Below are 113,592 nucleotides of genomic sequence, written 5' to 3' on the forward strand. Positions count from 1 at the left end.
CGTGGAAGACGGCCGGGCCGCCGTCGGTGAAGAGCGCCACGAGGTCGTCGGCGGGGTCGGGGAACACGAGGCTCGAATGGGTGTAGCGGCCGTCGTCGATGAAGACCTCCGTCGAGGTGTTGTCGACGAGGATGCGCAGGTCCACTTCGGTCCTGCCCTGCGCGAACGGCGTGCGGCTCTCCAGCCAGCGCCCGGTCGGGTCGGGGTTGCCGGTGTAGCCGCGGTTGAGGTAGGCGTAGTTCCCCAGGCGGTAGACGCCGGTGTCGACGTGCCTCGACCCGTCCGCTGAGAGCCGCAGCTGGAAGCCCACGTTGTTCAACTGGGACCAGGTGATGCGGGTCTGGATCTGGTACGCGCGGCCGCGGTAGTCGAGGGGCAGGTTCCCGTCGACCTGGACGTCGCCGAGGCGCACCGTGCGCGAGGCCCGGTCGGCGAGGGTGCGGACCGGGCGCGAGATGAGGGCGGATTCGGTGGCGCTGTACCAGTGGAGCGTGATCTCGCGGACGATCGAGTCGGTGCCGTTGAACCCGTCCGAGTCCCAGGTCGGCGTGTTGTCCGGGTAGTCCCAGAAGTTCATCCACCCGATCCCGTAGCGGGTCTTGGTGTCGAGTTGGCTGCCGACGCGCCGCTCCCAGGTGACGGCCCCGTACCAGTCCCAGCCGTGGTCGAGCCACTGCGGGTCCTGCCGGTCGGGGACGAAGCCCGTCCCGGTGAACTCGCCGGTCCAGTACGCGTACGTGGCGACGCCGCCCGAGCCCTTCGTGTTGGCGCTCGCGCCGAGCACCCACCGGCCGGGGCCGGTGTCGGAGTCGATCCAGAACAGGTCGGGGCACTCGAACGTGCCGAGGCCGCCCCTGATGAAGCCGTCCACATAGGTCCAGCTCCGGAGGTCCGCGGAGTGGTAGAAGCCGATCTTGTCGAACTCGGCGAGGGCCATCACCCACCGGTCGAAGCGGTCGTCCCAGATCACTTTGGGGTCGCGGAAGTCCACGACGCCCGGGTTGGGGAGCACGGGCTGGTCGAGGCGGCCGAAGGTGCGGCCGCCGTCGGTCGAGTAGAACAGGAACTGCGCCTGCTGGTGCGGGGCGGGCGCGAAGCGGTCCTCCTGGGTGGCGATGGCGATGACGGCACCCGCGCCGAACCCGGCGGTGTCGTGCTCGTCCACGACCAGGCAGCCCGACCAGATCGAGCCGTTCGGGTTGGTCTCCTTGGGGATCGCGACGCCGAGGTCGCGGAACTCCACGTTGTCGTCGGAGCCGGTCAGGCGCCATGACGTGCCCGTGCCCGGCGCCGGGTAGTCCTTGTTGTAGAGGTAGTAGTAGCGCGTCTCGCCGTCCACGTAGACCGGCCGCTGCGGGTCGTTCTTCCACCCCTCCGGCACCGAGAAGTGGTATTGCGGGCGCCGCGACCGGTCCTGAGCCGCGGCGGGGAGCCCCACGAGGGCGGCGGCGCCGCCGAGGCCCGCGGCTTGCAGCAGTGTCCTTCTCGAAGTTCGCAGCATCGTTGCTCCTCATCCGGTATCGGTGTCTCGTCTACAAGCTAGAGAGTTAAGTGAAGTTAAATCTATGAATATGAATGGTTAATCGCGGTTAATTCGCGAAGGGCCGCCCCGCCGCAGCAAGACGGCCGGTGTCAGGCGACCTCGGACCGCCACGGCGGGTCCGCGCCCGCCCGCGAGCAGGTCACCGCCGCGACCTTCGACGCGAACTCGACCGCCGACCGGGCCTCGTCGGGATCCAAGCGCGCCAAGCCCTCCGGTGCGAGGCGCCCGATGCGGTCGAGCCGGTCGAGCAGCGCGCCGCTGAACGAGTCCCCGGCGCCAACCGTGTCCACCAGCGCCGCCGGGTGCGCGGGCACCGCGAACTCCTCGCGCCCGCAGTGCACCAGCGACCCGTCGCCGCCGCGCGTGACGACGACCAGCCTGCGCCCCTGGGCGATCCAGTCGCGCGCCAACTGTGCCGGATCGGCGCCGGGCCAGATCCACGCCAGGTCCTCGTCCGAGACCTTGACGATCGCCGAGAACGAGAGCCACCGCTCCACCGCGCGCCGGTACGCGTCCCGGTCGCCCAGCAGCTCGGCGCGCACGTTCGGGTCCAGGCTGATCGTGGTCGTCTTGCTCAGGCGCGCAAGCCAATCCGCCACGACCGGCCCGCCCGGGTCGAGCGCGAGCGCGAGCGACCCGGCATGGACGGCGTCGAGCCCGGGGGACTCGGGTAGCTCAGCGGGGGACCACTGCCAGTCGGCGGTCCCGTGGAGGTGGAACGTGTAGCTCGCCGCCCCGCCCGAGTCGACCGACACCAGCGCGATGCTCGTCGGCTCCGCCGCCTCGACCGCCCACCGCAGGTCCACCCCGGCCCCGCTCAAGTGCTCCCGCAGGAGCCGACCGAACGCGTCGGTCGACAAGCGGCCGAAGAACGCCGTCTTCGCGCCCAAGCGCCCCAACGTGACGGCCGTGTTCATCGGGCTCCCGCCCGGATGCGCCACAGGCCGGCGCGGATCGCCTTCAGCGGCCTTGAGGTCGATGAGCGCCTCGCCGACGACGCCGATCATCGCCGCACCAGCCTCGTGCCGTCCCACCGGACCGGGACCGGGTCGGCGATCTCGCCGACGAACCCGCCGTCCTCGATGTTGCGGAACCCGATCAGGTGCGGCACGCCGTCGACATCGTGCAGCCTTGCCGCGTACAAGCTCTCGTGCTCGAACGGCCGTGCCTTCGCGATGTCGAAGCCCCCCAGCAGGTCCTCGACCGGCACCACGTAGTTGTCGCCGGTCTCGCCCAGGGCGCGCCGCGCGTCTGACGCCTCCGCGCCGCCGCAGCAGAACAGCAGCAGCCACTGCCCGTCCACGCAGTGCAGCTGCGTCACCTCGATCTGCCCGAACCCGAGCGCGTCAGGGCGGCTCAGCGGCGGCAGCACCTCCCACCGCTCCAGGTCGGCCGAGCGGGCGTGGCCCACCACGCCCCGCTCCCGGGCGGGCTCGGGACCGGCCACTCTGGCGGTGAACAGCATGTGCCAGCCGTCCCCGGCCGGATCGCGGAACACCCACGGGTCGCGGCACGCCTCGTCGAACCAGCCCGAGTCCGGGCCGTACCGCTCGTAATGCGCCGGGTCGGCCTCGACCAGCGGCCCCGGGAGCCGGCGCCACGTCACCAGGTCCTCGGAGACGGCCGCGCCGATCCGCTGCACCTTGCCGTCCTCCGCGCGGGAGACGCCGGTGTAGAACAGGCGCCACGCGCCGTCGTCGCCGCGCACCACCGAACCGGTCCAGGTCGCCTGGTCGTCCCAGGCGGGCGCGTCGGCGGCGACCAGCGCGTCGGGCAGCAGCCGCCAGTCGGCCAGGTCGTCGGAGACCGCGTGGCCGACGGAGGCCCGCTGGTGGCGGCGCCCCTCCTCCTGGAGGGCGCGGGAGGCGCGCAGGAAGAATATGTGGTGGCGGCCCTCGTCGTCGGTGGCGTACCAGGAGTCCCAGACCCAGTGGTCGGCGAGCTTGAGCATTCGTTTCCTTTGCGGTTGTGGGGTGTTCGGGGAGGTCAGTCCTTCATGCCCGCGCTGGCGATGCTGCGGATGAAGGACCGCTGGAAGGCGATGAAGACCGCGACCATCGGGATCGTGATCATCGAGATGTAGGCCATGACCTCGCCCCAGTCCGTGTCGAGCTGGAAGAAGTACTGGACGCCGACCATGACGGGCCGCAGCTCCTCGCTCTGGACGGTCATGAGCGGCCACAGGTAGGCGTTCCAGGTCGCGGGCGAGGTGACGATCGTGAGGATGAGGACGGTGGCGAAGACGGGCTTCGACAGCGGCACGATGATGCGCCAGTACGTGCGCAGCCAACCGGCCCCGTCCATGGCCGCGGCCTCTTCGAGTCCCTTGGGGAGGCTGCTGAAGTACTGGGCGAACAGGAAGATCGCGAAGGCGTTCACGATGAACGGGATGATCTGCACGTGGTAGGTGTTCAGCCACCCGATCTCCAGGACCGGCCGCAGCCCCTCGAAGCCGATCCACGGCAGGTTCGCCACGAGGTAGACCATCGGCACGATCGTGGTGTCGAACGGGAGGATGAGCGTGGCGATGATGAAGCCGAAGACCACTGCCCTGCCCTTCCAGCGCATCCGGGCCAGCGCGTAGCCGCACATGGAGTTGACGACCAGCCCGAGCCCGGTGACGCAGGCGGTGACGAACACGGAGTTGGCGAGGAACCGCCAGAACGGGACGCGCTTGAAGACCGCCGCGTAGTTCGCGAAGCTGACGTCGCCCACGGGGAGGAACGCCTTGAGCGAGTCCATGTCGGCGAAGATCTGGTGGTCGGTCTTGAGGCTCGCGGCGAGCATGAACACGATGGGGAACAGGAAGAACGCGGCCAGGAGGGTCATCGGCGCATACAGCCACCGCCGCCGCTCGGGGGTGCGGGACTTCATCGTCGCTGCGGTCACGACTAGTCCTTCTCTCTGGTCAGGCGGCGCTGGAGGAGCGCCATGGCGAGCACGACGCAGAAGAAGACGAGCGACAGTGCCGCGGCGTAGCCGATCTGCTGCTGCTGGAATCCCTTCTGGACGATCTGGTAGACGATGGTGCTGGTCGATCCCAGCGGTCCGCCGTCGGTCATGATGTCGACCTGGACGAACAGGCTCATCGCGGCGATGGTGATGGTGATGAGCACGAACACGAAGGTGGGCTTGAGGAGCGGGAGCGTGATGTGCCGGAACCGCTGCCACGGCGTGGTGCCGTCGAGCTCGCCGGCCTCGTAGACCTCCTCGGGGACGGTCTGGAGCCCGGCGAGCCAGATGATCATGTGGAATCCGACGCCCTGCCACACGCTCATGACCACGATGGCGCCCATGGCGGTCGAGGGGTCCGACAGCCACGCCCGCCCGGCGTACGCCCCGGCGGTGAGCATCGACAGCGCGGAGTTGACGAGCCCGTCCTCCTGGTAGAGGAAGCGCCACAGGAGGCTGATGACGACCATCGAGGTGATGACCGGCAGGAAGTAGACGGTGCGGAAGAAGTTGCGGCCCGGGAGCTTCTGGTCCACCAGCAGCGCGAGCACGAGCCCCAGGCCGCCCTGGATCGGGACGACCAGGGTGGCGAAGAGGAACGTGTTGCCGATGGACTGGTGGAACAGGTCGTCCTCGGTGAACGCGCGCCGGAAGTTGTCGAGGCCGATGAACTCCGGGGCCGTGGGGGAGATGAGCCGGGCGTTGGTGAAGCTCATCGCCAGCGAGACGACCGCCGGGCCGATGACGAACACCAGCAGGAGGACGATCGCGGGGAGCGCGAAGGCGCGCGCGGCGCGCTGCTCCTTCCGCTGGAAGTCGCCGCGCCTGCGGCGGCGGGCCGCCGGGGCGCTCGGCGGGGGCGCCGCGGCGGGCGCCTTGGGAGTCTGCTCAGTCCTGGCGATGGCCATGTGCCGCAGCCCTTCCTAGAACCCGTACCCGGAGTTGGCCTCGATGTCGGCGTCGATCTCGGCGACGGCCGCGTCGAGGGTCTCCTGGACGTCGCCGCCGTGGATGAGGTCGCCCGCGTACTGGGTGAAGACGCTGGCGATGACGGCGTAGGCGGGGGTCTCGGGGCGCAGCACGGCGTAGGAGCGGGAGTAGTCCATCATCATCCGCAGGTCCCCGTCCGGGCCGTAGTGCTCGGTGAGCTCAGCGGCGGCGTCGGTCGCGGGGATCAGCCCGGTCTGGTTCGCGAACTCGGCCACGAACTCGTCGGACAGCGCCGTCTCCATCCACGCGTTGCCGCCCTCGGCGTCGGCGGTCGAGGTGAGCGCCCACTGCCAGGAGCCGCCGCCGATCTTCGGCCCGGCGCCGAGGTCCGGCGGGGGCAGGAACAGCACGTCGTCGAACTGCTCCATGGCCTGGAGCGCGCCCCAGTTGCCCATGAACGTCATGGCCGCGTCCCCTTGCAGGAACTCCTCGGCACCGATCGGGGACTCGGGGTTGGCGAACCCGCCGGTGAACAGCCCCTGGAACCACTGGCCCCAGGCGAGGGCCTCGGGCCCGTTGAGGGCGCCCTCGGCGCTCAGGTACGTGGACCGGTCGAGCAGGTCGCCGCCGAAGCTCTGGAGGAACGGCGAGAACGCGTACGGGTACCACTCGCCGATGTCGGCGGTGGACAGGTCGAGCGCCCAGCGGTGGCCGGTGTCGGCGGCGATGCGCTCCAGGGCCTCGTCGAACTCCTCGCGGCTCCACGGCTCGTCCATCGTGGGGATGCGGACGCGGGCCGCCTCCAGGACCGATTCGCGCGCGAAGATCGAGCATGCGGCCTCCCAGTGCCCCACCGAGTAGAGCTGGTCCTGGAAGATCCCGAGCGTGGTGGGCAGGAACTCGTCGGTGATCTCGGCGGGCACGTCGAGGGGCTGGAGGTGGCCGGCCCAGGCCCAGTTGGCGACGTTGGGGCCGTCGACGGTGAGCAGGTCGGGCAGGTCGCCCGAGAGCGCGGCGGCGTTGACGGTGTCGTTGTAGGCGTCCTGCGGGAAGGACTCGCGCTCGGCGGTGTACGTGTCCTGTCCGTCGTTGAACGCCTTGATGATCTGGTCGGTGACGCCCAGTTCGGCGTCGTTCCCGGCCGTGTGCGTCCACAGCAGCAGCTTCCCGTCGGACGCGCCGCTCGCGGTGCAGGCGGCGAGGGCCGGTCCGGCGAGGGCGGCGCCGCCGGTGGCGGCGGCGAGCTTCATCAGGTTGCGTCGTTGCATGTTCACTCCAATGTGGGCGGAAGGGCTAGCGAGGGGCGGCCACGGACGTGCGCCGGGCCGTCGGGCAGGGCATGAGGTGCTGGACGGGCGCGGCGTCCGGGTCGTCGAGGCGGCGCAGCAGCTCGCGGACGGCCCAGCGGCCCATCTCGTAGTGGGGCAGGGCCGCGGAAGTCAGCCCGGGGAACAGCTCGGGGGCGATGAGCTCCTGGTCGTCGTAGGAGACGATCGACAGGTCGCCGGGGATGCTCAGCCCGAGTTCGGCGGCGGCGCGGTAGACGCCCATCGCCATGCGGTCGTTGTAGCAGAACACGGCGGTCGGCCGGTCCTCCTTGCGCAGCATGCGCATCGCGCCCTCGTACCCGTCGAGGGTCAGCGCGTGCTCGACCTCGACGAGCAGGTCGCGGTGGTCGATCCCGTTGGCCTCCAGGCGCTCGCGCCAGGTGGCGAGCCGGATCGCGCGCGCCTCGACGTCCTCGGCGGTCGTCAGGTGCCCGATCCTGGTGTGCCCGGCCCCGGTCAGCTCGGCGAGCACGCCGAGCGTGCCGCCGCGCTCGTCGGGCACCACCGAGGACGCCGAGCCGTCCGCCGTCCGCGCGTCCAGCAGCACGTGCGGCGTCGACCCGATCCCCTTCGGCACCTCGATCACCTGGTGGTACATCGTGGCGAGGAGGATGCCGTCGATCTGGCGCTCCTGAAGGGCCGCAATCGCCTCGCCGGTCTCGGCGGGGTCGCCGCTGGTGTCGATCATGAGCAGCAGGAACCCGGCCTCGCGGGCGGCGTCGTGCGCGCCGCGGATCATCTGGCCCGCGAACGGGGTGGTGGCGACGTCGTCGCCGATGAAGCCGATCATCTGCGTGCGCCTGGTCCGCAGCCCGCGGGCCACGGTGTTGGGGCGGTAGCCGAGCTCGGCGGCGGCGGCGCGGACCCGGTCGCGGGTCTCCGCGCCGATGCGCGTGCCGCCGGTGTCGTTGAGCGCCATGGAGGCCGTGGCGGTCGAGACGCCCGCGGCGCGGGCGACGTCGGCGAGGCGAGGTTTGGTCACCGTTGATTCCTTCCGATGGTTAATCGATTAACTAACGCGGCATGCGTTCATGACGTGAAAGTTAATCGATTAACCCTCACGCTACTCAACCGCAATCGCCGCGGCAACGCCCCGCCGGTCACGATTCGGCATCGGGCCGCGGCCCGGGCCCGGCGCGCGCCGGGCCCGCCGCTCAGGCCCGCGCGGCGCCGGTCATGATCGCCACCGCGTCGGTCATCGAGTGCGACTGCGGCGTGATCGTCGCCGCCCGCTTGCCCAGCCGCTGGATGTGGATGCGGTCGGCCACCTCGAAGACCTGCGGCATGTTGTGCGAGATCAGGATGACCGGCACGCCCCGGTCGCGCAGGCTCGCGATCAGCTCCAGCACCTGCCGCGACTCGCGCACGCCCAGCGCCGCGGTCGGCTCGTCGAGCACGACCACCTTCGAGCCGAAGGCCGCCGCCCGCGCCACCGCCACGGCCTGGCGCTGTCCGCCCGAGAGGTTCTCGACCGGGACCGTGACGTCCTGGAGGGTCGTGATCCCCAGCTCGGCCAGCTCCTCTTTCGCCCTCTGCCGCATCCGCTTCGTATCGACCGCGCGCAGCACCGTCCCCAAGGGACCCGGCTTGCGCAGTTCGCGCCCCAGGAACAGGTTCGCGGCGATGTCGAGCGCGGGGGAGACCGCGAGGGTCTGGTACACCGTCTCGATGCCGAGCGCGCGGGCGTCCTGCGGGCGCTTGAACTGCACCCGCCGCCCTTCGAGCCGGATCTCGCCCTCGTTCGGGATCTCCGCGCCCGTGAGGCACTTGATGAGGGTCGACTTCCCGGCGCCGTTGTCGCCGATGACGGCCAGCACCTCGCCCGGGTACAGGTCGAGGTCGACGCCGTCGAGGCCCACGACCCTGCCGTAGGTCTTGACCAGGCCGGTCGCCTGGAGGATCGGCTCGCGGGAGCCGGACTCGTCGGTGCTCATGCGCGCGCCTTTCGGATCCACTGGTCGATCGAGACGGCGGCGATGATGAGCACGCCGACCGCGAAGGTCTGCCACAGGATGTCGACGCCGACCAGGGCGAGCCCGTTGCGGAAGACGCCGACGATCAAGGCGCCCAGCAGGGTCCCCCAGACCGTGCCGCGCCCGCCGAACAGGCTCGTCCCGCCGATGACGACGGCCGTGATCGAGTCGAGGTTCAGGTCCACCCCGGTGTTCGGCGAGGCCGCGTTCGACCGTCCGATCTGGATCCACGCCGCGACGGCGAGGATCGCCCCGGCCGCGAGGTAGACGCTCGCGAGCACCCGCTGGACCCTGATGCCCGCCAGCCGCGCCGCCTCCGGGTCGTCCCCGGCCGCGTACACGTGGCGGCCCCAGGCCGTGCCGTGGAGGATCAGCGCCAGCGCCACGTACAGCACGAGCATCATCACCACGCCGATCGTGATGTTCACGCCCCCAAGGGAGAAGGTCTCCCCGGTGAGCGTCAGCAGGTCCGGCATGTCCCCGCCGCGCACGGTCGCGCCGCCCGAGTACAGCAGCGTCAGCGCCAGGAAGACGTTGAGCGAGCCGAGCGTGACGATGAACGGCGGGAGCTTCAGCCTGGTCACCAGGAACCCGTTCAGCGCGCCCGCGCCGAGCCCCACGGCCAGGCCGAGCACGAGCCCGACCGCCGCCGGGACCCCGTTCTGCACGGTGGTCTGCGCGACCACCATCGACGCGAGCACCATGACCGCGCCGACCGAGAGGTCGATCCCGGCGGTGAGGATGATGAGCGTCTGCGCGAGGGCGAGCGTCCCGACGACCGCGACCTGCTGGCTCACCAGGGACAGGTTGGACGGTTCCAGGAACCGCTCGTTGAGGCCGCCGAAGACGGCGACGGCGGCGATGAGCACGATGGCCGGGCTGATCGCCGGGTGGCGGTGGAGGAGGTTGCGGACGGTGCGCAGGGGCGTGGACCGGTCGAGGAACTCCTCGGCCAGGTCCGGCTCCGCCGCCGCAGCTGCGTTCTGCTGGTTCACGTTCGCTCCGATGTCTCGACGTCTGCGGGCCTAGCCCCAGCAGACGTCGCCCGCCTCGGTGGAGGTGATCGAGTCGATGCCCTCGTGCGGCTGGTCGGTGACCAGCTCGACGCCGGTGTTGAAGAAGTCGAGCCCCTCGGTGGTCTCGGGGGCCTCCCCGGTCGTGGCGAGCGAGTGGATCGCCTCGACGCCGAGTTCGGCCATGCGCACCGGGTACTGCTGGCTGGTCGCGCCGATGGTCCCCGCCGCGACCGCGTCGACTCCGGCGCAACCGCCGTCGACCGACGCGACGATCAGCCCTTCGGTGGCCCCGGCGGCCTCGAACGCCTCGTACGCGCCGTAGGCGGCCGGCTCGTTGATCGTGTAGACCACGTTGATGTCGGGGTTGATCGACAGGAGGTTCTCGGCCGCGGTGCGCCCGCCGTCCTCGGCCCCCTGCGAGGCCTCGTGCCCGACGATCTCGTACTCGCCGCCGGAGTACTGCCCGGTCGCGGCCTCGTCCCCGAAGGCCTCGGGGTCGGCGGTGTCGATGCCCATGCCGTCCAGGAAGCCCTGGTCGCGCTGGACGTCGACCGAGACGATCTTGTCGTCGAAGAGGTCGATCATCGCGATGACGGCCTTGTCGCCGCCGAGCTGCGCGGCGGTCCACTCGCCGATGCGCTGGCCTGCAAGGAAGTTGTCGGTGGCGAAGGTGATGTCGACCGACTCGGGGTCGGACGGCGGCGTGTCGAGGGCGATGACGTACAGCCCCGCGTCCCGCGCCCGCACGAGCGCGTCCTCGACGCCCGGCCCGTTCACGGTGATGAGGATGCCGTCGTCGCCGCGGGAGATGGCGTTCTCGATCGCCTGGATCTGGGTTTCCTCGTCGCCGTCCTCGCGGCCCGCCGCGAGCGTGAGGTCCACGCCCGCCTCCTCGGCGGCGGCCTCGGCGCCCTCCTGCATGGCGACGAAGAACGGGTTGGCGGTGGTCTTGACGATGAGCGTGACGCCGACGGTGTCCTCATCGGAGCCGCCGGAGCAGCCGGTCAGCGCGAGGGCGCCCGCGGCGAGCGCGCCGGTCGCCGCGAGGGCCCGGCTGCGTAGGGTGCGATTCATCGGTGAATCTCCTCCTGGGGGGTCGAGCATCGCCGCCCGATTGACAACGATGTCAACGACAGTTGTAATTCATGTGGCCGTGTAGAGTCAAGACCACACGATCCATGGAGGTCAAATCGTGACATCGTTGTCAGAGCGACAGGTCTCGGGCAACGGCTCCCGCCCGACGATGCGGCAGGTCGCCGAGCTCGCCGGGGTCGGCGTCAAGACCGTCTCGCGGGTCATCAACGGCGAGCCGAACGTCACCGCCGAGACCGCGCAGCGGGTCCTCGACGCCGCCCGCGCCCTCGACTACGAGCCGGACCTCCACGCCGGGAACCTCCGCCGCGCCGACCGCCGCACCCGCACGCTCGGCCTCCTCGTCGGCAGCGTCGACAACCCCTTCGCGGGCGCCGTCCACCGCGCGGTCGAGGACGCCGCGGCCGGGCGCGGCGTCGCCGTCTTCGCCTCCAGCCTCGACGACGACCCGCAGCGCGAACGGGAGGCCGTGTCCGCGTTCCTGCGCCGCCGCGTCGACGGGCTCATCCTCACCACCGCCACCGCCAAGCAGACCTATCTGCTCCCGGAGCTGCGCCGCGGCACCCCGATCGTGTTCGTCGACCGCGAGCCCTCCGGCATCGAGGCCGACGCCGTCGTCAGCGACAACGCGGGCGGCGCCGCCCGCGCCGTCGAACACCTGCTCTCCCACGGGCATCGGCGCCTCGCCTACCTCGGCGACCTCCGCGGCATCACCACCGCGCACCACCGCCGCGAGGGCTTCCTCGACGCGATCCGCCGCGGCGGCATCCCGGCTGCCGACGTCCACGTGATCGAAGACCTCCACGACGAAAACAGCGCCCGCGAGGCCCTGCTGCGCCTGCTCGACGGGCCCGACGCCCCCACCGCCGTCTTCAGCGCCCAGAACCTCATCACGATCGGCGCGCTCCACGCGCTGCGCGACCGCGGCCGCCACCGCGACACCGCCCTCGTCGGCTTCGACGACATCGAGCTCGCCGACCTCCTCGAACCCGGCGTCACCGTCATCGCCCAGCATCCCGAGGACCTCGGCCGCATCGCCGCCGAACGCGTCTTCGCCCGCCTCGACGGCGACGCCTCCCCGGCCCACCGCGTCGTCGTCGGCACCACCCTCATCGTCAGAGGAAGCGGCGAGATCCCCCCGCGACCCTGACGCTAGGCGAACAGTGTCCGGCCCCACCAGTCGTCGGCGTCGGCCACGCCCGGCGGGCAGGCGAAGAGGCCCGAGGAGACGTGCTTGATGTACTCGTTGAGGACGTCGTTGGCCGCCAAGGACTCCTGGACCGGGATGAACGCGCGGCGCGGGTCGCGCTGGTAGGCGATGAAGAACAGTCCCGCGTCGAGTCGGCCGAGGTCGTCGGTGCCGTCGACGAAGGAGTAGCCGCGCCGCAGCATCCGAGCGCCGTCGTGGTTCGACGGATGCGCCAGGCGCACATGCGCGAGCTCGGGGATGACCGGCTGGCCGCCTTCGGTCGCGTCGAAGTCGGGCTCGTCGAACTCGGCGGCCGCGCCCAGCGGCGCGCCCTCGGACTTGTCGCGGCCGAAGATCGCCTCCTGCTCGGCGAGCGAGGTGCGGTCCCAGGTCTCGACCATCATCCTGATCCGGCGGGTCACCAGGTACGACCCGCCGGCCAGCCACGCGGGGCCGTCGTCGGCGGCGACCCACAGGTGCTCGTCGAGGGCCTCGGTCTCCTCTGCCTTGAGGTTCGCGGTGCCGTCCTTGAACCCCATGAGGTTCCGGGGCGTGGCCTGCGTCCGCGAGGTCGAAGAGGTGCGGCCGAAGCCGAGCTGCGACCAGCGGACGCCGACCGTGCCGAAGCCGATGCGCGAGAGGTTGCGGATGGCGTGGACGGCCACCTGCGGGTCGTTCGCGCAGGCCTGCACGCACAGGTCGCCGCCGGAGATCGCCGGGTCGAGGTCGTCCAGCGGGAAGCCCGGCAGCGGTTGCAGCGCTTCGGGTCTGCGGTCGGCGATCCCGAACCGGTCCGCGCCGTCCGCAGTGGTGAACAGCGACGGCCCGAACCCGATCGTGAGCGTCAGCCCGGAGGCCGGGAGGCCCTGGGCCTCGCCGGTGTCCTCGGGCGGCCCGTAGTAGTCGCCGCCGACGGCCCCGCCGGGCCCGGCGTAGTCGCCGCCGCACATCCGCGCGGCGGCGGCCGTCCAGGCCTTGAGCAGGTCGACGAGGTCGTTCCGGTCCTCGGTGAGGACGTCGAACGCGGCGAAGTGGAGGCGGTCCTGCGCGGGCGTGACGATCCCGGCCTGGTTGGCGCCGAAGAAGTCGATGGCCTCGTCGGCGCCGCCGTCCGCCTGCGCGGCCGGGGCGTCGGGGAGGAGCCTCCCGGCGGCGAGCCCGGCCCCGGCGGCGAGGACGCCGCCGGCGCCGAGTCCGATCGCGGTGCGTCGCTTCATGGTCGGCCCCCGCTACCCGGCGATGGCGCCGGCGACCCGGCTGACGGGTTCGGCGAGCGCGTTGATCGCGTCGGACAGCGCCTGGAGTTCGGCCTCGGTCAGTTCATTGTGGAGCCGCCAGCCGTCGCCGTCGCGGTGGGCTTCGAGCGCGGCGTGCGCGGCGGCGAACTGCTCGTCGAGTTCGGCGACCAGGTCGGGGTCGCGTGCTTCGAGGACGGGCCGCATGGAGGCGACGGCGGCTTCGGAGCCTTCGAGGTTGGCCGCGAAGTCCCACAGGTCGGTGTGCGAGTAGCGGTCCTCCTCGCCGGTGATCTTGCCGGTGGCGATCTCGTCGAGGAGTTCCTTGGCGCCGTTGGCGAGCTGGAGCGGGGACAGCTCCTCGGACGCGGCGCGCTCGACGACCTCCTGGACGTCGGTCATGAGCTGGTCGGCCACGGGTGCGGAGGCCGAGACGTCGCCGGTGATCCACAGGTCGTATTCGAGCCGGTGGAAGCCGGTGAACGCGGGGTCGGTCGGGCCGGCGGGGAAGTCGTCCTCGCGGGCGTCGACCTTCGGGTCGAGGTCGCCGAAGATCTCGGCGACCGGCTCGATGCGCTCCCAGTAGGTGCGGGCGACCGGGTAGAGGGCCTTCGCGCCTTCGACGTCGCCGGCCTTCACGGCCTCGGTGAACTCGCCGGTCTTGTCGAGGAGCGCTTCGGACTGGTTCGCGATGTACGTCTTGTAGGAGTCGACCGCGGCCTGGAGCGCCTCGTCGTCGCTGAGGTCGGCGGCCTCGCCGGTGACGGTGAAGACGCCGCGGATGCCGTCGCCTGTCATGCCGGGCTTGCAGGCGGTCTCGTACTCGTCGGCGGGCAGCTCGACGATGAGCTCGCGGGTGAGGCCGGGCGTGATGTTCTCGACCTCGCCCATGACCCGGTTGCCTTCGGCGTAGACGTAGAACTCGGTGACCTTGGTGCCGTCGTTGCTGACCGCGAACGTGACCGCCCCGGCTTCGGCCTCGGTGGCGGCGACCTCGCAGGAGTCGTCGGTGGCGGTCACCGCGATGGGCCCGCCGTCGGCGCCCTCCTCGGGCTTCTCGGTGCAGGCGGCCAGGCCCGCGGCGGCGAGGGCCGCCGCGACGGCGGCGGCGATGCGGTGGTGGCGCATGGTTCTCCTAATCGGTTGTCTCGGTCGCCGCGGCGGGCACGGGAGCGGGTTGCTTGCGGGGCATGAGGAACAGGACGAGGACCGGCACGAGGTACGCGGCCCAGGCGATCGTCTCGATCACGGTGGGGGCCGGGGTCAGGTTGAACATCCCGGAGAGGATCTCGGCGTACCAGGTGCCGGGGGCGAGGACGGGGCTGAGGTCGAACGCGAGGTCGTTCAGGCCGGGCAGGTCGCCGGCCTCCTGGAAGTCGTGGACGCCGTACTTGAGGAGCCCGGCGGCCACCAGGACCAGCAGCGCGCCGGTCCAGGTGAAGAACTTGGAGAGGTTGACGCGGATGGCGCCCTGGTACAGGCCGAAGCCGATGGCGACCGCGACGGCGATGCCGCCGCCCGCGGCCCCGAGCGAGGCGGCCGGGTCGTCGGCGTAGTCGACCATCGAGTACAGGATGAGCGCGGTCTCCAGGCCCTCGCGGATCACGGCGAGGAACGCGATGAGCACGACCGCGAAGGGCCCCATGCCGATCGCTTCGCCCAGCTTGTCGCGCAGGTCCCCGGCGATGTGCTTGGCCGCGCCGCGCATCCAGAAGATCATCCAGGTCACGAACGCGACCGCGAGCACCGAGGTGATCGCCTCGAAGCGCTCCTGCCTGGTGAAGCTGAGCCGCGTGCTCCCGTACTGGAGCGCCGCCCCCGCCCCGATCGACAGCAGCACGGCGACGGCGACGCCGCCCCACACGTGCGGCAGGTACCGGCGCTGGTCGGTCTTGACGAGGCAGGCGACGAGGATGCTGACGATGAGCGTCGCTTCCAGTCCTTCGCGCAGACCGACGAGAAAGGTCGCGAACAAGGGGTGCTCCTAGCGTGGTGGGCGGCCGACCGACAGTAACTTAGGTTAGGCAAGCCTCCGACCACGGGTCAACCCGCGACGGTCACAACACGGCTCCAACTCCGACACCACCGCCGGCGACCGCGGCGCGGCGGGTCGGTGGGTGACCGATGCGAACGACCTTCGCTCGTACCCACCGGTTTCTGCTTTTTCAGTACCCTGGGGCCATGTCCACGATCACCGGTCCTGCCAAGATGCCCCTCGGCCGAACACTCGCGATTGCGGCCCTGTGCGTGGGAGTCGCGGTCGCCGGGACGCTCGCGTACTTCCTCCTCCGCGAGGAAGAGGTGCCGGCCCATGAGTTTCCCGGCGACGTGGATGTGATCATCTACCTTGAACGCGACATCGAGGACGACGTCCTGGAGCAGATTGAGACTGCGCTCCAGCAGCATCCGCTCACCGAGGAGGTCGAGTTCGAGTCCCAGGCGGAAGCCTTCGAACACTTCCAGGACACCTTCGCAGACCAGCCTGAAATCCTGGATAGCGCAGAGGCCGATACGCTGCCGTCCTCCTTCCACGTCAAACTGACCGACAGCGATCGGTCTGAGGAATACGTTCAAGACTTCGAGAACGTCGAGGGCATATACGAAATCAGCGACATGGTGGCGCTCTACCGATACTGGGAACCGGCCTGCATCGAGTTCGAGGACAAGGGAATCAGTCCTGACGAGGAGGACACTGAATCGATTCTCTACGAGATACAGCAGGCATGCAGGAACTTCGGTTACACCCTCTGAACCCGCTCTGCGGAGCGGCGGGCCGCTCCGCCGAACAGGTCGACGGCCTCCCGTGATGCGAGGCCGATGACCAGGGCGGTCAGGGCCCCCGTGGCGGCGCAGATGCCGATCGCGAGCGACGGGGAGAGCGCCTGGGCGAGCAGGCCGCCGAGGGCGATGCCGAGGCCCTGCGCGGTCTGGAGCCCCGCGGCGGCGAAGCCGATGGCGCGTGAGCGCATGCCGTCGGGGATGAACAGGGTGAAGCGGACCTGGGCGAGCACGATGTAGGCGTGGCAGACTCCGGCGAGCGTCCACAGTGCGAAGGTCGCCCACAGGGGCGGCGCGGCCGCCGTCGCGGCGAGCGCCAGGCCGGCGGCGACCGCGAGCGGGACGGTCAGCCGCCGCCGCCACTCGGTTCCCAGGCGCGCCACCAGGAGCGCGCCGACGGCGGTGCCGATCACGATGGAGGACATGAGGAGCCCGACCGACTCCCGGCCCGCGCCGATCTCGGCGGCGTAGGGGGCCGCGAGCGCCTCGGCGACCACGTAGAGGCCGACCAGCCACACCAGGCCCGCGATGGCGAGGAGTCGCTTGTCGCCGACGACGAGACGGATTCCAGCGAGGGCGAACCCGCTGCCGCGACGGGAGCTCGGGTCGTCGTGCTCGGGGACGTGCGGCCCGATGCCGAACTGGAGGAGCGCCGCCGAGACCAGGAACGTGGCGGCGTTGACCGCGAGCGCGGTGTGGGGGCCGTAGGCGTTCACGATGACACCGCCGAGGGCGAACCCGGCGATCTGCGCGATCTGGTCGGTGGAGGTCGCGATGCTCATGCCGACCGGGAACAGGTTCCCCGGCAGCGCTTTGGGGACGGTGGCGATGCGGGCGGCCGAGAACAGCGGTTCGGGGCAGGTGACGGCCACCAGCAGGACCGCGACGATCGGCAGCGGCAGCCCCGGGATGGCCATGGCGCCGATGAGGACGGCGCGGAGGAGGTCGACGGCGACCATGACGGCCCGCCGCGAGTACCGGTCGGCCAGTCCGGCCAGGAGCGGGGCCGTGATGAGCGGCGGCAGGTACGTGAGCGCGTAGGTCAGCGCGGTGAGCGCCGCCGAGTCGGTCCGCTCGAACACCAGCAGCGCGACGGCGACCCGCGCGATCTGGTCGCCGACGCGCGACTGGGCCTGGGCGAGCCAGAGGAATCGGAACTCGCGGACGGCGAGGACGTCGCGGAATCGCGCGGCGGGTTCGGTCATGTGACTGCCTGTCAGTGCTCCGGGGAGTGCCCGGCGGGGTGGGGCGGATCGTGTCCGGAACCATTGAAACCCATTGGGGCACTGGAAGACAAGTTCGAGGAGGCCCGCGGCCGCAACAGGTTCGGCGTGCCCTGCCCTCACTTCCGCCGCGGCCGGAACCCCTCCTCAGCGGCGGCCGGCGCGTGTGCGCACGCGGGCTACTTCGGGGTGTCGCGCGGCTCGACGCCGTCGAAGAACACCGACACGACCGCCGCGCACGCCTGCTCGGGGCCGGCCGCGCCGTCGGCCAGGAGCCGCAGGGCCTGGGTGACCAGGCCGGTGAACAGCGCGAACAGCACCTCGATCGGCAGGTCCGACCTGATGCGGCCCTCGGCCACGCCGCGTTCGAGGAGGCGGCGGACGGGTTCGTTCAGGCGCCGGGCCGTCTCGGGGTCCTTCTGCGGCTCGTCGCCGAGGTTCGCCAGGAACGCGTACCGGGCCCCGGCGGTCATGAATCCGCGGCAGAGGCGCGCGACGCCCTCGCGGGCGTCGACGGCGTCCACGTCGGCGTCGGCGATCCGCTGCTGCACCTCCGCGGCGGCGGCCTCCACGAGGCCGCGCAGCAGCGCGTCCCTGCTCGGGAAGTAGCGGTACAGAGTCGCGCGCCCGACCCCCGCGGCGGCGGCGACCTCGGCCATGCCCGCGCCGGGCCCGCGTTCGGTGAAGACGCGGGCGGCGGCGTCGAGGAGGCGTTCGGCGGCGGGGTCGCGGCGTCGGATCATGGCGGGAGCCTAATCGAGAGACAAATATGTATCATGATGAGACACAATTGTCTCACGAATTCCCTCGACGGGAGGCGCCATGCAACTCCGCAGACTCGGCCGCACCGGCCGCGAACTCAGCCCGATCGGCCTGGGCTGCATGCAGTTCAGCAACACCGGCGCGGCCGGGCGGTTCTACCGCGCCACCGCGCAGGACACCGCCACCGCGATCGTCCGCGCCGCCCTCGACGGCGGCGTCACCTGGTTCGACACCGCCGAGATGTACGGCGGCGGCCACTCCGAGCGGGCCCTGACCACGGCCCTGCGCGAGCACGGCGTCAAGCCCGGCGAGGTCGCGATCGCCACCAAATGGCAGCCCGTCGGACGCACCGCCCGCAGCATCCCCGCCACCATCGGCGACCGCCTCGCCGCACTCCAGGACTTCCCGATCGACCTCCACCAGATCCACATGCCCCACGGCAGCCTCTCCTCCATCCCCGCCCAGGTCAAAGCCATGGCCCGGCTGCAAACCGACGGCAAAGTGAGCGCGGTCGGCGTCTCGAACTTCAGCGCCGCCCAGATGCGCCGCGCCGCCGCGGTCCTCGAAGGCGAAGGACTCGCGCTGGCCTCCAACCAGATCCAACTGAACCTCCTGCACCGCAACGCCGAGACCGACGGCGTCCTGGCCGCCGCCCGCGACCTCGGCGTCACGCTCATCGCGTTCTCACCGCTGCGGTCCGGCCTCCTCACCGGGAAGTTCCACGACGACCCCGAGCGCCTGAAGCAGGTCTTGCCGATCCGCCGCTGGATCGGCGGCTTCGGTCCCCGCGCCGTCGAACGCACCCGCCCGCTCATCGACGAACTCACGGCGATCGGCAGGGCCCACGGCGCCTCCCCGAGCCAGATCGCGCTCGCCTGGCTGCTCGCCTACTACGGCGACACGGTCGTCGCCATCCCGGGCGCCTCCCGCCCCGAGCAGGCCGCCGAACTCGCCGCGGCCGCCGAACTGCGCCTCACCGACGCCGAGACCGCCGCCCTCGACGCCCACTCCCGGGAGGCGACGGCGTCGCGCTGATCCAGGTGCCGCCGAGCGTCCGCCCGGGATAGGCTGGCGCGCTATGAGCCTGCGGACGCAACGACTCCTGGAGATGCTGCTCCTGCTGCGCGAGCACGGGCGGCTGTCGTCGCCGGACCTCGCCGCGCGGCTCGGGGTCACCACCAACACGGTGCTGCGCGACGTGCGGTTCCTCGTCCGGTCCGGCGTCCCCCTCGCCACCGAGCGGGGCCGGTACGGCGGGATCACGCTCGCGCCCGAGTACCGCACGAGCGTCGCCGGGATGGCCGACGACGAGACGGGCGCGCTCCTCGCGCTCGCCACGGGGGAGCGGGCCGGGGACGGGATCGGCGACGTGCTCGGGTCCGCGGTCCGCAAGGCCATGGCCGCGCTGCCCGCGCCGCACCGCGACGCCATGGAGCTCATCGACCGGCGCATCATCATCGACCCGGTGCGCTGGCGGCGCGAGGACGAGCCCGCGGGCGGGCTCGACGCGCTCAAGGAGGCGGTCTTCACCGACCGGCGCCTGCAACTGCACTACTGGCGCGGCGAAGGCGGCCTGCACGCCGACGTGATCGACCCGTACGGCCTGGTCGACAAGGCGGGCGTCTGGTACCTCGTGGCCGACGCGGAAGGCGGGCCGCGGCTGTTCGCGGCCGACCGGATCGTCGGCGCGAGGGTCCTCGACGAGCCCGCCCGCCGCCGCGCGGGTGTCGAGCTCGACGCGCTGTGGCGCGAGCTGCGCGACCGGATCGACGAAGTCGCCGCCGAGGTCCGGGTCCGCCGGGACGCCGTGGGCCGCTTCGTCTACCGCCACCTCGCCGACCTCGCCGCGCCGCCGCCCGAGGGCGGCTTCCCCGCGAACGACGACGACCCCGACTGGGTCCGCGTCAGGCTCCGCTTCCGGTCCGTCGCCGTGGCCCGCCGCCTGCTCGACTTCGGCACCGACGTGCAGGTCCTCTCCCCGCCCGAGCTGCGCGAGGACCTCGCGAGCACCGCCGCGGAGGTCGCCCGGATGTACGCCGCCGCCTGACCCGGCTCCCGGGTGGGCCGGGGCGCTCCGGAACCGCGTTAGGATACGACCCGTGACGTATCCTAATGTGCAATCGCGGCCCCCGGGTCGCCCGCGCGACGACGCCCGCGAGGCGGAGATCCTGCGGATCGTGCTCGCCCTGCTCGGAGAAGCGGGGATCGACGGCGTGACTTTCGAGGAGGTCGCCCGCCGCGCCCAGGCCTCGAAGAAGACCCTCTACCGCCGCTGGGCCACCAGGCAGGAGATGGTCGTCGCCGCCATCAAGGCCGGGCCCGCCGCGGGCAACAAGCCGGACCCGATCGACACCGGCTCGCTCCGCGGCGACCTGCTCGCCCTGCTCGAACGCCTGGAGGCGACCATGGAGGCGGGCTCCTCCGTCAGCCTCACCATCCTCCAAGCGGGCCTTCGCGATCCGGAACTCTGCCAGTACATCGAGGACTCCGCGGGCCCGACCGGCGCCCGCCTCACCGACGCCGTGCTCCGCGCCGCGATCGAACGCGGCGAACTCCCCGCCACCGCCGACCCGTTCGCCTACGAGGAGGTCGGCGCCGCGGTGCTGGTCCTCCGCAAGCTCAACGGCCTCACCACCGACGCGGCCTACCGCGAGGCGCTCACCGACGCCGTCCTCATCCCCGCCCTGCGCAGCGGCGTCGCCGCCGGACAGCACGGCATCTTCTCCGGCCGCCCCACTCCCGCCTCCATCCCGGCCGCCGATATCCAGACCACCGACCGAAAGGACCAGTCATGACCGCGATCCCCGGCTTCGCCTACGACCGCATCCCCGGCGCCGACGGCGTCGACCTCAACGTCGCCCACGCGGGCGAGGGCCCGCCCGTGGTCCTCCTGCACGGCTTCCCGCAGACCCACCTGATGTGGAGCGCCGTCGCGCAGGACCTCGTCCGCGACCACACCGTCATCGCCCCGGACCTCCGCGGCTACGGCGACAGCGACAAGCCCGAGGAGACCGCCCCGGACGCGTACTCGAAGCGCACCATGGCGAACGACGTCATCGCCGTCGCCGCCCGCCTCGGCCACGACCGCTTCGCCCTGGTCGGCCACGACCGCGGCGCGCTCGTCGGCGTCCGCGCGGGCCTCGACCACCCGGAGGCCGTCTCGCACCTCGGCATCCTCGACGTGCTCCCGACCCTGGACTCCTGGGACGTCCTGCACGGCGCCGACGCGAAGGTCGCCTGGCACCTCTACCTCATGGCGCAGCCGAAGGGCCTGCCCGAGCGGATGATCGCCGCCGTGGCCGAGGACTTCTTCGCGTCGTTCCTCGACGCTTGGGACCCCGCCGGGACCACGTTCGCTCCTGAGCTGCGCGAGCACTACCTCCGCGCCTCCGTGGACGCGGTGCCGTCGATCGTCGCCGACTACCGCGCCACCGCCGGGATCGACCTCGACATGGACCGCGCCGACCGCGCCGAGGGCCGCACCCTCGCCATGCCCGTCGCCGCGATCTCCCAGGACTGGGGGAGCAGGCTCGGCTTCGACCCCGAGAAGATCTGGGCCGCCTGGGCGCCCGACTTCGCGTACGAGCCGGTCGACCTGGGCCACTTCATGGCCGAGGAGGACCCGGCCCGCATCGCCGCGTTCGTGCGGGGCCTCCTGGCCCGCTAGCGGGACCGAATGTGAACAATAACCAATTTCTGATGGTTTCCGGCGTTACGATCAGGCTGATTGGCGGCCTGCGGGCCTGAGGGCACCGCCGGGTTCCGCGGCCGTCTCCAGGTCGAACGGAGGCATCACTATGGCGCAGAACAACAGCCGAGCGGCATGGGCGGCAGGGGGGACAACGCTTGCCGCGTGCCTGATGATCATGGTCGGCGTCTGGCAGGTCCTCATGGGCCTCGCCGCGATCGCCGAGGACGAGATCTTCGTGACCACGCCGAACTACATGCTCCAGCTCGACCTCACCGGCTGGGGCTGGACGCACCTCATCATCGGTGCGCTCGCGGCCGTGACCGGTATGTTCATCTTCTCGGGCCGCGCGTGGGCCCGCTGGATCGGCATCGTGCTCGCGGTGCTCTCGGCGACCGCGCAGTTCTTCTGGATGCCGTACCAGCCGCTGTGGGCGATCACCGTGATCGCGGTCGACGTGTTCGTGATCTGGTCCCTCGCGGCGACCAGCACCGCCGCCGAAGCCGAGTACGACGGCTACCGGGCCGGCGAGGCGTCCGACTGGAGCACCAAGGACACCCAGCCGGGCGAGCCCTTCGCGAACCCGAGCCGCACCATGTACGACCGCCAGACCGAGGACGCGCCGCCCGCGCAGGCCGAGTCGATGACCCGCCCCGCCCAGCGGCCCATGGACCCCGAGTAATACCCGCCGATACAGGGCCGCCCGGCATCGCCGGGCGGCCCTCACTCGCGGCCGGCGCCGCCCGGCCGCTTCCGCAGCGTTTCGAGCTGCGCGCGTAAGCCCGGCCCGAGGAGGCGCGGAGCTGCGAGGGGCTTGACACCACCGGTCCCCGAGCCGCTACAGTGTTCGTGCTTTACCGATAAACAGACCTTGTTCAGGAAGGCACCCCTGTGAGCCAGCGATTCACCGTCCGCGTCGGCGACGCCGTGGCCGAGGCCGCCCCCGACCTGTGGGGCCTGTTCATCGAGGACCTCAACGACGCCCTCGACGGCGGCCTCAACGCCGAGCGGGTCCGCAACGGCGACTTCGAGTTCGACGCCTCCGAGCGCGAGGGCTTCGGCCCGCTCACCGGCTGGTCCTCCGAAGGCGAGGTGTCGGTGCGGACCGAGGACCCGCTGCATCCGAACAACGTCCACTACGCGCGCCTGACCGGCCCGGCCGCGCTCGCGAACGGCGGCTGGGACGGCGTCGGCGCGGCCCGCGGCGAGCGCCTGCGCCTCTCGCTGTTCGCGCGCGCCGACGCCGACACCGCGATCGACGTCCAGGCCGCCGGAGGCGCCGCCGCCGTCCTCGAAGTGCCCCAAGGCGGCTGGCGGCTCGTGGAGGCCGACCTCGAAGCGGCCGCCGACGGCCGCGGGGAGCTGCGCCTCGCCGTCCCCGCCGGGGCCCTGGTCGACATCGACGCGATCTCCCTGCGGCCCCTCGGCGCGGACGGCGAGCCGCTCACCTTCCGCCCCGACCTCCTCCAGGCCCTGAAGGACCTCCACCCGAGCTTCATCCGCTTCCCCGGCGGCTGCCTCGCGCACGGCTACGGCCTCGCGAACATGTACCAATGGAAGGACACCATCGGGCCCCGCCACGAGCGCGTCCAAGCATTCAACATCTGGCGATACCACCAGTCCCGCCAGATCGGGTACCTCGAATACTTCGAACTCTGCGAAGCCGTGGGCGCCACCGCGATCCCGATCGTCGCCGCCGGGGTCTGCTGCCAGAACTCGCCCGGCGGCCAGCACGCGATCCCCGACGCGGAGATGGACGCCTACATCCAGGATGTGCTCGACCTCGTCGAGTTCGCCAACGGCGGACCCGAGACCCGCTGGGGCGCGAAGCGGATCGAACTCGGCCACCCCGAGCCCTTCGGACTGCGCTACCTCGGCGTCGGCAACGAGGACGAGATCACCGACCAGTTCAAGGACCGGTACGCCCGCATCGAGGACGCCCTGCGCGCCGCCTGCCCCGAGATCACCCCGATCGGCACCGTCGGCCCCGCCCCCCACGGCGCCGACTACGAGGCCGGGTGGGCGTTCGCGCGCGAGCGCGCGATCCCGGTCGTCGACGAGCACGGCTACCAGAATCCCCGCTGGTACCACCAGAACCTCGACCGCTGGAACGCCTACGACCCCGAGGGCCCCAAGGTCTACCTGGGGGAGTACGCGGCGTGGTCCAGCCGGGTCAGGTCGGCGCTCGCCGAGGCCGCGTACATGACCGCGATGGAGCGCCGCCCCGAGGTCGTCAAGCTCGCGTCGTACGCGCCGCTGCTGGCCCGCGTCGGGCACGCGCAGTGGACGCCCGACCTCATCTACTTCACCGCCGACGAGGTGCGGCCCAGCGCCTCCTACTACGTGCAGCAGGCGTTCGGCGCCGAACGGGGGCAGCGGGTCCACGCCGTCGAACTCGAAGGCGTCCAGCACCGTCCCGTGGAGCTCCCGACGATCGGCACCGCGGTCCTGTCCTCGGCGCGCGCCTCCGTCGCCTTCACCGGCATCAGGCTCGACGGCGAGCCGGTCCCCGACGCGCGCACCGGGATCGACGGCGACGGCGTGCGCCTGGGCTCCATCGACCCGACCGCGTGCGAGCTGGAGTCCACCGCCATCAAGGAGGACGGCGAGGACGGCTTCGAGGTCAAGCTCGGCCCCGAGGCCCCGGCCAGCTCGATCACGGTCTCGTTCGGTATGTGGCAGAACAAGTTCACCGTCGTCAACCGCTCGGACGACGGCATCGGCAACGGCGACCACGGGCCGGTCCCGTGGCGCGGCCTCCACTCGGGCGAGCCCGTCCACGTGAGGGTGAAACTCGACGGCGCGCGCGTGCAGGTCTGGGCCGACGGGGAGCTGCGCCACGACTACGAGCAGGACCTGCGGCCCGAGCAGCGGGTCACCGCGGGGGTCCTCTCCCGCGACGCCGACGGCGGCACCGAGTACGTGGTCCGCCTTGTCAACGCCGAGGACACCCCGAAGACCGCCCACGTGGCGGTCCCCGGCCCCGCGACCGCGGCGATCACGCTCCTCGCGGGCGCGGGACCCGACGACGGCGAGCTGTTCCACGCCTCCCCGGTGACCCCGGTGTCCTTGTCCGCCAAGGGCGACGACGGCGTCGACATCGAGCTGCCGCCGTGGTCGTTCGCGACGGCGGTCGTCAAGGCCTGACCGGGGACCGCGGGCACCGGCCCGCGCCCCAGAGGGAGGCGCGGACCTGACCGCCATGCGGTCACCGCGGGCTGAGGTCCTTCTCGGCGGCGACGGCGGCGGCCGAGGCGAGGGTCGCGGCGGTGAGGGCGCCCCAGAGCGCGGTCGGGCCGAGGGCGGCGAGGGTAGTGATCGCCGCGGGGGAGACGGCGAGGCCGAACCCGGTGGAGAGCTGGAAGCGGGCGAGGGCGCGGCCGATCGCGCGGGCCGGGGCGACGGCGGTGACGAGGGCGGTCGCGGTGCCCGCGTACAGGATCTCGCCGAAGGTGCAGACCAGCGACACCGCCGCGATCGCCGGGGCCGCCCAGCCGTGGCCGAGCAGGGTCGCGGCGAGGAAGCCGAGGTAGGAGACGCTGAGGACCACGCCGCCGGCCGCGAGCACTGCCCGCCGCGGGTAGCGCGACAGCAGCACCGTGACCGGCACCTGCAACGTGACCACCATGACCGTGTTCGCCACGAAGACGACCGCCGACCAGGCCGGGGAGGCGTCGAGCTGGGTCACCAGGACCAGGGGAAGCGCGATCTCGGGGACGTTGAGGCAGAACGTGTAGACGACGTTGGCGGCCAACAGGGTCCGCATCCGCGGCAGCGGCCCTGCGGGCTCCTCCCCGCCCTCGGCGTCCGCCGGGTCCGCGCGCAGGCGCACCGACCAGGTCAGGGCCGCCGCCGCGAGGTAGGCGAGCCCGGTGACGGCCGCGAGCGCCTGCAAGGCGGCGGCGCCGCCGGTGAGGAACGCGATGGCGAGGAGCGCTCCCGCGCCCATGCCCGCGTTGCGCAGGGCCCGCCCGGCCGCGAGGGCCGCGTCGCGTTCGCGCCCTTGGGAGACCGTCGCGACCAGCGCCGAGTGGGCAGCGGGCCACGCTTGATTGCCGACGCCGAGGAGCAGGGCCGCCGCGGCGAACGTCCACACGTTCCCGGCGGGCGAGGCGAGCAGCAGCGCCACGCCCAGCACCCGCACCAGCATGGACGCCGCCACGACGGTGCTGCGCGCGCCCCGGTCCAGCCACTGCCCCACGAACGGCGTGCACGCGAGGGCCGCGACGATCCCGGCGGTCATGGCGACGCCGGTGGCGGGCGCGGACAGCTCCAGCACGGTCACGCCGTAGAGCAGCAGGAACGGCCGGAGCAGCCCGGTGCCGATCGCGTCGATCGACAGGGCGACGGCGTAGCGGGGGCCTCCGGAGGCGCGGACGAGGTCGCGCGGCCGGGTCTTCAGGGCGGTCGGCATGGCGTCAACGATGCGGTCGGCCGCCTGCGGGGCCGCGTCGATTGACGGTGTTCGTCAACCGACGCGGCCACCGGTCCGGCGACCGCCGACAATGGGGTCATGGTGTTGCGGATCGATATCGGCGGACTGCCGCCCGGGCGGGTGCGGTTCTCGGTGTCCCCGCTGGCGGAGCTGACCGCGATGCTGCACGTGCTGGCCGAGCCCGCGCACCACCCGCAGCACGTCGGGTGGGCCGGAAGCGTCTGGGCCGGGCTGCGGCCGGAGCTGGCCGAGCGGCTCAAGGAGGCGGAGTTCCTCTGGCGCTCTTCACGAGCGGACTTCCTCGTGCCCGCGCGCCCGCGGCCGACGCTCGCCGAGGAGCTCGACGACGTGGACCGGATCGACGACGAGGCGTACGTGACCGCCGCACTCGTCACCACCTGCGGCAGCAACCGGGTCCGCTTCGCCGCCCCGTCGCCGCTCGCCGACGCGGCCGCGCGCGACCGGGCCCTGGGCCTCGCCCAGGCCCGCGGCGCGGTCCAGGAGGCGTTCGCGGAGCGGCTGCTCGCGGACCCCGCGGCCGTGCGGGCGCGCGTGCGCCGCACCCTTGAGGAGTGCGCCGAGGCGTTCTTCGACGCCGCCTGGGCCGGGGTCGCCGTGCAGCTCGCCGACGACCGGCGCCTGAAGAGCGACCTGCTGGCGCGCCGGGGCCTCGGTGCGGCGCTCACGTCGGTCTCCAGCGCCGTCGCGCTGGCGCCGGACGGCGGCGTCATCGTCGTGGACAAGCTGCAGGACTCGGCGACCGCCGCCGACGGGGCCGGAGTCACCTTCCTGCCCAGCGTCTTCGGCCGCCCGCATCTGGTCGCGGTCTACGCCGCCGGGTGGCAGCCGGTCGTCCAGTACCCGGTCGCCGAACCGGACGCGCCCGCGCCGGTCTCGCTGGAGACCGTCACGCTGCGGCTGGAGGCCCTCGCGCATCCCGTGCGCCTGCGCCTGCTGCGCACCCTGGCCCGCGGCGCGCACACCACCGGCGAACTCGCCCACGCTTGGGAGCTCTCACCCCCGGAGGTCTCCCGCCACCTCGCGGTCCTGCGCCGCGCGGGCCTCCTCACCTCCCAGCGCCACGGCCGCTACGTCCGCTACACCCTCAGCCTGTCCGACCTGACCGCACTCGGCTCCGACCTGCTGGCGGCCGTGCTGCGCTGAGCCCTAGGGCCGGTGCCAGTGGGCGTCGGCCTTGGCGAGGGTGAGGACGCGGGTGACGGTGCCGTCGTCGTTGTCCTTGTCGCGCATGTGCTTGAACCCGATCTTGCCCATGACGGCGAGGGAGGCGGTGTTCTCGGCGGCGACGGTGGCGTGGACGGCGTCGAGGCCGAGGACGTCGAAGCCGTAGGCGGTGATCGTCCTCGCCAGCTCGGTGCCCAGGCCGCGGCCCCAGGCGCGGTGGGCGAGGGCGTAGATGAGCTCGTGGCCGCCGGAGACCTCGGTCGGCTTGATCTCGGCGTGCCCGACGAGGAACCCGTTCTCGCGGACGGCCCACACGTCGAACGCGCCGGTGTCGTAGACCTTCGAGAAGACCCGCCGGAACAGCGCCCGCACGCTCTCCTCGGGCTCGGGCCCGTCGCCCATGAACCGCGAGACGCGCTCGTCCATGAACAAGGCGACGAAGTCCTCCTCGTCGGACGGCGTGTACCGGTCGAGGACGAGCCGTTCGCTGCGCAGCTCGGGTGATCGGGAGTCCATGACCGGGAAGTCTCGCAGTCGCGCCGCACGGGCGCAACCGAGTTCCGGAGAGGCCCGCCGCGCGCCCTGTGCTTGCGCGCGGCGGGCCGGGGGAAGGTCTAGACGCCCGTCATCTCGTTGGGGGCGCCCGCGAGCTCGGTCTCGGCGGTGATCTCACCGGTCGCGACGTCCACGGCGTAGATCTTCTGCGCGACCGGGTCGCTCACGTAGGTCGTGTCGCCGCGGACGAACACCGCGGGGCGGGCCTCCTGCCATTCGAGGGGCTCCTCCCAGGCGTCGACGACCGGGTAGGACGCGGTGACGGCCGCCTGCTCCATGTCGATGACGTGGAGCGCGCCGTCGGTGCCGAGCAGCAGGCCCTCGCCCTCGGGGCCGCGGGCCAGGGAGCGGAAACTGTAGCTGGTGCCGACGTCGACGAGCGTCAGCTCGCCGGTGACGGTGTCGATGACGGAGACGCGCTCGGGGCGCTCCAGCTCCGCCTCCGGGTCGACCTTGTAGTCGCCGAGGACGAACGTGGAGTCCTCGTGGCCGCGGGAGTTGCCGATGCGGCCGTACTCGTCGGGGCTGTCGATCTTGGTGAGCGCGCCGTCGCGGTAGACGAGCACGCCGTTCTCGCAGCCGACGACGATCGTCTCGTCGGCGGCGGCCGACTCCCCGTGCACGCCGGGGCATTCCTCGCTGCGTGCGATCTCGTTGCGGTCCGCATCGAGGACCTGGACGCCGGGCCGGAACTCCTCGTCCCCGAGGGTCACGAGCAGCTCGCCGTTCGCCAGCTCAACGGCCACACCGTGGTGCGGGTGCTCGGTCGTGAACGTCTCGGTCTCGGGGAGCCCGTCGCCGAGGTCCTGCGGGTCGAAGATCGTGACTTCGCCGGAGCCGTCGGCGAAGAGCACCGTGGCGCCCGCGTGGTTGACCACGTGTCCGGCCTCGGCGGCCGGGAACTCGTCGTCGGAGAGCGCGGCGCCGGTCGCGTCGAGGACGCGGAACCCGGTCGGGGTGGTCACGAGCACGTGCCGCCCGTCCCCGGCGGGGTTGAGCCGGTTGAAGCCTTCGAGCGGGATGTCCTCCACGACTTCGAGCGTCTCGCCGTCGAGGACGTAGATGCCGCCGTCGTAGGTGGCGACGAGCGCGTCGTTGACCTCGACGGGATCGGTCTCGGCGGCCTCCTCGGCGGGGCCGCCGCAGGCGGCGAGCACGAGCCCGGTGCTCAGGAGCGCGGGCGTCCATAGGGTGCGGGTTCTCATGTGGATCCTTTTCTGGGTGTCGGGGCCCGGGGCGGGCCCGCTGATGGGCGGGGTGTCCGTCATTGCGGGGCGAGGTGCTCGGCGATGGCCGCGGTGTTGGCGGCCGCCATTTCGAGGTAGGTCCCGGCGCCTCCACCGGGTTCGGTGAGGGACTCGGTGAACAGCGGGACGATCGCGATGTCGAGCCCGGTCTCCTCGGCCATGGCCTCGATGAGCCGCTCGGGCTGCGAGGAGTCCGCGAACACGACGGGGACGCCGGAGGCGGCGACGGCGTCGGCGAGGTCCTTCAGGTCGGAGCCGCTGGGCGAGGCGAGGGTGGTGCCGCTGGGGATGACCGCCCCGATCACCTCGAAGCCGTACCGCTGCGCCAGGTACCCGAAGACGTGGTGGTTGGTGACGAGCTTGCGATGCTCTGGAGGGATCTGCTCGAACGCCGCGACGGCGTCCGCGTGGAGGTCGTCCACTTGCGATCGGTATGCGTCCGCGCTGGCGCGGACCTCGTCGGCGTCGACGCCCGCGACGTGCTCGATCACCTTGTCCGCGATGAGGTCCACGGCCTCGCTCACGCGCACCGGGTCGGTCCAGAAGTGCGGGTCGGGCTGCCCGGCGGTCTCGTCGGCGGTGTAGTCGATCGGGTCGACGTGCTCGCCGACCGCGAGGTCGGGTACGCCGGTCGCGACGGCCGCCTCGATGTGGCTGAGGACGCCCTCTTCGAGGCCGAGGCCGTTGTGCACCAGCAGCTCCGCGCGTTCGAGTGACGCGGCCTGCTGCGCGGAGACGCCGAACGAGTGCGGGTCGGCGCCCGCGGCCATGAGGACCGTGACCTCGGTCCGCTCCCCGACGACGTTGCGCACGAGGTCGCCGAGGATGTTCGTGGTGACGACGATGCCGGAGCGGTCCGATCCCGTTGCAGTGCAAGCCGACAGGGCGGCGAGGGCGGGGAGCGACACCAGTGCGCGTCGCGTGAGCGCGGCTACCATCCCGTCTCCACCATGAGGTCGGGCCGGAAGTCCAGGTCGAAGGTGCGGGCCAGGCGCAGGTCGTCCCGGTAGTCGATCTCGTGGACCGCGGTGCCCTCGGGGTCGCTGACGTACGCGCGGGCGGTGTCGACCTGGATCGCGGCGCCGTCGGTGACGGCCATCAGCTCGGTCTGCGCGAGCGCGGCGCCGGTGGCGGGGTCGAAGGAGCGGAGCACGCCGTCCTCCGTGAGGACGAGGACGGGCGAGTCCTCACCGGTCGCGCTCACCGCGACCGCGTCGGCCAGGTCGTGTGCGGTCCGGTCGAGGGCGGTCCACGTGCGCGCCTTGAGGTCGAGCACGAGGACGCCGCCGTCCCCGGTGCGGGCGGCGAGCACCGCGGTGCCGGGGCGGTGGTGGAGGCCGCCGTCGACGCTCGCTCCTGCGGGATAGGGAATCTTCTCCGCGGTCAGGTCGCCTTCACCGGAGACCAGCAGCGCCCCGTCGGCGCATGCGAACACGGCGCCGCGGCGGGTGACGGTGGGGGACTGCGGGTCCGGGCAGTCCTCGGCGAGTGCTCGCCCGCCGCTGCCGTCGCGCTCCAGCACGGTCACCGTGCCGTCGTCGATCGCCAGGAGGCGCTGGTCGTAGGGGAGCGCGGCCTGCGCGTCGACCGTCGCGGTCGCGGCGATCTCGCCCGCGTCGAGGGACTCGCGGTCGAGCGCCATCGGGCCGTCCGCGCCGTTGACCACGGTGACGGCCGGGTCGCCGACCGAAGCGGACACGTCGGTGTCAAGGTCGCCGACGGCGCGCGGCTCGGTCTTGTAGTAGTGCACGTGGTCGCCGTGGTCGACCGTCCATGCGCCGCTGTCGATCACGTGGGTGGTGGTCCCGTCGGAGACGTACGCGAAGCGGCCGTCGGCGACGGCCTGCCGCGCTCCGTCGACGTCGGCGACGGCGACCGGCTCCTCTGTCACCGGGTCGAGGAGGAACACCTCGCCCGTGGCGGCGTCGGCGATGACGAGCCGCCACTGCGCCTCGGCGGTCTCCTCGGCGCCCTCGACGTAGCCGTGCGGTGTGGGGGAGGGGTCCTCGGCGGTGTCGCCGGGGCCGCCGGAGCAGCCCGCGAGGACTGCGACGGCGAGGAATGCGCAGGTGAGGGCGGCGGCCGGTGCTCTCGTGGGCGGCGGCATTCAGAGTCCTTTCGGTTCTACGGTGGGGCGCAAGGGGAGCCGGTCGCGCACGAGCGCGGCGAGGGCGGAGGCGAAGAAGGAGGCGACGGCGAGCGCGGCGATGGTGGCGCCCGCGGCCGTCCCGAGGTGCCAGGAGACGAGGAGGCCGCCCGCGGTGGCGGCGGCGCCGAGCAGGGCGGCGCCCGCCATGATGACCGGGATGCGGTCGGCCCACAGAGCCATCGCCGCGGGCGGCGCGATGAGCAGGCCGAAGACGAGCAATGTGCCGACGACGTGGAACGACGCGGCGATGGCGAGCGTCAGGAGCCCGACCATGAGGCCCTGGGCCAGGCCCGGGCGCAGGCCGAGGGTGGCGGCCTTGCGCCGGTCGAACGCGAGCGCGACGAAGGACCGGTGGCAGGCAGCGGCGATGAGGACCGCCGCGGCGAGGGCGCAGCCGAGGACGACGAGGTCGGCGTGCTGCACCGACAGCACGTCGCCGAACAGGAACCCGGTGAGGTCCACGGCGAACGACTGCGAGCGGGACACGATGATGACGCCCGCCGCGAGCATCCCGACGAACAGCAGCCCGATGCCGGTGTCCTGGGAGAGCCGCTTGGAACGGGAGAGCGCGGTGATGCCGAAGGCCATGGCGAGCGCGCTGAGCGCGGCGCCGAGCAGGAGGTTCCCGCCGAGGAGCGCGGCGACGGCGACGCCCGGGAGCATGCCGTGGGACATGGCGTCGCTCATGAACGCCATGCCGCGCAGCACGACCCACGTGCCCGCGAGCCCGCAGATCGCCGAGACGAGCAGGCCGCCCCACAGGGCGCGCGCCACGAATCCGACTTCGAAGGGGCTGGTCAACCATTCCACGGCCAGAACTATAATGAAAATCGTTTTCGAATTCAAACCGAGGGGGAGTGATCCACAGCATGTCCGCTGCGATCGAGCTGGACGGGGTGAGCGCGCGCCACGGCGCCGCGACCATGCTCCACGACGTCACCATTGCGGTTCCGCTGCACCGCATCACGGCGGTCACCGGCCACAACGGATCAGGGAAGTCGACCCTCCTCGGCGTCCTCGCCGGGGTCCACCCGCCCGCCTCCGGATCGCTGCGGCGCTCGCACTCGGGCCGCGCGGCGTTCGTGGTCCAGCGCAGCGAGGCCGCCGACGCCCTCCCGATCACCGTCCGCCAGACCGTCGCGATGGGCCGCTGGGCCCACCGCGGCCCGTGGCGCCGCCTCACCCGCGACGACCGGTCCATCGTGGACCACTGCATGGACCGCCTCGGCGTCGCCGACCTCGCCGCCCGCCGCCTCGGCACCCTCTCCGGCGGCCAGCGCCAGCGCGTCCTCCTCGCCCAGGGCCTCGCCCAGCAGTCCGACCTGCTCATCCTCGACGAACCGTCCACCGGCCTCGACGCCGCCGCCAAGGACGCCATCGCCGCGGTCCTCGCCGAGGAGCGCGCCCGCGGCACCACGATCGTCCACGCCACCCACGACCCCGCCGACGCCGCGGAAGCTGACCACCACCTCGCCCTTGCCCGCGGCCGGATCGCCCCCGCGCCGCTCCCCGGCGGAAGCCGCTGAGGCGTCGGAGGGAATAGGGGTGGACGCGGAGGTGTTCCGGCGGGTACAGATGATATGTCAACTAGTTGGAGGTGACGGAGGGCTGTGAACGACTTCAACGACTTCCTGCCCAGCGGCGAGGCCGCCCCCGACCGGTGGGTCGCCGCGACGCACCTGTTCGACGGGGTCCAGCCCGGCGGCGTGCCGGCGCCCCGCGAGGAGGGGCCGTTCGAGCGGTGGGAGCGGGCGAACGCCCGTTTCGAGGCCCGCGACTACATCGGGGCCGCGAAGCTCCTCGCCGCGCTCGTCGAGGAGGCCCCCGGCCCGACCGGGCCCCGGCTCCTGCTCGCCCGCGCCTACTACCACTCCGCGCAGCTGCGCCGGGCCGAGGAGCAGCTCCGCGAGCTCATCGACCGCGACCCGGTCGAGCACTACGCCCACCTGCTGCTCGCCCGCACCCTCGAACGCCAGGGCCGCCACGACGAGGCCGCGTCCTGGAAGCGCATGGCCGCCGCCTTCGGCGTCGCGGCCGCCGAGTAGCCCGAGCCACCGGCCGGGCGCCGAACGGCGCCCGGCCCCACCCGATGAGCGGAGAATAGGCACATGACCGCAACGACCGCGCGGACCCTCGACCGGATCGAGGACGCCCGCCGCCTGGGGCCCGACTCCCAGGTCGACGACAAGGCGCTGGCCTTCGCGCCCAACGACCCCGCGCTCACCGACCCGTTCCTGATCATGGCCGAGGACTGGTTCTCCGAGCCCGGCTTCGAGTGGCACCCGCACCGCGGGCTCGAAACCGTCACGCTCGTCATCGACGGCGTGCTCGAACACGGCGACAACCTCGGGCACGCGGGCGCCCTCGAACCGGGGGAGGTGCAGTGGATGACCGCCGGGAAGGGCATCGTCCACCGCGAACTCGCCTACCGCAACGAGCACGCGCACACCCTCCAGCTCTGGCTCAACCTGCCCAAGGCCAAGAAGCTCACCGACTCCCGCTACCAGGACCTCACGCTCGCCAAGATGCGGCGCTTCGAGGCGCCCGGCGTCTCGATCGACGTCCACGCGGGCACCGTCGCGGGCGTGACCGGGACGGCGCAGACCCACCAGCCGGTGCAGGGCCTGCTCGCCGCGATCGACCCGCAGTCCTCCTTCGACCTCGCCGTCCCAGGGGAGCACCGGCTGTTCGCGCACGTGGTTGCGGGCCGCGCGCTCGTCGGCGGACGCGAGGTCGCCGCCGGGCAGACCGGCTGGTCCGATCCCGTTGGGGGCGTTGACGAAACGGTGCTGCACCTGGCCGTCCCCGACGGCGACGCCCCGGCACGCATCATGGTCTACAGCGGCACGCCGCTGCGCGAGCCCGTCGCGTTCGGCGGCCCGTTCGTCATGAACAGCCGCACCGAGATCGCCCAGGCGTTCCAGGACTTCCAGTCCGGCGCCTTCGGCCCGGTCCCGCGCACCGCCCGCCTCGCCTACGACCGCTGACGCCGCGCCGCCTTCTCGCTCTGCGCCTCTTTCGAGAACCGACCGCGGATGCGGCCGGCGTCCATGATCGTAGGACTAAGCTCGTCAACATATAGATGATGTGACAACCAGTTCGAACGGCAGGTGGTCCAGGTGAGCAACACGGAGACGGCCCCGGAGGCGGTGCGGTGCGTCCCGCCCGCCGGCGCCGCGGCCGGTGTCGAAGTACTCGAAGCCCGCGAAGTCCCCCTCGGCGGCCCCCGGGCGCTGCTGGTCCGGCGCACCCTCCCGCAGCGGGCCCGCACCCTCATCGGCGCCTGGTGCTTCGCCGACCACTACGGCCCCGTCGCGGTCCCGGAGACCGGCGGCATGGACGTGGCACCGCACCCGCACACCGGCCTCCAGACCGTCAGCTGGCTCTTCAGCGGCGAGATCGAGCACCGCGACAGCCTCGGCACCCACGCGCTCATCCGCCCCGGCGAGATGAACCTCATGACCGGCGGCCGCGGCATCGCCCACTCCGAGGTCTCCACCCCCGCCACCACCGTCGTCCACGGCGTCCAGCTGTGGGTCGCGCTCCCCGAGGCCGACCGGCACGCGGGCCGCGACTTCCAGCACTACGTGCCCGAACCGGTGCACGTCGAGGGCGCGGAGATCCGGGTCTTCCTCGGCGCGCTGGCCGGGTCCGCCTCGCCGGTCCGCACGTTCACGCCGCTGCTGGGCGCCCAGATCGACCTCGCGCCGCGCTCCACTGCGGTGCTCGACGTCGACCGCTCATTCGAGCACGGCGTGCTCGTCGACGCGGGGGAGGTCCGCCTCGACGGCACCCTGCTCCGCCACGCCGAACTCGGCTACGCCGCGCCCGGGGCCGCGACCCTGACCCTGGCGAACGACGCCGACGCCCCGGCGCGGCTGATCCTGCTCGGCGGCCCGCCGTTCGAGGAGGAGATCGTCATGTGGTGGAACTTCATCGCACGCACCCACGACGAGATCGTGGAGGCCCGCGACGAGTGGGAGGCCGCCTCCGACCGCTTCGGCGCCGTCGAGGGCTACCCCGGGAGCCGCCTCCCCGCGCCGCCGCTGCCGAACGCCGTCATCATGCCCCGGCGCAACCCGCCGCCGCCCGAGCGGACCGAGGAGCACGCGGAAGAGGGCGAGGCCGAGCCGGTCGTGCGCCGCGTCGACGCCGAACGGCTCTATGAGATCGCGGTCGGCGGCGCCCGCGCGGGCCTGACCGCCTACCGCGACCGCGGCGGCCAGCGGATTTTCTACCACACCGAAGTGGACAAATCCTTCGCCCGGAAGGGCCTGGCGTCCACGCTGGTCGAGCAGGCGCTCCTCGACGCGCGCGCGGCCGGGATGCGCATCGTCCCGGTCTGCCCCTACGTCGCCCGCTTCGTCAAGAGGCACCCCGAGTTCGCCGAGGCGGTCGACCGGCCCTCGCCGCAGGTCCTCCACTGGCTGGAGGCCGAACTCGGCCCGCAGCAGTGAACGACCGCCCGCCGGGCTCGCGCAGAGCCCGGCGGGCGGTCGGTCGGTTTTAGAGGGACGCGAACGCGTCCTTGTGCGCCGCAAGCCATTCGCGGAAGGTCTTGAGCTGCGGGTTGAGCTCGCGGACCTTCGCGAGGTCACGGCGGCCGGTGAACTCGGTGTCGAATTCGGCGTAGTACTGGAACATGTTGCCGATCTCCTCGGCGGCGGGGAACCCGGCGGCGCGCAGGTCGTCGAACGGGACGGCGTAGTAGTGGACGGGCTCGCCGACCACCTCAGTGAAGGCCGCGGCGAGCTCGGCGCCGGTGAGGTGCTCGCCCGCGATGGACACGGTCTCGCCCGCGAGTTCCGTGCCGCGCTTGAAGATCCCGTAGGCCGTGCGTCCGATGTCCTCGGAGGCGATCCCGGCGAGCCTGCTCTCGCCGAGGGCCATCGCGAGGACGAGGCTCCCGTCCTCCTGGCGCTGGGGGCCGAAGCCGGTGAGGAAGCCGTCCCAGTAGAACGTGGTCTGGAGGAACGTGGTCGGCACCCCGGCCTGGGTGAACAAGGCGTTCGCGTCGCCCTTGACGTCGAAGTGCGGGACCTTGTACTCGCCCAGGAGGGTCGGCATCCGGTCGTCGTCCAGGGGCACGGACTTGCGCGTGTCCTCCAGTGTGGACCAGATCGCGTGCTGCACGCCCGCGGTCTCGGCCGCCTGCGCGAGGTTCCGCGCCTGGTCGTACTCGCGCTGGGGCGACATGTGCTCCCAGAAGTTGGTGACCAGGAACGCCCCGTGCGCGCCTTCGAAGGCCTTCGCGAGGCTCGCCTCGTCGTCCAGGTCGGCGTGCACGACCTCGGCGCCGAGCGCGGCCAGTTCCTTCGCCTTCTCGGAGTCGGGGTTGCGGGTGATCGCCCGGACCGCGAACGCGGAGCCCGGATCGGCGAGGATCGCGTGCGCGAGGCCCCCGCCCTGCTGCCCGGTGGCGCCGACGACCGCGATGATCTGCTTGTCTGCCATGGTCTTCACCTTCCACGTACTCGGGTCGCCATGTCTCGGATTCCGGAAATACATGACGTATCAATTACCGTAGCGCTAGTTAGATGACGCGTCAACTAGAAGGTAGAATGGTGGCGTGAACGACACCGACCCGGGCGCGGTCCCCTGGCTGAGCGCCGACGAGCAGCGCTCGTGGCGCGCCTTCGTGCGCCTGCACATGAAGCTCACCGCGCGCATGGCCGCCGACCTCCAGGCGCACTCGGGGCTGTCGTCCTCCGACTTCGAGGTGCTCGTGGCGCTCACCGACGTGCCCGAGGGCCGCGTCCGCTTCCAGGACCTCGCCAAGGGGATCGACTGGGAGCAGAGCCGCCTCTCCCACCAGATCCGCCGCATGGCCAAGCGCGACCTCGTCGCCCGCGAGGAGTGCGAGGAGGACGGCCGCGGCGCCTACGTCGCGATCAGCGCCCACGGCCGCGCCGTCATCGAAGCGGCCGCCCCCAAGCACGTCGCCACCGTGCGCCGCCTCGTCCTCGACGCCCTCACCCCGGAGGAGTTCGCCGAACTCGGACGCCTCTCCGCGAAGGTCACCGACCAGATCGAGCGCACCCGGCCCTGACGGGCGGCCGGGAGGCCGCCCGCAGAGCGATCGCCTTGCGGCTCAGACCCATTCAGGGACCTGGGCGTAGCGGGCGCCGAAGCCGCCGGTCGGGAGGATCTCCTTGATCGCGGCGAGGTCGGCGTCCGTGAGCTCGACGTCGGCCGCAGCAGTGTTCTCCTCGATGCGGGACCGGCTGCGGGAGCCGGGGATCGGGACGATGTAGTCCTTCTGCCGGAGCACCCACGCGAGCGCGAGCTGCGGGATTGTGATCCCCTTGGCGCGGGCCAGCGCGCCGAGCCGCTCGACCGCGGCGACGTTCTGCTCGAAGTTCCCTGGCGCCCAACGCGGGTCGTTCCTGCGCATGTCGTCCTCGTCGTACTCGTCGGCGGGCTTGGCGCCGCCGGTGATGAAGCCGCGGCCCAGCGGCGAGTAGGCGACGAAGCCGATGCCGAGCTCTTCGAGGACGGGGAACAGCTGCTCCACGTCCCGCTCGAACAGGGAGTACTCGGTCTGGAGGACCGAGACGGGCTGGACGGCGTGCGCCTTGCGGATGGTCTCGGGCCCGGCCTCGGAGAGGCCGAAGTACTTGACCTTCCCGGCGTCGATCAGCTCCTTGACCGTGCCGGCGACGTCCTCGATCGGCACGTCGGGGTCGACGCGGTGCTGGTAGAACACGTCGAGGACGTCGGTGCCGAGGTAGCGGAGGCTGTTGTCGGCGACCTTGCGGATGTTCTCGGGGCGGCTGTTGAGGCCCCAGCCCTGCGAGAGGTCGGCGAGGTCGAAGCCGAACTTCGTGGCGATGACGATCTCGTCGCGGAAGTCCTGCACGGCCTCGCCGAGGAGCCGCTCGTTGGAGCCGGTGCCCCAGCCGTAGAGCTCGGCGGTGTCGAAGAAGTCGACGCCCAGCTCATGGGCGCGGCGGATGGTGGCGCGGCCCTCGGTCTCGTCGCCGGGGCCGTAGGCCATGGTCAGGCCCATGGTGCCGTAGCCGATCGCCGAGACACGGAGGCCTTGCGTGCCGAGTGCGCGGTGCTGCATGACAGTTCCCTTCGTCAAACCAAACGGTTCGGTTTGAACCGTACTCCGGGAACCCTGCGATCGTCAAACCGAACGGTTCGGGCAGGTATGCTGGGCATATGCCGCCCACGACCAGCCCCGAAGCCACGCGCGACCGCATCCTCGCGGCCGCGCGCACCGAGTTCGCACGCTACGGAATCGCGGGCGCCCGCATCGACCGAATCGCGAAAGCGGCGAAGACCAGCAAGGAGCGCGTCTACGCCTACTTCAAGAGCAAGGAGGCCCTCTACCGGCACGTCTCGGCCGCGGAGCTGAGCGCCATCGTCGAGGCCACGCGCATGGACCCCGCCGACCTGCCCGGCTACGCGGGCCGCCTCCACGACTACTACGCCGCCCACCCCGAGCGGTACCGGCTCATGCAGTGGGGCCGCCTCGAACTCGACCCCGGCGACACCGAGGACCCGATCCGCGCGACCATGGCCGGCAAGCTCGAACGCGTCGCCAAGGCGCAAGCGGACGGCCTGCTCGACCCGTCCTGGGACCCCATCGACATCGTGGTGCTGCTCAACCAGATCGCCGCCTCATGGGCCGGAACGATCGACTTCCTCCCCGCCGACCCGGCCGAGCGCGAGCAGTACCTCCGCGACCGCCGCGCCGCCGTCGTCACCGCCGTCGGCAGGCTCTTCCCCGCCGCGCGCTGACCCCGCGACCCGCGCTACGCCGCGATCATGAGCCACAGGACCGCGACGCTCAGCGCCAGGAACCCCAAGGGCCCGTAGAAGTTGTGGAACACCCGCTCCTTCACGTGCAGCGCCGTCGCCAGCACGAAGAACACCACCAGTCCGACCGCGGCCGCGACCCCCAGCGGCCGCCACACGAACCCGGCCGCCAGCCCCAGCGCCGCCGCGCCCTTCACGACCCCCAGGAACGGCAGCCACGAGTCCGGCACCCCCACCGCCCGCGAGTTCCGCTTCACCCACGCCGCGCCCATGAAGTTCGCAACGGACTCCACCGCGTTGGCGGCGATGGCGATCACGGTGACGACGACAAGGGCGACGAGCATCGGGCGGTCCTCCGGTCTGCTCCGGCGGCACCTCCGCCGGACGCTCCAAGTCTCGGACCGATCCCGCCGCACGTCCAATACCAGTATCGATAACCTGTGGTTATGGATGTCGACACGCGGCTGCTGCGCTCCTTCGCCACCGTCGCCGAAGAAGGGAACCTCACCCGCGCCGCCGAACGGCTCTACCTCTCCCAGCCCGCGCTCACCAAGCAGATCCGCCAGCTCGAAACCCAGCTCGGCGCCGCGCTCTTCGAACGCTCCAAACACGGCATGGCCCTCACCGGCCCCGGCGAAGCCCTCGCCGCCGCCGCACCGGCCGTCCTCGCCGCCTGGGACACCGCCCGCCGCGCCGTGCGCGCCGCCGACGCCGAAGCCTCCCGCGTGCTCCGCGTCAGCTTCCTCGCCAGCGCCGCCAACGAGAAGACCCAGCCCATCATCGCCGCGTTCCGCGAACGCCGCCCCGACTGGCGCGTCGAACTCCGCCAGGCGAACTGGGGCGACCCCATCGCCGGACTCGTCTCCGGCGACGTCGACGCGGGCTTCATGCGCCTGCCGTTCCCCCGCCAGGACGAGTACGAGGTACTCCCGCTCCTCACCGAGCCCCGCTGCATCGCGCTGGCCGCGAACCACCCACTCGCGCAACGCGAATCGCTCACCATGGCCGACCTCCTCGACGAGCCCTTCATCGCCGCCCCCGCCGCGACCGGCGCCTTCCGCGACCACTGGATCGCCGCCGACGCCCGCGGCGGACGGCCCGTGCGCATCGGCGCCGTGACCGAGCACCCCGACGACTGGCTCACCGCCATCGCCAACGGCGACGGCATCGCCCTCGCCCCCGCGAGCGCCGCCCGCTACTACGCCCGCCCCGACATCGCCTACCGCGACGTCTCCGGCGTCGCCCCCAGCGAGGTCGCCCTGGTGTGGCCCAAGGGCACCGGCGCCTCCGGCCCGCTCGCCGACTTCATCGCGGCGGCGGCCGCGCTGGCGGACTGACCGGGGCCCGAGCGGGTCGGCTACTGTGCGACCGGGCGGCGCCGTGCCGCCGACAGAGGGAGTGCAGATGCGACGCGACCGGGGCGGTGCCCGTTGACCGGCGGGCTGCTGTGGGGCTTGACGGGACTGGCGCTGCTCGACTCGATCAACGCCGCCACGATCTGGATCGTCATCGTGATCCTGCTCGGTGCGAGGCGTCCTGCGCCGACCGGGTGGGCGTTCATGCTCGGGGCGGCCGTGTCGTTCCTGGCCTTCGCGCTGCTGTTCTATTTCGGACTGTCGTTCGCGGACTCGGTGTTCGACGGCGTCGCACTGTGGCTGCGCCGCTTGCTCTTCGCCGGTCTGGCGGTGGCGCTGGCGGTCATGGGCGTGCGCAGGCTCAGGCCGCGGGAGCGGAAGGGCTTCACGCTGCCGCCGTGGGTGAACGCCTGGAGCGCACTGCCGTTCGGCGTGCTCGCCACCGCGGGCGACCTCCCCAACGCGTTCCCGATGGTCCTGGCCGTCGAACGGCTCATTGACGCCGACGTCGCTGCGCCGATCGCAGTGATCGTCCTCGTCGGCTACACGCTCGTCTACGCGCTGCCTTCGGCGCTGATCCTCGCGGCCGGGCTCGCGTTCAACGAGGAGCTGCGCGAGCAGCTCCAGTCGATGCTGAGCGGCCACACCACCGGCACCGCCCCGCCGAGCCCGAAGACGGCCGCGGCCTGCTTCGCGGGCGCCGCCGCCAGTATCGCCGTGCTGCTCCTCTGGGTCGGCTTATCCCGTCCACTCCGCCTGAACCCGGCGGAACCGGGCGCCGCCTCACTCCCTGGGGTGAGGCCGGATATCGCTCCGCGGGTTGAGGACCCGCGGGGGAGCGGGGTGGTGTCATGCGGGGATGACCCGACGCATCCCCGACATCGACGTCGTCCGCGGCCTCGCCCTGGCCGGGCTGCCGCTCGTGAACCTGGCGCTGACCTTCGGCGACGGCTTCCCCGCGCCCGACCCCGTCTCCTCCTTCATCTACGACAACCTCGTCTACCAGCGGTTCCTCACGATCTTCTGCTTCCTCTTCGGCGTCAGCTTCGCGCTGATCCTGGAATCGGCCTCCCGGCGCGCACCCCGGCCTCGCCTCCTGCTCGTGCGAAGACTGGCGGCGCTGTTCGCGATCGGCGTTTTCCAGGCGCTCGCCCTCGACGGCAACCTCCAGCTCGCCGTCTACGCCGTCCTCGGCCTGGCGGCGCTCCTGCCGCTCTCCTACCTGCCGCGCCGCTACGTGCTCCTCGCGGGCCTGGCGCTCGTGGCCGCCTCGATGCCGATCACCGAACTCGACCCGCAGAGCCACGGCAGCCCGGTGAAGGTCCTCCTCGAATGGAGCGGACTGCTCGCCCTCGGATACTCGACGGTGCAGTACGGCCTCCACAACGGCCTGGAACGGCACGGCCGCCGCCTCGCCGTATGCCTCACGGCCGCAACCGCACTCGCCGTCTTGTCAATAGCGCTGCAACCGGACACCGGGACGATCCAGGGCGCGGTGCTCGCCGAAGCGGGCCTGCTCGCGACCTCCGCCGCCTACGTCCTCGGCACACTGCTCCTCCTGCGCACCCGCGCCGCAGCGGCCCTGACTGCCTTCCTGGCCCCGATCGGCCGGATGGCCCTGACCTGCTTCCTGACCCAGGCCGCTGCCGCAGTCGCCTTCGCCGCCCTCGTCGACGTGCGCGACTGGAACTACGCCGCCCTGACCTTCGGCGGCACCGCAATCCTCATCACGGCCCAATCCCTCGCATGCACCCTGTGGCTGCGCCGCTTCCGCTACGGCCCCGTCGAATGGACCTGGCGCTGCGCCACCGAACTGAAGCGGGTGCCGATGCTCCGCGAGCACTCGTCGCATGCCGTGGGGTAGGGCGGTCCGTACCTCCGGTCGGGGGGTTTGCAAGGTCGACCGGAACCGTTGCGGCCCATAGGGTCCGATGCATGAGAAGACGCATCATCACCGCCGCGGCGACCGCCGTGGGGCTCGTCGCGGGGTTGGCGGCCGTGCAGGTCGCCAACGCCGACGCCGAGCGGCCGAGTCGGGGCCTCGACACCGGGCTGCTGGAGCAGCGCCTCGCCGACGTCGCCGCGCTGACCGACGGGTCGGTCGTGGTCGAGGTCCGCGAAGGGCGCGAGACCTGGAAGGGCGCGTCCGGGCCGCGGAGCCTGGAGGAGGGCGCCCCCGACGCGCGGCCGGGGGACCGGGTGCGCATAGGCAGCGTCACCAAGTCGATGGTCGCGGCCGTCGTCCTCCAGCTCGACGGCGAAGGCGAACTCGACCTCGACGACCCGATCGACCGGTACCTCCCCGGGCTCCTGCCCTACGAGGAGCAGCCCACGGTCCGCCAGCTCCTGGGCCACACCGGCGGCGTCCCCGACTGGGTCGCCGTCGCCTACCCCGGCTTGGAGGACGGCGACCTGGCCGAGGTCCGCGAAGGCTACGAGACCTATTACGAGCCTGAGGAACTCGTCGCCATCGCCGCCGCCGAGAACCCGTCGTTCCCGCCCGGCGACGGCTGGGCCTACTCCAACACCGGGTACACGCTCCTCGGGCTGCTCATCGAGGAGCGCACCGGGGAGACCCTGCGCCACGAGCTGCGCGAGCGGATCTTCACGCCCGCCGGACTGGACCGCACCGACCTCCCGCGCCCCGACACGTCCGGCATCCGCGGCCCGCACTCGGTCCCGTACATCAGCACCGACGACCCCGACGAGCCGTACTTCGACGCCACTGCCGCCTCCTACTCGCAGCTGTGGGCCTCCGGCGGCGTGGTCTCCACCGCGCACGACGTCAACGACTTCTACGACGCGCTCACCGACGGGACCCTGCTGACCGCCGACCAGCTCGCCGAGGCGACCGCGTTCGCCGACACCGGCACCGGCTTCCAGTACGGGCTCGGCCTAGGCGCGATCGCGCTCGACTGCCCCGCCGGGGAGGAACTCTTCCTCGGCCACGCCGGGGACGGCATGGGTCACCTGACCCGCACGTTCCACTCCTTCGACGGCGACCGGCAGGTCACCGTCTCGTGGAGCACCGACGACAAGCACGGCTACCACGACCCCGCCCAGTTCGAAGGGGCCGTCTTTGCACTCCTCGCCGCCGGGCTCTGCCCCGCGTCCGAGTGAACCGCCGCCGCCCGGCGCCGCACCAGGCGCCGGGCGGCGGCCGCTCGGAGGGCGGGCCGGGGTTGCGGTTCGGGCTAATGTGGTGCGCATGCGTGTGACGATGCGCGAGGTCGCGGTGCGAGCCGGCGTCTCGGTGAAGACGGTGTCCCGCGTGGTCAACGAGGAGCCCCACATCCGCCCCGAGACCCGCGACCAGGTGCGGGCGGCCATCGCCGAGCTCGGCTGGACCCCGAACGCCTCGGCCCGGACCCTCCGCACCGGACGGACCGGCGTGGTCGGCATCGCCGTCGCCGGACTGCGCCGCCCCCTCCTCGCCGCGCTCGTGGAGCGCCTCGTCATGGAGCTCGACCGGCACGGCCTCCACGCCGCCGTCGAACCCACCCACGACGACCCCGCGCGCCTCGCCGCCGCGCTCGGACTGCGCGGCCACACCTTCGACGCGCTGCTCGCGGTCGACGCGCCCGACCTCCCCGCCGAGGCCGTGGCCGCCGAGGACGGGCCTGTCGTGCGCGTCGACATCACCCGGCGGCCCGCGACCGAGCCCGCCGTCGACGTGGTGCGCGCCGATCTCGACCAGGCCGTGAACACCGCGCTGCGGCATCTGCGCGTCATGGGCCACCACCGCCCCGTGCTCCTCGGCCCCGGCCCGCTCGCGGAGCCCGGCCAGGCCCTCGCGCGCATCGACCCCGGGCCCGGCGACATCGGCCGCGCCGCGGGCTTCCGGGCCGCGCAGCGCGCGCTCACCGAGCAGCCCGGCGTCGACGCGCTCATCTGCGGCACCGACGAGATCGCCTTGGGAGCGCTCGCCGGGCTCCACGCCGCCGGAGTGGACGTCCCCGGCCGCGTCGCCGTCATCGGCTACGGCAACCTCGACGACGCCCGGTTCAGCACGCCTTCGCTGACCACCATCGACCCCGACCCGATCTCCCTCGCGCACAACGCCATCGACTTGCTCACCGCCCGCTTCTCCCAGCCCGGCCAGGCCCCGGAGTCGGTCAGCGTCCCCGTCACGCTCGTGCAGCGCGAGTCGACGTCCCAGGGCGCCCGATGAAGCGCCCGACCCTCGCCGACGTCGCGGCCGTCGCGCGCGTCTCCCCGAAGACCGTCTCGAACGTGCTCCTCGGCCGCCCCTACGCCGCCGAGGCCACCCGCCAGCGCGTGTGGCAGGCCGTCGAGGCCGTCGGCTACCGCGTCAACCGCGCGGGCCGGGCCCTCGCGGGCGGCGGCAGCGGCCGGATCGCGATCGTCGTCCCGAACCTCCACCAGCCCTACTACGCCGAGAACGCCGAGCGGCTGATCCTCGCCCTCGAAGCCGAAGGGCTCACCACGACGCTGCGCATCGCCCCCGACGGCAAGTCGGGACTCCGCGCGGTGCAAGGCGAGACGACCGCCGACGCGGACGGCGTGATCGTCTTCCCGAACTTCCACCCGCACCAGCTGGGGGACCGGGCGCCCGAGCGGCCGGTCATCCAGTTCGGCGGCAACCCCTCGGGGCTCCTCGACACCGTCGTCATGGGCCAGCACGAGGGCTTCGAGGCCGTCACCCGCCACCTCCTGGACACCGGGAGGCGCCGACTCGCACTGGTGTGGAACGCGACCGAGAGCGGCCTGCCGGACGGCGACCGCTACGAGGGGTTCCTCGCGGCCCTGCACGAGTACGGGATCGAAGCGGACCCGGCGCTCATGGCCGCGGGCTCGGACTGGGACCGCCGCGCGCCCGGCTTCGAGGCCATGTCCGGCCTGCTCGCCTCCGGCGCGGAGTTCGACGCGGTGGTCTGCATCAACGACGCCGTGGCCGTCGGCGCGCTGCGGGCCCTGCGCATCCGCGGCGTGCGCGTGCCCGACGACGTGGCGCTCACCGGCTTCGACGACACCGACGAGGCCGAGTTCACCGTCCCTCCGCTCACGACGGTGAGCCCCGAGCACCAGGCCATGGTCGACGCGGCCGTGGCGATGCTGGTCGAGCGCCTCGGCGGCGAGTCCGGGCCGCCGCGCATCCGCCGTACCGGCGCGCACCTGGTCCCGCGGGCCTCCTCCGGCGTCCCGCGCTGACCCGCGGCCGAGGCGCGACCAACGAGTCCGAATCGAGATGGTTCACGTTCACATTTGTTGATGTCTCGTCATTGACAACGCTGAACCAGATGCATATATTCATGTGGATCTTGGTCGCCGCGACCGCGGCGATCCGCACGAACCCCCAGGCAGCGGCCGCCCCTGCGATCCCGAACGCCGCCTGCGGGGGCCGCCCCGACTCAAGGAGGAGTCTTGCTCCCGAAACCCCACCGCCGCGGCGCACCCGCCGCCGTCGCCTCCCTCGCCGCAGCGGCCCTGCTGCTGAGCGCCTGCGGCGGCGGAGGCGAGGACGACAACGCGCTCCACATCCTCGTCGTCAAGCACGCCCTCACCGGGCCCATGGCCGACATGGGCTGGGTCGCCGACATCGAGGAGGCCGCGGGCATCCCCGTGGAGTGGGAGGAGGTCTCGGCCGACTGGGACCAGAAGAAGTCCACGATGCTCGCCGCCGGCGACATCCCCGACCTCGTCATCGGCGCGAACGCCATCACCGACGCCGACATGGTCACCTTCACCGGCCTCTTCGAGGACCTCAGCGACGACATGGACTCGCTCCCCAACGTGCAGGCCATGTTCGACGCCCGCCCCGAGACCGAGCTCATGGCGACCCGCCCCGACGGCGAGGTCTTCTCCATCCCCTCCTACCGCCGCTTCTGGCCCCAGACCTCCACCCGGCAGTACATCAACCAGCAGTGGCTCGACAACCTCGGCCTGGAGCAGCCGACTACCTGGGACGAGCTCCACGAAGTGCTCCTCGCCTTCAAGACCGAGGACGCCAACGGCAACGGCGACCCCGACGACGAGATCCCGATCGACTGGTCCCCGGCGGGCGAGAGCGGCTTCGGCTACTTCCAGCCCTCCGTGTTCCTCGGCAGCCTCGGCCTGCCCATCACCAACGGCGGCGGCTCCGGCTACTTCGTCGAGGACGGCACCGTCGGCAACTTCCTCACCGACCCCCGCTACAAGGAGGTCGTCTCCTTCCTGCACGACCTCTACGCCGACGGCCTCGTCAGCGCCGACGTCATGACCCAGGACTACTCCGCGTACCAGTCCGTGGGCCGCGGCGACGGCGACACCGCGAAGGTCGGCTTCTCGTGGGGCTGGACCGCCTCCGACCGCTTCGGCCCGCAGATCGCCGACCAGTACGCGCCGATCGCCCCGCTCGCGGCCGACGCCTCGACCACCGACGTCGCGTGGACCTACGACTCCTACTCCCTCAACTACGGCCTCAACACCATCACCATGTCCGCGCAGAGCACCAAGAAGGACGCCGCGCTCAAGGTGATCGACGCCTTCTACGGCCAGGACCTCTCCCTCCAGGCCCTCTGGGGCGAGTTCGGGCAGAACATCGAGGACGGCGGCAACGGCGTCTACACCGTGCTGCCGCCCGCCGACGAGACCCTCGACCCCTCCTCCTGGAAGTGGACGACCACCCTCGCCGACAACAGCCCCGGCTGGATCCGCGACGACATCGAGGTCACCCTCCCGACCGACATCCAGGAGGCCGTCGAGGACGAGGCGCCGTTCGCCGACGCCCTCGCCGCCATCGACCCGGCCACCGACATCTGGCCCGGCGAGCTCATCAAGATGAACGCCGAGGACTCCAGCCGCCTCTCCCTGCTGCACACCGACATCCTCGGACCGGCCATGCAGCGGTGGGCCACCTGGATCACCGAAGGCGGCGTCGACGCCGAATGGGACGACTACGTCGCCGAGCTCGAAGGGCTCGGCCTGACCGAGGCCGTCGAGATCCACCAGCGCTACTACGACGAGTACCTGGCGGCGCAGGGATGACCTCCGCGGCCACCGCCCGGACCGCCGGGGGCCTCGCCCCCCGGCGGGCCCCGGGCCCGGTCCACCGCCTCAAGCGGCACTTCCGCAGGTACTGGCAGCTGTGGGTCATGGTCGCCCCGGCCGTCGCCTTCGTCGCGGTCTTCGCGTACGTGCCGATGTACGGGCTCCAGCTCGCGTTCCGCGAGTTCGACTTCGCCGCAGGGATCACCGGCGGCGACTGGGTGGGCCTCAAGTACTTCCAGCAGTTCTTCGACAGCCCCCAGTTCTGGACCCTGCTGCGCAACACCGTGGTCATCAGCGTCAGCACCCTCGCCGCGGGCTTCGTCGCCCCGATCGCGCTGGCGCTCATGGTGAACCAGGTGCTCGGGCGGCGCCGCAAGAAGTTCCTCCAGACCGCGACGTACCTGCCGCACTTCATCTCGATCGTGGTCATCGTCGGCATGCTCCAGGTGTTCCTGTCGCCGACCTCGGGCCTCATCACCCGCGTCGTGGGCCTGTTCGGGGTGGACGACGCGAACTTCCTCGGCAGCGCCAGCGCGTTCGTGCCGGTCTACGTGCTCTCCGAGGTGTGGCAGCACGCCGGGTGGAACAGCATCATCTACCTCGCCGCGCTCTCCAGCGTCGACCCGCAGCTGTACGAGGCCGCGAAGATCGACGGTGCCGGCCGGTTCAGCATCATCCGGCACGTCGACGTGCCCGCGCTGGTGCCCACGATGATCGTGCTGCTCATCCTCAACATGGGGAACGTGCTCAACACCGGCTTCGAGAAGATCTTCCTGATGCAGAACCCGCTCAACCTCGGCGTCTCCGAGGTGATCGCGACCTACGTCTACAAGATCGGCATCCTCTCGAACCAGTTCAGCTACGCGACCGCGATCGGCCTGTTCAACACCCTCATCAACTTCGCGTTCCTGGTGGTGGCCAACCAGATCGCCAAACGCGTCTCCAACACGAGCCTGTGGTGAGCCCGATGCAGCGTCTTTCCGACAAGCAGAGTCCATTCGCGAGCCTCCGCCGCGACACGCCCGGCGACCTCGTCTTCAAGGCCCTCCTGGCCCTGTGCTGCGTCCTGGTGCTGCTGCTGACCCTGTACCCGATCTACTTCGTGGTCATCGCCTCCGTCAGCAGCCCGGACCTGGTCTCGACCGGGCAGGTCTGGCTCTTCCCGCGCGACCTCTCCTGGTTCGGGTACGAGCAGATCCTCGCCGACGACCGCATCTGGAACGGCTACCGCAACACGCTGCTCTACGCCGTCGCCGGGACCGCCCTCAACCTGCTGGTGACCATGCCCGCGGCGTTCACGCTCTCGCGCCGCGAGTTCCGGCCGCGGCGCGTGCTCATGTTCTTCTTCGCGTTCACGATGTTCTTCAGCGGCGGGCTCATCCCGATGTACCTGCTGCTGCGCGACCTGAACCTGCTCGACAACTGGCTCGTGTTCATCCTGCCGTCGGCGGTGAACGTCTTCAACCTCATCATCGCCCGCTCGTTCTTCGAGCACTCGCTGCCCGAGGAACTGCACGAGGCCGCCTCCATCGACGGCGCGAACTACTTCCAGTTCTTCCTGAAGATCGCCCTCCCGCTGTCGATGCCGATCCTCTCGGTCATCGGCCTGTACTACCTGGTGCAGCACTGGAACGACTTCTTCACGGGCCTGGTGTTCGTGCGCGACTACAGCCTCCAGCCGCTCCAGATCGTCCTGCGCGACATCCTCATCTCCAACCAGGCCTTCTCTGGAGGCGCGGGCGGAGCGGGCGGCGCCGGGGCCGGGTCCTACGCGCAGCAGTACGCCGACCAGATCAAGTACGGCGTCATCGTCGTCTCCACCCTGCCGGTGATCGTGCTGTACCCGTTCCTCCAGCGCTACTTCGAGAAGGGCGTCATGATCGGGGCGGTGAAGGGATGAGGCCCGCGTTCCTCGACTGGTACCAGCGCCTCGGCCGGCTCGGCCTGCGGCTGCTGTGCCTGCACCTGCTGTGGCTCGCCTGGACGCTCCGCGGCGGCGTCGTCCTCGGGGCCTTCCCCGCCACGTCCGCGCTCCACGGCGTGCTCCGCGACGACGCCCGCACCGCCATCGCCCGCCCCGACGAGCCGCTGACCCTCGCCGGGCTGAGGGCCCGGTTCGGCGAGCTGTGGAAGCGCGAGTTCGCCGCCGCCAACCGGCTCGGCGCGGTCCTGGCCCTGTGCTGGGCGTTCCTGCTCGTGGACCGGCGCGTGGTCGAACATCTCGACCTCGGCGCGGCCGGGCCGTTCCTCGCGGGCGGGCTCACCGTCGCCGGGGTCGTCCTCGGCGTCGTCACGGTCCTGGTGTGGCCCTTGCAGTCCCACTTCGAGGAAGGGGCCGGGGCGCTGCTGCGCCGGGCCCTGGTGCTCACGGCGGGGCGACCGGCCACCGCGGCCCTCGCGGGCGCGGGCGTCGGCGTCCTGCTCTGCGTCTACTACCTGGTGCCCGGCCTGATCCCGGTGTTCGGCCTCGCCGCGCCCGCGGCGCTGGCGACCGCGGTGCTGTGGCGGTCGGGGGTGCTCGCGCCCCGCGCGCTCGTCAGCGCCTGAACTCGGCCCGCAGCTCCGCGAGCTTCTCCGCTGCGAACCGCATCCCGTCGGGGAACCGGTCGGCCGGGTCCCAGCGCCACGCGATGATCATGGCGAGCATGAGGATGCGGCACTCGCGCAGCAGGTCGCGGTCGGCGCCCCGGTAGTGCTCGGCGACCGCGTCGGGCGTGTGGGCCAGGTCGAACTCGACGGGGCCGCGGCAGCACGTCTCGAAGTCGATGAACCGCGGGCCCTCGCGGGCGGCGAGCAGGTTCCCCGGGTGCGGCTCGCCGTGCAGGAGCTGCTCGTTCCCGCGCGCTGCAATGTGGCGACCCAGGTCCAGCGCCTCGATGAGCACCGCCCGGTCCTCCTCCGGGAGTCCGGGGCTGACCTCGCGGTCCGCCACGATCGCGAGCGCTTCCGCCACCCGGTCGGTGAAATGCGGGGCCGGGACGTCGAGGCCGCGCATCCCGGCGTGGAGCCGTTCGAGCGCGGCGGCGTACTCGGCCGGAGGGACCTCCGGGGCCGCGGGCTCGTAGTAGGTCCAGAACGCGACCGTGAAGCCGTCGCGCTCGACAACGCGCGCCGGAACTCGCGGTTCGGGGACCGCGACGGGCGCGCCCGCGGCGGCGAGTTTCCCGGCCACGTCCAGCTCGAACTGCGCGACCTGCTCATCGATCGGAGCCACCCGGGCGAGTGCGTCGCAGGGCCGCAGCCGCACCGCGTACTTGTTCGACTCGTGGAGCACGACCGCCTCCGCGGCGTCGAGTCCGACTGACACGGCCACCGCCTGAGCCGCTGCAACCGCCCTTGCCGCCCGCGATTCCGTCATCCGCGCCCCTCTCTCGCAACGAGTCGGGAGCCTATCAAAGAGCCAGGTATTGACCCAAATGAATTGTTCCCGGTAACATTCGGTGCTATCGACGTCCGCGGATGTCGTCATACCCGGCTCCGACGACATCCGCTCCTGCGCCGAATCGATAGGCTGGGGGTATCGCGCCGTACTCGGCGCGATACCCCGGCTGGTGCGAAGGACGGACCCGATGGAGACCATCCCCTTGGAGGGCGCGCGTGGCGAACACGAGTGCTGACAAGCCGAACATCCGGCAGGTCGCGCGCCTCGCCGGGGTCTCCCACATGACCGTGTCGCGGGTCCTCAACAACTACCCGCACATCAAGGACGCGACCAGGCGCCGCGTCCTGGAGGTCATCGAGGAGCTCGACTACCGGCCCAACATGGCCGCGCGCGCACTCGCGACCCAGAAGAGCCAGCGGATCGGCGTCATCGTCGAGAGCGCCGTCGAGTACGGCCCGACGAGCACGCTCCGCGCCCTGGAGTCCACGGCCCGCGCCGCCGGATATGCGGTCAGCTCGATCTCCCTCGGCGACGGCGACGGCATCTCCCCGCAGGAGGCCGTCGACAACCTCACCACCCAGGGTGTCGACGCGCTCTGCGTCATCGCGCCCCGCTCCTCCTCCATCGCGGCCCTGCGCAAGATCTCCATCGGCGTCCCCGTCCTCGTCGTCAAACCCGACCGCGACCCGACCTTCCTCACCGTCTCGCTCGACCAGCAGGAGGGGACCACGCTCGCCGTCGACCACCTCGTCTCCCTCGGGCACCGCGACATCCTGCACCTCGCCGGGCCCCTCGACTGGCTCGACGCGCGGGCCCGCGAGCGCGCGTTCCACGCCCGCGCCAAGGCCTGGGGCGTGCGCGAGCGCCCGATCGTGGTCGGCGACTGGAGCGCCGACTTCGCGTACGACTTCGCCAGGGGCATACGGGAAGTGCCCGACTACACGGCCGTGTTCGTGGCGAACGACGACATGGCGGTGGGCCTCGTCCACGGCCTGTCCGAGCGCGGCATCTCCGTGCCGGGGGAGCTGAGCGTCGTCGGCTTCGACGACGTGCCGCTGGCCGCCCACGTGCTGCCGCCGCTGACCACGGTGCGGCAGAACTTCCGCGCGCTCGGCACCGCGATCGTGGACCTGCTGCGCGCCGCCGTCGAGGAGCGCGAGATCCCGCGCGTGACAAGGATTCCCGCGGAACTGCTGGTGCGGTCCTCGACCGCCGCGCCCCGGGGGGCCGAGCGATGAACGACATCCAGCCGGTGGTGGAGATGACGGGCATCACCGTCGAGTTCTCCGGGGTGCGCGTGCTCGACGACGTCGACCTGGCGCTGTACCCCGGGGAAGTCCACGCGCTCATGGGGGAGAACGGCGCCGGGAAGTCGACGCTCATCGGCGCGCTCACCGGGACGCTCCCGATCCTGGAGGGCGAGGTGCGCATCGAGGGCGAGGAGCGGATGCCGACCGGCGTCGCCCGCAGCCGCGCCGAGGGCATCGCGACGGTGTTCCAGGAGACGCACCTGAGCCCGCACCTGACGGTGGCCGAGAACGTCATGATCGGCAACGAGGTGCGCGGCGCGTTCGGCATCGACTGGAAGGCCAACCGCGCCCGCGCGGCCGAGGTGCTCGCGCTGCTGGGCCTGAACGACCTCGACCCGCGCATGCCCTTGTCCGCGTTGACACCTGCGGTGAAGCAGCTCGTGGCCGTGGCGCGGGCCCTCGTGGTGGAGCCGCGGGTGCTCGTCCTGGACGAGCCGACGTCGAGCCTCGACGCGTCCGAGGTGCGCACGCTGCTGCGCGTCGTGCGCGGCCTGCGCGACCGCGGCGTGGCGATCCTGTTCGTCTCGCACTTCATCGAGCAGGTCTTCGAGGTCGCCGACCGGATGACCGTGCTGCGGGAAGGGCGCCTGGTGGGGGAGTACCTCGCGGCCGAACTCGACCGCTCCGACCTCATCTCGAAGATGCTCGGCGAGGACATCGAGGCGCTCAAGGCGCTTCGTTCAGAGCGCTTGGCCCACCACTACTCCGCGTCGGGCAAGCCGACGCTGCGCGCCTCGGCGCTGGGCCGGCGCGGCACCCTCGATCCGACGGACATCGAGCTGTCGCGCGGCGAGGTCGTCGGCTTCGCGGGGCTGCACGGCTCGGGCCGGACCGAGCTCGCCCGCCTCATGGGCGGCGCGGAGCGCGCCGACTCCGGGGAGATCTGGGTCGACGGCGTCCGCGTGCAGCTCCGCAGCCCCGGCGCGGCCCTGCACCAGCGCATCGCCCTGTCCACTGAGGACCTCAGAGGCGAGGGCATCATCGCCGGGCTCACCGCCCGCGAGAACATCGTGCTCGCCCTCCAGGCGATGCGCGGCTGGTCGCGGCCCCTGTCGCGGGGCGAGCAGGGCGCGCTCATCGAGACGTATCTCGAAGCGCTGCACCTGTCCCCGAGCGACATCGACCGGCCCGTCGAAGAACTGTCGGGCGGCACGCAGCAGAAGATCCTGCTCGCGCGCCTCCTCGCGACCCGCCCGCACGTGCTCATCCTCGACGAGCCGACGCGCGGGGTCGACATCGGCGCGAAGCTCGACATCCAGCGGCGCGTGGCCCAGCTGGCGGGCGAGGGCGTGGCCGTCGTCTTCATCTCCTCGCAGCTCGAAGAGGTCGTGCGCCTGAGCGACCGGATCGTGGTCCTCAAGGACCGCGAGAAGATCGGCGAGCTGAGCAACGGCCCCGGCGTCACCGTCGACACGATCGTGGAGATGATCGCCGCGGACCTCGACGGCGACCTCGACGGCGAGCCGGAGGAATAGAGGAATCGATGGGTCACGATTGTGACACGACTCTTGTGCTCCCGATTTTGTTCCCGGTAACATAAATCGCGCGGCGCAACCCCTGCGTCACTGCAACGGCAGCGGATCCCCGGATCCGGTCCGCCGGACCCCTCAGCGTCCGGCATCTCAAGGAGGAGAACATGTCTGCAAAGCAGCGCATCGTCCAGGTGCTCGGAGCGGCGACCGCCGGCGCCCTCGCGCTCGGCCTCACCGCCTGCGGCGGCGGGGACGGGGGCGACGACGACGGCCTGACCACCGTGGGCTTCGTCGCGGTCGGCCCGGAAGGCGCCTGGCGCGAGGCCAACGAGACCAACATCCAGGAGACGTTCACCGAGGACGCGGGCTACGAGCTCAAGTACGCCCCTGCCACGAACCTGGACCAGAAGTCGCAGATCGACGCGTTCACGTCGTTCGTCGACGAGGGCGTGGACGTCATCCTGCTGTCGGCCACCGAGGCCACCGGCTGGGAGGACTCGCTCAAGCGCGCGCAGGAGGCGGAGATCCCGGTGATCCTCCTCGACCGCGGCATCGAGCCCGACGACACCGACCTCTACGTCACCCGCATCGCCCCCGACAACATCGCGGTCTCCACGGCCGTCGCCGACTGGGCCGTCTCCGCGTTCCCCGACGGCGCCAACTACTTCGTGCTCGAAGGCCCCGCGGGCGTCTCGGTCGTGAACGAGCGCAACGAGGGCTTCGACGCCGTCGCGGGCGGCCAGGCGAACCTCGTCAAGGTCGGCGCGCAGACCGCGAACTGGTCCACCGAAGAGGCCAAGAGCGTCGTCGAGACCGTCCTGAAGTCCAACGACAACGACGTGCAGTTCATCTTCGCGCAGAACGACGAGATGGGCCTCGGCGCCGTGCAGGCCGTCCAGGAGGCGGGCCTCACCCCCGGCACCGACGTCAAGATCGCCACGATCGACGGCACCAAGAACGCCCTCGAATCCCTCGCGGCCGGCGAGCTCAGCTTCGTCGCCGAGTACAACCCGCTGTTCGGCGAGACCGCCCTCGAAGTGGTCGAGCAGGTCCTGAACGGCGACGACGTCGAGTCGAGCATCGTCGTGCCCAGCGCGACCTTCGACTCGCCCGAGGCGGCCGAGGCCGCGCTCCCCGACCGCAAGTTCTAGTCCCAGGAACAGCAGTCAAGATCGGTGCGGGGCCCTCCGGGGCCCCGCACCCCAGGCCACCCCGCGGCGCCGCCGCGGCGACAGGATGTGGAGCAGGCGATGCCAGAATCGCTTCCGATCGTCGAGATGGTCGGCATCTCGATCGCGTTCCCGGGCGTGAAGGCGCTCGACGAGGTCGGGCTGCGGCTCTACCCCGGCGAGGTCCACGCGCTCATGGGCGAGAACGGCGCCGGGAAGTCGACGCTCATCAAGGCGCTCACCGGCGTCTACAAGATCGACGAGGGCGAGATCCGCATCGCGGGCGAGCCGCGGCGCCTCGGCGGCACCGCCGACGCGCAGAGCGCGGGCATCTCCACGGTCTACCAGGAGGTCAACCTCTGCGCGAACCTCACCATCGGCGAGAACGTCATGCTCGGCCACGAGGTGCGCGGCCCCGCGGGGATCAACTGGAGGGCCACCAACAAGGCCGCCGCGAAGACCCTCGCGAAGCTCGGGCTCGGCCACCTCAACCCCAAGCAGTCGCTCGCCGCGCTGCCGCTGGCGCTCCAGCAGCTCGTCGCGATCAGCCGCTCAATGGTGTTGCAGTGCAAGGTCCTCATCCTCGACGAGCCGACCTCCAGCCTCGACGCCAACGAGGTCGAGCAGCTGTTCGCCGTCGTGCGCAACCTCCGCGACCAGGGCGTCGCCATCCTCTTCGTGTCGCACTTCCTCGACCAGGTCTACGCGATCAGCGACCGCCTCACGGTCCTGCGCAACGGCCGCTTCGAAGGCGAGTACCGCACGGAGGATCTCGACCGGGCGCAGCTCATCGCGAAGATGATCGGCCGCGACCTCGCGACGCTCAAGTCCCTCGACGCCAAGGAGTCCCGCCGCGTCCGCGGCGACGAGGCCCCGCTCTACGCCGCCAAGGGCATCGGCCGCAAGGGCGCCATCGACCCGGTCGACGTCGAGCTCCACCGCGGCGAGGTCGTCGGCCTCGCGGGCCTCCTCGGCTCCGGGCGCACCGAGCTCGCCCGCCTCATCTACGGCGCCGACAGGCCCGACACCGGCGACGTCGCCGTCGACGGCGAGAAGGCCGAGATCACCACGCCCGCGAAGGCGCTCGCGAAGCACATCGCGTTCTCCAGCGAGAACCGCCGCGACGAGGGCATCGTGCGCGACCTCTCCGTGCGCGAGAACCTCGTCCTCGCCGTCCAGGCCCGCCGCGGCTGGGCCCGCCCGCTCACCCGCCGCGAGCAGGACGCCATCGTCGCCAAGTACATGGACGCCCTCGGCGTCCGCCCCGCCGACCCCGAGCGGCCCGTGCGCCTGCTCTCCGGCGGCAACCAGCAGAAGGTCCTCCTCGGCCGCTGGCTCGCCACGGAACCCGACCTCCTCATCCTCGACGAGCCCACGCGCGGCATCGACGTGGGCGCGAAGGCCGAGATCCAGGAGTACGTCGCCGACCTCGCCGACGAGGGCCTCGCCGTCCTGTTCATCTCCTCCGAGATCGAGGAGGTCGTCAGGCAGAGCGACCGCATCATCGTCCTCAAGGACCACCGCAAGATCGCCGAACTCGAAGGCGGGCCCGGCGTGTCCGCCGATTCAATCGTCACCGTCATCGCCGAGGACGGCCTCGGCGACCCGAATGCGGACGCCGCCGTCCGCGAGGAGGCCACCACATGAGCGCGCACGCGCACGGCCCGGCCGAGGCACTCAAGGCCCTCGTCCGGCGCCAGTACTTCTGGGGCATCGTGGCCATCGCGCTGCTGCTCCTCGTCAACCTCGTCAAGGACCCCGGCTACCTCGCCGTGTCCATCGGCTCCTCGGGCAACCTCGTCGGCAACGTCATCGACATCCTCCGCGCCGCCGCGCCCGTCATCCTCATCGCCGTCGGCATGTGCCTCGTCGTCGCCACCGGCGGCATCGACCTCTCCGTCGGCTCCGTCATGGTCGTCGCCGGGGCCGTCTCCATGGAGTTCCTCTCCGGCGCCCCCGACACGCCCGGCTCCGGCCTCGCGGCCCTCGGCCTCGTCGTCGTCGTGAGCGCCGCCCTCGGCGCCGTCAACGGCGTGCTCGTCTCCGTCGTCGGCCTCCAGCCGTTCATCTCGACGCTCGTCATCATGCTCGCCGGACGCGGCCTCGCCAAGGTCATCACCGGCGGCCAGAACACCGCCGCCACCAACGAGACGTTCCGGTGGATCGCCAACGGCTACGTCCTCGGCCTGCCCGTCGTGTTCCTCCTCGCCCTGCTCCTCGCCGTCGCCATGGGACTCCTGGTGCGCCGCAGCGCCCTCGGCCTCATGCTCGAAGCGATCGGCATGGACCCCAAGGCCGCCCGCCTCGCGGGCGTCAACCGCCGCGCGCTCCTGTTCACCGTCTACATCCTCGGCGGCGTCCTCGCCGGCTTCGCGGGCGTGTTCGCCACGGCCAGCGTCATGACCGTCGACGTCTCCCGCACCGGCTACCAGCTCGAACTCGACGCGATCCTCGCCGTCGTCATCGGCGGCACCTCCCTCGCGGGCGGCAAGTTCAACATCACCGGGGCCGTCGTCGGCGCGATCCTCATCGCCACCCTCGACAAGACCGTCGTCTTCCTCGGCGTCTCCTCGTCCGCCACACCCGCCTTCAAGGCCGTCGTCATCGTCGTGCTCTGCCTCCTCCAGTCGGAGCGGGTGCGGCGCGCGTTCCGCCAGCGCCGCGCGGCCGCCGCCCGCACGCCCGAGCGAGAGGCCCTCGCCGCATGAGCACCCTGACCCAGGCCCCCGCGGAGCCCACCGGCGTCCGCGCGCTCGCCAAGCGCCTGTCCCTGCACCTCGACACGCTGCCCACCGCGGCCGCCGTCGTCATCTTCATCGGCATGATCGTCTACGGCGAGGCCGCGTACGGGCGGATCGTCCAGTTCAACACCCTGTCGAACCTGCTCATCAACAACGCCCACCTCATCATCCTCACCGTCGGCCTCACCTTCGTGATCCTCACCGGCGGCATCGACCTCTCCGTCGGCGCGGTCATCGCCTTCAGCAGCGTCGCGGGCGTCATGCTCATGAACGCGGGCTGGAACCCCTGGATCGCCATGCTCGTCATGGTCCTCATCGGCACCGCCTTCGGCGCGGCCTCCGGCATCCTCATCCAGTACTTCCACGTCCAGCCGTTCATCGCCACCCTCGCGATGATGTTCCTGGGCCGCGGCCTCGCCTCGATCCTCAGCACCGTCCCCGAACGCCTCGCCGACGACTCGCCCGTGCGCGAACTCGGCACCCAGATCAAGGTCTACGACGGACCCAAGGTCAACGACATCGCCATCACCCCCGGCGTCATCATCGCCGCCGTCGTCGTCCTCGCCGCGTTCTTCGTCCTCCACCGCACCCGCACCGGCCGCACCGTCTACGCCATCGGCGGCTCCGAGCAGTCCGCGCAGCTCATGGGCCTCCCCGTGGCCGCCACCAAGATGTGGGTCTACATCATCAGCGGCACCCTCGCCGGGCTCGCCGCCGTCGTCTACACCGCCCGACTCGGCAGCGCCCAGAACATCACCGGCATCGGCTGGGAGCTCGACGCAATCGCCGCGGCCGTCATCGGCGGCACCCTGCTCACCGGCGGCGCCGGGTTCGTCCTCGGCTCGGTCGTCGGCGCGCTCGTCCTCGGCCTCATGAACGTCCTCATCACCCGCGACGGCAGCATCCCGCCCGAAGCGACCACCATCATCACGGGGGGCATCCTCCTCGTCTTCGTCCTCCTCCAGCGCGCCGTCCTCGCCAGACGACGCGAATAGGCGCCGCAGGCACCCCGCGCACCGGATTCGCGAGGCGCCTGCGGCGACCCCTCCTCTTCCCATCGCACCGCCCATCTCAACGACGAGAGGCACCCCCTTGCACCCGCGATTCGCTTCCGCCTGCGCCACCGCCGCGCTGGCCCTGGGCCTGGCCGTCACGGCCGCCCCCGCCAGCGCCGCCGACGAGGCGCTCCTGCTCCACTACTCCTTCGACGCCGCGCCCGCCGACGGCATCACGATCGCCGACGAGTCGGGCCACGGCAACGACGGCCTGGTCCGCCAGACCGGCGCGGCCTTCACCGGCGGCGTCCTCTCGCTCCCCGGCGGCTCGGCCTCCAGTGCCGCCGCGTACGTGGAGATCCCGACCGCCGACCTCGTCGGCCGCCAGGACCTCACGATCTCCGCGTGGGTCGCCGACCGCTCCGGCGCCGCCAATGTCGCGGCCGCCTTCATCGGCGCCCCCGTCGCGTCGGGCGCGTCCTTCTCGGACGGCTACTGGCTCCTCAACCCCGCCAACCCGAGCGGCTACGTCAAGTCCGTCGTCACGAACTCGGTGAACGCCTCCGCGCCGTGGAGCACCGAGATCGGCGCGGGCGCGACGGGAACGCCGACCGCGGGCGTGCGGACCCCGGCCGGGGCCGCGCTCTACACCACCGTCATCGACGGCACGAACGGCACTCTCACGCTGTACGTCAACGGCGCCAAGACCGCCGAGCACGCGATCGCCCGCGACGTCGCCGACTTCGGCGCGAACCTCGTCGCCTACCTCGGCCGCTCCACCTACAACGACGCGTACTTCGCGGGCGACTTCGACGACCTCGCCGTCTACGGCTCGGCCCTCGACGCCGACGCGGCGCAGGCGCTCTACAGCGAAGGCGCCCTCGACCGCGCCGTCGCCTCGGTCTCGTTGCAGGCCAGCGCCACCGAGGATTTCGCGCTGCCCACTTCTTCTTACGGTGCGACGATCGACTGGGCCTCCGACGGCGACGCGATCGCGGTCGACGGCGGCACGGCGGTCGTGACGCGGCCCGCCCCCGGTTCCGGCGACGCGACGGTCACCCTGACGGCGACCTTCACCGCCGCGGGCCAGACACGCACCCGCACGTACACCGTGAGCGTCCCCGAGGACCTGACCGACACCGAGAAGGCCGACGCCGACCTGGCGGCCATCGCGATCCCGACCGCCGACGACGTGCGCACCAACGTGTCCGTGCCGACCGCGGGCGCCAACGGCGCATCGATCGAGTGGACCGTCCCTTCCGGTGCGCCCGTGGCGCTCCGCGACGGCGCGGCCGACGGCACGCGGACCCTCGTGGTCGACCGCCCCGCCGCGGGCGGGGACCCGGTGCCGGTAGTGGTCACCGCGACCGCCCGCATCGGCGACGCCGTCCGCGCCCGCGACTTCACGCTCACCCTCCAGCCGCTTCCCGCCGCGGGAGCCGAGGAGGAGGCGTACGTCTGGGCGTTCTTCACCGGCGAAGGCGCCGGGGCCGAACGCGTCAGCCTCGCGGCCTCGCGCGGCAACGACGCCCTGAGCTGGAACACCCTCAACGACGGCGAGCCGCTGTTCACCTCGACCCAAGGGACTCAAGGCCTGCGCGACCCGTTCATCATCCGCTCCGCGGAAGGCGACCGGTTCTACATGCTCGCCACCGACCTCAAAGTGGACGGCCTCGCGGGCGGCTTCGACACCGCGCAGCGCAGCGGGTCGCTCTACATCGAGGTGTGGGAGTCGAACGACCTCGTCAACTGGTCCGAGCAGCGCCACGTGAAGGTCTCCAGCGACTACGCGGGCAACACCTGGGCCCCCGAGGCGTACTGGGACGAGGAGCTCGACACGTACGTCGTCTACTGGGCCTCGAACCTCTACGACACCACCGACCCCGCGGACCGCACGGCCGTCACCTACAACCGCATGATGTACGCGACGACCGACGACTTCTCCACCTTCTCCGAGCCGCAGCCGTGGGTCGACGTCAAGCGCGGCACCGGCCGCGGCACCATCGACGCCACGATCGCGCAGGTGGACGACACGTACTACCGGTTCATCAAGGACGAGGCCTCGATGACCATCCGCCAGGAGCGCTCGGACGACCTGCTCGACAACGTGACCGGCTCGCTGCCGGGCACGACGGGCGCCGCCGACGAGTGGACGCTCGTGAAGGACCAGGTCGCCACCGGCCTGCCCAACGGCGAGCCGGGCGGCACGTTCACGCAGGGCGAGGGCCCGAGCGTCTTCCCCGCCAACGAAGGCGACGTCAACGGCTACGACTGGTACCTCTTCATCGACCAGCCCTCGTACCACGCCGGGCCGAACTACTACATCCCGTTCGCCACCGACGACATCGCCGACGGCGACGCGTGGGAGCCCGTGGGCTCGACCCTGCGCGACCAGCTGCCGGAGAACGCCGACGGCGGCAAGCCCCGCCACGGCACGGTCATCCCGGTGACCCGCGCCGAATATGAAGCGGTGCTCGCGGCCTTCGCGCCCGGTCTCGCCGTCACCGGGGCCGCGCCGATCAACGTGACCACCACCGCGGGCACGGCCCCGGTCCTGCCCGGCGCGCACCTCACCAAGGCCGACGGGTCCGAGCAGGACGTGGCGGTCGACTGGGACGCGATCGACCCTGCCCAGTACGCGCAGCCCGGCACGTTCACCGTGGCCGGCACGGCGCAGGACGACTCGCGCGCGCCCGTCACGGCCCAGGTCACCGTGACCGCGCCGCTCACGCTCGCCGCCTCCGTGCGGTGCGCCGGAGGCAAGGCCGTCGTGGTCGTCACCGCCACGAACACCAGAGACACCACTGTGGACGTGGTGCTCTCCTCCGGCTTCGGCGCCAAGACCGTGACCGGTCTGGCCCCCGGAGCCGCCGCGTCGGCCGCGTTCACCACGCGGCAGACCGCCGTCACCGCCGGAACCGTCACCGCGACCGCGGGCGGCGCCGCCATCGAAACCGCTTATCCCGCAACGACCTGCGGTTGAGCCTCGCGGCCCGACCCCCGGCCGGGCCGCAGAAGCTTGCCCGGTCCCTTTGACACCGTTAGTATCTGATACCGGTAACAATGATGTTGCCGCTTCCCTCGAAGGAGAGCGCATGGTCGCCTCAACCCGCGCGAGCCGGTTCACGCTCCGCTCCCTGGCCGCCGCAACGGCACTCGGCATAGCCGTCTCAGGGGCCACCGCGGCCCAGGCCGCACCGGACGACCACCTCGTCGCCCACTACGCGCTCGACGAGACCAGCGGCACGGTCGCCGCCGACAGCTCCGGGAACGGCCACGACGCCGTCATCGCGGGCGGCGCGACCCTCACCGGCGGCGAAGGCTTCCGCCTCGACGGCGCCGACGACCACGTCAAACTCCCGAACGACCTCCTCGCCGGGCTCACCTCGATCACCGTGAGCACCGAGGTCCTCGTCCGGGCCGAGCAGGGCACGCCGTACTTCATCTACGGCCTCGGCAACCCCGCGTCCTCCAGCTCCGGCACCGGCTACCTGTTCTCCACCGGCAACGCCTACCGCACCGCCATCACCACCGGCAACTGGTCGGGGGAGCAGAACACCACGAGCGGCGCGAACCTCGCACGCGGCGTGTGGAAGACGATCACCTACACCCTCGACGACGCCACCGACACCGCCACGGTCTACCTCGACGGCGTCCAGGTCGCGCAGAACACCGCCGTCACGATCACGCCCGCGCAGATCGGCGGCGGCACGACCACCGCGAACTACATCGGACGCTCCAACTACTCGGCCGACAAGTACCTCGCGGGCAGCGTGCGCGACTTCCGCATCTACGACACGGCGCTCACCGCCGCCGAGGTCGCGGCGCTCCAGCCCTCCGACGAGACCCGCGCGCAGCGCGACCTCGACGCGATCGACCTCGGCGACCTCGCGAACGTCACCGCCGACCTGACCCTCCCGACCGCGGCCCCCAACGGCTCCGCGATCACCTGGGCCAGCAGCGACGAGGCCGTCATCTCCGACAGCGGCCAGGTCACGCGACCCGCCAGCGGCGCAGCCGAAGTGACGCTCACCGCCACCGCCGTCAAGGGCTCGGCCACCGCCACCCGCGAGTTCACCGCCACCGTCCCCGCCACCGGCGAGGCCGACTACCAGGCCGACCTCGACGCGATCACCATCCCCGACGCGGACGACATCCGCGGCAACATCGACCTCCCGCAGACCGGCGCCGTCACCGGCGGCGCCATCGCCTGGACCGCGTCCCCCGAAGGCGTCGTCTCCACCGTCGCCGACGGCGACATCGCGCCCGGCGTCGTCACCCGCGGCGCCGCCGACCAGGACGTGGTCCTCACCGCGAGCGTCGGCGGCCTGACCCGCGAGTTCCCGCTCACCGTGCGCGCCGCGCACGAGCAGTCCGAGTACGAGGGCTACGCCTTCGCGTACTTCACCGGCAACACCGTCGCGGGCGAGAACATCCACTTCGCCGCGAGCGACGGCAACAACGCCCTCGCCTGGAACGAGCTGAACGGCGGCCTCCCCGTCCTGTCCTCGCAGTACGGCGAGCAGGGCCTGCGCGACCCGTTCATCATCCGCTCGCCCGAGGGCGACACGTTCTACCTCATCGCCACCGACCTCTCGATCGGCTCCGGCACCTCCTGGGACACCTCCCAGCGCCAGGGGAGCCGGTACCTCGAAGTGTGGGAGTCGCACGACCTCGTGAACTGGTCGGCGCAGCGGCACGTCCTCGTCTCGCCCGAGACCGCGGGCAACACCTGGGCCCCCGAGGCCTACTACGACACCGACCTCGGCGCGTACGTGGTGTTCTGGGCCTCGAAACTGTACGAAGAGGACGACCCGGCCCACACCGGGAACACCTACAACCGCATGATGTACGCGACGACCCGCGACTTCACCACCTTCAGCGAGCCGCGGATCTGGCAGGACGGCATGTCCCGCATCGACTCCACCGTCACCCTCGACGACGGCGTCTACTACCGCTTCACCAAGGACGAGGGCGCCGGGACCACCGGCTGCTCCGACATCATCCAGGAGTCCTCGACCTCGCTGCGCGCCCCGCTCGACGAGTGGACCATGATCGACTCGTGCATCGGCCGCGACGCCGGCACGAGCGCCGTCGAAGGCCCCTCGATCTTCCAGGCCAACCCCGGCGACGTCAACGGCGGCGGCAAGCACTACCTCTTCGTCGACGAGTACGGCGGCCGCGGCTACATCCCGCTGACCACCGACGACATCGCCACCGGCGGCTGGACCGTCGCCGAGGACTACGACCTCCCCGCGAGCCCGCGCCACGGCACCGTCATCCCCGTGACCGCCGACGAACTCGCGGGCCTCTACGAGGGCCGCGCCCCGATCTCCTCCAACGAGGACGGCCAGGTCGTGGACTACGACTTCGCGGGAGGCTCGGGCACGACCCTCGCCGACGCCTCCGGCAACGGCCGGGACGCGACGATCAACGGCGCCACCTGGAGCGACGGCGCACTGTCCTTCGACGGCACCGACGACTACGTGGACCTGCCCGACGACCTCATGGCCGGGCTCACCGACATCTCCGTCGACGCCGACGTGTGGGTCGACACCGCCCAGTCCGGCAACTACTTCATCTGGGGCCTCGGCAACACCGACGCCGCGGGCAGCGGGCGCGGCTACCTCTTCACCACCGGCAACGGCTCGTACCGCACCAGCATCACCACCAGCACCTACACGAACGAGCAGACCGTGAGCTCCGGCTCCGCGCTCCCGCGAGGCCGCTGGGCCCACCTCACCTACACGCTCCAAGGCGACACGGCCCGCCTCTACCTCGACGGCGTGCTCGTCTCCACCAAGGACGACGTCACCGTCGACCCCGGCGACATCTCCGGCGGCGAGACCTGGGCCAACTACCTCGGCCGCTCGCTCTACGAGCAGGACGGCCGCTTCAAGGGCAGGTTCCGGTCCTTCGCGATCTACGACCGCGCTCTGAGCCCGGGCGAGGTCCTCGACCGGGCGGGCGCCACGGGCGCCGTCACCGACGTGTCCCTCACCGACCCCGCTGCGCTCGCGACGGCCCCGCTCATCGACATGGACGCGCACACCGTCGTCATCCCGGTCGTCCCGGGCACCGACGTCGCCTCGCTCGCGCCGACGTTCACGACCGCCACGGGCGCAACGGCATCGCCCGCCTCCGGCACCGTCGTGGACCTCACCGAGCCCGTGCAGTACACGGTCACGTCGGGCGGCGAATCCACGGTGTGGACCTTCTCCGCCCAGATCGTGAACAGCCCGGTTCTGCCCGGCCTCTACGCGGACCCGAACATCGCCGTCTTCGGCGACACCTACTACCTCTACGCGACCACCGACGGCTACTCCGGCTGGGGCGGCAAGGACTTCTACGTGTGGTCCTCGAAGGACCTCGTCGACTGGACGCGCTCCGAGGAGCCGATCCTCACCCTCGACGGCGCGAACGGCGACGTCCCATGGGCCAGCGGCAACGCGTGGGCGCCGACGATCATCGAGCGCGACGGGAAGTACTACTTCTACTTCAGCGGCCACAACACCGCCTTGAACCGCAAGACCATCGGCGTCGCGGTCGCCGACAGCCCCGAGGGCCCGTTCACCGCCCAGCCGAACGCGATGATCCTCAACAACGAGGCGGTCACCTCCGGCCAGGCCATCGACCCCGCGGCGTTCCACGACCCCGTCACCGGGAAGTACTACCTCGCGTGGGGCAACGGCGGTCCGACGAACGGCCCGGTCATCGCCGAGCTGAACGACGACATGACGTCGATCAGACCCGGCTCCTACAAGCGGATCTCGGGCCTGACCGACTTCCGCGAGGGCATCTTCCTCAACTACCGCGAGGGCCTGTACCACCTGACGTACTCCATCGACGACACCGGCTCGGAGAACTACCGCGTCGGATACGCGACGGCGACGAGCCTCGACGGACCGTGGACCTACCGCGGCGTGATCCTCCAGAAGGACCCCTCGCTCGGCATCCGCGCCACCGGCCACAGCTCGATCATCAACGTGCCCGGCACGGACGACTGGTACATCGCCTACCACCGGTTCGCGCTCTCCGGCGGCGACGGCACCCACCGCGAGACCACGATCGACGCCCTCGACATCGGCGAGGACGGCCTGTTCCAGACCGTCGAGCCGACCCTCACCAGTGTCGCACCGCAACCCGTCGGCCCCGAAATCTCGGTCACGCTCGGATCGCGGTGCGTCGCAGGAAAAGTCGTGCTCACCGTGCAGGTGGGCAACGACAGCGACCGCACCGTGGGCCTCCGCGTCTCGACCCCCTACGGCGACAAGACGTTCCGAGCCCTCGGCTCCGGCGGCGTCCTGTCGAGCGCGTTCACGACCCGCGCGGCAGCGGTCGCCGCGGGAACGGTGACCGTGACCGCCACCGACACCGACGGCAACTCCTTCACGCGGACGACCGCGTACGCCGCCGCGTCATGCGGCTGAATCCGGGGGGCGAACCGCGCCCCCCGGTCCGATCCTTGAAAGGACCCCTGATGAATCGTGGAATGGTGAAACGGGCCTCGGTGGCCGCGGTCGGCGGCGCGATGCTCGCCGGCGTCGCGGGCGCGGCGTTCGCGCAGGACCAGGTCGGCTCCGGCTCCGACGTGGACGTGAACGTGGCGATCGAGGACCTCGACGAAGGCGTCCTCGCCATGAGCGTCGACGGCACGACGGCGACCCTGGTGGAGGACGGCTCGACCGGCACGGTCCGCCAGTTCACCGGCGACCTGCCCACCGTGACCGTGACCGACACGCGCTCGGCCGACGAGATCCCCGACGGCGCGTTCTGGTGGGTCGAGGGCACGGCGTCGAGCTTCACCGGCGACGCGGGCCAGGACCCCATCGGCGCCGAGAACCTCGGCTGGTCGCCGACCCTCGCCGACGACGGCTCCGGCGCCGTCGCGGTCGGCCCCGACGTCGCCCCCGCGCTCGACACCGAAGCGGACCCGAACAACGTCGGCCTCCAGGGCCGCGAACTCCTCGCGATGGCCCTCACCAGCGACGAGGCGATCGGCACCTGGCAGGCCGGCGCGGAACTCACCTTGCAGGTCCCCGCCGACACCGAGCCCGGCGACTACACCTCGACGATCACCCTGTCCCTGTTCGAATGAGGACCCGGCGGGCACCGCCGGGTGCCCGCCGCCCGACCACCGAAAGGCCGACGATGGCTTCCCCGACACCCGCGGCCCGCGCCCTGCTCCTCGCCGCGGCGTCCCTGCTGCTGGCGGCCGCTCCCGCCACCGCGCAATCGGACGGCGAAGGCACCGTCACGTGGTCGGTCCGCCCCGCCGACGCGTCGGGCGAGGACGGCCGCGCCTGGGTCGAACAGGAACTCGACCCGGGCGAGGCCGCGACCGAGTACATGGCGGTCCACAACCTCTCCGACACGGAGGTGGTGTTCCGCCTCTCCGCGGCCGACGGCTTCTTCCAGGACAACGGCCGCTTCAGCATGCTGCCCTCCGATGAGCCCTCAACGGACGCAGGGCTCTGGATCGAGGTGCAGGAGGAGGTCGCGGTCGGCCCCGACGAGACCGCCGTCGTGCCGTTCACGACCACCGTGCCCGACAACGCGACCCCCGGCGACCACGCCGCGGGCATCGCCGCCTCCGTACTGTCGGAGCAGGCCGGCGAGGACGGCGCCACCGTGGGCGTGGAGTCCCGCGTCGGCTTCCGCGTCATGACCCGCGTGACCGGGGCGCTGGCGCCCTCCGCCTCCATTGAGGACGTGTCGTCCTCGTACGCCCTGTCGTGGAACCCACTCGCCCCCGGCCGGGCGCAGGTGACGTTCACGGTGGTGAACACCGGCAACGCCCGCCTCCTGGTGACCGGCGCCGCGACTGCCGCCGGTCGGGAGGCCGCGTTCCCCGGCCCCGAGGAGATCGACCAGGAGCTGATGCCGGGGGATGAGCGCCGCTTCACCGTCACCGTGGACGACGTGTGGCCCTCGGTGTTCGTACCCGCCACGCTCAACGTGACCCCGGTTGTGGCGGGCGAAGGCGAAGGCACCCCGGTCGACACGGCCACGGCCGACGCCGGATTCTGGGCCGTCCCGTGGCCGCAGCTCATCGCGCTGGCGGGCATCGGCCTGCTGATCGGGTCGAGCCTGTGGGGCCGCCGCCGCTCCAAGGCCCGTCTCGAACACCTCCTCGAAGAGGCCCGCGAGGAAGGCCGCCGCGAGGCGGCCGAACCGGTCTAGGGCCCGTCCGAGACCGCGGGCAGGATCGTTCCGGCGACCGTTCCGAAGCCGATCCGGGCGCCGTCCGGGCCGGGAGCGGTCGCACTGATGACGACCTCGTCGCCGTCGAGGAGGAACGTGCGCTCCTCGCCCTTGACGGTGACCGGTTCGGTGCCGCCCCAGGTGAGTTCGATGAACGCGCCCCGTTGGTGCTTCGCGGGGCCCGAGATCGTGCCGGAGGCGAAGAGGTCGCCGGTGCGGGTGGAGGCGCCGTTGACGGTGAGGTGGGCGAGCATCTGGGCGGGGGACCAGTACATCTCGCGGTAGGGCGGGCGGGAGACGCGCTCGCCGTTCCATTCGACGTCGAAGTCGACGTCGAGGCCCCAGTCCTCGCCGCCGCGCAGGTACGGCAGCGGGGCGGGGATCTGGCCGGGGAGCGGCACGCGGGCGTGTTCAAGGGCCGCAAGGGGAACGACCCACGGGGACACCGAGGTCGCGAAGCTCTTGCCGAGGAACGGGCCCAGCGGCACGTACTCCCAGGCTTGCAGATCGCGGGCGGACCAGTCGTTGACCAGGACCGCGCCGAAGACGTGCTCGGCGAAGTCGTCGACGTCGATCCGCCGCCCCAGCGCCGATCCGGTGCCGACGACGAATCCGAGTTCGGCCTCGATGTCGAGCCTGCGGCTCGGTCCGTAGGTCGGGGCCGCCTCGTCAGGGGCTTTGCGCTGCCCGCAGGGGCGCACGACGCCGGTGCCGGAGACGACCACCGTGCCCGCGCGCCCGTGGTACCCGACCGGGAGGTGCCTCCAGTTGGGCATCAACGGTTCCTGGCCGGGCCGGAACAGGCGGCCGAGGTTCGCGGCGTGGTGCTCGGAGGCGTAGAAGTCCACGTAGTCGCCGACCTCGAACGGCAGGTGCATCCGGACCTCGCGCAGCGGGTGCAGCGCCTGCTTCGGCACCTGGCCCTCGACGGCGGCGCGGAGGCGCACGCGCGCCTCGGCCCAGCGCCGGGGCCCCTGCGCCATGAACGGGTTCAGCGTGGGGGCCGCGAACACCGGGTCGTCCAGCAGGAGCGACAGGTCGGCGACGGTGTCGCCGACGCGCACCCCGACCCGCCGCGTTCCCTCCTTTGTGGAGAACACGCCGTAGGGCAGGTTGTCGGGCCCGAACGGCGAGCCGTCCGGGATCGCGATGCGGCTCATGCAATTCCCTCATGGTGGTGGTCGGGGACGCCGACCAGGCCGAGGCCGATCAGCTCGTCGAGCGGTTCGGTGATGCTGCACGTGCCGAACGACGTGAACGCCGCCCGCGCGTCCCGCACCCGCGCCTCGGTCAGGTCGGCCACGTGGTCCGCGACGGCGTCGTCGTCGCGTTCGGCCAGCAGCGCACGAGCCTCGGTCTCCGTGCCGCCGTGCAGGAGCGCGTCGGTGGCCAGGAGCAGATTGAGGAACCCGTGCTGCTCGAAACCGTGGGCGGCGTCGGTGTTCCGCACCGCGTGGTGGAGTCCCGCGGTGGCCTTGAACGGCAGCCCGACCGCGACCGCCGCCGCGATGCCCTCGGCGAGTTCGGCCTCGCCGGGGTACAGCTCGGCGCGGACGCCGCCGGTGCGGAACTTCGCCTTGCACCCCTTGGGGATCGCCGCGATGAGCGGCAGCCGCCGCCCGTCGCGCGGCACCTCCACGCATACCTCCAGATCGGGGGCGTCCTCCAGTGCCGCGTCGAGGTCCGCGAGGAACGCCTCCGGCGCCGCGCCCTCGGGCACGGCGACCTCCAGCGAGCGGACCTCGACCGGCAGCAGCGCCGCGTTCCCCAGGGCCGCGGGGATGCCCGCGAGGCCGTCGGGGAACGTCACCGCGAGCGGCAGGACCGGGTCCCCCGCGGGCAGCAGCGGCGCGAGCCGGGGGAGCGCCGACGCCGGGAGCACCAGGGGTCCGACGAGACCGGCGTACCAGACGCGCCGCCGCGCCCCGTACGCGCGGACCGCGAGCGCCAGCGGCGCGTTCCCCGGCGGGAAGACCGCGGCGTCGTCGAAGAGGCCGACCGTGAACGCGGGGATCAACGCGGCCCCCGGCCCGCCCACGTCCACGCGTACCCCGGGTCCTCGCTGGCCGCGGCGCCCTCGCCGAGCTCTAGTGGCCGGAACGTGTCGACCATGACCGCCAGCTCGTCGAAGAACTCCGCGCCGAGCGACCGCTCCATCGCCCCCGGCTGCGGGCCGTGGCTGTGCCCGCCCGGGTGCAGGCTGACCGAGCCCTGCCCGATCCCCGATCCCCTGCGCGCCTCGTAGTCCCCGCCGCAGTAGAACATCACCTCGTCCGAGTCCACGTTGGAGTGGTAGTACGGGACGGGGACGGCCAGCGGGTGGTAGTCCACCTTGCGCGGCACGAAGTTGCAGATCACGAAGTTCCGCCCCTCGAACACCTGGTGCGCGGGCGGCGGCTGGTGCACGCGGCCGGTGATCGGCTCGAAGTCTTCGATGTTGAACGTGTACGGGTACAGGCACCCGTCCCAGCCGACCGCGTCGAACGGGTGGGTCGCGTACACGTACCTGGTCCCGGTGATGCCGCGCGACCCGCGATGCTTGACGAGCACCTCGACGTCCTCGCCCTCGACGGTGAACGGCTCGTCCGGTCCGTGGAGGTCCCGCTCGCAGAACGGGGCGTGCTCCAGCAGCTGCCCGTACCGCGACAGGTACCGCTTCGCGGGCGTGATGTGCGAGTTCGCCTCGATCGCATACAGCCGCAGCGGCTCCGGCCCGGCCGGAACCCACCGGTGGGTCGTCGCGCGGGGGATGACGACGTAATCCCCCCGGCGCGCGCTCAGCACCCCGAACACCGTCTCCACGGCCGCCGCCCCCGACTCGACGTACACGCACTCGTCCCCGACCGCATTGCGGTACAACGGCGACACCTCGCCAGCGACCACATAGGAGATCCGCACGTCCGCGTTGCCCAGCACGAGCCGGCGCCCGGTGACCGCGTCGACCGCCTTCCAGTCCGGCTCGGTCAGCTCGTGCAGCTTGAAATGCCGAGGCTTGAGCGGCCGGTGCTCCTCCGTGGCCTGCCCCGGCACCTCCCACTCCGACGCGTCCACGATCGCCGAGGGGATCCCGGAGTGGTAGAGCAGCGAGGAGTCCGAGGAGAACCCCTCCTCGCCCATGAGCTCCTCGCGGTACAGGCCGCCGTCGGGCATGCGGTGCTGGGTGTGCCGCTTCGGCGGCACGCTCCCGATGCTGCGGTAGTACGCCAAGTCGCCTCCTCCATCCGATGACGCGCTAAGGACACCGCATCCGCCAGACATTGGCAAGAGTGCCGCCTCCGACTGGTAGATCAGTGCACTTCATGCCAGCGAAACCGCGAACCGACTGGACAATCCGACCACCCGAACGGCCCCCGCCGCGCCACCGCGAAGACCCGGCCCGTGTCGGCCCCCGTTGCTACGCTCCGGCCATGGGAGCTCTCAGATACTCGATCAACGTCACTGTGGACGGCTGTGCCGACCACCGCACCGGCATCGCCGACGACGAACTGCACGAATACTCGGCCGAGATCCTCGACCGCGCCGACGCCCTCCTCTTCGGCCGCGTCGTCTACCAGATGATGGAGGAGGCCTGGCGGCTGCCGGAATCCGGCGACCTGCCCGACTGGATGACCCCCTCGCTCGCGGAGTTCGCGCGGGCCATCGACGCCAAGCCCAAGCACGTCGTCTCCAGCACCCTCGCCGACCCCGACTGGAACGCGCAGCTCGTGGAAGGGGACCTCGTCGAATCCGTGCGGCGCCTCAAGGACGAGTACACGAACGGCCTCTACGTCGGCGGCGTGACCCTGCCGCTCGCGCTGGCCGACGCCGGGCTCATCGACGAGTACGAGTTCATCGTCCACCCGCGCATCGCGGGCCACGGCCCCACGCCGTTCAAGGGCCTCGCCGCCTACGTCGACCTGGAATTGGTGGGCCGCCGGGAGTTCGCCTCGGGCGCGACCGCGCTGCGGTTCGAGCCGAAGCGCTAGCGGGTCAAAGGGCGCCGTGCGCCCCCGCGGTGCCCGCGACCAGCGCCGTGACCGCGTCCCGCAGCCGTTCGGCGTCCGCCGACCCGGCGAGGACGAGCCGGTGCAGCACGCTCACCGCGGCCAGCGCCAGCGCCGCCGGATCGGCCGCCTCCGCCAAGCGGCCCAGGCCTTGTTCCGCCGCGAGGTATTCGGCGGCGGCGCGCTCGACCGCGTCGAAGCCCGAGCCGCCCGCGCCCAAGACGTCCTCGACCCGTGCCGTCAGGTCGGGCCGCATCGCCAGCAGCCGCGCCAGAGCCGTGAGCCCCGGCCGCGGCAACGCGGCGAGCCCGTCGGCGAGGTTCGTTCCGACCTCGCCGGTGCCGACGCGCTCATGGAACGCGGGCGCGGCCGCGATCGTGAAGGACCGGTCGACCGCATAGGCGGCCAGGAACCCGTCGAAGTCCGCGAAGTGCGTGTGGATCAGCCCGGTGGCGACCCCGGCTTCCGCCGTCACGGCCCGCCCGGAGAGCTTCGCCGCGCCCTCGCGCAGCACCACGGTGTCCGCGGCGGCGAACAGATGCTGCCTGAGCTGGGGGATCGCGATTCCTCGGGGCACGCGCTCCAGTGTATCGACGCGAGGCCCGACCCGCGCGCAACTAGAATGAGCAGTCGTTCATACTGAGAATGAACACATGCTCATACTCGTGAGGAGACGCACATGGGAACCCCGGGACAGCGGCGCGCGCTGATCGTCGGCGCGGGCATTGCCGGTCTGGCCGCCGCCCTCCGCCTGCACCGCGCCGGATGGCGCACGCTCGTGGTCGAGCGCGCCCCCGAGCGCCGCAGCGGCGGCTACATGATCAACCTGGTCGACGGCGGCTTCGACGCCGCCGAGCACCTCGGCCTCGTCCCAGCGCTCAAGGAGCGCGACCTGGGCCTGTTCACCTCGATCATCGTGAGCGCCGACGGCACCGCGAAGTTCGCCGTCCCCGAGGAGATCGTGGCCGCCGCGGTCGGGCCCCGCGCCCTCACGGTCTTCCGCGGCGACCTCGAAACCGTGCTGTACCAAGCGGTCCGAGACACCGCCGAGTTCCGCTTCGGCACCACCGTCACCGCGATCGACCAGGACTCAGGCGGCGTCACCGCGGTCCTCTCGGACGGCCGCACCGAGCACGCCGACCTCCTCGTCGGCGCCGACGGCCTCCACTCCGCCACCCGCGCGCTCGTCTTCGGCCCTGAAGCCGACCACCTGGTCGACATGGGCCACATGGTCGGCGCCCTCCCGCTCGACGGGCCCCCACTCGGCCTGGATGAAGGCACCGGCACCACGTACATCGGCGTCGGCCGCACCGCCGCCCTCATCAGCCTCGGCCCCGGCCGGTCCTCCGCGTTCTTCGCCTACCGCACCGACGACACCGCCGCGCAACTCGAACTCGGTGCGGCCCAAGCGCTCTCGACCGCGTTCGGCGACCTCGGCGGCGGCGTCCCCGACGCCCTGCGCCGCCTGCGCGAGAATCCGGACCCCGCCTACTTCGACTCCGCGTCCCAGATCCGCATGGACGCGTGGAGTCGCGGCCGCGTCGTCCTCCTCGGCGACGCCGCCTGGTGCGTCACCCTCTTCGCCGGATACGGTGCGGCCCTGGCGATGAGCGGCGCCGACCGCCTCGGCGACGCCCTCGAACGGGAAGCCGGCATCCCAGCTGCACTGTCCTCATGGGAGACGGATCTGCGCCCCGAGGTCCGCAAGCGGCAGGCCCTCGCCCGGCGCGGCATGGTCCAGTTCGCGCCGCCCACCAAGGGCCACATCTGGATGAACGAGACGGCGATGCGCGCCATGCGCCTGGCCCCCGTCCGCAAGCTCATGGCGCGGGCGGCCCGCACCGCCAAGTAGCGGAAGGGTCAGTTCGCCTCGGCGTGCCGCTGCGAGAGCTCCCAGAGGCGCTGGAGCAGGGCCTCGTCGAGCTCGGTGCTGGCGGGCTCGTTCGCGATGGCGGCGGGGGAGCCGTGGACCTCGGCGTGGAGCTGTTCCATGCGCCGGTCGAGGTGCTCGGCCGCCGCCGCGGCCTCGGAGAGCTCGTCGGCCAGGTGCGCGGGCACCGCGCCGTCGTACTTGTAGAAGATCTTGTGCTCCAGGCTCGCCCAGAAGTCCATCGCGATGGTGCGGATCTGGACCTCGACGGTGACGGGCACGGGCCCGGTGGAGAGGAACACGGGGATCTCGATGATCGCGTGGAGGCTCTTGTACCCGTTGGGCTTCGGCTGCGCGATGTAGTCCTTGACGGTGAGCACCCGCACGTCGTCCTGGGAGGTGAGCGCGTCGAGCACCCGGTAGGTGTCGGCGATGAAGCTGCACGTGATGCGCACGCCCGCGATGTCGGTGATGTGCTCGCGGATCGAGTCGAGCGAGGGCGCGAGGCCGCGCCGGGCGACCTTGTCGAGGATGCTCTCGGGGGACTTGATGCGCGAGGTGATGTGCTCGATGGGGTTGTACCGGTGCAGGTAGAGGAACTCCTTGCGCAGGATGCCCACCTTGGTGAGCACTTCCTCCACGCCGAACTGGTACGCCATCATGAAGCGGGAGAAGTCCTCGCGCATCTGGCGGGCGTACGCGACCATGTGCGCGTCGGGCGCCATGCTCTCGTGTTCGCCGGTGTCGTACCCGCTTCGGATTGCATCCACGATTCGAGCGTATGCGCCCGTCACGGCCGCGGACAGCATCGACATCGTCATCTCGGTCACGACATGTGGCATCCGTCTCAAGGGCGGACGCCCGGCCCCGCCGGGGGCCGGGCGCCCCGCCTACCGCAGCCCGTAGGAGCGGATCGTCGAGTGGGCGACGGTGCCGCCCGCCTCGTCGGCGGCGGTGAACCGCACCGACACGAACTCGGCGCCCGCGGGGTGGACGAGCTCGGCCGTGGCGTGGTTCCCGTCGCGGTCGATCGCGACCGGCGTCCAGGTCGCGCCGTCGTCGTAGGAGACCTCGAACGTCATCGCCGTGCAGACCTGCTGCTCGGCGCCCGGCTGGGTCGCGTAGTCCAGCTCGACCTGCTGGACCGCGTCGGCGTCGGCGTAGCCGTTCTCGATCCCCTCGGCGTCGAAGTCCACCACCGAGACCGGCAGGGCGACGTCGTCGCCGCTCGGGGCGGTGTCGAACGACCACTCGGCGGTCGAGGCGGTCCCCAGGTCCGTCCACGACACGTTCCGATACGACTCGCTGTAGAGCGTGTATCGGCCCGCGGGGACCAGCGCCAGCTCGGTCGCGAGCGAACCGCCGTACTCGGACTTGTTGACGCCCAGGCCGTTCTGCGCCAGGACCGTCTGCCCCGGCGTGTCATAGGTGTTGACCGCCTCGTCGGGCGAGCCGCTGGAGTGCATCGAGGGGTTCGTGAGCAGGAGATCCGCGTCCTCCCAGCGGTAGAACCGCGGCAGGTAGTACGCGGCCCCGGCGAGGTCGACGCCCACCGTCACCGGGCCCTGGTTCCAGCCGATCTCGGTGACCGAGCCGGGCTTGAGGACCCCGCTGCGGTGCATGACGTCGGCGGTCGGCGCTTCCTCCGCGCCGAGGCCCATGACCCCGATGTGCGACCAGCTCAGATGCGGGTCGGCGGTGTAGAACTCGGTGCGCTCGGACGGGAGCTCGACGGGCCCGCTGTCGAGGTACCCGGACATGGTGCGGACGTCGTGGACGGCGAGGTTCACGCGGTACATCTCGGCGTCGACGCCCATGGAGTCGTAGTCCATGTCGAGACGCGCGAGCTCCTCGTCGCGGACGCGGAACACCGCGTCGGCGGGAATCCCCTCGTCGTGACTTCCGTAGAGGCTGTAGGAGTACGGCTCGGGGGCGTCCGCGGGGCTGGTGAACTCCTGGCGCAGCTCCATGCCGACCTCGCGGCTCTCCGGGTCGAAATCGGTCGGGACGACCTGCAGGTCCCACTCGCCGCCGCCGAACATGCCGCCCTGCACCCCGTCCTGGGTGCCCGGCAGGTAGGAGAACGCCGTGTACTCGAACGCCTGCGGCTCGGTCTCGCGGTCGAGCGCGAACCCGGCCGGGACCGCCGCGGCGCCGTCGAAGACCACCGGCTCGGGGTCGGCGTCCACGTGCAGGTCGAGGACGCCCGCGATGGTGGCGGTCTCCTCGTACCGGTCCATCGAGGGCACCATCTGGTAGTGCCCGGGGGCCAGTTCCAGCGTCGCGGACCCGCCGTCGACGATCGCTGACGTGTACTCGCCGGTGTCGACGTCGATCCAGCGCAGGAAGGTCGCGTCGGGCGCCGAGCCGTCCGGCCACAGCGCGGTGAAGTCGACCGCGACGAGCGCCGGCTCGCCGCCCTGCGGCGAGACTTCGGCCTCGGCCGCTTCGAGCAGCGCCGCGGTCCCCGGCTCGCGGGCGTCGGTGACGCCCAGGCGCGTCAGCGCGTCGATGTTGAACTGCGCCAGGGAGAACTCCCCTGCGGCGAGTGCGGGCACCGCCGCGACCGGGACGACCAGCCGGTCGCCGTCGGGCTCCCGCGAGGTGTGGAACGCGGCGTCCCCGGCCGCGCCCGGCTCGGTGATGAAGGGCCCGTCGGCGGTCAACCGGATCTCGTCGCCGGTCGGCAGGATGATCGCCCCCGTCTCCGGCGGCCCGGTCCCGGCCTCGGGCGCGGTGGTCTCGGCCTGGACGGGGTTCGCGGCCACCGCCAGTCCGACCGCCGCCAATACAGCCATTGTGGATCGTCTCGCCATTTCGTCTCCCTTTGTGGACAACGATTCACGTGCTGTCGGAAAGACGCGTCCTCGGCGACATCCGGTTGCACATTCACTCGCGATCAGGGCTCGCTTTTTTGCCTCGGCAACCGTATGCTCGCCGTGATCCGTTCAACCGAGCAGCGACGCGGAGGCAGACGGCATGGAATCGCAACTTCGGAGCGCCGAGTGGTACGAGGGCACCGACCGGAACGCGTACATCCACCGGGCGTGGATGCGCCGGGGCGTGCCCTACAGCGCCTTCCAGGGCCGCCCCCAGATCGCCATCGCGAACACCGCCTCCGAGCTGGTGCCCTGCAACGCCCACCTCGACGAGGTCGCGCAGTCCGTCAAGCACGGCGTCTACGAGGCGGGCGGCATCCCCCTGAACCTGCCGGTGACCGCGCCCGGCGAGACCCTCGTCAAGCCCACGGCCATGCTGTGGCGCAACATGACCGCGATGAACGCCGAGGAGATGCTCCGCGCCAACCCCGTCGACGGCGTCGTCCTCCTCGGCGGCTGCGACAAGACCATCCCCGCGCTCCTCATGGCCGCCGCCTCGGTCGACCTGCCCGCCGTCGTCGTCCCCGGCGGCCCGATGCTCACCGGGCACTTCCGCGGCGAGGCCCTCGGCTGCGGCACCGACGTGTGGCGCCTGTCCGAGGAGGTCCGCGCCGGGACCCTCAGCCAGGCCGACTTCCTCAAGTCCGAGTCGGCCACGATCCGCTCCAAGGGCCACTGCAACACCATGGGCACGGCCTCCACGATGGCGCTCGTCGCCGAGGCCCTCGGCATGACCGTCCCCGGCCTTGCCGGGACCCCCGCCCCCGACGCGCGCCTCCTCGAAGCCGCCCACGGCGCCGGAAAGCTCGCCGTCGACCTCATCGCCGCCGACCGCCGCCCCTCCACGTTCCTCACGAAGGCCAACTTCCACAACGCGATCGTCGCCCTCGCCGCCATCGGCGGCTCCACCAACGCGGTCGTCCACCTCCTCGCCATCGCCGGGCGCCTCGGCATCGACCTCACCGTCGACGACTTCGACCGCATCGGCGCCGACGTGCCGCTCCTGGTCAACCTCCGCCCGGCGGGGAAGTACCTCATGGACGACCTCCATCGCGCCGGAGGCTTCCTCGCCGTGCTGCGCGAGGTCCGCGACCTGCTCGACCCCGAGGCGCTCAGCATCACCGGCGAACCGCTCGTGTCCTACCTGGATGAAGCGCGGATCTGGGACGAGGACGTCATCTCGCCGCGTGAGCGACCGCTCCAGAAGGCCGCCGGGATCGCCGTGCTCCGCGGCAGCCTCGCCCCCGGCGGGGCCCTCGTCAAGCCGTCCGCGGCCTCCCCGCACCTGCTCCAGCACCGCGGCCGGGCCCTCGTGTTCGACTCGATCGAGGACTTCCGCGACCGCATCGACGACCCCGACCTGGACGTCGACGCCGACACCGTCCTCGTCCTGCGCGGCTGCGGCCCCAAGGGCTACCCCGGGATGCCGGAGGTCTCCAACCTGCCGCTGCCCAAGAAGCTGCTCGCCCAAGGGGTCCGGGACATGGTCCGCATCTGCGACGGGCGCATGAGCGGCACCGCCTACGGCACCGTCGTCCTCCACGTCACCCCCGAGGCCGCCGCCGGAGGGCCCCTCGCGCTGGTCCGCACGGGCGACACCGTGATCCTCGACGTCGCCGCCCGGCGCCTCGACCTCGACGTGCCCGCCGACGAACTCGCGGCCCGCGTCCCCAACACCGCCACCGTCGACGGCTACGCGAAGCCCGCGCGCGGCTGGGAGCGCCTGTACATCGACCACGTCACCCAGGCCGACACCGGCGCCGACCTCGACTTCCTCCAGGGGTCCAGCGGCGCCGAAGTCCACCGCGAATCCCACTGAGGCCCTTGGCTAGCCGACCTCGCGCCGATACCGCATGAGCCTGCGCAGGCCCTCGGGATCGGCGCCGGTCGCGGGCGCGAGCGCGGCCTCGATCCGGGGCCGCGCCGCCTCGGCGTCCAAATGGGCCCCGATCGCGACCAGCTCGCCGCCCGGACCCGCCCGGTGCGCGGCGATGTCGATCTGGCCGCCCACGACGTTCACGAGGACGCCGCGCGGCCGCGACCCCGTCGCCACCGGGAGCACGCCCTTCATGCGGTAGGCGCCCGGCGGCGGCTGCTCCAGCAGCTCTAGGAGCGCGGCCGGGCCGACCGGCCCGGCCGTCCGCACGGTCACCGACCGCGCGTGCGAATGCCCCGCCTCGTGGCCGTGCGCCTCGCGCGCCAGAGCGGCAAGGGGGAGTTCGTCCTCGGGGTCGACCGGCGAGGCCGTGTCGTACACCAGCTCGGGATCGACACGGCCCCTTGAGGTCCGCACGATATGGATGTCCGGGTTGACGGTGCGGATGCGCGCCTCGATCGCGCTCAGCGCGTCTTCTGCGTTGTCTTCCGGAAGCCGGTCGCACTTGTTGACCACCGCGAGCGTCGCGGCGGCGAACCGGGACGGCGGGTTCGTGTTGCGGTCCACCGTGTTGAAGTACTCGACGGCGTCGACCACGTCCACCACCCCGCCGGGCCGCACCCGCTTGACGCCGCTGAAGTAGACCATCTTCGCCAGCGCCCCGGGCTCGGCGATCCCGCTCGCCTCCACGATCACGACGTCCAGCCCGAACCTGGGATGCGTCAGCCGCTCCAGCGCCGCGTCGAGCGCGCCCAGGTCCTCGATGCAGCACAGGCAGCCCCCGGCGATCGAGACCGGCTCGTCGACCTGCCCGGTCACCAGCCCGGCGTCCACGTTCACCTCGCCGAAGTCGTTGACCACCACGCCGACCCGGGCGCCCGGGCGGCACAGCAAGTGGTTGAGCAGCGTCGTCTTGCCCGCGCCGAGATGGCCCGCGAGCACGACCACCGGCACCCGCCGGTCCGCGGTCCGCTCGGCCACGGGCCCGCCGATCACCTGAAATCACCCGAGTGGGCCTGCGCCCACTCCTCAAAGGTTCGAGGTGGGCGGCCGGTCACTCGCTCGACGTCGGGGAACACGCCGGACTCGTCGAGGGTGCCGTCCACGTAGAACTCCCAGAACGCCCGCACGTACTTGTCGGGCATGGTCGCCTCCAGCTCCGCCCGGGTCTCCTCCAGCGTGAGGCCCTCGAACCGGAGCGGTCGGCCGAGCACCTCGCCGAGGACGGCGATCTGCTCGGCCGGGACCATCGCCCTGGGGCCGGAGAGCCGGTAGACCCGCCCGTCGTGCGCGTCGCCGGTGAGCGCGGCGACCGCGACAGCGGCGATGTCGGCCGGGTCGATGCAGGCGACGGGGATGTCCCCCCACGGCGCGCGGACCACGTCCCCTTCGCGGAGCTGCGGCAGCCAGCGCAGCGTGTTCGACATGAACCCGCTGGGCCGCAACGCGGTCCATTGCAGCCCCGACTCGCGGGCCGCGGCCTCGGACCGGATCATCATCGCCGTGACCGCGTTGTCCGGATTCCCGACGTCGGTGGAACTCCCGGACAACTGCACGACGCGCTCGACCCCGGCCGCGCGCAGCCGCTCGTACACCCCGGGCATGTCCGCGAACCCGGGCAGCAGGAACACCGCCTCGACCCCGCCGAGCCAGGGCTCCAGCGACTCCGGCCGGTCGAGGTCCCCGACCGCCGCCTCCGCTCCTTCCGGCAGCTTCGCGCGGCCCGCGTCGCGCACCAGCGCCCGCACCCGGCGGCCCTGCGCGACCAGCGCCTTGACGACTTCTCCGCCGACGTTCCCGGTCGCCCCGGCGACCAGGTAGGCGGGTTCACTGCTCGACACCCGTTGCACTCCAATCGGTCCGTACTCCTCGGACGATTATGCGCCCGCCTCCGAGCGGATCGTCCGCTCAGTCCAGGGCCCGGAGCACCACGGTCACTTCGTTCCGGTTGTGCCGCAGCTGCCGGGCGAACTCGACCGTGTAGCCCCGGCGCAGGATCGCGAACGACTCGTCGAGCTGCGAGAGGACATGGTGGCTCCCGGTCTTCAGCGTCACGATGCACATGCCGTGCCGCTTCAGCAGGGGGAGGCTGTCGATCATCAACTGGCTCGACCTGGTCGGGCTCATCTTCATGTCGTTGACGATGAGGTCGAAGCGCCGGTCGCTCTCGCGGATGAAGTTGCCCGCGGTGGTCCGCTCGTGGACGACGTCGGGGCGCTTGAGCACCGCCGGGTCCAGGTCCCCGGGGTCGACGGCCGTGGTGCGGAACCCGCGCTCGGCGAGAATCCTGGTCCAGCCGCCGGGCGCGGCCCCGTAATCGAGCGCGGTCCCGCTGTGCCCGAACGGGAGTCCGTGCTCCTTGAACAGCTCTTCGAGCTTGAACTCGGCCCGCGACACCTGCTCCGCCGGGCGCGACAGCCGCACCTCGCCGCCGGGCCAGGAGCTCAGGCTGTCGGCGATGCGGTTGAACCCGACGACCGCGGTCTTCGGCGTGTAGCAGACCGACACCGCGTACTCGGCGCCCGCCCTCGACACCTGGAAACCGCGGTCAGTGAGCACCTGCGCCGCCTCGTCCCAGGCTTCGCGCCGATTGAACTTGTAGACCGTCCTGCCGCTCTGCCAGAGCTGAAGCGACACCTCCGGCGAACGGTGCTGCTCCCGAATCGCGGAATCGACCGAATCGGCGACATCGGCCAGTCCCGAATCGAACGGATCGAATTCGGCGATCACATTCGTCACATGCCGCGGGAACACCAGCGGCACGCGATTGACGATGTCCGACAGGTCCTCCGCGGTCGAGAACCGCGTTTCGAGAATGGCGGACTCAGCGCCCACCCGACGCATTTCCACCGCGTCGTCCACGCTGCGGAATATCTCCTCCTTGGCGTTCAAGAACGAATCCGCTGCCATGGAGACCAATGATTTCCGCAATGCCATTCCGATTCCCTAGAAGCCCTGCCCGCGGCCCCGTCATCCGCGGCCGCGATTCGCGCCCGCTATCATATCCCAGCCGATTTCCCCAGCTCATGATCGTTCGCGGAAAGGACCCCCTCCGATGACCGAGGCGATCACTCCCCGGGATCGGGCCCTCCTCGAACGCGCCTGGCGCCAATCGGCCTCCGGCGCACTCTCCCGCGTCCGGCGCCTCCCCGGCAACAGCCACCGCACCTACGAATGCGCCGCCGACCGCGGCGATCCGCTGATCGCACGCCTCGCCGACCCGGCGAAGTCCCGCTTCGCACTTGAATCCGAGCTGCTGCGCCGCTTCGCCGACACCGGCACGGTCCCCGTCCCCGCGATCCGCTACACCGATGCCGAGGTCATGGTCCAAGAACGCCTGCCCGGCGTCGCCCTGCGCGACTACGCCGCGAACAGCAGTCTCCGCGACGCCCACGCCGCCGTCGAACGCGCTGGCGAGGCGCTCGCGGCGATCCACGCCGTCACCACCGAAGGCTTCGGGCCGCTCGGCACCGGCCTCCGCGGTTCCCATGCGCGCCTGGGGGAGTGGTTCATCGACCTGCTCGCCCCGAAAGTGGCGGCCGCCCGCGGTATCGACCCCGAGTCCGGCGCCCTCCTCGACGAGGCGTTCGACCTCGTATCCGCCCACCGGCCGGCCCTCGACGCCGCCGGTCCCGGCCTCATTCACGGCGACTTCAGTCCCGCCAACCTCCTCGTCGACGGCACCGGCCGCCTCACCGGCGTCATCGACTGGGAATCAGCCAAGAGCGGCCCGCCCGGCATGGACATCGGCTGGTGGGACTGCTTCTTCGACACCCCGCGGACCCCGACGGCCCGGCTCCTCGCAGGCCACGAGCGCCACGTCCCGCTCGACCCCGCCCGCCTCGCCGCCCTCCGGCACCTCACCGTCATCAGAGTCATGATCGCCCACTTCACCTGGACGCTGACCATCAACGACCCCAACGGCATCCGCACGGCCGCCGACCGCCTCCGCACCGAACTCGCCGACAGCGGGGCCTGGGCCCTGGCATGACCGGAGCCCGGCCGGGTGTCACCCGGTCCGGGCCGCGCAGTCGAGGCTCAGGTCTCGTTCTGGAGCTTCGCGACCTCTTGTTCGAGCCCTTCGCGGGTGAGGCGGAGCTGCTCCTCGGCGACCTCGACGGCCTCAAGGAAGCTGCGCGCCCGCGCGAGCTGCCGTATCCGGTCCTCCGCCTCGCGGTCGCGCCGTCCCGCGTTGTCCCTGCGGTACTCGGCGACGGCCCGGTCGGCCTCGTCCCTGGCGCGCTCCTGCGTCTGGCGCATGAGCTCGGACGCCTGGGAGCGGGCCTGGGCGATGATCTGCCGCGAGTAGTGCTGCGCCTGGTTGACGTAGCTCTCGGCCTGCTGCTGGGCCTGCGAGACGAGGTTGACGGCCGTCGACGTCGGCGTGGCCGGGAGGGTCGCCTGCAAGCGCAGGGAGCTCTGCTGCGACTGCCAGGACCGCAGCGCCTCCTTCAGCTTCTCGGCGTCAGTGCGGAGGGCCGCCTCGCGCTGGTCGCGGCTCGCCAGCTCGTCGGCCACGAGTTCGAGGAACCGGTGGACCTCGTCGGGCTGGTAGCCGCGCCTGGTCAGGCTCGTCATCGAGAACCTGGCGTTGTTGACTTGTCCGACAGTGACTTTCACATCGCGCGACCGATAGTTGTACACCATGGAACGTCCTCTCTCACGCGCCCGCGGGCTCGAAGTGAATGGCATCCGCTCTGATGCCGGCGCCGACCAGGTACTTCCCGCTCGACTCCACCATTCCTGAAGGGCCGCACAGGTACACGTCGGCGCCCGTGCAGCGCCCGTGCGCCACGGCCAGCTCCGCCGGGGACCCGACGCGCGCTCCGGCGCCGAACAGGTCCTCGTCGACGCAGGCCACCAGCTCCAGCCACTCGTACCGGGCCGCGAGGGCCTGCATCTGGTCGAGGCAGTACAAGCCCGCGGGGCTGCGCGCGCCCCAGTACAGGCTGACCGGCCGCGGGGTGGCGGCGATCTGCTCGATGAGCGCCTTCATCGGGGCGACGCCGGTGCCGCCCGCGATCATCGCGACCGGGCCCGAGCCCGGCCGCAGGGTGAGCCCGGTGCCGAAGGCCGGCCCGACCCGCAGCGAGTCGCCCGGCCGGAGCAGGGAGACCAGCGCGGTCGAGACCTCGCCGCCGTCGACGGCCCTGACGTGGAGTTCGATGGTGCCGTCGCTCCGGGGCGCGTTGGCGGGGGAGTACTGCCGCCAGGCCCGCGGCCGCAGGTCCGTGCACAGCGAGACCGACTGGCCCGGAACGAAGTCGAGCCGCGTCCCCGGGGCGATGGTGATGATCGCGGTCTCCAGGTCGCGGCGCTCGTGGCCGACGACCTCGGCGTCCCACCAGGCCGGCGCGTAGTGCGCCGCCGCGTCGGCGGCGTCGGCCATGGTCGCGGCGACGAGCTCGTAGGCGGCCGCCCAGTCCGCGGCGATGGCGGGCGTCCAGTGCGGGCCGCTGAAGTGTTCGAGCGTCGCCAGCAGCGCCTCGCCGACGGCCGGGTAGTGGCCGCGCAGGGCCCCGAACTTGCGGTGGTCGCGTCCGAGGGCCTGGAGCGTGGGGACGACCGCGTCGATGGTGTCCACATTGGATACCACTGCTCCGAGCGCGTTCACGAGCTTGTCGCGCTGCGCGGCCATGTTCATGGGGAACAGGTCGCGCGTCTCGGGATAGGTGAGGAACAGGGTCGAGTAGAAGTACAGCGGGACCTGGTCGCCGCGGGCGGCGACCAGGCTCCAGTTCTTCTTCAACCGCTCGGCGTCGATCATGCGCCTAGTCGTCCGCCCCGATGACGTCGGGAGCGACGGACGCGAGGACCTCGCCCACGGTGTCGATGATGTCCTGCGGCACGTCGAGCTCTTCAAGCACCGCTGTGAGGTGCGCCCCGACCGCCTTGTACTGGCCGACCGAGATGTCCATGCTCTTGTGCGCCTCGGCCAGCTCGCGGCCCGCGTAGGACCTCGGCCCGTCGAGGACCTGCGAGATCAGCGCGACCTGGTGGCGCTTCAGCTGCGGCATGTCGGCGCCCGAGAAGAACCCGGACAGCTCGTCGTCGGCGAGCAGGCGCTTGTAGAAGCGCTCCACCGCCTCGGTGACGGCGGGCGCGCCGCCGATCCGGTCGTACGGGGACATCTGCTGCTCATCGGCTGCATTCATGGGGTGATCGTCCTTAAGCGTGATATCTGATACGCGCCAGAGCCTACCGACGATCCCTCCCAAGATCCATAGTGAAACTCAGGTTTTCACCACTTCCCTTGTTGCGATAGTAAATCGTAAGTGGACGATCACCGTTAGCATTCACGATGCGTCGGCGGGCTCGGGAAGTACGAGGGCCGTGTGGGCCGGGCGGCCGGTCTGCGGGGGGAGTTCGGTGAGGGCGCGGAGGCGTTCGTTGCGCCGTTCGAGTGCCGCAGCGGTGGTGGGGAAGAGGGCGGCTTCGCCTTTGTCGACCTGTGCCTGGTTCACTTCGACGAAGCCGCGGGTGGCGCCTTCGTAGGCGGCGAAGGCCTTCGCGTGGTCGCCATGGGTCGCAAGGGCTTCGGCGAGCATGTACGCGCCTGCGAGGGCGAGGCTGGAGCCCTGGCCGGTGAGGAACGACGGGGCGTACCCGGCGTCGCCGACGAGGGCGGTGCGGCCGCGGGACCAGTGGGGCATGCGGATCTGGCCGACGGTGTCGGAGAACCGGTCGGTCGCGCCGCGCATGGCGTCGAGGACGGCCGGGATCTCCCAGCCGTCCCCGGCGAAGACCTCCGCGACGAGGTCGGTGAACGCCTCGGGGTCGCGCCGCAGCTCCTGCGGCGGTTCGGGACGCGCGAAGTTGAGCATCGCGTGGACCACGTCGCCGTCGCCGACCGCGTAGAGCGCGGCGGCCCGCCCGGGGGTGTTCCAGAGGATCGCCTCGTGCGAGAGGCCGAGCGTGTTCGGCATGGTGAAGATCGAGAAGCAGTACCCGAGGTAGCGGGCGTACCGCTCTTCGGGCCCGAACACGAGTCCCCGTGTGCGCGAATGCATCCCGTCGGCGCCGATGACGAGGTCGAAGCTGCGCTGCGCGCCGCTGCGGAAGACCGCGTCCACGCCCCGGTCGTGCTCGGTGAGCGCTTCGATGGAGTCGCCGAAGACGAACTCCACGTCGTCGCGGACGGCCGCATAGAGGATGTCGGCCAGGTCGCCGCGGCGGACTTCGAGGTCGCGGCCGTCGACGCCGCCGACGACGGCCTGCGGGTGGACCCGCGCGGCCTCGCTGCCGTCGGCGTTGAGGAACGTCATGCGGCGCGAGTCGACATGCGCCGCTTGCAGCTGCGGCAGGATGCCCATGCGGCGCACGGCCTCCAGCGCGGTGCCGCGCACGTCGATCGGATACCCGCCCGCGCGCACGCCCGCGGATTTCTCCACCACGGTCACGTCGTACCCGTAGCGGTGCAGCCAGTACGCCGTGGCCGGGCCCGCGATGCTCGCGCCGGACACCAGGACCGCGCCTTTCGATGTGTTGCTCATGATCGTCTCTCCTATTTCGCAGGTGCAAATTGGACTGCGCGGGTTCGCATGCTCCTGGCGAGCACGACGACCGCGACCGCGGCGGCCGCGAAGGCGGCGGAGGCGATCGCGATGTAGCCGAACACGCCCGCGGCCGAGTTGACGGTCTCGCCGCCGACGGTCACCGCGGTGGACTTGAGGACGGCCGCGCCGGTGAAGTCCATGACCACGGCCCCGATCGAGACCACGACCATGACCAGGCTGGACACGACGCCCTGCCGCTCGGCGGGCGCCAGGCTGCCCGCCATGTTGAATCCGGAGGTCCCGAGCGCGCCCGCGGTGATCCCGAGCAGGAACCCGCAGCACAGCGCGACCCCGAGCTGGGACGCCCCGAGGAACATCCCGAGCGTGACGGCCGTGCCGAGCAGGACCGCGCCCGCGAGCGTCCGGGCCGGGCCGATGCGCGCCGCGATCCATCCGGCCGCCGGGCCGCCGATGGTGACGCCGATGCCCGGCGCCGCGAGGAGCAGCGCCACCGAGCCCCGGTCGGCGAGCCCGTACCCGAGGCCCAGGTCCGCGGAGACGTCGCCGATGAGCGAGACCAGTTGCAGCATCGACTGGTACGACCCGGCCGCGAGGAAGACGACGAGGAGCGTCAGCGCCAGCGGCCTGCTGACGTCCCGCAGGTCGATGAGCGGGTCGGGCTTGCGGCTCGACACGAGGAACCACCGCAGCGACGCGGCGGTGCCGCCCGCGAGGAGCACCAGCGGTCCCGCTGCGAGCCAACCGAACTCGGCCCCCAGGCTGAGGTAGCCGAGGACCCCGGCGAGCCCGCCGCCGAGGAGGAGCGCGCCGCCGACGTCGATCCGGCCCGGGGTGCGGACAGGCGACTCGGGGAGGAACCGGCGCACGCACAGCGCCATCGCGACCGCGACCGCGGCGGACACGAGGAACAGCACGTGGAAGCCGAACGCCTCGGCCAGCCGCTCGATGAGGAACCGGGACGCGATGTTGAGGACCGCCGAACCCGAGGTCACGATGCCGACGACGATCATCCCGATGCGCGGCGCGCACACGCTGCGCACGATCGCGACGGACAGGAACACCGCCGCGAGGGACGCGCCTTGCAGCATCCGCCCGGGCACGAACAGCCACAGGCCCGGCGCGACGGCGCACAGGACCGCGCCCGCGCAGCTGAGGAGCAGCGTCAGGACGAGGATCTTCCGCTTGCCGTGGATGTCGGCGGCCTTGCCGAGCAGGGGCGCCCAGAGCACGCCCGCGAGCATCGCGGTCGCGTTGACCCACGCGGTCTGGTCGGTGCCGAAGTGGTCGAGCATCTCGGGGAGGACGATGAGCGGCGCGGTGATCGCCGAGTCGACCACGAAGTTCACCATGGCGAGGACGGCCGCGAGGCCGACGAGCGGCCAGGTCCATCCCGTGTGCAGTTCGGTTGGGGGAGTGCCGGTCCTGGTCTCTTGCATGAGGTCTCCTACTCGCGGATCCGAGGTGGTGCCGGACGAAAAACTACACTACACCGTGCAGTGTAGTTTTGCGAGTCCTAGGATGGGGCCATGACGACCCTGAGAGCGACCGATCAGACCCCCGGCCGGAGGCGGCAGTCCGAGGCCAAGCGCGCGGCCGTCCTCGACGCCGCCGAAGCCCTGTTCGTCGCCGAGGGGTACGAGGTCGCCAGCGTCGACGCCATCGCCGCGCGCGCCGGGGTCTCCAAACGCACCGTCTACGACCACTTCGGCGACAAGCAGCACCTCTTCGCGGCCGTCCTCGACCGCTCCGGCGAGACCTTGATCGCCACCATCCGCGCCGCCATCGACGAGGAGCTGACCGCCGACCGCGACGTGCGCGAGGCCCTGCTCGCCTTCGCCCGGCGCATCGCCACCGAGACCTTCCCGATGTCCGCCTACGCCGTCTTCCGCCGCCTCAACGCCCAAGCGCCCCTGGCGCTCCCGTCAGGCAAGACCTGGCGCGAACAGCGCGAAGCCATGCTGGAGGAGCGGTTCGCCCGGTTCGCCGACGACGGCGGCCTCCGCATCACCGACCCCCACCGCGCCGTCCAGCACTTCGTCGCCCTCACCCTGCGCCTCGCCCTCGACGCCATCGACCAGGGCGCCGACGACACCGCCGAGGTCCTCGCGATCATCACCGACGGCGTCGACGCCTTCCTCCGCGCCTACCGCTAGTCGCCGCGGCCCTCGGGCGCCGCGACCGGCGCCCAGGCGAGGGGCTGGGAGAGGACCATGCTGCTGCTGGGGCGGCCGTAGCGGGCGAGCCGGTCGATGAAGGACTCGAAGTCGGGCATGGAGGGGACGGCGGCGACGAGGACCGAGCAGCCGTCGCCGGTGATGCGGAAGAGCTGCCGGATCTGGGGCCAGGAGGGGACTTCGGGGTCGCGCAGGAGGCAGCGGGGGCCGTAGCAGTCCATGACGACCACGGCCTGGACCGGGAGGCCGACCGCGGCGGGGTCGACGTGGGCGCGGTAGCCGGTGATGACGCCGGACGACTCCAGCTTGCGGACCCGCTCGGCCACCGTGGGGGCGGACAGGTGCACGCGGCGGGCCAGCTCGTTGTAGGAGAGCCGGGCGTCGGCTTGGAGCTCTTCGACCAGGCGCCAGTCCATGCGGTCCATTGGATATTCCATTCGTAAGGCGGAACGAGGGAACAGGTTGCGAATGTAACTCCTCCGGCCCTTCGGATACCGCGCTTCCCATTCTGAAGCCGCCCCAGCGGTGCCATAGTGTCCGCATGAGCGAGCCCGTGTTCCGCACGATCATCGAACCCTTCCGCATCCACTCGGTCGAACCCATCCGCATGACCACCGCGGAAGAGCGCAAGGCCCACCTGGCCGCCGCGTCCTACAACCTGTTCCAGCTCCACGCCGACGACGTCCTCATCGACCTCCTCACCGACTCCGGCACCGGCGCCATGAGCCGCGACCAGTGGGCCGCCATCCAGCGCGGCGACGAGTCCTACGCCGGATCGCCCTCGTACTTCACCTTCCGCGACGCCGTCCGCGAGCTCTTCGACTTCGAGCATGTGATCCCCGTCCACCAGGGACGCGCCGCCGAGCGCATCCTCATGTCCGTCCTCGGTGGACCCGGGAAGACCGTCCCCAACAACACCCACTTCGACACCACCCGCGCCAACGTCGAGGCCACCGGCACCGAAGCCGTCGACCTCGTCATCCCCGAAGGCAAGGACCCCGCCTCGCTCCACCCCTTCAAAGGGAACATGGACCTCGCCGCCCTCGACGCGCTCCTCGCCGCCCGCGGCGCCGACGTGCCGTGCGTGTTCGTCACCATCACCAACAACAGCGGCGGCGGCCAGCCCGTCTCGCTCGCCAACCTCCGCGGCGTCCGCGAACTCTGCGACCGGTACGGCAAGCCCCTGTTCCTCGACGCCTGCCGGTTCGCCGAGAACGCCTGGTTCATCCGCGAGCGCGAGGAGGGCCAAGCGGGCCGCGACGTCGCCGACATCGTGCGCGACATCGCCGCGCTCGCCGACGGGATGACCATGAGCGCCAAGAAGGACCCCATGGGCAACATCGGCGGCTGGCTCGCGCTCGACGACCCCGACCTCGCCCAGGAGTGCCGCAACGTCCTCATCCTCACCGAAGGCTTCCCCACCTACGGCGGCCTCGCCGGACGCGACCTCGAAGCGCTCGCCCAGGGCCTCAAGGAAGCCGTGCAGCACGACTACCTCCGCTACCGCATCACCTCCACCGCCTACCTCGGCGACGCCCTCCAGAAAGCCGGGATCCCCGTCCTCAAACCGACCGGCGGCCACGCCGTCTACATCGACGCCCGCGCCCTCCTCCCGCACGTCGACCCGCTCCACTACCCCGGCCAGTCCGTCGCCGTCGCCCTCTACGAACTCGGCGGCGTCCGCACCTGCGAGATCGGCACCGTCATGTTCGGCCGCAGGCCCGACGGCACCGAGCGGCCCGCCGCCATGGACCTCGTGCGCCTCGCCGTCCCGCGCCGCACCTACACCCAGAGCCACATCGACTACGTCATCGAAGTGTGCGAACGCCTCGCCGAACGGGCCCACCGCCTCCCCGGCTACCGCATCAGCGAGGAACCGAAGGCCCTGCGCCACTTCACGGCCCGATTCGAGCCCCTCACCTGAGCCGAGCCGACCCGGCCCGCCCCCGGGCTTGGAAGAATCGGCACCATGCTCGGACTCGAACTCATCGTCGTCATCGGCGCGGCCCTCGTCGCCTGCCGCGTCGGCGCCCAGCGCAGCGGGATCGCCGCACCGATCCTGCTGCTCGCCGCCGGAGTCCTCCTCGGCTTCGTCCCCGCCTTCACCGGCCTCGAACTCCCCTCCGCCGTCGTCCTCCTCCTCTTCCTCCCCGCGCTCCTGTGGTGGGAGGCCATGAACACGCCGCTGCGCGAGATCCGCAAGTTCCGCCGCGGCATCCTCCTCACCGGCACCCTCCTCGTCGTCATCACCGCGGCCGCCGTCGCCGCCACCGCCCACGCCTTCGGCCTCCCCTGGGGCCCCGCCTGGGTCCTCGGCGCCGCCCTCGCGCCCACCGACGCCACCGCCGTCGGCGTCGTCTCCCGGCTCCTGCCCCGCCGCCACCTCACCGTCCTGCGCGCCGAGAGCCTCATCAACGACGGCACCGCGCTCGTCCTCTTCGGCCTCGCCGTCGGCGTCGTCGCAGGGGAGCAGCACCTCAGCGCCCTCCACATCGGATGGGAGCTCGTCGTCTCCTACGCGGGCGGCATCATCGCGGGCGCGCTCGCCGCCACGGTCGGGGTCTTCGTGCGCCGCTTCATCACCGACACCCTCGCGGCCAGCACCATCTTCTTCCTCATCCCCTTCACCGGGTACCTCCTCGCCGAACTCGTCCACGCCTCCGGCGTCCTCGCCGCCGTCGCCGCCGGCCTCATCGTCAGCCAGACGAGTCCCATCTACGGCACCGCGCCCGCCAGACGCCAGGTCTTCGCGTTCTGGGGCCTCGTCACCTTCATGCTCAACGGCGCCCTGTTCGTCCTCATCGGCATCGAAGCCCACCCCGCCGTCGGCGGCCTCGACGGCACCGGCCTGCTCCGCGCGCTCGCGATGGTCCTCGCCATCGCCGCGGTCATGACCGCCACCCGCATCGCGTTCCTGTTTGTCTCCGCATACCTCATCCGCGCCGTCGACCGGCGCCCGCAGCAGCGGCTCCTGCGCATGAGCGACCGCGCCCGCATCGTCTCCGGGCTCTGCGGCTTCCGCGGCGCCGTCTCCCTCGCCGTCGCCCTCGCGGTGCCGCACACCCTCGACTCCGGCGCGCCCTTCCCCGAGCGCGACACGATCGTCTTCGTGACGTTCGGTGTCATCATCGTGATGCTCATGCCCGCCTTCGCCCTCCCCGCCGTCATCCGCTGGGCCCGCTACCCCGCCGACACCCGCTTCGACGACGAACTCGCGCTGGCCCGCACCGAGACCACCACGGCCGCGATCGAAGCGCTGCCGCGCCTGGCCGACGAGACCGGCGCCGACCCCGAGGCCGTGCGCCGCCTCGACGCCGAGATGCGCGAGCACCTCGACGCCCTCGACACCGGTGCCGACGGCGACCCCGCCGAGGCCGCGCGCCTGCGCGAGGACTACGACCGGCTCCGCCTCGCCGTCATCGGCGAGAAGCGCGCCACCATGATCCGCATGCGCAACGAGCGCCGCATCGACGACGCCGTGCTGCGCCGCATGCAGGCCGCCCTGGACATCGAGGAGGTCCGCCTCCTGGCGGACCCCGGCGACGACGAGGACTAGGCGGCGTCCGACATGTGGCGCTTCGCCCAGGTCGCGAAGTCGGTGAGCGGCAGGCCGAGCGCCCTCGCGAACTCGGGCCGCGCGGGCTGGCTGACGTCGTTCATCCACTGGTGGGAGGCGCCCATCGCGGGCATCCCGGCGGCCAGCGCCTCCCGTTCGTCCATGTCGGGCGCTTCGAGTCTGCGGCCCAGGGCATCGGACAGCGCCGCGGCGATCTCGGTCATCGTCAGGAAGTCGCTCGCGAGTTCGAGTTCGACGCGGTCGAACCGCTCGGGTTCGGTGAGCGCCGCCGCGGCGGCGGCGCCGATGTCGTCCACTGCGACGACCGACACGCGGGTGTGCGGGTGGAGGACGCTCACCAGGCCGCCGTCGAGGCCGCGCGGGAACAGGAACGCCATGGACGGCAGGAAGTTCTCCATGAAGAAGCTGGGCTTGAGCAGGGTCCAGTGCGCGAATCCGGCCTCGCGGACGCGGTCCTGGACCGCGCTCTTGGCGCCGAGGGTCGGCGCCATGTAGTCCCAGCGGCCCTCGTCCCAGCCGGGGACCTCGGTGTGCTGGCCGGCCCCGCTGACGGAGGTGTGCACGAACTGGGGCACCCCGGTGGCGAGGGCGCCTTCGATGAGGTTGACGCCCTGGGCGACTTCCCCTGCGAAGTCGAAGCCGTCGGCGGTGAGGGCGGGCAGCTGCACCGAGAACACGGCGCGGGCGCCCGCGGCGGCGCGGACGATCGAGTCGCGGTCGTGCAGGTCGCCGACGGCCAGTTCGGCGCCCAGGGCCTGGAGCTCCCGGGCGGGTGCGGTGCCGGGGTCGCGTACGAGGGCGCGGACGGGCACGCCGGCCGCGAGCAGGGATCGGGCGGTCGCGCCGCCCTGCTTGCCGGTGGCGCCGGTGATGAGGACCGGTGCGGTGCGAGTGGTCATGGGACTCCTCAGTCGTCATAAACGGCGGGGTCCGCCGTTTTGCTTCGACTAGAATATGGCGGACCCCGCCGTTTCTGCAAACCCGGAGGTGAAGCGATGCCGGAAGGGCAGCGCGCCGATGCGCGGCGCAACTACGAGCGCATCCTGGCCGTGGCCGTCGACGAGGTCGCCGCGCACGGCGCGAACGCGTCCCTGGAGCAGATCGCGCGCATCGCGGGCGTCGGTTCGGCGACCGTCCGGCGGCACTTCCCGACCCGCAGGGCGCTCCTGGAAGCCGTGTCCCACAAGCGGATCGAGGACCTGAGCGACCGCGCCAGGGAGCTGGCCGGGACCGGCGAGAGCCGGACGGCGCTGCTGGCATGGCTGAACGAGGTGGTCGAGTACTCGGCGACCGCCCGCGGCCTGGCGGCCGTCCTGGTCCCCGACGGCGGCGAGGTCGAGCCCGCGCACGTCAACGGGTGCGCGGCGGCGCTGGAGGACGCGGCGTCGCCGCTGCTCCAGGACGCGGTGCGGGACGGCGCCGTGTCCTCCGAGGCCACCTTGGCGGACCTGCTCGCGCTGATCGCGGGCATCGCCATGGCGACCGAGCACTACCCCGACCCCGCGGCGCAGGCGCACCGGCTGTTCCAGCTCGCCTTCACGGGCCTGGCCCCGCAGCACTGAGCCGCAGTCTGCAACCGGTGCCTAGTCCCAGAACGGCTCGATGCCGAGTTCGGCCGTGAACGCCTCCAGGTAGTCGTCGGCGGCGAGGAAGGAGTGGACGAAGTCCTCGTCGATGCCGAAGGCGTCCACCAGGTCCGCGGCGCGGGGGAGCAGCCGGTCGCAGGCGTCGCCGACGAGGACGTCGACCGCTTCGAGCACGCCGGGACCGCCGAGGCCGGCGCGCATGAGGCTCGCGGCGCGGCGCCGCAGCCAGCCGGCGCCGTGCAGGACCAGCAGATCGGGGTCGGGACCGGACGCGGCGAAGCGGGCCATGAGCAGCCGGTCGGCGTAGACGCCCGCGAGTTCGCGGGCGGCCTCCAGCTCCTCGCGCCACGCGGTGAAGTCGTCGTCGAAGACCTTGCGGGCGGCCGCGAGTCGCTCGCGCAGCCGGGCGTGCAGGCGGTGCTCGCAGGCTTCGGCGAGGCGCAGGAAGTCCGCGCCGGTGCGCAGCCGCGCGGGCGGGTCGTCCTGCGGCGGTTCGTATCCCGCGTTCGCGGCCATGTTGCGGGCCGTGTCGAGGAGGATGAGCACGTTGTCGCCGCCCGCCGAGCGGTAGGCGTCCACGATGGACTGGTAGGCGAGCGGCCAGCGGGTGGCCCCGTAGGCGAGGCCGCCGCAGCGCTCCCTGCACGAGGTGGTGATGCGCCAGGCCGCATCGACGGCGGCGGCCTTGTGCAGGGGCAGCAGCGGGTCGACGCCCGACCACGGCGCGAACGAGGAGTCCCCGGCCGCGGCGGTCTCCACTTGGGAAGCCGGGTCGGCGAGGGCGGTGATCGCGGCGGCGTCGGCGACGTTCGTGAGCAGCTCGACGTGCTGGTTGCGGAAGTCGAGGACGGGCCGGGTGCCGGAGACCTTGTCGGCCGTGATCCGCTTGCGGGAGTAGCGGATCGCCATGGCGGCGGTGCCGCGCGCGACCGCGGCGACGGCCGCGGTGATCGAGATCCAGGTCTCGACGCCCACGGCCATGGACCGGCTCAGCCGGGCCGCGGGCGAGCCGAGCGGGTCGGTGAACGCGCCGTCGGCGCCGATGGCCGCGCCGTCGCTCAGCCACGCGCCGTGGGGAATCCGCACGTCGTCGAAGGCCACAGCCGTGGTGTCGGTGGGGAGGAACCCGGACTCGTAGGCGTGCCGGATCACCAGGCCCTCGGGCACTTGGTCTCCGCCGATGTGGACGACGAACCCGAAGACGCCGCGGTCCTCCCCGCCGTGGACGAGCCGGGCGTAGACGAGCGCGACCTTCGGGGCGGCGTGCTCGCCCGCGGTGTTGGGGAACTTCACGGCCTCGGGCCCGGGGGTGCGGAGCACGAACTCGCCGGTCGCGGCGTCGTAGCGGGCCTCGGTGCGGATGGCGCCGTGGCTGTTCGAGCGCCCGGCCTCGGTCATGAGGACGGCCCCCACGGCGCCCTCCGCGTCGATGCGGTCGAGGATCGCGTCCGGGTCCGGCGCGAACCGCACGATCCCGTTGAGGCACAAGGCGTAGTGCAGGAGCGCCGAGTGGTACAGCGCGGGGTCGCGCAGGGCCGTGAGCGCCGACAGCTCGGCGAGGCGGGCCCGGTCGGCGAGCAGGTCCGCGGCGGGGCCGACGGCGTCGGCGAGGAGGCGCAGGCGCCGGTAGTGGTGCCGGTGGAACTCGGCGGGGGCGAGGCCGCGGGGGCGGTCGAAGTCGGGTCCGGCGAGGAGCGATCGGAGGTCGGTCATGCGGGGTCCTTCCCGGGGCGGGTCCAGGTGATGAGCGCCGAACCCCACGTGAGCCCGGCGCCGACGGCGGCGAGGAGTACCCGGTCGCCGTGCTTAAGTCGCCCGTCGGCCTCGGCGGCGGCGAGCGCGGCGGGGATCGACGCGGCGCCGATGTTGCCGAGATGTTCGCCGATGACGGCGAGCCGGTCCCGCGGGATGTCGGCGTGCTCGGCGTAGCGGCGCAGGGTCCGCGGGTTGGGCTGGTGCGGGACGACCAGGTCGATGTCGTCCAGCTTGAGGCCGTGCGCGGCGAGGATCTCGCCGATCGCCAGGTCGAACAGCTCGGGGAAGGCGCGGCGGATCGCGGGCGCGTCCATGCGGATGCGGTGGGCGCCTTCGCGAACCGTGCCGGGGTCGGCGGGGCGGCGGCTGCCTCCCGCGGGGATGAGGACCGAGCCCGCGCGCGTCCCGTCGGCGCCGAGCCGCACGGACTCGATGCCGGTGCCCGCGGGGACGGGGCCGACGACGCTGGCTCCGGCGCCGTCGCCGAAGAGCACGGCCGTGGCGCGGTCGGCGGGGTCGAGGAAGCGGGAGTAGACCTCGGCGCCGACGACGAGCGCAAGTCCACGTTCGGCGCCCGCGAGCCAGTCGCGGGCGACCTTGAGGCCGAACAGGTACCCGGAGCAGGCGGCGCCGATGTCGAACGCGACGGCGCGGCGCGCGCCCAGGAGCGCCTGGACGCGGCAGGCCGTGGCGGGGCCGAGTTCGTCGGGGGTGGAGGTGCCGACGACGAGGAGGTCGAGGTCCGCGGCGTCGCATCCGGCCTGTTCGAGCGCGGCTTCTGCGGCGCGGGCGGCCAGGTCGGAGGCGGCTTCGGTCGCGTCGGCGCGGCGGCGTTCGCGGATGCCGGTGGAGTCGAGGATGCGCTGCGGGTCGATGTCGAGGGCGGCGGCGAGTTCGGCGTTGCCCGCGGCCCTCGCGGGCGCGTACGCGCCGGTGCCGAGGAGGCCCCAAGCGGTCATGGTCAGGCCCTTCCGATGAGGCAGCCCGCGAGGCCGCGGCGGTCGAGGACGGTGACGGCGAACGCGTCTCCGGCTTCGGTGTCGTCGAGCGCGTCGAGGAGGGCGAACCCGACCGCGGCGGCGGAGGTGTCGCCGAGTCGGGTGTGGACGGTCCGCGGGCGGGGTGCGCGGGGGCCGAGGACGACCCGCAGCGCTTGCCGTTCGGCGTCTCCGTGGCCGTCGAGCGCGGCGGTGCCCGCGACGGTGCGGACCTCCTCCGGCGCGGTCCCGGACGCGGCGAGCGCGCGGCGCAGCGCGGTCGCGAGCGTCCCGGCCGGATCGCCGGTGCAGTCGAGTTCGGTTGCGGCGGCGGTGATCCGCGGTCCGGGCTCGGTGTCGGCGGTGAGGCGCAGCATCGCGCAGCCCTCGCCGACGGGGACGTCGGGTGCGTGCGCGGGACGGGTCCGGTGCTCGAGCCAGGCCCGCGCGGGCGTGGCCTCTTCGCTGGCGCCGCACAGGACCTGGTCGGCGCGGCCGGAGGCCAGGAGCCGCTGGGCGAACCGGACGGCCAGCACCGGGGCGATGCGCCCGCCGGGGAGGATGACGCCCGGCCCGGTGATGCGGTGGCGGATGGCGCACTGGCCCGCGGCGTAGTTCATGACCCCGACGGGGATGCGGCCCGGGTCGACCTGGTGCGGCCGGGGTTTGGTGAGCGAGTCGACGCCGAGGTCGAGCATGGTCTGGAGGCTTCCGGCGGTGGTCGCGAGGACGAGCGCGGTCCGGGACCGGTCGGCGGGCTCGGTGCGGTCGAGGAGGCGGCCGGTGGTGGCGACGGCGAGGGCGGTGGCGCGGTCCATGGACCGGATGCCCTTGGGGCCGATGGCGACCGCGGGGTCGAAGTCGCGGACGGGGAGCACGCCGCCGGGCGGCAGGTCGTCGCCGTGCCGGATACCGGTGCCGTCCGCGGTCCAGGCGGCGCGGTCGGCGATGCGCACGGCGCTCACGCGGCGGCCTTCGCGATGAGGACGACGGCGTTGGAGCCGCCGAACCCGAAGCCGTGGTTCTCCACCACCCGCAGCTCCGCCGGCCGGCCGGTCCCGGGCACGCAGTCCACGTCGCACTCGGGATCGGTGCGGCGGTGGTTGATCGTGGGCGGCAGGAACTGCGCGTCGAGCGCCACGGCCGCGGCGATGGCGCCGAGCGCGGAGGACGCGCCCATGGCGTGGCCGAGCATCGACTTGACGGCGACGACGGGCGGGAGCCGGTCGCCGAAGACCTTGCGCATCGAGCGCGCCTCGTTGACGTCGTTGACGGGCGTCCCGGTGCCGTGCGCGAAGATCGCGTCCACGTCATCTGGGGTTATATCGGCATCGAGGTGCGCTAGTCTGACGCACTCGGCCACCGACGCCGTGTCAGGTGCGACTGGATGGCGCGCATCGCAATTGGCGGCGGCGCCCACGAGCTCCCCGACGATCCGCGCCCCGCGGGCCCTGGCCCGGTCGAGCGCTTCGAGGACGAGCACGCCCGCGCCTTCGCCGACGACGGTCCCGGCGCGGTCGGCGTCGAAGGGCCGGCACGCGTCGGGCGCGAGGGTGCCGACCCGGTGGAACGAGGCGAACATGCGGCGCGAGAACGAGTCCGCGCCGCCGCACAGCGCGATGTCGGCGTGCCCCAGGCGGATCGCGTCGAGCCCGTGCCCGATCGCGTGGTTCCCGGCCGCGCACGCCGCCGACACGTCGACCGGCTCGGCGCTCGGGAGCGCGAGGTCGCGGGCGACCTGCACGGCCGTCCCGCCCGTGTACCGGGCCGCCGTGGCCCGCGTGAACCCGGCGGGCCCCGCGGCGGCGGCCTCGGCGGCGAGCCGGTCCTCCTCCTGGGCCTCGGTGTCGCTGGTGCCCAAGGCGATGAGCACCGCCTCGTCGCGGAGGTCCGCCGGGTCCAGTCCGGCGTCGGCGAGCGCGAGCCGGGCGGCCGCGACGGCGAAGGCGGCGCCGCGACCGGTGGCGGCCGGGTCGAGGCGTTCGAGCCATGCGGCCGGGTCGAAGTCCGGCACTTCGCAGCCGTGGCGGATCTGGAACCCCGAGGGGTCGAACGCGGTGACGGTGCGCTGCCCGCTGCGCCCGGCCAGGAGCGCTGCTTCGAACGCGGCGCGGCCGGTGCCGATGGGGCTGACCGGGCCGAGGCCGGTGATGGCGACGCGGCGCTCGTTCACCGCGCCGCCTTGGCGGCGAGCAGGTCCCGGATCTCCGCGAAGCTCGCGGGCGGCTCCCCGGCGAGCGTGTCGAGGCCGAGGTCGTCTTCGAGGACGGCGTTGATCTCGGCGAGCTGGAGGGAGTCCGCTTCGAGGTCGTCGCGGAAGTCCGCGTCGTCGGCGACCTCGTCGGGGGCGATTTCGAGGATGCGGGCGACGAGCTCGCGGGCCTTGGCGGTCAGGGCGTCGGACATCGTGGTCCCTTTCGGATCAGGCGGCGGCGCGGCCGACGCCGAGGAGGCCGCGGGCGACCGCGGAGAGTTGGCTGGTGAGGCCGCCGTCGAGGACGAGGACGGCCCCGGTGACGAGCCGGGCGCCGTCGCCCGACAGGAAGACCGCGGCGTCGGCCACGTCTTCGGGTGCGGCCCAGCGGTTCTGGGGCACCTCCTGCTGGAGGGCCTCCTTCACCTGCGGGTGGGAGGTGAAGCCGCTGGTGAGCTTCGTGTCGATCCAGCCGGGCGCGATGGCGTTGACGCGGATGTCGTGCGCGGCCCATTCGACCGCGAGGGTCTTGGTCAGGGACACCATGGCGGCCTTGCAGACCGCGTACAGCGACAGGCGCGGCGCGCCGCCGAGCCCGGCGATGGAGGTGACGTTGAGGACCGAGCCGCCGCCGTTCGCGGCCATGTGCGCGCCCGCGAGGCGCAGCAGCTGCACCGTAGGGTCGATGTTGAGGCCCCTCGTGCGTTCCCAGTCGCCTTGCGTCAGTTCGAGGAACGGCCCGGAGTGGTAGAACCCGCCCGCGTTGTTGACGACGGTGTCGAGGCCCCCGAGGCCGTCGGCGGCCTCCGCGAAGGCCGCGTCGAGGCGGGCGGGGTCGGTGACGTCGCAGACGACCGGGACGGCCCGGCGGCCGAGGTCCTTGACCTCCGCGGCTACGGCGTCGAGGGTCTCGGCGCTGCGGGCGAGGACCGCCACGTCGGCCCCCGCCGCGGCCGCGCCGAGCGCGATGGCCCGGCCGATGCCGCGGGAGGCCCCGGTGACGAGGACGCGCTTGCCTTCGAGGGTGTTCATCGCTGCTCCAAGAGGTCGGGTCGGGCCGCGGCGGCGTCGCGGGCGCGGTCGCGTTCGAGTCGGTCGAAGAACCCGCGCTCGAACACCCTGGCCTGGAACCGCATCACGGCCACGGTCAGTCCTGCCTGGACGATCGTGGCGGTGAAGTCGGCGGCGAGGACTTCGGGCCGGGACCAGTCGGCGCGGTCGGCGCGCAGTTCCACCGTGGCCGCGAGCGGGAAGAGGAACGTCGTGAACTCGATGTCGAGCCGCTTCGTGGTGAAGACGTGGTCGCCGCTGGAGGGGACCAGGTACTGCTCGGTGGCGGCCATCGCCATCTGCGCGCAGGCCTCCACCTCGACCATGCCCGGAATGTGGGCGGTCGCGTTGTCGTGGTCGGCGAGGACGGTGTTGTCCGCGTGGACGGCGAGCACGGCCCGCCAGTGGCGCCACGCGACCTGTTCGAGGTCGCCGATGAGGATGTTGCGCGGGTCCCGCTTGTACAGGCCCGCTTCGGCGAGGACGGGTTCGCGGCGGGCTTCGGCGGCCGCCGCGGCGCTGATCGCGTTCCACTCGTCCTCGGTGAGGCCCTGGCCGGGGCGCAGGACGACCGGGCCGCTGATCGACCCGTCCTGGAGCCCGGCGAGGGCCGCGTCGGCGGTGAGACCGCCGACCAGTCCGGCGAAGCGGGCGAAGGGCCGCCCGACGACCGGGATGGTGTGCACTGGCATGGACTGAGGCTATGGAGGATCGGTGCCGTCCGGTCCGGTCTGCGCGGAACGTTCCGGTTCCCGGAACGCCGTTGTTCCGCCTGCCGGAACGTCGAGACGGAGCACCGCCTCGGATGCGGCCCTGGCGATCGCGCGCAGCTGCGCCACGTGCTCGGCGGGCTGGAACCCGCGCACGGGCCCGGCCAGCCCGAGGGCGGCGACGGCGGTCCCGCGGCCCCCGAGGACCGGCGCGGCCGCGCCCCAGAACCCGGGCAGGTGCTCCTCGCGGTCGAGCGCGACCCCGCGCAGCCGCGCCTCCACGAGGTCCCGGTCCAGCTCCCGCCTCGTACCGATCGTGTTGCGCGTCAACCGGACCAGCGTGACCTCCCGGAGGTACGCCTCGGCCGCCGCGGGGTCGTAGGCGAGGATCGCCTTCCCGGTGGCGGTGCAGTGCAGCGGGACCGACGCGGCGGTTCGCAGGATCGCGTCGGTGAACCGGCGCGGGTACAGCACGTCGAGGAACCGCGCCATGTGGCCGTTCGCCGTCGCGAGGGTCACCACGTGGCCGGTGCCCTGGTACAGCTCCAGCAGGAACGGCTTGAGCACCTTGTGCAGCCGCGCCTCGTGCTGCGGCCCGGGGCCGTGCCACGCCGGGGTTCCAGCGAGGGCGTAGCGGCGCCCGGTGCGGTCGACGACCCCGCCCGCCTCCAGATCGGCGAGGAGTCGGTGGACGGTGGACTTCGGCAGGCGGGTGCGCCTGGACAGATGCGTGACGCCCACCGGTTCGCGGTGGGCGGCGAGTTCGTGCAGCAGGACGATCAGTTTTGCGGCGACACCCCGCGGGGGCGGCTGGTGACCATGCAAGGAGACACCTCACGGCAGACCGGACAACGTGGACTTGCGTCCCGTTCATTCTCCGGACGCGCTCCCACATCTCCACACGACTGCCCATGATCCGACACAAGGCTCACTCGAACGAGGGAGACCGGTGCGGGGCGCACTCGTCAGTAGACGATCGACACGATCTGGCACGCGGCCGCGGCCAGGTCGGCGTCGCCGTCGACGCGGGCGCGGGCCAGCGCCGTGTCGGGTTCGAGGCCGCGGGTGCACAGGCGCCAGGCGGTCTCGGCGTCGAGTTCGACCGCCGCGGCGGGTCGCGTGACGGGCTCGGCGAGGGACCACCGCTCGCCGACAGCGGTGACGTGCCAGGCGCCGCCCGCCGGGCCCGGAACAGTGATCCGTACCTGGGTCCCCTTGGGCGCCTTCGTATCCCGCATGGTGTGCGGCAGCGCCCGCATGAAGGCGTCCAGCACGACGGACAGGAACCGCGGATCGTCGTCGGTGTCCAGCCCGACCGCGTGGCGGATCTGCTGCCGGTGGGTCCACATCTCGGTGAACTCCCGGGCGGCGTCGAGCCACATGGGCGCCGGGTCCGCCCCGGCCCACGACACCCCGAGCGCGGGGGCGTCGAGGTCCGCCCCGGCGAAGTACTGCGCGGTCTGCCCGCCGATCAGCCCCAGTGTGTCGGTGAGCGCCGCCGGACTGACGCGCGCGAACGCCCTGACCCACTCGTCGTTGTTGCGGTGGATGAACGCCTCCAGCGTCTCGCCCGGCCTGAACCCCGGCCCGCCCCGGTGCCCGTCGCGCCTCCCGAGCCGCCCGTAACAGTCGCCCAGCACGTGCGCGGCGAGATCCCGCACTGTCCACCCCGGCACCGCCTCCGCCGCCCAGTCGGCGGGGGAGAGGCCGCGCAGCAGCGACATCAGCTCCCCGTGCTCGGGCGCGAAGAGCGGGCGGGCGTCGATCGGGTCGCCCACCCAGGCGAGGTCGTCAAGCGCTGAAGTCATGCGGGGATTCTCCCCGGACCCCCGCGACTCCTCAACCGGATTGCGGCGGGCCCGAGGCGCCGAGGAGCCGCTTGAGTTCCGGCGCTTCCACATTGGCGCCGAAGACCGGGGTGCCCGGTTCCATGCGGGCGCCTTCGGCGAGGGGCCCGGCGAGGACCGGGTCGAAGCCGAGGGCGTCCACGAGGGAGGCGACGGCCGCGACGTCGGCGTCGTCGTCGCCCGCAATCGCGATCGCCTTGCGGCCCTGCGCGCCCGCGGGCCGCGCTTCGGCTTCGAGGTCGTGGTAGCCCATGTGGTTGAAGGCCTTGGCGTAGTGGTCGGCGCCGAGGTGCTTGCGGACGGCCTCGCTGGAGGTGACGCCGGGGTCGAGGACGCGTTCGCGGGGACCGTCGACCTCCCACCAGTGGTTCATGGCGTCGACGACGAGAGCGTCGCCCGGGTCCGGGATCGTGCGGTACTTGCCCAGGGGGAGCGCGAGGATCACGATGCCGGCCTCGCTCGCCGCGACGTCGGGTGCGACCGCTTCGGCGCCGGGGGTGAGGACCTCGACGGTGAGGGCGATCTTCGCGGGGTCGCCGGACCCGGCGATGAGGACGCGGTACCCGGCGGCGACCGCGAGGCGGGCGAGGACGGTGCCGACCTTGCCCGCCCCGAGGATGCCGACCGTGCGGGGGCGGCTCATCGGGCGCCGTCCGCGAGGAGGTCCTTCACCATCGGGACCACCTTGTCGCCGTAGAGTTCGACGGCGTGCAGGCGCGCGCTCGCGGACATCGCGCCGCCCGCGGAGTAGATGAGGTCGAAGCGGCCGACGTCGAGCGCGGTGACGGCGGCGGCGATCCTGCGGGCCACCGTCTCGGGCGATCCGATGTAGAGCGAGCCGTGGGCGACCTCGTTGTCGAACTCCTCGCGGCGCAGCGGCTGCCAGCCGCGGAGTGCGCCGATGCGGTCGCGGACGACCTTGTAGCCCGGGTAGAACAGCTCCTTGGCCTCCTCGTCGGTGTCGGCGATGAAGCCGGGGGAGTGGAGGCCGACCGGGTAGGCGGCGGTGCCGAGCTGGTCGGCGGCGCGCCGGTACAGGTCGACGTAGGGCGCGAAGCGCTCGGCCGGGCCGCCGATGACGGCGAGCATGAGGCGGAAGCCGTACTTGGCGGTGCGGACCACCGACTGCGGGCTGCCGCCGACGCCGACCCAGGTGGGCAGGCGCCCGGACTCGGTCTTGGGGAACACGTCCTGGTCGACGAGGGTCGCGCGCTGCGTGCCCTTCCACGTGACCGGCCGCTCGTCGAGGAGCTTGTGGAACAGGTCGATCTTCTCCTCGAACAGCACGTCGTAGTCGGCCATGTCGTAGCCGAACAGCGGGAACGACTCGGTGAACGAGCCGCGGCCGAGGATGATCTCGGCGCGCCCGTTCGAGAGCGCGTCGACCGTGGCGAAGCGCTGGAAGACCCGTACGGGGTCGTCGGAGCTGAGGACGGTCACGCCCGAGGAGAGGCGGATGCGCTCGGTCTTGGTGGCGATCCCGGCGAGGACGGTCTCGGGCGAGGAGATCGCGAACTCGGGCCGGTGGTGCTCGCCGAGGGCCACGACGTCGATGCCGGCCTGGTCGGCGACCACGGCCTCCTCGACGGTGGCGCGGATGGCCTCGGCATAGGAGGTGACCTGGCCGTTCTCGTCGCGGGGCAGGTCGCCGAAGCTGTCGATGCCGAACTCGATGGCGTTCACGTTGCTCTCCTTCGCCCGGCCGGAGGACCGGAATCTGATTGACGTGTCAATCATAGGGACATGTTCATGACGCGTCAACTATTGGACTGCCCGTGTGACCCGGGCCGCTACGCCCCGGCTCGGTCCAGCTTGTCGAGGTGGTCGCGGAGGGTCTCGGCCACGTCCCGGGCCGCCGCCAGCTGCTCCGGGGTGAGCGCGTCGACGAACAGCTCCCGGATGGCGTGGAAGTGCGGCACGCTGGAGCGCCGCAGCGCGTCGCGGCCCTCGTCGGTGAGCACGGCCTCGGCGCCGCGGTTGTCGCCCGCGGCGGCCTCGCGCCGGATCAGGCCCCGCTTCTCCATGCGCCCCAGGTGGTGCGAGAGCCGGCTGCGCTCCCAGCCGATCGCGTCGGCCAGGTGCGAGGACCGCAGGCGCCGCCCCGGCGCCTCGCTCAGCTCCAGCAGCACCCGGTAGTCCCCGGACGAGATCCCGCTCTCGGACTGGAGCCGCGCGCCGAGTCTGGTGCGCAGGTCCTCGGTGGTCTCGACGAACACGCGCCAGCTGTCGAGCTCGGTGCGGGTGAGCGCGGTGCGGCCCTTGCGCTGCGACATGGGAGACCTCCACAGGAATCGTCGGTCACGCCTCGGCCGGACCTCCCGGCTGCATGACATGTCAACGACGGTAGCGCCAGATCAATGACACGTCAACTACAGGGGTGCCCGTCGGGGCGGCTTGTCGCGGAACAGGGGACGGGCCGTACTTTATGGCCGCAAATCGTCACTGTGAGTGATACCGTCCCGTGGGTCGTGCCTCCGGCGCGGCGACAGGTCGTCGATTGCGGAGGTGTCCATGCGCTCGTTCGGACGGAAGGCGGCGGCGGCCGTCCTCGCACTGTCGACGGGCCTGGTCACGCTGCTGGTCCCGGCCACGGCCGCCACGGCGCAGCAGCAGGACGCGACGCTGACGATCACCAAGACCGCCTCCGCGGAGACCGTCCAGCCCGGAGAGACGTTCACGTACACCGTGGTCATCGGCTGCACCTCCTTCACGCCGAGCTGCGCCGACGCCACCCTCACCGACGTCATCCCCGACGAGTTCCTCGTCCAGGGCACGCCCCAGGTCACCGGCGCCTCCGGGACCTCCACCGTCGACGGCCAGACCGTCACCGTCGTGTTCGACCAGACCTTCGGCGACGGCACCACGGGCCTCGCGCCCGGCGCCACCGCGACCGTGCAGATCCAGGTCCGCGTCGACCCCGACCTGCCGCACTCGGCCGACGGCGTCCCCGTCACCAACAACGCCGCGGTCGCCGCCTCGAACGCCGCCAGCAAGAGCGACAGCGCCGTCGTCACGCCCTCCGTGCCGCTCGAACTCGCCGTCGACGCGACCAAGTCCTTCGACCCCGACCAGGGCGTCGCCCGGCCCGGCACCGCCACCACCCTCACTGTCGGCGCCACCGACCGCTCCAACGGCGACATCGACTCCCTGCGCATCACCGACCCGGCCGACCCCGCCGCGACCCCGAACCCCTTCGACCACCTGGCGTTCACCGGCTTCGGCGACGTCACGTTCCCCGACGGCGCCGACCAGGTCCTCGTCGAGGTCTGGGTCGACGGCGCCTGGGTCGCCGGCACCCCAGGCCCCGCCGCCGTCCTGCCCGACGGCGTGGACGCCGCCGACGTGCGCGGCGTGCGCCTCACCTTCACGAATGCCGACGGCGACCCGATCCCCGCGGGCGGCAGCGCGAGCGCCGAACTCGACCTCGTCCAGCGCGACAACGTGACCGGCATCGACACCCAGACCGCGGTGAACAACACCGTCACCGCCGAGACCGCCGCCGAAGGCCAGACCGCCACCGGCGACGCCGCGGCCGACTACACGATCGTGCCGCTCGACATCACCGCCGCCGCCTCGAAGTCCTTCGACCCCGACCCCGTCGCCGCCGGGGACCCGTCCACCGTCACGCTCACCGGCACCAACGCCGGGACCGCCGTCGACACCATGACCATCACCGAACCCGACCCGGCCACCGAGAACCCGTTCACCAACGGCCTCACGTTCACCGGGTTCACCGACGAGATCGCCTGGCCCAGCGGCGCCACCGCCGCCACCGTCACGTACACCTACGACGACGGCACCACCGAGACCCTCGACGCCGCCGACCCCGACACGCTCCCCGCCCCGAACGGCACCGTCACCGGCTTCACCGTGGTCTTCACCGGCGACATCATCGCCGGGGCCCAGGCCACGATCCCGTTCACCGTGGACACCGACCCCGACCAGACCGAGGACGAACTCGTCCACGCCAACCAGGTCCTCGTCGAAGTCGCCGAAGGCGACGACACCGGCACCGCGACCGCCTCCGACACGCTCACCACTCTCGCCGCCCGCCTCGCCGTCGAGGTCGGCAAGCGCATCACCCCCACCTCGATCAACTCCGTCGCGGGCGAGACGGTCGTGGTCCAGCTCCCGTCGCGGATCTCGCCGTTCCCGGCCTCCACCGCCGACGCCACCACCATGACCGTCCAGGACCCGGCGACCGTGCCGCCGAACCCCGACCCGGACCCGTTCTGGAACAGCTTCGACGCCACCGCGATCACCCAGACCGCGATCCCCGCGGGCGCCACGCTGACGATCTCGTACTGGGACGGCACGCAATGGATCGTCCTGCCCGGCGCCGAGAACCTCCAGGGCGCGGCCGTCGTCAATATCCCGATCCCCGCCGACCTGCGAGACGACATCCAGGGCCTCAAGTTCGACTACACCGACCCCGACGGCTTCGAGCCCGGCACCGCCGTGTCCCCGAACTTCCAAGCGGCCCTGCGCGACGACAAGCGCGACGGCTCCGGCGACGCGGCCGGGTCCGACGAGACCGTCACCGACTGCGCCAGCGCCGCCGCCTCCACCGACGACCTCGCCGCGCCCCGCCCCGACGACGCGTGCGCCACCGTCGACCTCGTCCCGGTCGTCCCCGGCACGGGCTCGCTCATCGACAAGACCTTCCTCGAACCGCAACCGGGCGCGGGCAAGACGGTCACCGCCCGCTCCGGCGAGCAGATCGACGCCGAACTCCACTGGTCCACCGGCGGCTACTCCGGCCTCGACGACGTCGTGATCTCCGACGTCGCCGACCCCGAGACCACCGCCGTCGGCGACTCGTTCTTCAACGCCTTCGACCTCGTCGCCATCGACGCCGTCAGCGCCGCCGACGACCCGTGGCTCACCTACGACGCCGTCGACCGCGTCGAACTGTGGAACGGCACCGAATGGGTCCGCGCCGCGGGCGACCCCTGCCCCGACGCGTGCGACGGGACCTTCCCCGGCTACACGCTCACCGCCGACGAGCGGGCCTCGACCCTGAGCGCCCGCCTCGTCTTCACCGAGAGCCCCACCCGCGCCGACCGCATCGGCACCGACCCGACGCTCCCGCAGGTCGGCGACGGCGTCGCCCGCTCCAGCGGCAACGACCGCACCCTGCGCCTCACCTTCCAGATCCGCGACCTCGTGCGCGACCCGCAGGCCGACCCCGACCCGGTTCTCGGCTCCCGCGAGTACAACGTGGCCGGATCGCCCGGCGAGGTCCTCGACACCGCCCGCGCCACCGGCAGCAGCGGCGGCGCCGAAGTCGTCACCGACACCGGCGCCGACGAGGTCCTCATCATCGACGTGCCCCTGAACGTCGACGTGGTGAAGACCTGGACCGGCGGGCCCCTCGGCGTCCCGCCGGCCGGCACCGACGCCACCGCCTACCCGTCCGGGCGCGTCACCGTCACCGCCACCAACCGCACCGCCGCGAAGGTCGACAACCTGACCATCGCCGAACCGCAGGCCGACGACCCGTTCGACGTCTTCGACCTCAAGCAGATCGTGTCGATCACCGTCCCCGACGGCGCGACCTCCACCACCGTGACGCTCGCCTTCGCCGACGGGACGACCGGCGCCTACACCGTCGACGAAGCCCTGGCGCTCAGCGAAGGCGACCTCGCCGACGCCGTCGGCGTCACCGTCTCCCACGACGGCCGCATCGACGCGGGCGCCGAAGCGGACCTCGTGCTCGACCTGCGCCTGCGCGCCGCGCACCGCTCCACCGGCGACGCGGTCACCACGGCCGACTCGCCCGTCGAGAACGACGTCCAGGCGAAGGTCGCCGACCTCGGCGGCACCGACGAGGACAAGCCGACCGCGACCGACGACGCCGCGATCGTCCTCACCGGCACCGACCTCACCGTCACCGCCGGGAAGTCCTTCAGCCCGCCGCAGGTCGTCGAGCCCTCCCACGGGCCCGTCACCATGACGATCACCGGCAAACCCGGCGGCACCACCCGCGCGAACCTCATGACGCTCACCGACGACGAACCGCGCCTGTGGAACCAGTACGACTTCAACGGCTTCGGCTCGTTCGGCTTCACCTCCCCGATCGACCGCGTCCAGGTCGACGCCTTCACCGGCGGGACGTTCACCGACACCGGCTCCGGCGTCACCGTCACCGGCGGCTCCTGGACGAACGGCACGCCCGCCACCGCGCTCGCGCTGCCCGCCGGGGTCGCCGCCGCCGACGTGCAGGGCCTGCGGTTCACCTTCACCCGCGCCGACGGGAAGATCTGGGAGAACCCGGCGAACCCGCTCCAGGCCGTCAACGTCGCCCTCGTCCGCCGCGACGAGCTGCGCTCCGGCGGCGAGGTCCAGTCCGACCTGACGGGCAACGACCCGGCGCCCGGCGAGACCGCCGCGGGCATCGCCACCAACACCCTCGACGTCGTCGCCAAGGGCGCGGTCCTCGTCGGCGGTGAACCGGTGAGCGCCGAGGACACCGCGACCGCCACGGTCCTGTACAAGCACGCGACGAACGCGGTCAAGGTCGTCAAGCTCGCCGCAGGCGCCGTCGACGGCGGCGTCAAGGCCCCCTCCGCGGCCGTCCCGTACACGATCCAGATCACCAACACCGGGAACCGGGCCATCGTCGACCCCGTCGTCACCGACGTGCTCCCCACCGACGCCACCGGCGCGCAGCTCATCTGGGACGCCGACCAGTACCCGGACGGCGAGAACGCCTTCGCGTACACGCTCGCCGGCGCCGCGCCGCAACCGCCGAGCGGCACGGCCCTGCCGACCGACCCCGACGAGGTCACGGCCGACGTCACCGGGAACGTCGAGCAGATCCGCTTCACGTTCCCGGCGGGCTCCGTTCTCGAAGCGGGCCAGACCTACACGATCACGATCCAGCTCACCGTGCGGCCCGGCGTCGCCGCGGGCACGGTCGTCGCCAACACCGCGGGCGTCACCGGCGACCGGCCCTGGGACGCCTGCGACGGCACCCTCGACCCGGACACCGGCGAGTGCCGCGCGAGCGCCTCGATCACCGTGACCTCGGCCGCGTCCATGCGCTCGGTCAAGACCGTCATGGCCGAGGACGACGAGCTCGGGAACCTCTCCACCGACGCGGGCACCGACCCTGCCGACTGCGCGCCCGACGCGGCCGGGTTCTACAAGTCGCCGTGCGTCCCGGTCCTCAAGCCCGGCGGCGACCACTGGTGGCGCTTCGAGGCCACCAACACCGGCAACCTCCCCCTGCGCGAGGTGACCGGCTTCGACCAGCTGCCCGCGCCCGGCGACACCGGCGCGATCAACCCCAACCAGCGCGGCTCCCAGTGGCGCCCGCTGTTCGAGGGCACCGCGCGCCTGACCACGCCCGTCCCGCCGGGCACCGTGCTGCGCCTGTACTGGGCCGACAGCTCCGACCCGTGCACCTACACCCGCGTGGTCGCCTGCCCCGAAGGGAACTGGACGCTGTTCCCGCAGTTCGGCGGCCCCGCGTTCACCGAGGAGATCCTCACGCGCATCACCGCGCTCCGCTACGAGGCGGTCTTCCCCGAAGGCCGCCGGTTCGAACCGCTCGACAAGATCGGGTTCGAGTTCCGCATGACCGCGCCGCCGTTCTCGGCCACGGCCGGGCCCGACACGATCGCCTGGAACTCCGCGTCCGTCGGCGGCGTGACCGAGCTGAGCACGGAGCTGCCGCTCACCGAGGGCGAGCGCGTCGGCGTCGCCCTCGCCACCGGACACCTGTCGATCACCAAGGAGGTCGCCGGGGACGGCGCCGCCTACGCGCCCGAGGAGTTCGTCCTGAACCTCGCGTGCCGCTCGGCGGTCGGCACCTGGGTCGAAGGGGAGGTGCCCCTCGGCGACGACGCCGTCCAGACCGTCAGACCCGGCGAGACCGTCACCGTCACCGACCTGCCGTACGGCGCGGAGTGCACCGTCACCGAGGACGACGCGAACGGCGCGACCTCCTTCGACGCCACCACCGTCACGGTGACCCGTGAGTCGGAGGACCCGCAGACGATCACCGCGGTCAACACGTACGATCTCGCCGGGATCGTCGTCCGCAAACAGGTCGACTCGACCGCCGTCGACCAGAACGGCGATCCGATCACCTACGGGCCCTTCGGGGTTCGCGTCGACTGCACGTTCCTCGGCGAGCCCGTCTACGCGACCGGGCACAGCGCCGACGACCCGATGACCGCGGTGCTGTCCGACGGCGGCAGCGCCGAGTTCACGGGCCTGCCCGCTGGCGCGGAGTGCACTGTGGCCGAGACCGACGGCAAGGGCGCCGACGTCTCGATCACCGTGGACGACGGCGGCAACTCGACCACCACGCAAGGCCCCAGCGCCGACATCACGCTGTCCCCGGACGCGGACGGCACCGTCAACATCGCGACCATGTCGAACACGTTCGGCACCGGCTCGCTCCGGCTCCTGAAGAAGGTCTTCGGCTCCGGCGCCGGCCCGGTCACGCCCGGCCCCTTCACGATCGAGGTCACCTGCACGCTCGACGACGCCACCGGCAGCCGCACCGTCTACGAGGACACGCTCCTGCTCGGCGGCGCCCGGCCGCTCCAGGCGACCGTCCCGAACCTGCCCGCGGGCGCGGTGTGCAGCGCCGTCGAGACCGGCACGGGCGGCGCCACGTTCACGGCGATCCGCCCCGAGTCCGTCACGATCGGCGCCGGGACGACCTCGACCCTGTACGCGATCAACGTGGTCTCCTCCGGTTCGCTCCGGATCCTCAAGGAGGTCACCGGAGACGGCGCCGACGCCTACGGCGCCGGGCCCTTCACCGTCTCGCTCGCCTGCACTTTCGACACCGGCGAAGGCGTCCTCGACGTGACCGTCCCGGGCGGCCCGACCCGCGAGTTCGATGTGGACGAACCTGCGCTCTACGAGGGCCTGCCGACCGGATCGGTCTGTACCGCAACGGAGACGGAGACCGGCGGCGCCACCGAGGTCACCGTCGCCGGCGACCACCCGGTCGCGATCCCGCGCCGCGACACCGCCGAACTCACGATCGTCAACCGCTTCGACCTCGGCGGCCTCGCCGTCGCCAAGCGCCTCGACGGCGAAGGCGCGCCCGGCCACGAGGACGACGTGTTCACCGTCGGCCTCGCCTGCACCCTCGACGGGTCCGCAGTGGACATCCCCGGCGGACCGGAGCGCACCATCACCGGCGAGGGCACGGCCGCGTACACCGGCCTCCCGGCCGGGGCCGAGTGCACGCTCACCGAGACCGACGACGGCGGCGCCGACCGGACCGCGCTCGCCGTCAACGGCGCCGAGGGCGGCGCGTTCACCGTCGCCGCCTGCGACACCGCGACCTGCGACGCCGCCGAAGTCGTCAACGCCTGGGACGGCGCGGTCCTGTCCGTCACCGGCGCCGACCTGCGCTCCGCCGCCGCCGCGGCCCTCGTGTTCCTCACCGCCGGAGCCGGACTGCTCCTGGTCGCCCGCCGACGCGCCTGACCCGAAGGAGCACACATGGACGACCGCGCACCGGCCCTGCCGCCCTGGGTCGACCTCGTCCTCACCGTGGTGATGGCGCTCGCCGCCGTCGGCACCGCGTGGGCGGGGTTCCAGAGCGCGAAGTGGAGCGGCCTCCAGGCGATCTCGTTCGCCGACGCCGGGGCCGCCCGCACCGAGTCCGCGAAGGCGTCCACCGACGCCGGACAGGACCGGCTCAAGGACCTCGTGGCCTTCACCTCCTGGACCGGCGCCCTCCAGGAGGAGATCATCGCGGGCACCTCCCCGCGCCCGGCCGGGGACTACACGCCGAACCACGCCGAGCTCTCCGGGTTCCTCTACGAGCGGTTCCGGCCCGAGTTCCGGCCCGCGTTCGACGCCTGGATCGCCACGCAGCCGCTCGTCAACCCCGACGCGCCCGCCACCCCGTTCGAGATGCCCGAATACGAGCTCGAAGCCGACGCCCTCGCCGCCGACCTCGTCGCGCAGGCCGAGGCCGCCACCGCCGACGCCCACGAGGACAACCAGCGCTCCGACAACTACGTGTTCATGGCCGTGATCCTCGCGCTCGCCCTGTTCTTCGCGGGCGTCGCCACCCGCATGAAGACCGCCCGCTCGCAATGGCTCCTCTCCGGCGCCGCGATCGTCGTGTTCATCGGCGCGGCCGTGGTGATCCTCGCCCTCCCCAAGACGTTCTGAGCGTTCTTCTGAAAGCCGCGCCCGCCGCGGCACCGCCGTGTAGCGTCCCCGGCAGGACGACGTCAAAAGGGGGCGGCATGGACGGGAAGGCTCCAGTGGACCTGGTGCTCGTCGAGTTCTCGGGGAACCGGTTCGGGGGCAGTGTGCTCACCGAGCTCGAACGGCTCAGCGAGCAGGGCACCATCACCGTCCTCGACGCGCTCGTCGTCAGCCGCGGCGCCGACGGCGCCGTCGCCTGGCTCGAAGCCTCCGGCGTCGACGACCGCCTGGCCGCGCTCGTCGGCGAACCCGCGGGCATCCTCGCCGCCGAGGACGCCGAAGCCGTCGCCGACGAACTCCAGCCCGACACCGCGCTCGGGATGCTCCTGTTCGAGCACACGTGGGCCGGGGCCCTCGCCGGGGCCGTCCGCGGCGTCGGCGGCCGTCTCCTCGACTGGGAGCGCGTCCCCGCCGCCGCCCTCACCGAACTCGCCGACCACTAGGAGGCACGCCATGATCCGACGAGTCGGACGACCCGGCCTGCTCGGCACGATGGCCCGCACCGCCGTCATCGCCGGGACCGCCGGAGCCGTCAACCGCTCCATGGAACGCGCCTCCCAGAACCGCGCGCAGACCAGGGCCGACGCCGAGGCCTACCGCCAGGCTCCGCCCGCACCCGCGCCCGCGGCCGCAGGCGGCGACGACGTCATCGCCCAGATCGGCCGCCTCGTCGACCTCCACGACGCGGGCGCCCTCAGCGACGCCGAGTTCGCCGCGGCCAAAGCCAAACTGCTGGCCTGAACCGGCCGTGCCATGCGCTTCCTCGTCCGCACGCTCGTCACCGCCGCGGCCCTCGCGCTCGCCGCGGCGGTGGTCGACGGCATCGACGTCGGCGGCGCGGGCCCGCTGCGCAACACGCTCACCCTCATCGGCGTGGCCCTCGTCTTCGGCCTCGTCAACGCCACACTCAAACCCCTGATCCGCAAAGCGAGCGGCTGCATCTACTGGGTCACCCTCGGCGTCGCCGCCCTCGTCGTCAACGCCCTCCTGTTCCTGCTCACCTCCTGGATCACGTCGCAGCTCGGCCTGCCGTTCACCGTCGACGGCTTCTGGCCCGCGTTCTGGGGCGCGCTCATCGTCGCCGTCGCCAGCTGGCTCATCGGCCTCGCCGTACCCGACCGGAAACGCCGCGAATAACGCACTTGTGGACCCCGGGCCGGTGTGAAACCCGCGCGGCCGGGGAACAGAGCAGACAGCCCGACACCGAGACCACAGGAGGTCGCCATGATCGGATTCATCATCGCCGGACTCGTCATCGGCGCGCTCGCGCGCCTCATCAAGCCCGGCAAGCAGTCGCTCGGCATCCTCGCCACCCTCGTGCTCGGCCTCGTCGGCTCCGTCATCGGCGGGACCATCGCGAACCTGCTCGGCACGGGAGACATCTGGGAGTTGAACATCCTGGGCTTCATCGTCGCGGTGATCGCGTCGGTCCTGCTCATCGGCGTCGCCGAGGCCATCACCTCCGGCAGGCGCAAGACCGCGCACTGACCCCCGCCGGACCGCGGCCGGGGCGGCGATGGGGGAGAATCCCCTCGTGCTGCACGTACGAGTCATCACCCCGGCCGCCCTGGCCCCAGAGGTCCTCAAGACCGCCGTCGACTGCCACGCCGTCGCGAACGTCGTCCGCCTGCCCGGCGCCGCCGTCGACCCCGCCGGCGACTGCATCGAGTTCGACGTCGCCCGCGAAGGCGCCAACGAGATCCTCGCCGACCTGCGGGCCATGGGCCTCAAGGAGACC

The 113,592-nt window shown here is 72.1% G+C and carries 102 protein-coding genes and 1 pseudogene (2 of these 103 running past the window's edge); 50 read left to right on the top strand and 53 right to left on the bottom strand.

The window, feature by feature from the left end:
- The 10 genes from WA640_RS10515 to WA640_RS10560 all read right to left on the bottom strand — a co-directional run.
- Positions 1 to 1,501 carry the 5' portion of a glycoside hydrolase family 32 protein gene (locus tag WA640_RS10515; protein ID WP_335987601.1) on the bottom strand. It extends 32 nt beyond the left edge of the window, so 1,501 of the gene's 1,533 nt are visible here — the first part of the coding sequence; the start codon lies at positions 1,499 to 1,501; the stop codon falls past the left edge of the window.
- 131 nt (positions 1,502 to 1,632) lie between these two features.
- Entirely contained in the window at positions 1,633 to 2,550 is a 918-nt protein-coding gene (locus WA640_RS10520) for a carbohydrate kinase family protein (RefSeq protein ID WP_335987602.1), read from the bottom strand.
- Positions 2,547 to 3,494, bottom strand: coding sequence for a hypothetical protein (locus WA640_RS10525; protein ID WP_335987603.1), 948 nt, complete (start codon positions 3,492 to 3,494; stop codon positions 2,547 to 2,549). Before WA640_RS10525 ends, WA640_RS10520 begins: the two co-directional genes overlap by 4 nt.
- A 35-nt stretch (positions 3,495 to 3,529) precedes the next feature.
- Positions 3,530 to 4,417, bottom strand: a complete 888-nt coding sequence (locus tag WA640_RS10530) for a carbohydrate ABC transporter permease (protein WP_442904742.1) — start codon at positions 4,415 to 4,417, stop codon at positions 3,530 to 3,532.
- A gap of 17 nt (positions 4,418 to 4,434) precedes the next feature.
- Complete coding sequence (locus WA640_RS10535; protein WP_335987605.1) at positions 4,435 to 5,403, bottom strand: carbohydrate ABC transporter permease; 969 nt, start codon at positions 5,401 to 5,403, stop codon at positions 4,435 to 4,437.
- 15 nt (positions 5,404 to 5,418) lie between these two features.
- Positions 5,419 to 6,693: an extracellular solute-binding protein gene (locus WA640_RS10540; RefSeq protein ID WP_335987606.1), complete on the bottom strand. Its 1,275-nt coding sequence runs from the start codon at positions 6,691 to 6,693 to the stop codon at positions 5,419 to 5,421.
- A gap of 25 nt (positions 6,694 to 6,718) precedes the next feature.
- Positions 6,719 to 7,735, bottom strand: coding sequence for a LacI family DNA-binding transcriptional regulator (locus tag WA640_RS10545; protein ID WP_106363813.1), 1,017 nt, complete (start codon positions 7,733 to 7,735; stop codon positions 6,719 to 6,721).
- Between the two features lie 172 nt (positions 7,736 to 7,907).
- Positions 7,908 to 8,687 (bottom strand): ATP-binding cassette domain-containing protein, encoded by a 780-nt coding sequence (locus WA640_RS10550; RefSeq protein WP_335987607.1) that lies wholly within the window; start codon positions 8,685 to 8,687, stop codon positions 7,908 to 7,910.
- Complete coding sequence (locus tag WA640_RS10555; protein WP_335987608.1) at positions 8,684 to 9,721, bottom strand: ABC transporter permease; 1,038 nt, start codon at positions 9,719 to 9,721, stop codon at positions 8,684 to 8,686. The genes WA640_RS10550 and WA640_RS10555 overlap by 4 nt, the downstream gene beginning before the upstream one ends.
- A 30-nt stretch (positions 9,722 to 9,751) precedes the next feature.
- The gene (locus tag WA640_RS10560; protein WP_335987609.1) at positions 9,752 to 10,816 is read right to left on the bottom strand and encodes a substrate-binding domain-containing protein; all 1,065 of its coding nucleotides are present in this window, start codon (positions 10,814 to 10,816) and stop codon (positions 9,752 to 9,754) included.
- Between the two features lie 169 nt (positions 10,817 to 10,985).
- Here WA640_RS10560 and WA640_RS10565 point away from each other — a divergent pair, with 169 nt between their 5' ends.
- Entirely contained in the window at positions 10,986 to 11,984 is a 999-nt protein-coding gene (locus WA640_RS10565) for a LacI family DNA-binding transcriptional regulator (RefSeq protein WP_442904743.1), read from the top strand.
- A gap of 2 nt (positions 11,985 to 11,986) precedes the next feature.
- Here WA640_RS10565 and efeB read toward each other — a convergent pair whose 3' ends face one another.
- Genes efeB through efeU form a run of 3 tightly spaced genes read right to left on the bottom strand, consistent with a single transcriptional unit; the run spans position 11,987 to position 15,233 of the window.
- Entirely contained in the window at positions 11,987 to 13,240 is a 1,254-nt protein-coding gene (gene efeB / locus WA640_RS10570) for an iron uptake transporter deferrochelatase/peroxidase subunit (RefSeq protein WP_335987611.1), read from the bottom strand.
- A gap of 12 nt (positions 13,241 to 13,252) precedes the next feature.
- Complete coding sequence (gene efeO / locus WA640_RS10575) at positions 13,253 to 14,386, bottom strand: iron uptake system protein EfeO (protein WP_335987612.1); 1,134 nt, start codon at positions 14,384 to 14,386, stop codon at positions 13,253 to 13,255.
- A 7-nt stretch (positions 14,387 to 14,393) separates the two neighbouring features.
- On the bottom strand, positions 14,394 to 15,233 hold the full coding sequence (gene efeU / locus WA640_RS10580; RefSeq protein WP_335987613.1) for an iron uptake transporter permease EfeU: 840 nt from the start codon (positions 15,231 to 15,233) through the stop codon (positions 14,394 to 14,396).
- A 206-nt stretch (positions 15,234 to 15,439) separates the two neighbouring features.
- On the opposite strand from efeU, the gene WA640_RS10585 reads away from it, so the two are divergent.
- A complete protein-coding gene (locus WA640_RS10585; RefSeq protein WP_335987614.1) occupies positions 15,440 to 16,009 on the top strand; it encodes a permease-like cell division protein FtsX in 570 nt (189 codons plus the stop codon).
- On the opposite strand, the gene WA640_RS10590 is transcribed toward WA640_RS10585, so the two are convergent.
- Both WA640_RS10590 and WA640_RS10595 read right to left on the bottom strand, forming a co-directional pair.
- Positions 15,997 to 17,241 (bottom strand): MFS transporter, encoded by a 1,245-nt coding sequence (locus WA640_RS10590; RefSeq protein ID WP_335987615.1) that lies wholly within the window; start codon positions 17,239 to 17,241, stop codon positions 15,997 to 15,999. The two genes, WA640_RS10585 and WA640_RS10590, sit on opposite strands and share 13 nt — an antisense overlap.
- 197 nt (positions 17,242 to 17,438) lie before the next feature.
- A complete protein-coding gene (locus WA640_RS10595) occupies positions 17,439 to 18,002 on the bottom strand; it encodes a TetR/AcrR family transcriptional regulator (RefSeq protein WP_335987616.1) in 564 nt (187 codons plus the stop codon).
- Positions 18,003 to 18,081: 79 nt separating this feature from the next.
- Between WA640_RS10595 and WA640_RS10600 the strand changes: the two genes are divergently transcribed.
- The 6 genes from WA640_RS10600 (at position 18,082) to WA640_RS10625 (ending at position 24,856) form a co-directional block, all read left to right on the top strand.
- Positions 18,082 to 19,056, top strand: a complete 975-nt coding sequence (locus WA640_RS10600; protein WP_335987617.1) for an aldo/keto reductase — start codon at positions 18,082 to 18,084, stop codon at positions 19,054 to 19,056.
- 43 nt (positions 19,057 to 19,099) lie between these two features.
- Positions 19,100 to 20,068: a helix-turn-helix transcriptional regulator gene (locus WA640_RS10605; protein WP_335987618.1), complete on the top strand. Its 969-nt coding sequence runs from the start codon at positions 19,100 to 19,102 to the stop codon at positions 20,066 to 20,068.
- Between the two features lie 52 nt (positions 20,069 to 20,120).
- The gene (locus WA640_RS10610) at positions 20,121 to 20,816 is read left to right on the top strand and encodes a TetR/AcrR family transcriptional regulator (RefSeq protein ID WP_335987619.1); all 696 of its coding nucleotides are present in this window, start codon (positions 20,121 to 20,123) and stop codon (positions 20,814 to 20,816) included.
- Positions 20,813 to 21,688, top strand: a complete 876-nt coding sequence (locus tag WA640_RS10615; protein ID WP_335987620.1) for an alpha/beta hydrolase — start codon at positions 20,813 to 20,815, stop codon at positions 21,686 to 21,688. Before WA640_RS10610 ends, WA640_RS10615 begins: the two co-directional genes overlap by 4 nt.
- Positions 21,689 to 21,818: 130 nt before the next feature.
- Complete coding sequence (locus WA640_RS10620; protein ID WP_442904727.1) at positions 21,819 to 22,391, top strand: DUF7144 family membrane protein; 573 nt, start codon at positions 21,819 to 21,821, stop codon at positions 22,389 to 22,391.
- 209 nt (positions 22,392 to 22,600) lie between these two features.
- Positions 22,601 to 24,856, top strand: a complete 2,256-nt coding sequence (locus WA640_RS10625) for an alpha-L-arabinofuranosidase C-terminal domain-containing protein (protein ID WP_335987622.1) — start codon at positions 22,601 to 22,603, stop codon at positions 24,854 to 24,856.
- Positions 24,857 to 24,917: 61 nt separating this feature from the next.
- Here WA640_RS10625 and WA640_RS10630 read toward each other — a convergent pair whose 3' ends face one another.
- Positions 24,918 to 26,123, bottom strand: a complete 1,206-nt coding sequence (locus WA640_RS10630) for an MFS transporter (RefSeq protein WP_335987623.1) — start codon at positions 26,121 to 26,123, stop codon at positions 24,918 to 24,920.
- A gap of 99 nt (positions 26,124 to 26,222) precedes the next feature.
- Between WA640_RS10630 and WA640_RS10635 the strand changes: the two genes are divergently transcribed.
- A complete protein-coding gene (locus WA640_RS10635) occupies positions 26,223 to 27,308 on the top strand; it encodes a helix-turn-helix domain-containing protein (protein WP_335987624.1) in 1,086 nt (361 codons plus the stop codon).
- A 3-nt stretch (positions 27,309 to 27,311) separates the two neighbouring features.
- Here WA640_RS10635 and WA640_RS10640 read toward each other — a convergent pair whose 3' ends face one another.
- The 5 genes from WA640_RS10640 to aztB form a co-directional block, all read right to left on the bottom strand.
- The gene (locus tag WA640_RS10640; RefSeq protein WP_335987625.1) at positions 27,312 to 27,845 is read right to left on the bottom strand and encodes a GNAT family N-acetyltransferase; all 534 of its coding nucleotides are present in this window, start codon (positions 27,843 to 27,845) and stop codon (positions 27,312 to 27,314) included.
- A gap of 98 nt (positions 27,846 to 27,943) precedes the next feature.
- On the bottom strand, positions 27,944 to 29,089 hold the full coding sequence (aztD, locus tag WA640_RS10645; RefSeq protein ID WP_335987626.1) for a zinc metallochaperone AztD: 1,146 nt from the start codon (positions 29,087 to 29,089) through the stop codon (positions 27,944 to 27,946).
- Positions 29,090 to 29,148: 59 nt separating this feature from the next.
- Positions 29,149 to 30,069, bottom strand: a complete 921-nt coding sequence (aztC, locus tag WA640_RS10650) for a zinc ABC transporter substrate-binding protein AztC (protein WP_335987627.1) — start codon at positions 30,067 to 30,069, stop codon at positions 29,149 to 29,151.
- Entirely contained in the window at positions 30,063 to 31,238 is a 1,176-nt protein-coding gene (locus tag WA640_RS10655; RefSeq protein ID WP_335987628.1) for a hypothetical protein, read from the bottom strand. The genes aztC and WA640_RS10655 overlap by 7 nt, the downstream gene beginning before the upstream one ends.
- Positions 31,239 to 32,090, bottom strand: coding sequence for a zinc ABC transporter permease AztB (gene aztB / locus WA640_RS10660; RefSeq protein ID WP_335987629.1), 852 nt, complete (start codon positions 32,088 to 32,090; stop codon positions 31,239 to 31,241).
- 59 nt (positions 32,091 to 32,149) lie between these two features.
- Between aztB and aztA the strand changes: the two genes are divergently transcribed.
- The 4 genes from aztA (at position 32,150) to WA640_RS10680 (ending at position 35,737) form a co-directional block, all read left to right on the top strand.
- Positions 32,150 to 32,806 (top strand): zinc ABC transporter ATP-binding protein AztA, encoded by a 657-nt coding sequence (gene aztA, locus WA640_RS10665; protein WP_335987630.1) that lies wholly within the window; start codon positions 32,150 to 32,152, stop codon positions 32,804 to 32,806.
- An 84-nt stretch (positions 32,807 to 32,890) separates the two neighbouring features.
- Positions 32,891 to 33,325, top strand: coding sequence for a tetratricopeptide repeat protein (locus tag WA640_RS10670; protein WP_335987631.1), 435 nt, complete (start codon positions 32,891 to 32,893; stop codon positions 33,323 to 33,325).
- 63 nt (positions 33,326 to 33,388) lie between these two features.
- Positions 33,389 to 34,267: a pirin family protein gene (locus WA640_RS10675; protein WP_335987632.1), complete on the top strand. Its 879-nt coding sequence runs from the start codon at positions 33,389 to 33,391 to the stop codon at positions 34,265 to 34,267.
- A 132-nt stretch (positions 34,268 to 34,399) separates the two neighbouring features.
- Entirely contained in the window at positions 34,400 to 35,737 is a 1,338-nt protein-coding gene (locus WA640_RS10680) for a bifunctional pirin family protein/GNAT family N-acetyltransferase (RefSeq protein ID WP_335987633.1), read from the top strand.
- Between the two features lie 49 nt (positions 35,738 to 35,786).
- On the opposite strand, the gene WA640_RS10685 is transcribed toward WA640_RS10680, so the two are convergent.
- A complete protein-coding gene (locus WA640_RS10685) occupies positions 35,787 to 36,734 on the bottom strand; it encodes an NmrA/HSCARG family protein (protein ID WP_335987634.1) in 948 nt (315 codons plus the stop codon).
- 115 nt (positions 36,735 to 36,849) lie between these two features.
- Here WA640_RS10685 and WA640_RS10690 point away from each other — a divergent pair, with 115 nt between their 5' ends.
- Positions 36,850 to 37,329 (top strand): MarR family winged helix-turn-helix transcriptional regulator, encoded by a 480-nt coding sequence (locus tag WA640_RS10690; RefSeq protein ID WP_219926689.1) that lies wholly within the window; start codon positions 36,850 to 36,852, stop codon positions 37,327 to 37,329.
- Positions 37,330 to 37,371: 42 nt separating this feature from the next.
- On the opposite strand, the gene WA640_RS10695 is transcribed toward WA640_RS10690, so the two are convergent.
- Entirely contained in the window at positions 37,372 to 38,349 is a 978-nt protein-coding gene (locus tag WA640_RS10695; protein ID WP_335987635.1) for an aldo/keto reductase, read from the bottom strand.
- A 98-nt stretch (positions 38,350 to 38,447) separates the two neighbouring features.
- On the opposite strand from WA640_RS10695, the gene WA640_RS10700 reads away from it, so the two are divergent.
- Positions 38,448 to 39,029, top strand: a complete 582-nt coding sequence (locus WA640_RS10700) for a TetR/AcrR family transcriptional regulator (protein ID WP_335987636.1) — start codon at positions 38,448 to 38,450, stop codon at positions 39,027 to 39,029.
- Between the two features lie 14 nt (positions 39,030 to 39,043).
- Here the strand turns inward: WA640_RS10700 and WA640_RS10705 are convergent, their stop codons facing one another.
- Positions 39,044 to 39,391 carry a DoxX family protein gene (locus tag WA640_RS10705; protein WP_335987637.1) on the bottom strand — a complete coding sequence of 116 codons (348 nt, stop codon included), beginning with the start codon at positions 39,389 to 39,391 and terminating at the stop codon, positions 39,044 to 39,046.
- A gap of 102 nt (positions 39,392 to 39,493) precedes the next feature.
- Here WA640_RS10705 and WA640_RS10710 point away from each other — a divergent pair, with 102 nt between their 5' ends.
- The 10 genes and pseudogenes from WA640_RS10710 to WA640_RS10755 all read left to right on the top strand — a co-directional run bounded on the left by WA640_RS10710 (position 39,494) and on the right by WA640_RS10755 (position 49,939).
- Positions 39,494 to 40,384, top strand: coding sequence for a LysR family transcriptional regulator (locus WA640_RS10710; RefSeq protein ID WP_335987638.1), 891 nt, complete (start codon positions 39,494 to 39,496; stop codon positions 40,382 to 40,384).
- Between the two features lie 174 nt (positions 40,385 to 40,558).
- Positions 40,559 to 40,975, top strand: a pseudogene (locus WA640_RS28830) (hypothetical protein); the annotation flags it as partial.
- A gap of 286 nt (positions 40,976 to 41,261) precedes the next feature.
- Entirely contained in the window at positions 41,262 to 42,266 is a 1,005-nt protein-coding gene (locus WA640_RS10720) for a DUF418 domain-containing protein (RefSeq protein WP_335987640.1), read from the top strand.
- Between the two features lie 71 nt (positions 42,267 to 42,337).
- Positions 42,338 to 43,522 (top strand): serine hydrolase domain-containing protein, encoded by a 1,185-nt coding sequence (locus WA640_RS10725; RefSeq protein ID WP_335987641.1) that lies wholly within the window; start codon positions 42,338 to 42,340, stop codon positions 43,520 to 43,522.
- Between the two features lie 88 nt (positions 43,523 to 43,610).
- The gene (locus WA640_RS10730) at positions 43,611 to 44,573 is read left to right on the top strand and encodes a LacI family DNA-binding transcriptional regulator (RefSeq protein ID WP_335987642.1); all 963 of its coding nucleotides are present in this window, start codon (positions 43,611 to 43,613) and stop codon (positions 44,571 to 44,573) included.
- On the top strand, positions 44,570 to 45,574 hold the full coding sequence (locus WA640_RS10735; protein WP_335987643.1) for a LacI family DNA-binding transcriptional regulator: 1,005 nt from the start codon (positions 44,570 to 44,572) through the stop codon (positions 45,572 to 45,574). Before WA640_RS10730 ends, WA640_RS10735 begins: the two co-directional genes overlap by 4 nt.
- Positions 45,575 to 45,787: 213 nt before the next feature.
- A complete protein-coding gene (locus WA640_RS10740) occupies positions 45,788 to 47,389 on the top strand; it encodes a hypothetical protein (protein WP_335987644.1) in 1,602 nt (533 codons plus the stop codon).
- On the top strand, positions 47,386 to 48,354 hold the full coding sequence (locus WA640_RS10745) for an ABC transporter permease (protein WP_335987645.1): 969 nt from the start codon (positions 47,386 to 47,388) through the stop codon (positions 48,352 to 48,354). Before WA640_RS10740 ends, WA640_RS10745 begins: the two co-directional genes overlap by 4 nt.
- A 5-nt stretch (positions 48,355 to 48,359) precedes the next feature.
- Entirely contained in the window at positions 48,360 to 49,292 is a 933-nt protein-coding gene (locus WA640_RS10750; RefSeq protein ID WP_335987646.1) for a carbohydrate ABC transporter permease, read from the top strand.
- Positions 49,289 to 49,939: a YesL family protein gene (locus tag WA640_RS10755; RefSeq protein ID WP_335987647.1), complete on the top strand. Its 651-nt coding sequence runs from the start codon at positions 49,289 to 49,291 to the stop codon at positions 49,937 to 49,939. The genes WA640_RS10750 and WA640_RS10755 overlap by 4 nt, the downstream gene beginning before the upstream one ends.
- On the opposite strand, the gene WA640_RS10760 is transcribed toward WA640_RS10755, so the two are convergent.
- Positions 49,929 to 50,750 (bottom strand): phosphotransferase, encoded by an 822-nt coding sequence (locus tag WA640_RS10760; protein WP_442904729.1) that lies wholly within the window; start codon positions 50,748 to 50,750, stop codon positions 49,929 to 49,931. The two genes, WA640_RS10755 and WA640_RS10760, sit on opposite strands and share 11 nt — an antisense overlap.
- Before the next feature lie 239 nt (positions 50,751 to 50,989).
- Here WA640_RS10760 and WA640_RS10765 point away from each other — a divergent pair, with 239 nt between their 5' ends.
- From WA640_RS10765 to WA640_RS10810, 10 genes are all read left to right on the top strand, one after another.
- On the top strand, positions 50,990 to 52,012 hold the full coding sequence (locus tag WA640_RS10765) for a LacI family DNA-binding transcriptional regulator (protein ID WP_106363780.1): 1,023 nt from the start codon (positions 50,990 to 50,992) through the stop codon (positions 52,010 to 52,012).
- Positions 52,009 to 53,559 (top strand): sugar ABC transporter ATP-binding protein, encoded by a 1,551-nt coding sequence (locus tag WA640_RS10770; RefSeq protein ID WP_335987649.1) that lies wholly within the window; start codon positions 52,009 to 52,011, stop codon positions 53,557 to 53,559. Before WA640_RS10765 ends, WA640_RS10770 begins: the two co-directional genes overlap by 4 nt.
- 161 nt (positions 53,560 to 53,720) lie before the next feature.
- Positions 53,721 to 54,707 (top strand): ABC transporter substrate-binding protein, encoded by a 987-nt coding sequence (locus tag WA640_RS10775; RefSeq protein ID WP_106363778.1) that lies wholly within the window; start codon positions 53,721 to 53,723, stop codon positions 54,705 to 54,707.
- A 99-nt stretch (positions 54,708 to 54,806) separates the two neighbouring features.
- Positions 54,807 to 56,372 (top strand): sugar ABC transporter ATP-binding protein, encoded by a 1,566-nt coding sequence (locus WA640_RS10780; RefSeq protein ID WP_335987650.1) that lies wholly within the window; start codon positions 54,807 to 54,809, stop codon positions 56,370 to 56,372.
- Positions 56,369 to 57,433 carry an ABC transporter permease gene (locus WA640_RS10785; RefSeq protein WP_106363777.1) on the top strand — a complete coding sequence of 355 codons (1,065 nt, stop codon included), beginning with the start codon at positions 56,369 to 56,371 and terminating at the stop codon, positions 57,431 to 57,433. Before WA640_RS10780 ends, WA640_RS10785 begins: the two co-directional genes overlap by 4 nt.
- On the top strand, positions 57,430 to 58,461 hold the full coding sequence (locus tag WA640_RS10790; RefSeq protein WP_106363776.1) for an ABC transporter permease: 1,032 nt from the start codon (positions 57,430 to 57,432) through the stop codon (positions 58,459 to 58,461). The genes WA640_RS10785 and WA640_RS10790 overlap by 4 nt, the downstream gene beginning before the upstream one ends.
- Positions 58,462 to 58,558: 97 nt before the next feature.
- On the top strand, positions 58,559 to 61,444 hold the full coding sequence (locus tag WA640_RS10795; RefSeq protein ID WP_335987651.1) for an immunoglobulin-like domain-containing protein: 2,886 nt from the start codon (positions 58,559 to 58,561) through the stop codon (positions 61,442 to 61,444).
- A 112-nt stretch (positions 61,445 to 61,556) separates the two neighbouring features.
- Positions 61,557 to 65,891 (top strand): family 43 glycosylhydrolase, encoded by a 4,335-nt coding sequence (locus WA640_RS10800; RefSeq protein WP_335987652.1) that lies wholly within the window; start codon positions 61,557 to 61,559, stop codon positions 65,889 to 65,891.
- Between the two features lie 50 nt (positions 65,892 to 65,941).
- Positions 65,942 to 66,559, top strand: a complete 618-nt coding sequence (locus tag WA640_RS10805) for a hypothetical protein (protein ID WP_335987653.1) — start codon at positions 65,942 to 65,944, stop codon at positions 66,557 to 66,559.
- A gap of 53 nt (positions 66,560 to 66,612) precedes the next feature.
- Positions 66,613 to 67,644: a WxL protein peptidoglycan domain-containing protein gene (locus WA640_RS10810; RefSeq protein WP_335987654.1), complete on the top strand. Its 1,032-nt coding sequence runs from the start codon at positions 66,613 to 66,615 to the stop codon at positions 67,642 to 67,644.
- Here the strand turns inward: WA640_RS10810 and fahA are convergent.
- From fahA to WA640_RS10825, 3 genes are read right to left on the bottom strand one after another with little or no spacing between them, the layout of a single operon-like run.
- Positions 67,641 to 68,825, bottom strand: a complete 1,185-nt coding sequence (fahA, locus tag WA640_RS10815; RefSeq protein WP_335987655.1) for a fumarylacetoacetase — start codon at positions 68,823 to 68,825, stop codon at positions 67,641 to 67,643. The two genes, WA640_RS10810 and fahA, sit on opposite strands and share 4 nt — an antisense overlap.
- Entirely contained in the window at positions 68,822 to 69,709 is an 888-nt protein-coding gene (locus WA640_RS10820; protein WP_335987656.1) for a hypothetical protein, read from the bottom strand. The genes fahA and WA640_RS10820 overlap by 4 nt, the downstream gene beginning before the upstream one ends.
- Positions 69,679 to 70,872, bottom strand: a complete 1,194-nt coding sequence (locus tag WA640_RS10825) for a homogentisate 1,2-dioxygenase (RefSeq protein WP_335987657.1) — start codon at positions 70,870 to 70,872, stop codon at positions 69,679 to 69,681. The genes WA640_RS10820 and WA640_RS10825 overlap by 31 nt, the downstream gene beginning before the upstream one ends.
- A gap of 200 nt (positions 70,873 to 71,072) precedes the next feature.
- Between WA640_RS10825 and WA640_RS10830 the strand changes: the two genes are divergently transcribed.
- Entirely contained in the window at positions 71,073 to 71,630 is a 558-nt protein-coding gene (locus WA640_RS10830; protein WP_335987658.1) for a dihydrofolate reductase family protein, read from the top strand.
- A gap of 4 nt (positions 71,631 to 71,634) precedes the next feature.
- Here WA640_RS10830 and WA640_RS10835 read toward each other — a convergent pair whose 3' ends face one another.
- The gene (locus WA640_RS10835) at positions 71,635 to 72,225 is read right to left on the bottom strand and encodes a TetR/AcrR family transcriptional regulator (protein ID WP_335987659.1); all 591 of its coding nucleotides are present in this window, start codon (positions 72,223 to 72,225) and stop codon (positions 71,635 to 71,637) included.
- Positions 72,226 to 72,327: 102 nt separating this feature from the next.
- On the opposite strand from WA640_RS10835, the gene WA640_RS10840 reads away from it, so the two are divergent.
- Complete coding sequence (locus tag WA640_RS10840) at positions 72,328 to 73,500, top strand: FAD-dependent oxidoreductase (RefSeq protein ID WP_335987660.1); 1,173 nt, start codon at positions 72,328 to 72,330, stop codon at positions 73,498 to 73,500.
- 8 nt (positions 73,501 to 73,508) lie between these two features.
- Here WA640_RS10840 and WA640_RS10845 read toward each other — a convergent pair whose 3' ends face one another.
- The gene (locus tag WA640_RS10845) at positions 73,509 to 74,243 is read right to left on the bottom strand and encodes a GTP pyrophosphokinase (RefSeq protein WP_442904744.1); all 735 of its coding nucleotides are present in this window, start codon (positions 74,241 to 74,243) and stop codon (positions 73,509 to 73,511) included.
- 165 nt (positions 74,244 to 74,408) lie between these two features.
- Positions 74,409 to 76,307 carry a hypothetical protein gene (locus WA640_RS10850; RefSeq protein WP_335987662.1) on the bottom strand — a complete coding sequence of 633 codons (1,899 nt, stop codon included), beginning with the start codon at positions 76,305 to 76,307 and terminating at the stop codon, positions 74,409 to 74,411.
- Between the two features lie 190 nt (positions 76,308 to 76,497).
- On the opposite strand from WA640_RS10850, the gene WA640_RS10855 reads away from it, so the two are divergent.
- Positions 76,498 to 78,216 carry a dihydroxy-acid dehydratase gene (locus WA640_RS10855; protein ID WP_335987663.1) on the top strand — a complete coding sequence of 573 codons (1,719 nt, stop codon included), beginning with the start codon at positions 76,498 to 76,500 and terminating at the stop codon, positions 78,214 to 78,216.
- 9 nt (positions 78,217 to 78,225) lie between these two features.
- On the opposite strand, the gene WA640_RS10860 is transcribed toward WA640_RS10855, so the two are convergent.
- The 3 genes from WA640_RS10860 to WA640_RS10870 form a co-directional block, all read right to left on the bottom strand.
- Positions 78,226 to 79,254, bottom strand: a complete 1,029-nt coding sequence (locus WA640_RS10860; RefSeq protein WP_335987664.1) for a CobW family GTP-binding protein — start codon at positions 79,252 to 79,254, stop codon at positions 78,226 to 78,228.
- Positions 79,255 to 79,265: 11 nt separating this feature from the next.
- Positions 79,266 to 80,114, bottom strand: coding sequence for an NAD(P)H-binding protein (locus tag WA640_RS10865; protein ID WP_335987665.1), 849 nt, complete (start codon positions 80,112 to 80,114; stop codon positions 79,266 to 79,268).
- 67 nt (positions 80,115 to 80,181) lie between these two features.
- A complete protein-coding gene (locus WA640_RS10870; protein WP_335987666.1) occupies positions 80,182 to 81,165 on the bottom strand; it encodes an SAM-dependent methyltransferase in 984 nt (327 codons plus the stop codon).
- 163 nt (positions 81,166 to 81,328) lie between these two features.
- Here WA640_RS10870 and WA640_RS10875 point away from each other — a divergent pair, with 163 nt between their 5' ends.
- Positions 81,329 to 82,264 carry a phosphotransferase family protein gene (locus tag WA640_RS10875; RefSeq protein WP_335987667.1) on the top strand — a complete coding sequence of 312 codons (936 nt, stop codon included), beginning with the start codon at positions 81,329 to 81,331 and terminating at the stop codon, positions 82,262 to 82,264.
- A gap of 47 nt (positions 82,265 to 82,311) precedes the next feature.
- Here WA640_RS10875 and WA640_RS10880 read toward each other — a convergent pair whose 3' ends face one another.
- From WA640_RS10880 to WA640_RS10900, 5 genes are all read right to left on the bottom strand, one after another.
- Complete coding sequence (locus WA640_RS10880) at positions 82,312 to 82,965, bottom strand: DivIVA domain-containing protein (RefSeq protein ID WP_335987668.1); 654 nt, start codon at positions 82,963 to 82,965, stop codon at positions 82,312 to 82,314.
- The gene (locus tag WA640_RS10885; RefSeq protein WP_106363763.1) at positions 82,934 to 84,040 is read right to left on the bottom strand and encodes a globin domain-containing protein; all 1,107 of its coding nucleotides are present in this window, start codon (positions 84,038 to 84,040) and stop codon (positions 82,934 to 82,936) included. Before WA640_RS10885 ends, WA640_RS10880 begins: the two co-directional genes overlap by 32 nt.
- Before the next feature lie 4 nt (positions 84,041 to 84,044).
- Positions 84,045 to 84,428: a group I truncated hemoglobin gene (locus WA640_RS10890; protein ID WP_335987669.1), complete on the bottom strand. Its 384-nt coding sequence runs from the start codon at positions 84,426 to 84,428 to the stop codon at positions 84,045 to 84,047.
- 141 nt (positions 84,429 to 84,569) lie between these two features.
- Entirely contained in the window at positions 84,570 to 85,766 is a 1,197-nt protein-coding gene (locus WA640_RS10895) for an FAD-dependent monooxygenase (protein WP_335987670.1), read from the bottom strand.
- An 11-nt stretch (positions 85,767 to 85,777) separates the two neighbouring features.
- The gene (locus WA640_RS10900) at positions 85,778 to 87,226 is read right to left on the bottom strand and encodes an MFS transporter (protein ID WP_335987671.1); all 1,449 of its coding nucleotides are present in this window, start codon (positions 87,224 to 87,226) and stop codon (positions 85,778 to 85,780) included.
- 90 nt (positions 87,227 to 87,316) lie between these two features.
- On the opposite strand from WA640_RS10900, the gene WA640_RS10905 reads away from it, so the two are divergent.
- A complete protein-coding gene (locus WA640_RS10905) occupies positions 87,317 to 87,943 on the top strand; it encodes a TetR/AcrR family transcriptional regulator (RefSeq protein WP_335987672.1) in 627 nt (208 codons plus the stop codon).
- Here WA640_RS10905 and WA640_RS10910 read toward each other — a convergent pair.
- On the bottom strand, positions 87,940 to 88,389 hold the full coding sequence (locus tag WA640_RS10910) for an Lrp/AsnC family transcriptional regulator (protein ID WP_106363756.1): 450 nt from the start codon (positions 88,387 to 88,389) through the stop codon (positions 87,940 to 87,942). The genes WA640_RS10905 and WA640_RS10910 overlap by 4 nt on opposite strands.
- A 116-nt stretch (positions 88,390 to 88,505) precedes the next feature.
- Here WA640_RS10910 and WA640_RS10915 point away from each other — a divergent pair, with 116 nt between their 5' ends.
- Both WA640_RS10915 and WA640_RS10920 read left to right on the top strand, forming a co-directional pair.
- Positions 88,506 to 89,888 carry a tryptophanase gene (locus tag WA640_RS10915; protein ID WP_335987673.1) on the top strand — a complete coding sequence of 461 codons (1,383 nt, stop codon included), beginning with the start codon at positions 88,506 to 88,508 and terminating at the stop codon, positions 89,886 to 89,888.
- 45 nt (positions 89,889 to 89,933) lie between these two features.
- Positions 89,934 to 91,520 carry a Na+/H+ antiporter gene (locus WA640_RS10920; RefSeq protein WP_335987674.1) on the top strand — a complete coding sequence of 529 codons (1,587 nt, stop codon included), beginning with the start codon at positions 89,934 to 89,936 and terminating at the stop codon, positions 91,518 to 91,520.
- Here WA640_RS10920 and WA640_RS10925 read toward each other — a convergent pair.
- Positions 91,517 to 92,440 carry an NmrA family NAD(P)-binding protein gene (locus WA640_RS10925; RefSeq protein WP_335987675.1) on the bottom strand — a complete coding sequence of 308 codons (924 nt, stop codon included), beginning with the start codon at positions 92,438 to 92,440 and terminating at the stop codon, positions 91,517 to 91,519. The genes WA640_RS10920 and WA640_RS10925 overlap by 4 nt on opposite strands.
- A gap of 96 nt (positions 92,441 to 92,536) precedes the next feature.
- Here WA640_RS10925 and WA640_RS10930 point away from each other — a divergent pair, with 96 nt between their 5' ends.
- On the top strand, positions 92,537 to 93,103 hold the full coding sequence (locus WA640_RS10930; RefSeq protein WP_335987676.1) for a TetR/AcrR family transcriptional regulator: 567 nt from the start codon (positions 92,537 to 92,539) through the stop codon (positions 93,101 to 93,103).
- Positions 93,104 to 93,124: 21 nt separating this feature from the next.
- Here the strand turns inward: WA640_RS10930 and WA640_RS10935 are convergent, their stop codons facing one another.
- From WA640_RS10935 to WA640_RS10990, 12 genes are all read right to left on the bottom strand, one after another.
- Positions 93,125 to 94,840, bottom strand: a complete 1,716-nt coding sequence (locus WA640_RS10935) for an acyl-CoA dehydrogenase family protein (RefSeq protein WP_335987677.1) — start codon at positions 94,838 to 94,840, stop codon at positions 93,125 to 93,127.
- Positions 94,837 to 95,841, bottom strand: coding sequence for a 3-oxoacyl-ACP synthase III family protein (locus tag WA640_RS10940; RefSeq protein WP_335987678.1), 1,005 nt, complete (start codon positions 95,839 to 95,841; stop codon positions 94,837 to 94,839). The genes WA640_RS10935 and WA640_RS10940 overlap by 4 nt, the downstream gene beginning before the upstream one ends.
- 2 nt (positions 95,842 to 95,843) lie before the next feature.
- Complete coding sequence (locus tag WA640_RS10945; RefSeq protein WP_335987679.1) at positions 95,844 to 96,824, bottom strand: beta-ketoacyl synthase N-terminal-like domain-containing protein; 981 nt, start codon at positions 96,822 to 96,824, stop codon at positions 95,844 to 95,846.
- Entirely contained in the window at positions 96,821 to 98,032 is a 1,212-nt protein-coding gene (locus WA640_RS10950; RefSeq protein ID WP_335987680.1) for a beta-ketoacyl-[acyl-carrier-protein] synthase family protein, read from the bottom strand. Before WA640_RS10950 ends, WA640_RS10945 begins: the two co-directional genes overlap by 4 nt.
- Complete coding sequence (locus tag WA640_RS10955; RefSeq protein WP_106363747.1) at positions 98,029 to 98,265, bottom strand: acyl carrier protein; 237 nt, start codon at positions 98,263 to 98,265, stop codon at positions 98,029 to 98,031. Before WA640_RS10955 ends, WA640_RS10950 begins: the two co-directional genes overlap by 4 nt.
- A 16-nt stretch (positions 98,266 to 98,281) precedes the next feature.
- Complete coding sequence (locus WA640_RS10960; RefSeq protein WP_335987681.1) at positions 98,282 to 99,085, bottom strand: SDR family NAD(P)-dependent oxidoreductase; 804 nt, start codon at positions 99,083 to 99,085, stop codon at positions 98,282 to 98,284.
- Positions 99,082 to 99,795 (bottom strand): AfsA-related hotdog domain-containing protein, encoded by a 714-nt coding sequence (locus WA640_RS10965; RefSeq protein ID WP_335987682.1) that lies wholly within the window; start codon positions 99,793 to 99,795, stop codon positions 99,082 to 99,084. Before WA640_RS10965 ends, WA640_RS10960 begins: the two co-directional genes overlap by 4 nt.
- A 9-nt stretch (positions 99,796 to 99,804) precedes the next feature.
- Positions 99,805 to 100,638: an IclR family transcriptional regulator gene (locus WA640_RS10970; RefSeq protein ID WP_335987683.1), complete on the bottom strand. Its 834-nt coding sequence runs from the start codon at positions 100,636 to 100,638 to the stop codon at positions 99,805 to 99,807.
- Positions 100,639 to 100,778: 140 nt separating this feature from the next.
- Positions 100,779 to 101,621: a maleylpyruvate isomerase family mycothiol-dependent enzyme gene (locus WA640_RS10975; protein WP_335987684.1), complete on the bottom strand. Its 843-nt coding sequence runs from the start codon at positions 101,619 to 101,621 to the stop codon at positions 100,779 to 100,781.
- 31 nt (positions 101,622 to 101,652) lie between these two features.
- The gene (locus WA640_RS10980; RefSeq protein ID WP_335987685.1) at positions 101,653 to 102,303 is read right to left on the bottom strand and encodes an NADPH-dependent F420 reductase; all 651 of its coding nucleotides are present in this window, start codon (positions 102,301 to 102,303) and stop codon (positions 101,653 to 101,655) included.
- On the bottom strand, positions 102,300 to 103,397 hold the full coding sequence (locus tag WA640_RS10985; RefSeq protein ID WP_442904731.1) for an LLM class flavin-dependent oxidoreductase: 1,098 nt from the start codon (positions 103,395 to 103,397) through the stop codon (positions 102,300 to 102,302). Before WA640_RS10985 ends, WA640_RS10980 begins: the two co-directional genes overlap by 4 nt.
- 53 nt (positions 103,398 to 103,450) lie before the next feature.
- Positions 103,451 to 103,933 (bottom strand): MarR family winged helix-turn-helix transcriptional regulator, encoded by a 483-nt coding sequence (locus tag WA640_RS10990; RefSeq protein ID WP_335987687.1) that lies wholly within the window; start codon positions 103,931 to 103,933, stop codon positions 103,451 to 103,453.
- Positions 103,934 to 104,171: 238 nt separating this feature from the next.
- Between WA640_RS10990 and WA640_RS10995 the strand changes: the two genes are divergently transcribed.
- From WA640_RS10995 to WA640_RS11025, 7 genes are all read left to right on the top strand, one after another.
- Positions 104,172 to 111,119, top strand: a complete 6,948-nt coding sequence (locus WA640_RS10995; protein ID WP_335987688.1) for a DUF5979 domain-containing protein — start codon at positions 104,172 to 104,174, stop codon at positions 111,117 to 111,119.
- Between the two features lie 15 nt (positions 111,120 to 111,134).
- A complete protein-coding gene (locus tag WA640_RS11000; RefSeq protein ID WP_335987689.1) occupies positions 111,135 to 111,815 on the top strand; it encodes a hypothetical protein in 681 nt (226 codons plus the stop codon).
- Between the two features lie 77 nt (positions 111,816 to 111,892).
- Complete coding sequence (locus WA640_RS11005; RefSeq protein ID WP_335987690.1) at positions 111,893 to 112,297, top strand: DUF6325 family protein; 405 nt, start codon at positions 111,893 to 111,895, stop codon at positions 112,295 to 112,297.
- 10 nt (positions 112,298 to 112,307) lie between these two features.
- A complete protein-coding gene (locus tag WA640_RS11010; protein WP_335987691.1) occupies positions 112,308 to 112,595 on the top strand; it encodes an SHOCT domain-containing protein in 288 nt (95 codons plus the stop codon).
- Positions 112,596 to 112,607: 12 nt separating this feature from the next.
- Positions 112,608 to 112,991, top strand: coding sequence for a phage holin family protein (locus WA640_RS11015; RefSeq protein WP_335987692.1), 384 nt, complete (start codon positions 112,608 to 112,610; stop codon positions 112,989 to 112,991).
- 87 nt (positions 112,992 to 113,078) lie between these two features.
- Entirely contained in the window at positions 113,079 to 113,342 is a 264-nt protein-coding gene (locus WA640_RS11020) for a GlsB/YeaQ/YmgE family stress response membrane protein (protein WP_335987693.1), read from the top strand.
- Between the two features lie 46 nt (positions 113,343 to 113,388).
- Positions 113,389 to 113,592 carry the beginning of a DUF389 domain-containing protein gene (locus tag WA640_RS11025; RefSeq protein ID WP_335987694.1) on the top strand. 750 nt of this gene lie beyond the right edge of the window, so the window shows 204 of its 954 coding nt (coding positions 1-204); the start codon lies at positions 113,389 to 113,391; its stop codon lies beyond the right edge, outside the window.

Origin of the sequence: Glycomyces sp. MUSA5-2 (genome assembly GCF_037034145.1) — a bacterium.
GTDB classification, from domain to species: domain Bacteria; phylum Actinomycetota; class Actinomycetes; order Mycobacteriales; family Micromonosporaceae; genus Glycomyces; species Glycomyces artemisiae.

What these genes read in the sequence shown, in the direction of transcription:
- WA640_RS10895 (WP_335987670.1), bottom strand. Translation starts at nt 85,766, where the DNA reads ATGAGCAACACATCGAAAGGCGCGGTCCTGGTGTCCGGCGCGAGCATC.
- WA640_RS10885 (WP_106363763.1), bottom strand. Translation starts at nt 84,040, where the DNA reads ATGATCGACGCCGAGCGGTTGAAGAAGAACTGGAGCCTGGTCGCCGCC.
- WA640_RS10720 (WP_335987640.1), top strand. Translation starts at nt 41,262, where the DNA reads ATGACCCGACGCATCCCCGACATCGACGTCGTCCGCGGCCTCGCCCTG.
- WA640_RS10700 (WP_335987636.1), top strand. Translation starts at nt 38,448, where the DNA reads ATGCCGCCCACGACCAGCCCCGAAGCCACGCGCGACCGCATCCTCGCG.
- WA640_RS10755 (WP_335987647.1), top strand. Translation starts at nt 49,289, where the DNA reads ATGAGGCCCGCGTTCCTCGACTGGTACCAGCGCCTCGGCCGGCTCGGC.
- aztC (WP_335987627.1), bottom strand. Translation starts at nt 30,069, where the DNA reads ATGGTAGCCGCGCTCACGCGACGCGCACTGGTGTCGCTCCCCGCCCTC.
- WA640_RS10785 (WP_106363777.1), top strand. Translation starts at nt 56,369, where the DNA reads ATGAGCGCGCACGCGCACGGCCCGGCCGAGGCACTCAAGGCCCTCGTC.
- WA640_RS11000 (WP_335987689.1), top strand. Translation starts at nt 111,135, where the DNA reads ATGGACGACCGCGCACCGGCCCTGCCGCCCTGGGTCGACCTCGTCCTC.
- WA640_RS10830 (WP_335987658.1), top strand. Translation starts at nt 71,073, where the DNA reads ATGGGAGCTCTCAGATACTCGATCAACGTCACTGTGGACGGCTGTGCC.
- WA640_RS10900 (WP_335987671.1), bottom strand. Translation starts at nt 87,226, where the DNA reads ATGCAAGAGACCAGGACCGGCACTCCCCCAACCGAACTGCACACGGGA.
- WA640_RS10910 (WP_106363756.1), bottom strand. Translation starts at nt 88,389, where the DNA reads ATGGACCGCATGGACTGGCGCCTGGTCGAAGAGCTCCAAGCCGACGCC.
- WA640_RS10985 (WP_442904731.1), bottom strand. Translation starts at nt 103,397, where the DNA reads ATGATTGACACGTCAATCAGATTCCGGTCCTCCGGCCGGGCGAAGGAG.
- WA640_RS10605 (WP_335987618.1), top strand. Translation starts at nt 19,100, where the DNA reads ATGAGCCTGCGGACGCAACGACTCCTGGAGATGCTGCTCCTGCTGCGC.
- WA640_RS10735 (WP_335987643.1), top strand. Translation starts at nt 44,570, where the DNA reads ATGAAGCGCCCGACCCTCGCCGACGTCGCGGCCGTCGCGCGCGTCTCC.
- aztD (WP_335987626.1), bottom strand. Translation starts at nt 29,089, where the DNA reads ATGAGAACCCGCACCCTATGGACGCCCGCGCTCCTGAGCACCGGGCTC.
- WA640_RS10630 (WP_335987623.1), bottom strand. Translation starts at nt 26,123, where the DNA reads ATGCCGACCGCCCTGAAGACCCGGCCGCGCGACCTCGTCCGCGCCTCC.
- WA640_RS10940 (WP_335987678.1), bottom strand. Translation starts at nt 95,841, where the DNA reads ATGACCGCTTGGGGCCTCCTCGGCACCGGCGCGTACGCGCCCGCGAGG.
- WA640_RS10905 (WP_335987672.1), top strand. Translation starts at nt 87,317, where the DNA reads ATGACGACCCTGAGAGCGACCGATCAGACCCCCGGCCGGAGGCGGCAG.
- WA640_RS10620 (WP_442904727.1), top strand. Translation starts at nt 21,819, where the DNA reads ATGGCGCAGAACAACAGCCGAGCGGCATGGGCGGCAGGGGGGACAACG.
- fahA (WP_335987655.1), bottom strand. Translation starts at nt 68,825, where the DNA reads ATGAGCCGCATCGCGATCCCGGACGGCTCGCCGTTCGGGCCCGACAAC.
- WA640_RS10565 (WP_442904743.1), top strand. Translation starts at nt 10,986, where the DNA reads ATGCGGCAGGTCGCCGAGCTCGCCGGGGTCGGCGTCAAGACCGTCTCG.
- WA640_RS10890 (WP_335987669.1), bottom strand. Translation starts at nt 84,428, where the DNA reads ATGAATGCAGCCGATGAGCAGCAGATGTCCCCGTACGACCGGATCGGC.
- WA640_RS10730 (WP_335987642.1), top strand. Translation starts at nt 43,611, where the DNA reads ATGCGTGTGACGATGCGCGAGGTCGCGGTGCGAGCCGGCGTCTCGGTG.
- WA640_RS10875 (WP_335987667.1), top strand. Translation starts at nt 81,329, where the DNA reads ATGACCGAGGCGATCACTCCCCGGGATCGGGCCCTCCTCGAACGCGCC.
- WA640_RS11005 (WP_335987690.1), top strand. Translation starts at nt 111,893, where the DNA reads ATGGACGGGAAGGCTCCAGTGGACCTGGTGCTCGTCGAGTTCTCGGGG.
- WA640_RS10725 (WP_335987641.1), top strand. Translation starts at nt 42,338, where the DNA reads ATGAGAAGACGCATCATCACCGCCGCGGCGACCGCCGTGGGGCTCGTC.
- WA640_RS11015 (WP_335987692.1), top strand. Translation starts at nt 112,608, where the DNA reads ATGCGCTTCCTCGTCCGCACGCTCGTCACCGCCGCGGCCCTCGCGCTC.
- WA640_RS10915 (WP_335987673.1), top strand. Translation starts at nt 88,506, where the DNA reads ATGAGCGAGCCCGTGTTCCGCACGATCATCGAACCCTTCCGCATCCAC.
- WA640_RS10560 (WP_335987609.1), bottom strand. Translation starts at nt 10,816, where the DNA reads ATGAATCGCACCCTACGCAGCCGGGCCCTCGCGGCGACCGGCGCGCTC.
- WA640_RS10550 (WP_335987607.1), bottom strand. Translation starts at nt 8,687, where the DNA reads ATGAGCACCGACGAGTCCGGCTCCCGCGAGCCGATCCTCCAGGCGACC.
- aztA (WP_335987630.1), top strand. Translation starts at nt 32,150, where the DNA reads ATGTCCGCTGCGATCGAGCTGGACGGGGTGAGCGCGCGCCACGGCGCC.
- WA640_RS10760 (WP_442904729.1), bottom strand. Translation starts at nt 50,750, where the DNA reads ATGACGGAATCGCGGGCGGCAAGGGCGGTTGCAGCGGCTCAGGCGGTG.
- WA640_RS10855 (WP_335987663.1), top strand. Translation starts at nt 76,498, where the DNA reads ATGGAATCGCAACTTCGGAGCGCCGAGTGGTACGAGGGCACCGACCGG.
- WA640_RS10965 (WP_335987682.1), bottom strand. Translation starts at nt 99,795, where the DNA reads ATGCCAGTGCACACCATCCCGGTCGTCGGGCGGCCCTTCGCCCGCTTC.
- WA640_RS10790 (WP_106363776.1), top strand. Translation starts at nt 57,430, where the DNA reads ATGAGCACCCTGACCCAGGCCCCCGCGGAGCCCACCGGCGTCCGCGCG.
- WA640_RS10880 (WP_335987668.1), bottom strand. Translation starts at nt 82,965, where the DNA reads ATGCCATTCACTTCGAGCCCGCGGGCGCGTGAGAGAGGACGTTCCATG.
- WA640_RS10750 (WP_335987646.1), top strand. Translation starts at nt 48,360, where the DNA reads ATGCAGCGTCTTTCCGACAAGCAGAGTCCATTCGCGAGCCTCCGCCGC.
- WA640_RS10640 (WP_335987625.1), bottom strand. Translation starts at nt 27,845, where the DNA reads ATGGACTCCCGATCACCCGAGCTGCGCAGCGAACGGCTCGTCCTCGAC.
- WA640_RS10585 (WP_335987614.1), top strand. Translation starts at nt 15,440, where the DNA reads ATGTCCACGATCACCGGTCCTGCCAAGATGCCCCTCGGCCGAACACTC.
- WA640_RS10800 (WP_335987652.1), top strand. Translation starts at nt 61,557, where the DNA reads ATGGTCGCCTCAACCCGCGCGAGCCGGTTCACGCTCCGCTCCCTGGCC.
- WA640_RS10770 (WP_335987649.1), top strand. Translation starts at nt 52,009, where the DNA reads ATGAACGACATCCAGCCGGTGGTGGAGATGACGGGCATCACCGTCGAG.
- WA640_RS10810 (WP_335987654.1), top strand. Translation starts at nt 66,613, where the DNA reads ATGGCTTCCCCGACACCCGCGGCCCGCGCCCTGCTCCTCGCCGCGGCG.
- WA640_RS10590 (WP_335987615.1), bottom strand. Translation starts at nt 17,241, where the DNA reads ATGACCGAACCCGCCGCGCGATTCCGCGACGTCCTCGCCGTCCGCGAG.
- WA640_RS10925 (WP_335987675.1), bottom strand. Translation starts at nt 92,440, where the DNA reads ATGACCACTCGCACCGCACCGGTCCTCATCACCGGCGCCACCGGCAAG.
- WA640_RS10710 (WP_335987638.1), top strand. Translation starts at nt 39,494, where the DNA reads ATGGATGTCGACACGCGGCTGCTGCGCTCCTTCGCCACCGTCGCCGAA.
- WA640_RS10995 (WP_335987688.1), top strand. Translation starts at nt 104,172, where the DNA reads ATGCGCTCGTTCGGACGGAAGGCGGCGGCGGCCGTCCTCGCACTGTCG.
- WA640_RS10805 (WP_335987653.1), top strand. Translation starts at nt 65,942, where the DNA reads ATGAATCGTGGAATGGTGAAACGGGCCTCGGTGGCCGCGGTCGGCGGC.
- WA640_RS10840 (WP_335987660.1), top strand. Translation starts at nt 72,328, where the DNA reads ATGGGAACCCCGGGACAGCGGCGCGCGCTGATCGTCGGCGCGGGCATT.
- WA640_RS10935 (WP_335987677.1), bottom strand. Translation starts at nt 94,840, where the DNA reads ATGACCGACCTCCGATCGCTCCTCGCCGGACCCGACTTCGACCGCCCC.
- WA640_RS10600 (WP_335987617.1), top strand. Translation starts at nt 18,082, where the DNA reads ATGCAACTCCGCAGACTCGGCCGCACCGGCCGCGAACTCAGCCCGATC.
- WA640_RS10960 (WP_335987681.1), bottom strand. Translation starts at nt 99,085, where the DNA reads ATGAACACCCTCGAAGGCAAGCGCGTCCTCGTCACCGGGGCCTCCCGC.
- WA640_RS10975 (WP_335987684.1), bottom strand. Translation starts at nt 101,621, where the DNA reads ATGACTTCAGCGCTTGACGACCTCGCCTGGGTGGGCGACCCGATCGAC.
- WA640_RS10705 (WP_335987637.1), bottom strand. Translation starts at nt 39,391, where the DNA reads ATGCTCGTCGCCCTTGTCGTCGTCACCGTGATCGCCATCGCCGCCAAC.
- WA640_RS10540 (WP_335987606.1), bottom strand. Translation starts at nt 6,693, where the DNA reads ATGCAACGACGCAACCTGATGAAGCTCGCCGCCGCCACCGGCGGCGCC.
- WA640_RS10635 (WP_335987624.1), top strand. Translation starts at nt 26,223, where the DNA reads ATGGTGTTGCGGATCGATATCGGCGGACTGCCGCCCGGGCGGGTGCGG.
- WA640_RS10775 (WP_106363778.1), top strand. Translation starts at nt 53,721, where the DNA reads ATGTCTGCAAAGCAGCGCATCGTCCAGGTGCTCGGAGCGGCGACCGCC.
- WA640_RS10745 (WP_335987645.1), top strand. Translation starts at nt 47,386, where the DNA reads ATGACCTCCGCGGCCACCGCCCGGACCGCCGGGGGCCTCGCCCCCCGG.
- WA640_RS11020 (WP_335987693.1), top strand. Translation starts at nt 113,079, where the DNA reads ATGATCGGATTCATCATCGCCGGACTCGTCATCGGCGCGCTCGCGCGC.
- WA640_RS10655 (WP_335987628.1), bottom strand. Translation starts at nt 31,238, where the DNA reads ATGCCGCCGCCCACGAGAGCACCGGCCGCCGCCCTCACCTGCGCATTC.
- WA640_RS10920 (WP_335987674.1), top strand. Translation starts at nt 89,934, where the DNA reads ATGCTCGGACTCGAACTCATCGTCGTCATCGGCGCGGCCCTCGTCGCC.
- WA640_RS10530 (WP_442904742.1), bottom strand. Translation starts at nt 4,417, where the DNA reads ATGAAGTCCCGCACCCCCGAGCGGCGGCGGTGGCTGTATGCGCCGATG.
- WA640_RS10525 (WP_335987603.1), bottom strand. Translation starts at nt 3,494, where the DNA reads ATGCTCAAGCTCGCCGACCACTGGGTCTGGGACTCCTGGTACGCCACC.
- WA640_RS10955 (WP_106363747.1), bottom strand. Translation starts at nt 98,265, where the DNA reads ATGTCCGACGCCCTGACCGCCAAGGCCCGCGAGCTCGTCGCCCGCATC.
- efeB (WP_335987611.1), bottom strand. Translation starts at nt 13,240, where the DNA reads ATGAAGCGACGCACCGCGATCGGACTCGGCGCCGGCGGCGTCCTCGCC.
- WA640_RS10780 (WP_335987650.1), top strand. Translation starts at nt 54,807, where the DNA reads ATGCCAGAATCGCTTCCGATCGTCGAGATGGTCGGCATCTCGATCGCG.
- WA640_RS10535 (WP_335987605.1), bottom strand. Translation starts at nt 5,403, where the DNA reads ATGGCCATCGCCAGGACTGAGCAGACTCCCAAGGCGCCCGCCGCGGCG.
- WA640_RS10595 (WP_335987616.1), bottom strand. Translation starts at nt 18,002, where the DNA reads ATGATCCGACGCCGCGACCCCGCCGCCGAACGCCTCCTCGACGCCGCC.
- WA640_RS10675 (WP_335987632.1), top strand. Translation starts at nt 33,389, where the DNA reads ATGACCGCAACGACCGCGCGGACCCTCGACCGGATCGAGGACGCCCGC.
- WA640_RS10685 (WP_335987634.1), bottom strand. Translation starts at nt 36,734, where the DNA reads ATGGCAGACAAGCAGATCATCGCGGTCGTCGGCGCCACCGGGCAGCAG.
- WA640_RS10695 (WP_335987635.1), bottom strand. Translation starts at nt 38,349, where the DNA reads ATGCAGCACCGCGCACTCGGCACGCAAGGCCTCCGTGTCTCGGCGATC.
- WA640_RS11010 (WP_335987691.1), top strand. Translation starts at nt 112,308, where the DNA reads ATGATCCGACGAGTCGGACGACCCGGCCTGCTCGGCACGATGGCCCGC.
- WA640_RS10615 (WP_335987620.1), top strand. Translation starts at nt 20,813, where the DNA reads ATGACCGCGATCCCCGGCTTCGCCTACGACCGCATCCCCGGCGCCGAC.
- efeO (WP_335987612.1), bottom strand. Translation starts at nt 14,386, where the DNA reads ATGCGCCACCACCGCATCGCCGCCGCCGTCGCGGCGGCCCTCGCCGCC.
- WA640_RS10930 (WP_335987676.1), top strand. Translation starts at nt 92,537, where the DNA reads ATGCCGGAAGGGCAGCGCGCCGATGCGCGGCGCAACTACGAGCGCATC.
- WA640_RS10990 (WP_335987687.1), bottom strand. Translation starts at nt 103,933, where the DNA reads ATGTCGCAGCGCAAGGGCCGCACCGCGCTCACCCGCACCGAGCTCGAC.
- WA640_RS10980 (WP_335987685.1), bottom strand. Translation starts at nt 102,303, where the DNA reads ATGAGCCGCCCCCGCACGGTCGGCATCCTCGGGGCGGGCAAGGTCGGC.
- WA640_RS10845 (WP_442904744.1), bottom strand. Translation starts at nt 74,243, where the DNA reads ATGGCGCCCGACGCGCACATGGTCGCGTACGCCCGCCAGATGCGCGAG.
- WA640_RS10520 (WP_335987602.1), bottom strand. Translation starts at nt 2,550, where the DNA reads ATGATCGGCGTCGTCGGCGAGGCGCTCATCGACCTCAAGGCCGCTGAA.